Source organism: Alteromonas sp. ALT199, assembly GCF_018619335.1.
Classification (GTDB): domain Bacteria; phylum Pseudomonadota; class Gammaproteobacteria; order Enterobacterales; family Alteromonadaceae; genus Alteromonas.
On sequence record NZ_JAHHDX010000126.1, the window covers coordinates 1 to 85,395 of the forward strand.

Genomic DNA, 85,395 nt, shown 5'->3' on the forward strand with positions numbered 1-85,395 from the left:
CAATAATTACTGCAAAACGATAATTAATTTCTTTTACACTTAATAAAAACGACGAGGCAATTAATATGATATATCACACTAATGAAACTCCACATTTTTGCTTTAAACGCGGTTGTCTGCGTTGGATACTGATGACGACTATGCTCATTGGACTCTCTGGATGTCGCATTTGGGACATGGCCGCTTTTCAGTGGAAAAATGAGAACGCGAAAATCGCTTGGCAAAGCGAAGGCGAAAACGCTGACAAAGAGCTCGTAGATGAAGCCATTACTCGGACCGTGGTGCCTTTCACTATGCTCAATGACCACGTTTTGGTGAATGTGGCTGTTAATGAAACCACGCCCCTGACTTTTGTACTAGACTCGGGCGCAGCTGCCACAGTCATTACGGAAACGAGTAAAACCAACGCACTTAAGTTACCTATGAACAAACCAATTACGATAGGGGGAGCTGGAAATGGAAAGGCGCCAACAGCTTACATTGTGCATGACGCCCATATTCAGCTAGGTGGTTTTTCTATCTCCGATTTATCGGTAATTTACGCACCAACATCTGCGATGCCGTTTCGCAGTGTAGATGAAACGTATTTCGACGGTGTACTTGGTGCTGATTTTTTTAATTGTTGTCTTGTAGAGATAAACCACGACGCTAAGACATTAGTAATTTCCAAACCGGACGATAACAGCAGGTCGTATTATCGCACTGAGCAGTGGCAGGAAATCGCAATGCCTGTAGAGAGCAATACGCCCTACTTCACCACAACACTTCACGATGAAAAGAACCTGACAACGGTAAAACTCATGCTGGATACTGGTTCGACAGGAACCTTGAGCTTATTTGCCGAAAACGACCGTTTTGCGTTGCCAGATAAAACTTTTGAAGCAACCAGCACTGGAATTCAAGGGGATTCGGCTAACCTTGTGGGCTTACTTACTCACTTCTCTTTTGGTGACGTCACGTTTGATCACCTACCTACATACTTCAGATTTGAAGGTAGCAATCCGCAGGACGGAAGCGACGGGGTACTGGGCAATCAAGTTTTAAAACGTTTCAACACCGTGTTTGATTTTTCTAAAGAACGCATGTGGTATCAACCCAGCAAGCAATATACTTCCTTTGTAGAAGCAGACCGCTCAGGCCTTCGCTTGCTCCCCCACTCCAAAGGTGCCATTGTCTTAGATGTCGCTAAAGATACCGGCGCTTATGCTGCCAAAATTTCAGTCAGCAGTATCATCACGGAATTTGATGGGGAGCTAGTTACCTATGCAAGCTTCGATAAACTGAAAATGACGCTAAGTCATCCCAAAAGAGAAACAGTGCCACTCTGTTGGGAATTTAAAAACCAGCAGCTCTGCAATGAAATACAGCTGGATTCAAGAATTTGATTTGGCAGCAATTGAAGACAGCCAACTAATCAATTGGCAAGTAAAGGGCGGTGTTTACTGCCCTTTAGTTAAAAGCGCTGTCATTGCCTGATTAAACAGCCTTACCCACTTCATACTGAACTGTCCTTTGGCACTGCGATTGATTTCTATCACCGCTTCTTTTTTGGAAAGCACATTGTCTTCGTTATGCGCCCTTGGGTGCGTCATTGCATCGTAGGTATCTACAATGGAGAGCAGCTTAGCGCCTTCACAGATATCGTCTTCTTTTATACCCAATGGATATCCGGTTCCATCGGTACGTTCGTGATGTTGCATCACTATTTTGCGCGCCATATCCCACTGGTCTAAATGCTCTAACAGACGTGCGCTTTTGTACACGTGAGAGCGCATTAGATTAAACTCGATATCACTTAATTCATCGCCTTTATGCAATAACTTTATTGGCATGAACGCCATACCAAAATCATGTACATAACTGGCTACCGCAAGCTGGTCTACGTCAATCGGGTTTTCGGCGACATCGTTGATATACATGGCCAACTTGGCAATGCGGTCACCTCTTCCAACCCAGTAATTAGAGCGACGCTCTATGGTTTGCATAAGGTCGCGGAAAAACAAAATATCTTGTTTCTTCTCACTGCTAATATCTTTAGGGATGCCTGTCGCGGCTAATGTAGGCGGTTTTATTTGCACGTTTTCAGGGTCGTCGCCGTCAGCAACAACGTCTAACGCAGGATTGAGTAACAACACCGCTTCAGTAAGACGATTTTCATGCTCAGAAGAATTTTCAGGCGTAACTCTACCGATAGCAAGCACAAGCTGGTTATGAAGGTTGTCATCGTACTCAGCCTTACCGTCAGCCATTACAGTCTCTACAAAGGCTTTTACCCTGTCCATGGTAAGAAGCACCAAGTCACTCATAGTGCTGGTATATGCCACCTGGCCTTTACGCAAGTAATCGAGCAAGTCTTCGACATGCTGTAAAAGAGGGATCATAGGAGAAAAATTAACTAAGCCCAAATCGCCTTTTATAGTATGAATGGAACGAAACAGAGCCCGCTGTAACTCGTTATCTTCCGGACGAAGCTCTAATTCAATCAAAGTTTGTTCACTTGATTCATAGAGTTCGTTAATTTCCTCCATAAGGTCAGCAAGAATATCTTCTTCTAGGTCGTCTGGAGTAAATGTCTGCATGTAATGAATACCGAGTTAAGTTCGATTAGCTTTGTATTATTGTAATTCGGTATCGGCAAAATTTCCTCATACTAAAGGTGATAAAAGAAGGAACTTTCATAAGTGATGACCCGATTAAGTCTAAACACTGTAAAAACTCATCGGACAAGTGTACGCTGAAACTTCATCTATACTGCGCGCGTCAATTGTATCTAGGAGTTATTTTGATCGCTTTATTTCGCATACCGGCACTATTTATTGCTTTCTTACTTATCAATATTGTCTTGCTGATAATTTGTATATTGCGCCCTTTTCACAAGGATAACGTGCATGCTGCCGGCAGTTTATACTCGCTCATGGCAAAGATAGTTGGCCTAAAAATAATTATTCAAAGAGATCCCGCTGTAAAAACGAACGAACCTTATGTTTTCATCGCAAATCACCAAAACAGCTTTGACGTTATTACAATTTGTAAGGCTGCACTTCCCGGCGTGGTGACAATTGGCAAGAAGAGTTTGAAGTGGATCCCCATATTTGGCCAAATTTATTGGCTGTCTGGGAATATTATGATTGATAGAAAAAATTCAGGAAAAGCGCGAAACACCTTAGATATTGCCGCTAACCGCATAGCTAAAAAGAAAACTTCTGTATGGTTATTCCCTGAAGGTACCAGAAGTTACGGCAGAGGTATTCTGCCCTTTAAGCAAGGAGCTTTTCGTTTAGCAAAAACCACTAATGAACCGGTTGTTATGGTTACAGCAAGCAACCTGCATAAAAAAGTTAAATGGAACCGCTGGGACAACGGTATCGTTTTAATTGATATAGCAGAGCCTCAACCATTGACCGAAGAACATACAATCAAAGAGTGGATGGTGCATTTAAATGATGAAATGAAGCAAAAGTTTGATGCACTCAATACACGGGTCGATGAACTGGAAAAAAGCAGGTAAACTTGCGCCTAAATTGCTAACGAGTGTTTATTATGACCCAGTTCGATGAAAGAGAAGAGTGGTACGAGTTTAACCAAGAAACTATTGATGCCCTTCTAGAAGATGGTAGTCAAGCCGACGCCGACTATACCATTGAGCACCATTTCGCCAGCACCGACTTCGACGTGTTAGAAAAAGCGGCTGTCGATGCGTTTAAAGCTGGTTTTGAAGTGACTGACGCGGAAGAGCTTATTCTAGATGATGGCGAAACTATTTTCTGTTTCGACGCCGTGGTAGAGAGAAAGCTAGATATCGAAAAACTCAATACTGATTCAGACGCACTGTTAAAAATTGCCGACAAACACGACGTCACTTACGATGGGTGGGGTACGTACTTCGAACCACGTGAAGAAGGTGAGTACGAAGAAGAAGACCATTACTTCGACGACTAAACTTTACTCCCCTCTTTAAAAGCTGAGGAGCCATTAAGTTACTCTTCAGCTTTTGTTCATCTTTTTTCGTCAACAATGGCTATGTCATTATCGATTGGAAAAGGATGGACAGATGAAAAAATTAGTATTAGCACTCACAGCATATTCTGCTATCGCCTCATTACAGCTTGCGTTTTTGTCACCTGTACATGCAAATACCGATAGCAAGTCAGACGATAAACAGGTTACCTCAAACGAGTTTCGTTACGACCAGCCATTTGTAGCTGCTGAATCACTCTTGCCTAAAACATCAGGCGAACTGCCCAATGAAAGTGCTGTTGAACAGTCTACCGATGGCGTTGCCCCGCACCAAAATAGCCACAGTAAAGCCAATAAGCATCAACAACACCTTAATGTAAATAAGTCTTCAAACGACATAGTGGTTAGCAGCATTAATGAATTCTGGATTTATGAAAGCTGGGTAGCGCTTGAGCAAGATATCGACTACGACGGATATCACTCTACATTTTCAATTGAATTTGACGCCGACACTATTTTTACACGAGCGCCCGTATACGCGGTATTGTATCTAGGTAAAGACGGTGTTTACGACGCTATTCATGTGTCGTCTGAATTCTATATTTATTCAGAAGATTCAACCGATACATTCACCATTGAGAGTTCATTAGTATCAGGCTATCCGCCAGGTGAATACGACATATTGCTAGAACTTTACGATGCAGATACTGAGATGCTTGTAGCGTTTACCGATGCTTACGACGATAGCGCTCTGGCTTACCTTCCTCTTGAAAGTGAAAACTATGAGTACGTTGTAGATGATACGGTAGTGATAGTAGAAGAACACGGCGGAACCTGGTCACTACTTCCGCTATGTTTGTTAGGTGGTATTGTATTTGTGAGACGCATAAGTACACGCTCTCGCTCTTAGTTTCCTCTTTCACCGCTGATCAGGCCAAAAACTACTTTAAACTCAGCTTTTGGCTATTTTTTAAACTAAAGTCTAATATATAGTTTAACCCCTCTTTTCAACTAACATTAATTCGCCAATGTACCGAAAAAAGAGTACATACTGACGCTTTCAAGTGGTGTAGTGCAATGAGCTTCAACAATGTTAACTTGTTCAACCTTTTAGAAAATACGCAAATTGGTGTGGTCATTCACAACGCAAATGGGGCTGTGGAGTATGCTAATCCTGCTGCTGCGTCGATGCTTAATTTAAGCCTAGAAGAACTTAAAGAAAAAAGCCTTGATGGGGAGACATGGGAATTCGTCGACATGGAAAACAGAAAAATTCCTTACGATGAATTACCCATAGCCCGAGTACTCGCGACAGGCAAATCAGTTGATAATCAGATAATAGGAAAAATAAACGACACGTCAGGGCAAATTACTTGGTTTAGCGTTAATGCATACCCCGAGAAGTATGATACAAACAGCAGCCCGCCACCGTTCGTAGTGGTTTATTTTACGAATATCACCTCAAAGATTAACGACTTTTCTTACCGGGACATTGTGCAAAATTCACAAGACATGATCTTAGTGACAGAAGCACAGAATATTGACGCCCCACTCTCTCCGAAGATTATTTATGCTAATAATGCACTTTGTAAACATACAGAATACTCACTTGAAGAACTATTAGGCGAAACCCCAAGGATTTTACAAGGGGCACTTACAGACAAAGCGTCGACCCAGCGTATTCGACAAGCACTTGTCGCACAACGACCCTGCACTGAAACTCTGCTTAACTATACAAAAACAGGCACCCCTTTTTGGGTTCAAATGAATATATTCCCATTGACTAACGATTTTGGTGAAGTTACGCACTTTGCTGCGGTACAGCGCAATGTGAGTGAGATGAAATTTCAGTCTGAACAGCTGGATAAAAGAAATTCAGAGCTAAAAAGGATAAAACACAATTTAGAAAACTTAGTTCACGAACGTACAAGTGAGCTGCGAGATGCAAATTTAAAACTAGAAAAGCTGGCATATTTTGACGCCCTAACCAATATACCCAACAGACATGCTTTTATGGATGCCTTCTCTAAATCTTTAATGTTTGCCAAGCGCAACAACCATGAAGTACTTGTAGGTATTGCTGATGTTGATCACTTTAAGTCAATAAACGATAGCTTTGGGCATGGGTTTGGCGATGAAGTGCTTACTATCGTTGCTCAAACAATGCAGAGATTCTTTCGCGCTGAAGACGCAATAGGCAGAATTGGAGGCGAAGAATTTGCTTTTTGTATTGTGCTTCTAAGCCAAGTTTCGCCGCATCAAATACTAGATAGGCTGAGAAAGAAAGTGAGCAAATTGCACCAAACGCAACCGCTTTTAAAAGGCCATAAGATCACGATAAGCATTGGTTCAGTTCAAACGAAGGAGCTTCAGCACAGAAGCGCCAAACAGCTTTTAACCTATGCCGATAAAGCGCTTTATAAGGCAAAAAATAATGGACGAAATACGGTGGAGTGCATTCAGGAGAGCGTGAAACTTTCACCAATTTCAGCTCCAGAGCCTTTAGAAGATAAATCACGGGAAGCGCTTTGACCGATATTCTAAAAAAACGCCCACCACTTACGTTCAAAACACTCTCACTGCGAAACACAAGGGCATCTCAATGCCCTTTATAAACCATCATTCTTCGTTGATTGAATTTCTTCAACTTCTACTACCACTTTTTCAACGAGCTTGACTCTACCTTGTTTTACAAGCGCCTGTCGAAGTACATACTCGATTTGCGCATTAACGCTGCGTAAGTCATCGGCAGCCCACCTTTCCATGGCGGCAAGTACATTTTCATTTATCCGAAGCGGATATGCTTTTTTCTTTGCCAAAATAACAAACCTTATGTGCCGCAGTAAGCCTACGGCACCGTAATTACAATCTCGAAACCCTATTAATAAATTGTACCTGTATTAATAACCGGCTGCGTCGATTTATCACCACACAGCACCACTAAGAGATTACTGATCATGGTTGCCTTACGCTCTTCATCTAACTCTACCACCCCTTTTTCGTTTAAACGCTGAAGGGCCATTTCAACCGTTCCCACAGCACCGTCAACTATTTGCTTACGCGCGGCAACGATAGCTGAAGCTTGCTGCCGCTGTAGCATGGCGCTGGCAATTTCTTGGGCGTAGGCAAGGTGACTAATACGAGACTCTAGTATGGTGATCCCAGCTTTGGCCAAACGCGCCTGTATTTCTTGTTGTAACCGCTCAGAAATTTCAATCGGGTGACTGCGAAGTGCCACTTCAGCTTGCTCATCATCACGAGGATCATAAGGAAAACTACTTGCCATATTACGAATTGCAGATTCACTTTGAATGCGAACAAAGCTTTCATAATCGTCTACATCAAATACGGCTTCAGCAGTATCCGTCACTTTCCACACCACAATTGACGCAATTTCAATGGGGTTTCCCTGGTTGTCATTCACCTTTATTTTTGCACTTTCGAAATTTCTTATCCGTAATGAGATATTCTTTCGACGGAAGAAAGGAATGGTCCAGCGCAATCCCACATCAGAGATTGTTCCGACATAACTGCCGAAAAAAGTCATCACCTTGGCTTGGTTTGGCTGCACCATAAAGTACCCCATCCATAAAGCAGCAACCAAAAAACTTAAAATAATTCCGCCTTCGGGGTTTCCTCTGACGGCGTAGAAAAATGCCGCAGCCTGTGCCAATAGCAAAACGCAAATCATCAAATATCCATTTACTGAAAAACCCTTTCTCTCTTGCATATCACTCACCTTTGATATCACTTTGATATCTTTATAGTGGAAATAAGATAGCAAAGCTAACGGTGAAATGTTACTGAATATGTCAAAAGCACTTTACCATTAACTATCTTTCAACATATCTTGGTAACTTCTCGTACTAGATGCCAGAATATAACAAGGGAAACCCTTTATACGGACTTTAACAATGTCTATTAAGCCTTATAAACTTAATAACTCTTCTACATCACGTCGCACCCTATTAAAAGGAGGGCTAGCGTTTGGCTTAACGGCAGGCATTACCCCCTTTGCCATTGGTAAAACAAAGCCAACCTTACGGATTATGGGAACCCACGTTACTTTGCAAGAAGCAATTCGACAACGCGCTATGGAAGACTTAGGCATTAACATAGAGTTTGAACCAGGTGGTAGTGCAACTGTGCTACAAAAAGCCTCTATGAATCCCCACTCCTTCGACTTGTATGAGCAATGGTCAAATAGCATTAACGTTCTGTGGCGTGCAAAGGCTATCCAACCTATACAAAAAAAGCGTCTTCAATATTGGGAAGAAATAAACAACTTAAGCAAAACCGGTAAGCTCACTGAAAACGCGCGAATGGGTGCGGGCGATGCACCGCATAAAATTCTCAATGTACAAGACGATGGGTCTTTGGGTGAAAAGCATACCGATACCATCAGTTTTTTACCCTATGTGCATAATGTAGATTCTTTTGGTTACGACACGTCAAAATTACCTGATGAACTGCAGGGTCAAGAAGAGAGCTGGGGGTGGTTGCTAGATCGCCATTTTTCTGGAAAAGTGGGGATTGTGAACGATCCTACCATCGGGCTATTCGACTTAGCATTGGCTGCCCAAGCCAAGGGCTTTGTCACTTTCCAAGATATTGGTTCTATCACTGAATACGAGCTAGACGATCTATTTAATCTGCTGATAGAGCTTACCCAACTTAATCACTTTAGCGGTTTTTGGACATCGGTTCCCGAATCTGTCGAATTCATGAAAAGTGGCCGCGTTGCCATTGAAAGCATGTTTTCTCCTGCGGTTTCAGCGCTAAATGGCCAGCATATTCCCGTCACCTTCGCAGCTCCCAAAGAAGGATACCGAGGATGGCACGGCGTAATGTGCCTTTCTTCAGCTACCCAAGGAAGAATGAAAGATGTGGCTTACGAATATATGAATTGGTGGCTCTCAGGCTGGCCTGGCGCATTCATAGCGAGACAGGGCTATTACATTTCGAATCCCCAACGTTCTGCCGATTATTTATCGCAGGCTGAGTGGGACTATTGGTATAAAGGTAACGTTGCCTCTGAACCACTAAACGGTCCAGACGGCAAAGTAAGTGTACAAAAAGGCGCGCAGCGAACCGGCGGCAGTTATGAAGAGCGTTTTAGCAATGTTGCAGTTTGGAATACGGTTATGCCAAGCTATGAATATAGCTTGCAAAAGTGGTACGAATTTATCACTGCATAAAATGATTTAGTACCACATCTTAAATGGAATAAGGTTCTTTAGGCTTATATGTTATCGTCGATCCGGATACAGCTTATAACAGTATTGCTAGCATTGATTGCGCTAATACTTTCCCAAGGCTTTGTGGCGCGAAAAAACCAAGAGGTTTTAAGTAAAGGCGTGGCGTCTGCAGCTAAAGCCGTTATTGATGTGGGTATAGTTAAAGAGCTAGAGCGTGACGTGGTCGACCTTCAGCGCAATGTTTTGATCTTCAAAGAAAATGCGAGTAAATCTGCCATTACTCGCTTTAGCCGCCTTATGGTAACTATTAACAATAAACTCGATAAGCTTGCGCTGGTAAACGAGCTCTCAACTCAAAAAGAAGACAACAATCAAATTCTCAATAGAATGAGAGAGCATTTGAGCGCCTATCAAGAGAATTTCTCCCAGGTTGTTGAAGCACGCTCTGAAAGGGATAATCTTATCGACCAGGGCACCATGTCTGACATTACGTTGCTAGGAAGTGAGCTTGATAAGGCTTTAGCACAAGGGAAGATTTCTGCTGCTTTCGTAGACGATGCCAAGGTCATTCTTATCCGCACAGAGAATGCGATGCTGAAATACTTGATGAAGCCTGATATGAAATTCATTAAGTCCTTTAATGATTCCATTGACGCTTTGATACGCATGCCTTCGTCTGCTAATACTGAGCTGCAACAGCGCATAGAACGAATTATCGACAGAATAAAGAACGACTTTTTCAAGCTAACGCAAATTACGCAAGGTAACCTTTTTCTGGTTAATGTCGTTATGGCAGGATCTGCCAATGAATTCCTCTATTTAAGTGGGGAACTTGCGAAAAAAGTGAGCACTGACTCAAAGATCATTACGCAACGAACTTACCAAATAGCAGAAAGCACTCAGCGCAACGGAGAGCTTTTTTCTTTGTTTGCCATTCTACTTGCTCTGGCAGCGGCATTATTTTCAACATTTCGAATCCTTGGTCCTATTCGTTCAATCACAGAAGTATTCAATAAACTTGCTAAAGGCGTACAGATCTCCAATATTCCCGGCAGTAGTCGAAGAGATGAAATTGGCAAGCTCGCGAAAGCTGCCCTTGTTTTCAGCGACAAAAACCGTGAAACAGAGAAGCTGCTAAATGAAGCGAGAACGATGAATTCTCAACTAGAGAACTTAAATAAAGTCATCACCGAATCTAAAGAGAAAGCCGAGCAGGCTACCGCATCAAAAAGCATGTTTTTGGCCAATATGAGCCACGAAATTCGCACGCCTATGAATGGCATTATTGGATTAATTGAACTGGCGCAGCAGCAAGAGCTTTCCACTACGGTTAGAGGCTACTTAGACAAAGCAGCATATTCAGGGCAAATACTACTTAGCGTAATTAACGATATACTCGACTTCTCTAAAATTGAAGCAGGTAAACTTAAAATAGAAGAAGTGAGCTTTTCATTACACTCGCTATTCGACAATCTGATTGCTGTGATAGCGCTACGTGCAAAAGAAAAGAATTTATCTGTTCACTTTACGGTTAACCCCAAAATACCTCCCCAAGTCATAGGAGACCCGCTGCGGATTGCCCAAATCATCATGAACATTGGCAATAACGCTGTGAAATTTACCGAACAAGGCCGTATAAATATTGAGTTTGACGGTTGCTTAAATGAAAAAGGCAACCTGCTTAACCTCTGTATGAGAATAACCGATTCCGGCATTGGAATGAGTTCGGCGCAGCTTGATAAAATATTCAAACCCTTTACTCAAGCTGATGGTTCAACCAACAGAAAATACGGTGGTACGGGCTTAGGGCTTGCAATTGTAAGCCAGCTTACCGAACTTATGAATGGACGGCTTGACGCTACGTCTACAATGGGTAAAGGCAGCACTTTTGAGGTACAGCTTCCTCTAAAAGCATTTAAAAACCAACCAGGTGTATTACAAAATTCCCCCCAACTACCGAGTAACAGTCTCTACGTTACAGAGTCAGCATTACTCCCAGAGGCATACTGTGAGCAAATTCAGCTTTCGACATCAGCGCGTATGTCAATCGGTGAAGCTAGAAACGCTGCAGCTCTTCCCGATTTTATCGTTGTAGATGTTCATGATTTTAGCTTTTTCAGAGAAAATATCAGCTGGCTGAATAATTTGTTAGAGAACGATAAATCTGTGGGCTTGGTGATGGAAAGCGCAGGTAGTGCACTACAAGCTAAATATGGCTCGCTCTGGAAAGGCCCGTTAATCATGCACCCCTTTACGCCTGCCCAATTTGAGCGTTTCGTACACCAAGTTATTGCAAAGGACATCGGTTTTGAAGGGCAACATTTTAAAGACGAGCCTGAAGAAACCACACTCGAGGGGCACGTACTACTAGTTGAAGACAATAATATAAACCAACTTGTTACCGGCGAAATGCTTACTAACCTTGGGCTGACATTTGATATTGCCGAAGATGGCAAGCAAGCCGTTCAAAAAGTAGAAAATTCTCCTCAGTACGACCTTATATTGATGGACGTACAAATGCCGATAATGGACGGATACGAGGCCACTAGAATGCTACGAGACAAGAAATTTGCGGTTTTACCAATTATTGGTCTTTCTGCAAACGCAATGAAAGAAGACAAACAGAACGCAATTGATGCAGGTATGAATGACTATTTGACAAAGCCAATTAAGCAAAAGTCTCTAATAGGTATGTTAAAGCAATATCTAGGTAAACAATGATAGAAATTTGGTACAGATAGGCCGCTAAAGTGGTGTTTCGATAAACAAAAGCAAAAGGAAATTCTCAGCGACAGATACCTCTTCTTTGTGCTCCCAAAAGATTATCAATTTACGTAACAAAAATGGGTTACCTTCCGGTAACCCATTTATACTATACAAAGCATCTGAGCGCCCTTTTAGGGGCAACAGCTAAGTGCTAAAGCGCTTTTATCGTTTCAAACTGCTCTTTAAGTTTAGCTAGGGCTTTTTCACCTTCTTCCAACTTACCGCGTTCTTTTTCAATTACCGCTTCTGGTGCATTACTTACGAACTTCTCGTTACCTAACTTACCACGCGTACGAGAAACATCTTTCTCGATTTTCTCCATGGCTTTAGTAATTCGAGCTAGCTCTGCGTCTTTGTCGATAAGCCCTGCCATTGGGATAAGAATTTCCATCTCGCCCACAAGCGCTGTTGCACTAGCTGGCGCTTCTTCACCGTCTTTCAAAATAGTAACGGTTTCAAGCTTAGAAAGCTTATCTAAGAATGCTTTGGCGGCATCAAGACGACGCGCGTCTTCATCACTTACATTCTTAAGTAGCGCATTAAGCGGTTTGTTTGGCGAGATATCCATTTCACCACGGATATTACGAATACCCACGATAAACTTCTTCACCCACTCAATATCAGCAAGCACTTTATCGTCTTGTTTAGCCGCATCTACTTCAGGGAATGCCTGAACCATAATGCTTGCGCCCTCTTCCACCTTAAGCGCACTTAATGGCACGACACGCTGCCAAATAGTGTCGGTGATAAATGGCATAAGCGGGTGCAACAAGCGAAGCAGGCTTTCAAGCACGTTAATAAGCGTATGACGTGTACCGCGTTTCTCAGCTTCGGTGCTAGCGTCATTGCTAAGCACAGGCTTAGTCAGCTCTAGATACCAGTCACAGAACTGGTTCCAAGTGAATTCGTAAACAGTTTGCGCAGCAATATCGAAACGGTAGTCTTCAAGAGCTTTTTCAAACTCAACCAGGGTTTGTTGGAACTTCGCCCAAATCCAGCGATCGGCCATGCTAAGTTCCATTTCACCGCCGTCACGACCTGTGTCATGCTCTTCTGTGTTCATCAATACGAAACGTGATGCGTTCCAAATCTTGTTACAGAAGTTACGGTAGCCTTCAACACGGGCCATATCAAAGTTGATATCGCGGCTGGTTGATGCCATAGCTGCAAACGTAAAGCGCAGTGCATCTGTACCGTAAGCCTGAATACCATCAGGGAACTGTTTACGGGTGCGCTTAGCAATCTTTTCAGCCAATTGTGGCTGCATCATGCCAGCGGTACGTTTAGTCACTAGCGACTCAATATCAATACCGTCAATCAAATCGATGGGGTCAAGCACGTTGCCCTTCGATTTTGACATTTTATCGCCGTTCTCATCGCGGATAAGACCAGTAATATAGATGTCTTTAAACGGTATTTTGCCGGTGAACTTCTTGGTCATCATGATCATTCTGGCAACCCAGAAGAAGATGATGTCAAAGCCAGTTACAAGTACCGAAGATGGTACAAAGGTTTCAAGATCTGGCGTTTCTTCTGGCCAGCCCATAGTCGCAAACGGCCATAGTGCACTTGAGAACCAAGTATCGAGAACGTCGTTATCTTGTGAAAGGGTTACGTCACTACCAAGACCGTGCTTTTCACGTACTTCTTCTTCAGTGCGACCAACAAAAACCTTGCCGTTTTCGTCGTACCACGCTGGAATGCGGTGTCCCCACCACAGCTGACGAGAAATACACCAGTCTTGAATGTTGTGCATCCACTGGTAATAAGTTTTGTTCCAGTTTTCTGGCACGAAGCGAATCTCGCCACTTTCAACCGCTTCAATAGCAGGCTTAGCAAGAGACTCAACCGCTACATACCACTGATCAGTTAGGTATGGTTCGATAACCGCGTTGGTTCTATCGCCACGCGGTACTTTAAGCTTGTGCGGCTCAATTTTAACCAATGCGCCTTGGGCTTCTAGGTCAGCAACAATCTGCTTACGCGCGTCAAAGCGATCTAAACCACGGTACGCTTCTGGCGCGTCATCGTTAATTTTCGCGTCGTCGGTAAGAATGTTGATCATAGGCAAGTTATGACGCTTACCCATGTCGTAGTCGTTAAAGTCGTGAGCAGGCGTAATTTTAACGCAGCCAGTACCAAACTCTTGATCGACATAGTCATCGGCAATAACTGGTATTAAACGACCCGTAATCGGCAGCTTAATTTCTTTGCCTATAAAGCCTTGATAACGCTCGTCATCCGGATGAACGGCAACCGCTGTATCACCTAGCATAGTTTCAGGGCGCGTTGTTGCAACCACTAGCTCACCGCTACCGTCAGCTAGCGGGTAGCGCATGTGCCACATGTGGCCGTCTTCTTCTTCGTTCAGTACTTCTAAATCAGAAACAGCTGTATGAAGCACAGGGTCCCAGTTCACCAAACGCTTACCGCGGTAAATAAGGCCTTCTTCATGTAGTTTCACGAATACTTCAGTTACGGCTTTAGACAGGTCTTCGTCCATGGTGAACACTTCACGAGACCAGTCAGGAGAGGTACCTAAACGACGCATTTGGCCAGTAATAGTACCGCCGCTGTGCTCTTTCCATTCCCAGACTTTTTTGATGAAGTCTTCGCGACCTAAATCGTGTCGGGTTTTACCTTCAGCGTTAAGTTTACGCTCTACCACCATTTGGGTAGCGATACCTGCGTGGTCGGTACCCACTTGCCAAAGGGTGTTGTCGCCCTTCATGCGGTGATAGCGAGTTAGGGCATCCATAATAGTTTGCTGGAAACCGTGGCCCATGTGAAGGCTACCGGTAACGTTCGGCGGCGGAAGCAAAATACAATAAGGGTCGCCGCTGCCTGAAGCTTTAAATAAACCCGCCTCTTCCCATGACTTATAGCATTGCTGCTCGATGGACTGCGGTTCGAAGGTTTTATCCATTACACACTCTCAAATTGAAGCTAAACGCGAATGACTTAAGCAGATTTAAACTGCATATTGCATCCAGCTTGCTGATAGTTTTTGTATCTTACCCGCGCGGCCTGTTTGGCGTTCTCGTCCACGGGTACAAAATCGATGATTTGACGATGTTGATTAGGTGAAGGCACCATACCGGAACCCACATTCACCACCATTTGTCGTCTGGCTACCTGCTCTGGCTGCCAACAAATTTCCACCGGCGTGCCCGACTGCGGCCCTTCACCATAAAGGTTATGGGGCACAAAGCGGTCAGCCGGCAGTTGCCATAACAATTCATCAACTTCTTCAGCTTGCGCCTGTGTATCACACAGCACGCTAATTTTTTGCTTATTAGCAAACGCTGAAGCAATGACTTCACTGGCGCGGCCTGCCACACCATTGTCACCGCTGGTAAGTTGATAAAAAATCACTTGTGGCATAAATGATTAGTCCTCTAACTTGATATCAGCGCGGTTCATTAAGAACTGAGACAGCATAGGCACTGGACGGCCTGTTGCACCTTTGTTCTTACCACTACGCCATGCCGTACCGGCAATATCAAGGTGAGCCCAGTTGTACTTCTTAGTGAAGCGTGACAAGAAACAACCTGCGGTGATTGACCCTGCTGGGCGACCACCAAGGTTTGTCATGTCAGCAAATGGGCTTTCAAGTTGCTCTTGATAATCGTCCCATAGCGGTAAACGCCATGCGCGATCTGAACTTTGTTCTGACGCATTGAGAAGCTCATGGGCAAGTGGATTGTGCGTACTCATCACTGCCGTAGCGTGGTGACCTAGCGCGATGATAGCCGCACCCGTTAGCGTAGCAACATCTACAACAAGCTCTGGGTCGAAGCGCTCTACGTAGGTTAGCGCGTCACACAGAACCAAACGGCCTTCAGCGTCAGTATTAAGTACTTCAACGGTTTGTCCTGACATGGTAGTTAGGATGTCACCCGGACGATAAGCTTTACCGTCTGGCATGTTTTCACAGCCTGCCAATACGCCAATAACATTAATTGGCAGGTTAAGCGCCGCGATAGTGTGCATAGTACCTAGTACGCCTGCAGCACCACCCATGTCGTACTTCATTTCATCCATGCCTTCGCCTGGCTTAATTGAAATACCGCCTGAATCAAAAGTAAGACCTTTACCTACAAGCACAATAGGCGCTTGATCAGCAGAGCCACCGCGGTGATGCATAATACTCATCATGCTTTCGTTGTCTGAACCACGACCAACAGCCAAATACGCTTGCATACCAAGCTCTGCCATTTGTGTTTCATCTACTACTTCAGCGGTTACGCTGTCGTATTGGCTGGCAAGCTCTTGCGCTTGCTGCCACAGATATGCTGGGTTACAGATATTTGGCGGCATGTTAGCTACGTCTTTGGTTACTTTCGAACCACGAGCTACAGCTAAACCATGCTCAACCGCGCGCTCACCAACAGTAAGCTCACGGCGTGTAGGTACATTGAATACAATTTTACGCAGTGGACGGCGAGGCTCGCCCTTTTTGGTTTTAAGTTGCATAAAGGTATAAAGCGTATCTTCCGTTGCTTCTACCGCTTGACGCACTTTCCAATAAGTATCACGGCCTTTAACGTGAAGCTCGGTTAAGAAACACACCGCTTCCATCGAGCCGGTTTCATTCAATGTTTGAATAGTTTTGGCAATAATATTTTTGTACTGACGCTCATCAAGCTCGCGCTCTTTACCACAACCGACTAAAAGCACGCGCTCACTTAGTACGTTTGGCACGTTGTGTAGCAACAACATTTGGCCCGCTTTACCTTCAAGGTCGCCACGGCGCAACAAGTTGCTAATATAACCTTCACTGATTTCGTCTAGTTGTTCAGCCACTGCCGTTAGACGGCGCGGCTCGAAGACACCCACAACAATACATGCGCTGCGTTGTTTTTCAGGACTGCCACTTTTTACACTAAACTCCACGATATCACCTCGCTTTTCGTCGTTTATGGTTTGCACGATGACTAAAATCACGTAACGTTTCGCGCTGCTTTATGTTTTAATACGCAGCATAACTTTTTAGTTCGCTGCAATTCGCGCTTACAGACCTATTGAATATAGGTTAAATTTGCGTCCAAACACCATGCAAACGGTTTATGATTGCAGGCAAAACTTGTAAAAACGGTAAGTTTAAACAAAATTGTGCTTTCTTTCACTAAAATTCCTAATTTTCCGGAAGGGCTGAGATGCTGATATTCCGCTATTTACTTAAGGAAACGCTGAAATCTCAGTTAGCGATTTTCTTTATCCTTATGGCAATTTTTGTCACCCTTAGATTTGTGCGCGTGTTAGGCGATGCATCAGACGGTGATATCCCTGCTGGGCTAGTGCTTGGCTTCTTAGGTTTATATGCCCCAATTCTCTCATCTTTGGTGCTGCCGATCAGTGCTTATTTGGGCATTATGCTGGCACACGGCAGGCTGTATGTAGACAGTGAAATGACGGTAATGAGGGCCTGTGGTATCAGTGAATGGTATGTCACTCGGGTGATGCTGTTTTTATCTGTAATTATCATGATAGTCACAGGGGCAATTACCCTTTATTTCGCGCCACTGGCGGCTGAAAACGAATACCAATTGCGGGAAAAAGCCCGTAATGAAGCAGGGCTTTCTGCCCTTATGCCAGGTAGATTCCAGCAAACGGGTAACGAAAAAGCGGTTATATTCGTGCACGATGTAGATAGCAACGATAAGCTGCAACGTGTGTTTTTATCCCAGAATCAAACGGATGACAGCGAAGGCGACGTACGCGTTGTATATGCGCAATCCGGCGAAGTAGCTAATAACCCTGATGGCACCCGAAATCTTGTATTGAAAGAAGGGGTGCAGTATGAGGGAAAACAATCCGAAAAGGCATTCCGCAAAGTAGAATTTGATGAATATCAAATTCAGATTGCTGATAAACCCGCCGACGAAACTCGTCGCAAAGTAAGCGTACTGCCCACTAACGAGCTATGGGAAGACGACAGTATTGAAGCAAGAGCCGAACTTCAGTGGCGCATTGCCATACCGCTCTCAATCCCCTTTTTAGTGTTAATTGCTGTGCCGCTAAGTACCGTGGATCCGCGTCAGGGTCGCTTTGGAAAAATGTTCCCTGCAATCTTGCTATATCTAGGCTACTTTTTACTGCTGCTCGCAAGTAGACGCGTACTAGAAGACGGAAAAATGCCGCCACAATTAGGCTTATGGTGGGTGCATACCATCATGTTGATTATTGGTGTCATGTTAATAGTGCGGGACAGGAAGACCGGCACTGAGCTTCGCGCTTGGATATTGGGGAAAAAATAGATGTTTAAGATCCTCGATTTATACATTGCCCGCACGCTGCTAGGCACCATCACGGTTACGCTTAGTGTACTTATTGGCTTAAGCGCACTCATAAAGTTTGTAGAACAACTGCGTAAAATTGGCGAAGGTGACTATGACATGCTTGTCGCCTTTATCTATGTTTTACTTAGCTTGCCTCGCGACCTAGAGCAGTTCTTCCCTATGGCCACACTACTTGGGGGCCTTATTGGTATGGGCGTACTGGCCAGTAATAGCGAACTGGTAGTAATGCAGGCCGCGGGCATGAGCCGTTGGAACATTATAAACTCAGCCATGAAATCCACCCTTGTGATGATTTTATTGGTGATGGCGGTTGGTGAGTGGGTTACCCCATACAGCGAAACCAAGGCCAAACAAATAAGAACCGAAGCCATTTCAGGCGGTAGTTTATTTTCTTCAGATAAGCTGGTGTGGGCTAAAGATGGCGACCGATTTGTGAGTATTGGTCAAGTACTTAGCCAAGACTCGCTTAAAGACGTAAGCATTTTTAGCTTTAACCCTGACCTATCTCTTGAAAGTATTACCTACGCAAAAAATAGTGCTTTCGATGGCGATGGCTGGTGGCTAAGCGATGTCGAAGTGACTGAGTTTTCAGAAACTAAAGTGTCGGTACAAGAAAGCGAGCGCATGCGATGGAATTCAACACTAACCCCCGATAAGCTGGGCATAGTTGCTGTTAAGCCAGAGGCTTTATCCATCACTGGATTGCTAGATTACGTAAATTATTTAGAAAACAACGGCCAAGATCCCTCGCGCTACGAACTTGCGCTATGGCGAAAAATCTTTCAGCCTATTTCAGTGGGCGTAATGCTATTAATGGCACTGTCGTTCATCTTTGGTCCGCTACGTAGCGTAACGATGGGCGCAAGAGTGATTATGGGCGTACTCACAGGCTTTGGTTTCTTTATTCTTAACGAAGTGTTTGGGCCAGTCAGTTTGGTATATCAGCTGCCGCCGTTCTTAGGCGCTTTACTACCAAGCTTGCTGTTTGCGGCTATCGCAGGTGTAATGCTTAAACGTTGATAAAACTATAAATGCTCGAATAGTTTCACGGTCAAGCTGTATAAAAAAGAGGCGTTTTGAAGCCTCTTTTTTTGACTTTTTTGGCGCCCTTCAAGGCCTAGAATGCGTCATCACCAACTTTTGTGGTCGTTCGCTTCTTTAGTCAGTTTCAACACTTCTGTTTGTGCCAAGCGGTCCTGTAGCGATTGCTTATTTTTAAAATCAAACAAAACAAGCAAGGTTCCTAAACCTCCCAATGAAGCAACAAGACGAATCAACAAGCGCGGCCATGTCATAGGCTCGTCAACTGTGCTGTAAATACGCAAACGCCATGCACGCATACCAAGTGTTTGTCCGCCTCTACGCCAGAACCATAAGAAAAAGCCCGCTATCCACAAACCTACCCACGTTTGAATAAGCAATTTATAACCAAAAGAAGCCTGAATCAGGTCGGCAGGTTCAGCATAGCCCTGCAGGTCAAGGGCGCCGTTTTTCAGCATAACCACCAAGGTTACTATCATCACCATAGCGGCACACATACCGACAGCGGTAGCCACGAGCGTATCGTAAATCATTGCCAACAAGCGTCTAACGAATCCTGCTCGCTGTAGGGCCAAGCTATCAGATTCTGCGTTATCTGTGCTTAACTCATCCTTGCTATTTGGGCGGTTAGGTGATGAGGATGTCTTCTTAGCTTTTTTATCGTGACGCGCCACAGGTTTCTCTTTGCTTCAATAAATAACAGTGCGTATTTTGACACAAGCCGCTGGTAGCTTAAACAACATAAATGACACTTACTGTCTTTTAATGAAGCTGTAACCTCCCGATTTACCTTCGATAAAATTTAAGGTTTTTTGCATCTAACCGTAATAGTTAACCGTTATTACACTTACAAACGGATGATGGAAGTAAATTACGGTGACAAAAATAACTTTAGTAAAAACACTTATAGCAAGCTCACTTGCACTTACTATTGCACCCGCTTTGGCACTAGATGACCCAGAAAGTGATATTGAGCACATTCGGGTACGTGGTGATTCGACGGTAAAAGACGGAGAGTTTATCTCTGCTTCGCAGGGCTGGGTGTCTGGTGACACATTGGTTGAGCGCCCTATGCTTCGCGCCGGTGAAATACTGGAATTTATCCCAGGCATGATGGTGACCCAGCATAGCGGTTCGGGCAAAGCTAATCAGTACTTCCTGCGTGGATTTAACCTTGACCATGGTACTGACTTCACGGTGAGCGTAGATGGGATGCCGGTAAATATGCGAAGCCATGGTCACGGTCAAGGCTACAGCGACCTTAACTTCATCATTCCTGAATTTATCGACAACCTTAGCTATTTCAAAGGTACCTATTACGCCAACATAGGCGATTTTTCTAGTGCTGGCGGCGCTTTCTTCAACTTGCGAGACTCTCTTGAACAAAACCAATTGTTCTTAGGCTTAGGCGAATATGGGTTTAAACGCGCTGTTGCATTAAACCATTTTGAAGCTGGAGAAAGCCGCGTTATTTCGGCGCTCGAATATCAAACTTATGGCGGACCCTGGACTGACGTTAACGAAGACGTAAAAAAGAAAAACGCACACATCCGTTATATTACACCCTTGCTTGACGGCCAACTCTCTGTAACAGGGATGGCTTACGACAATAGCTGGAATGGCGCTGACCAAGTTCCAGAACGCGCTATCCAAGGCGGCTTAATAGACCGACTTGGCTCTATCGACACCCAAGTTGGCGGTGAATCTGCTCGGTATAGTTTATCTGCAAACTACACCAGTGATTCATGGAATGCTTCGCTTTATGCCATAGACACTGAGCTTAGTTTGTTTTCAAATTTCACCTATTTCCTTGATAACCCTGAGCGAGGCGATCAGTTTGAACAAGCTGATGACAGAAAAATCTATGGCGGCGAAATATTCACTACCCTGCCCTTAGCCATTACAAACGGGAGCAGTATTACCCTTGGCGGTCAGTGGCGTTTTGACGATATCGATAATGTAGGCTTATATCGCACCCAAAACTTAAGCCGCTTTGGCACAATCCGAGAAGATGAAATAGACAGCAATAGCTATGCCCTTTTTGCTCAGTCAAACATTGTATTAAGTAATACTCTTAGTCTGTCATTAGGTGGTCGATACGATTATTTTGATGTTGATGTAACAAGTAACCTTGATGCTAATTCAGGTAACAAAAGCGATGGCTTGTTTACACTCAAGGCTGGCTTAAAATATAGCGTTTCTGAAGTACTTACCGCGTTTGCCAATATTGGTCAGGGCTTTCATTCTAATGATGCGCGAGGAGCAACCATTAGCATAGACCCGGTAAGCGGTGACGCTACCGAACCAGCGCCTTTACTAGTAAAAAGTCTTGGCTATGAAGCGGGTGTTAACTACACCGACAACAAAACTTACAACCTATCTGCGGCGCTGTGGCGCTTAGAGCTTGATAGCGAACTGGTATACGTGGGCGACGCCGGTTTTACCGAGGCTAGCCGTCCCTCTGAGCGACACGGCATTGAAGTGAGTGCCTATTACTGGATTAGCCATCACATAACCACGGACATTGAAGCAGCATGGACGAAAGCACGATTTAGCGACAGCGTTGAAGGCGAAGGTCGCCATATAGACGGAACAGTGCCGGGAGTAGTCAGTGCAGGTATAACCTATTACCAACGAAGCAATCAATTGGGGTTTAGTACTACCTTACGTGGCCGCTATTTAAGCTCTCGTACAGTTGAAAGTTTCGATGATATCTCACCACCCTCGACATTTTTAATGAATGCGCAAGTTGCGTACCGTCAGCCATCATGGGACGTAACGTTAGAAGTACTCAACGTTTTAGATAGCGACGATCACGATATTGACTACTTCTATGCATCACGCTTACCGGGTGAGCCTGAAGACGGTGTTGAGGATTTACACTACCACCCTGTTGAACCAAGAAATATTCGTCTTACGTTTTCAATGAAATATTAGAACACCAAGGTTTTGTTTGCTGACTGCTAAGGAGCCTTCGGGCTCAATTGAGTAACCATTCAGGCAGTTGTACATAAAGCGTGCTACTTTAGAAAGTAGCATGCTTAGACTTAAAAGCCACACACAAATGGCCGCGCCATAATGATAATAATAGGAGCACCTATGGAACATGAAACCCTATTTCCGCTGCTGTGCAAAACAGCAGAGGGAAATAAAGAAGCGTTCGCAAAGCTTTATGAATTAACAAGTGGTCAGCTTTACGCTGTTGCCTTAAAGCTTTTGAAACGTCCTGAACTTGCTGACGAAGCCACCCAGGACGCCTATATCAAAATTTGGCACAACGCGGGGAACTATCAGCGGGGCAAAGGCACAGTACTCACGTGGATGGTCAGTATTGCTCGCTATCGTGCACTTGATTTAATTCGCTATCACAATGTAAGAAATGAAGTCGAATTAAATGATGACGCACCGTCAGGTATGGAAACCACACAATCAATAAAGTTAGAGGCAGAACAAGCAAAATTAGCCTCTTGTTTAGATGAACTTGATGGACCGCAGCGTCAGGCTATCCATTTAGCCTATGTGAACGGTATGTCACATCAAGAAGTTGTGACTCACTTGGCGTCACCACTTGGAACCATTAAAAGCTGGATAAGACGAGGCTTGCAAAGCTTGCAGAGGTGCCTATCACTATGAATTATTTAAAAAAAGAGCGATTAAACGCCCTCGCCGCTGAATATGTAGTTGGAACGCTACGCGGCAAAGCACGAACACGCTATCAAAAGTTAATGATGCAGTATCAGTCTGTTAGCGATGCAACCGCGCAATGGGAGCAATACCTTACTGGGTTTGCTGAAACCTTGCCTCCGGTCACGCCGCCTGACAGCGTGTGGGAGAACATACAAATAAAGCTTGGCCACAAGGCGGCCAGTGATACAGAGTTTGTCGATCAAACGACTAATGCTAAGCCAAGTAGCGACAATGTTGTTAATCTTGAGCAAGAAAAACAGAAGCGCTGGAAGACCTTATCATTCATATCCACAGCTGCTGCAATGGTGTTGGCCGTATTGCTTTTCGTCATGCAACCTGTGCCTACTTCAGAGGTTTCCCATATTGCCGTAGTCAACAATACTGATAACACGCCATTGTGGGTGATAGAAGTTTCTAACACGACTATGAACGTTAAAGTCACCGATGCATTTGTGGCGTTAGCAAACAAAGACTATGAGCTTTGGATGGTGCCGGCAAACGGTGAAGCACCAATTTCCCTAGGCTTAATGCCTGAAGTCAATGGCGACACGCGCGCAACACCCGATATATTGCTAGATCAAAGTATCGCGGCGTTAGCAGTGAGCTTGGAAGCACCTGGCGGCTCGGTAACGGGGGCTCCAACCGAAGTTCTCTACATAGCACCCATTGTGTCTGTGTAATTTCACGCACCCAGCAGCACCCCACAAGGCCACCAAACGTGGCCTTTTGCTTCTATCAAGTCCTCTTCCCCTGTCTCACGACAATCCACTTTTTACACTTAACAAAAACTTTATTTTAATTTTTTAAACATTTTTTGCATCTAAGGTGAAACCTCAGTCGTTTGGTCTTCTGAACTCATAAAAACAGAGAGACTCGACATGATCCAATTTAAACGCAGAACTTTGTCACTGGCTATCGCTGTGACATGTGCAGCCGTAACCGCAGGCGCAATAGCGTCAAGTCACCGAGAAGCACCTAACATCACTCGCCACCCAGCCTTAGATAGCACCGACTTTTATGCTTTCAATAGTTATGAACAGGGCCGTGAAGACTATGTGACCTTCATCGCAAACTATATTCCACTGCAAGATGCCTACGGTGGCCCTAATTATTTTGCAATGGATCCGAATGCACACTATGCCATTCATATCGACAGCGACGGTGATGCGGTAGAAGACATCAGCTTTGTTTTTCAATTTAATAATGAGCTTGCTGCCGATAACGAAGGCATTGCTTTGCCAATTGGTCCTGAAGGCGAGCAAAAAATGGTGAAAGTACCACTTAAAAATGTAGGTGGTATCAGCGCAGACGATTCAAGCGCTGCTAATTTCTCAGAAATGTATAGCCTTACTATGGTACGCGGCGACATGCAAACCGGCAATCGCACCATGCTTACACCGGCTATGGGCGACATGTTCAAAAAGCCCCTTGATTACATCGGCAATAAAACCTTCACCAGTGAAGCGGAATACGCGCGCTATGCTGAAAGTTTTATTTACTCGTTCAGTATCCCTGGGTGTGATGATATGGCAAAAGTGTTTGTTGGCCAGCGTAAAGACTCATTCGTTGTTAACTTGGGCAAAACATTTGACCTAGTAAATTATGTACCTGTTGAGGGCGATAGCGCACCGGGCGCAGGCGATGGCGAAGGCTTCCCTGGCGGCATTACGCAAAGCGCGATGAATGATGATTTAGTTGATAAAAACGTCACAGCGTTATCTATTGAAGTACCAAAGACGTGCGTTACGGGTGAAGGCAATGGTGTAATTGGTAGCTGGACGACAGCAAGCTTACCTCAGGCACGCATTCTTAACCCAGATGCCACTTTCGCGAAACCTGAAACCAACGGCGGTGCAATGACACAAGTGTCTCGATTAGGTAGCCCGCTAGTTAACGAGCTTGTTATTGGTATTGGGGATAAAGATAAATTTTCTAGCTCTCATCCAAGTGCAGACGGTCAATTTGCCGATTACGTTACTCACCCATCGTTACCAGAGCTGCTTAACATTCTCTTTAAAGATGCAGTGAATACTACACTGGGTACTGATATTGAGACCCTTGCGCCTACTAACTTCCCACGCATGGACTTAGTAACAGCGTTCCTTACTGGCTTCCCAGGCGTTAACCAGCAAGCCACTGTAACAGCATCAGAAATGCTGCGCCTAAACACAGGTATACCAGCAACACCAGCCGAATCACAGTCAACATTTGGAGTGGCAGGCGATGACTTAGCGGGCTTCCCTAACGGCCGCCGCCCAGGAGATGATGTAGTTGATATTGCGCTTCGCGTAGTGATGGGTCGCTTATGCTACCCCATTCCAGTTGCGGGCGAAGACACCGACTTGGGCCTTTGCGCACCAGAGGACGCGAGTGTAGGTAATGTACCATTCACTGACGGCGCACCTGTAGATGCAAGCATGATTGACACGTCATTCCCATACCTAAAAACACCACTTGCTGGCTCTGAATAAGGAGACCCATCATGTATTTTAAGATTAGGTTATTGAGTAAGAAAAGTGACAAGACCACGCCTAAAAAGCAATCGTATGTTAAACGCCAACAACACCGTATGTGGATTGCTTCAGGACTGGTATTAGCGCTTTCTGGTTGTTTCGACAGTGACGACGATAACAACTATCAAGCGCCAGAAGAAAATGTAGCGCCAGTTGCCGTTGACCAAATGCTGACAACGCAGGCAGATATTGCGTTTGATGGCACGTTAACAGCAACCGATGAAGATGGCGACGCGCTAACCTTTGGCCTTGGTGAAAACGGCAGTTTAGGGAGTGCCGAAGTAAATACAGATGGCACCTTTACTTATACGCCAAAAGCCCAAGTAACAGGGAGCGATAGCTTTACCTTTACTGTGTCTGACGGCGTAAATCCAGAGGTGACGGCGAGTGTCAGCATAACCATAGAAGCCCAGCAGGTATCGTTCTCTAGCTATACCCGCGACGCCTTCTATCAAGCGCCAACTGATGAACCTTTACCAATAAATGGACGAGAGTTCACCCAAGATGCTAACGACTCTACATTTGATGACTTATTGATAGACCAATAGAGCGTATCAAACGATAGAGACTTGTTAGTACAAAACTAGTGTCAACCGTAAAGCCAGGGAAGGCTTTTTTTAAGGAAGTAGCAATGAAGTTTGCAAAGCACTCAGCGCTGAAATTTGGTCTAGCAGGCGTATCGATAGCCCTCTCGACTTCTTTCACATATGCCCAATCGCAACAACTTGATTTCGATACCGTTATCGCAAGCTGGAAACCTCAACAGTTATCGATAGCAAATACAAATGAAGCAGAAAAATTGCTTTCATCGAGCCGCTATATTTCTTCAAAAGGCAACGAAAGAGAGCGTGTAACTCGTTTTACCAATTCAATGCGAGCAAACTTTACATCGTTAAATGCAGGGCAACAAGAGCGCTTAGTAATATTAGAAGCGCGCTTATTACAAGGCATTCATAGATTTGACCAGGCCCAAGAACACCTAAAGCAAATCACTCACTTTCACTCGCCGGCAGCTTACTTGCTTATGGCAGATATCGCCATGCAACAAGGGGACGCTAAAAGAGCAAAAGAAAACTGCGAAAAATTGGTAGGGAAAACAAGCTTTCTGATTGCGTTTACTTGTATAGTAAACGCTGAGTTTTCGAAAACCGCTCAGGCTAAGTTGCTACAAAAACTTAAGGCCTTTGAAGATTACACCAGTAATGCTCGGCCTGCTGAACGCCAGTGGTTTTACGAAGTCCTTGCGGATATGTCACTGCAACTTGGTAACGCCGAAGCAGCACTTGAATATTTATCACAAACTGAGTTTGAAGAACTTCCAATAAGTGCAATGTTAGTTTGGGCAGATGCTAATTTTCAACTAGAAAATTATGAGGCTGTTACCACCACCCTTACCCGTTATGTACTCAATATCAAAAAAGCAGATGACGGCTTGCTTTTGAAATGGGCAGTGGCCGAACGCGCACAAGATATAACGTCTTCAATGGTCCAATCTCAACTGTCAAAAAACATGAAAATTCGAGTGTGGCGAGAAGACAGCTCCCATGCAGCGCAAGTTGCCACCTACTTTTTAGACATAGAGCCTGATTATCCGCTAGCACTTAGATTTGCTGAGCTTAATTGGCAGTACGCTCAAGCGATAAGTGACAAAAGCCTTTTAGAACGAGCCCGTCGAGCTAATGATGTATCAAATAATGCTTAATGTTTTTAACCACCTCAGTGAACAAACTATGATTAGATTTGTTGTATTTCTTTTAGTAGCGACTTTTAGTTTTTCAACATTTTCTCACGAGCTAAGCAACGGTTATTTAACGCTTAAAAATGAATCTAACGAGACACTATCAGGCGAACTTTTGTTGAACCCCAAAGACATTGGGCAAGTTGCCGGGCTTGATACTAATAATGACGGTAATCTGACGTGGGGTGAAGTTAATAGATACCATAATCTAGCGAATGGTTACATTCAAAATCACCTGATAATTCGTGGTAGCGAGACACGTTGCACCGTTAGTGTTGCCCCTCCCACTATACGTGACATATCTGCAGAGTCATTACTGGTATATCCGCTGTCGGTGAATTGCGCTTTTTTAAATGAAGTATCGGTTCATTACACAGGTATAGTGAGCGACTTTCCTACACATAAACTACTTACTTCCATCACCCTTAATGAACAAACCAGTGTGCACGTTCTAGATGGTGAGCGCGGCTTTATCACTGTAGCCCTTCAAAACAACCATTGGGTTTCGCAATTTGGCGAGATGATTTACCAAGGTATTTGGCATATTTTTATTGGGCTAGACCATATCCTTTTTTTAGTCGCAACACTACTGACCGTTAACTTATTAAGAAAAAATAAACGCTGGGTAAAAGAACAGAGCAAAAAGCACATAATAAAAAGTACGGTAATTTTGGTCAGTACATTTACGCTAGCGCATTCAATTACTTTAACTGCTACGGCACTGGACTTTATTACCCTTAATAGCCGTATTGTTGAGCTAGGCATTGCTATTTCAGTGGTCATTACTGCGCTAAACAACGTGTACCCTATTATCATGCGTTTAAGGTTTATCACTTTTGGATTTGGCTTACTTCATGGCATGGGATTCGCGAGTGTGTTTGGCGATCTGAGTGCCCAAACGGGCAGTTTAGTGATGAACGTTCTCGCCTTTAATTTAGGTGTAGAAATAGGACAACTTGCCATAGTTGCACTGCTTCTACCTGTACTCATTGCGCTTAGAAACGCGAGAGTGTATTCAAAAGCCATTATGCCAATTGCGTCTTCAATCATTGCGATTATAGCAATTAACTGGACGCTGCAGCGTTGGTAAAAGTACGTGTGCCCTTGATTACTCGAGAAATAGATTCAGCCAAACCTGCTTTTGAACAATCTTTCGGCACTTAATCATAAAAAGCACAAAAAGTTGTTGTATAGGCGCGCCGCATCGCTATAATGCCAAGCATCAACACCACGTTGATAACCATACACAATGCCAGTGTGATGGAATTGGTAGACATGGCGGATTCAAAATCCGCTGCTAGCGATAGCGTGGCGGTTCAAGTCCGCCCACTGGTACCATCTTCTTCTAAAGAAGATACCCAAACCGACTTAAAGTCGGTTTTTTTGTGTCTGAAGTTCACGAATTTGCCACGCGAGCGTGTCGGCCGAGTGTCGGTCCAATCAAAGCCCCCCAATATTTAATAGCGATTCGTGTTCAATAACCGTTGTAAGTTAATCATTGATCAACTATTTCCGAAATAGGGCTAAATATTTCGTCAGGGATAAGCATTTTCCATGCTAATGCTTATTAACAGCAAGTTCAGACTCTCGTGTGAGTGCCCCACTAAACCTTTATATATTGATGACAAAGGTCATGAAAATATCTTACTGGGCGACACTTTTCTAAGGCACTTGCTGACGGTGGCTATCAGGTCGGTGAGCTAGTTAAACACTATTCCCCCGGTAGTACTATATTGAAACGCTAGACAAAGAAGATGCACTTGCCCGAACGTATCAGCTATTAAAAAGTGACAATGTCGTTATCTTTGAAGCAGCTCTTCAATATGACTCGATGTCTGTTCGCGTTGATATACTAAAAAAGATTGAGCTTTTTTAGATAAAAACTACGTCATATGACATTAAAGATGATGGCGACTTCAAAAACAAAATGACCAACTATAAATCAGCTCGGATGCCATATCTGTTGGATATCGCATTTCCATAGTACGTAACTAAAAAAGCACTTCCACAGAAGTTTGAAGATATTAGAGAACAAAATATCGAAAGGCCAAGTGGTGATAATTATTGAAGCATGGTTATATTGGACAGTTCAAAACTCGTACAGCGAGGGTACACTAAATAAAAACGTAGTGTGATTACGCCGAGATAAAGTAAAATTAATACTCTCATTTATTTTTGCGCAATCACACTACGTAGCTTAGGTTAAGGTAAGGTATCTCCCATTTCGAAAACAAGCTCCCCACCAGCCATAATTTGCTTATAAGAGACTGATCTCCCTACCTTTTCACCGTTAAGGGTTACCTGCTGAACATAATCGTTGCCAGCCTGCGTATCAGCTTTAATAGTGAAAGTATTACCACCTAAATTCAGGTCGACCTGTTCAAATTCAGGTGTTCCAAGCACGAACTCTCCATTTGCCGGATTAACAGGATAGAACCCTAGGGCACTAAATACATACCATGCTGACATTTGACCCACATCGTCGTTTCCGGCTAACCCGTCAGGCTGCGCCAAATACATAGTATCTCTAATTTCTTTTATCCTTTCTTCGCCCTTATGAGGTGTATCCGTCCATGCATAAAGGTAAGCAACATGGTGCACCGGCTCGTTTCCGTGGGCGTATTGACCAATAAGCCCTGATATATCAGGCGAAACATCGCCTTGCATATCTGAACTTGTTGAAAACAGCGTGTCTAGTTTGCTAGTAAACGCTTGCTTGCTGCCATATAGTTCGATTAGGCCATTTACATCGTGAGGAACAAAAAAGCTGTATTGCCAAGCATTGGCTTCTGTGTAGTCAGTCTTACGATGCTCTACATAAGTAGGGTTGAAAGGCGTCACCCAGTCTCCTTGAGCAGTTTTACCTCTCATAAAGCCAGTTGATTTGTCGAAAAGTGTCTTATATGCGTTGCTACGTTTAAAATAGCGCTGGGCTATTTCATTTTTTCCTAATTTAGCGGCAAGGGTAGCGATAGCCCAATCGTCATAAGCATACTCAAGGGTTTTAGATACCGCTTCTACTTCGAGTTCTGAGGGTACATAACCGTATTGTTCAAATAAGTCTATGCCAAATCTATCTTGAGTAGCCGACGCAATACTAGCTTCTAATAATAGCTCGCCATCTACATTAGTTAACCCTTTAAGATATGCATCCACAATAACAGGCACCGCGTGATATCCTATCATTACATCGGTTTCGTTGGACATGAGGTCCCATGAAGGTAATAAACCTGTTTCCTCATAAAAACTTAGCATAGATTTAACCATACCATCGACTCTTTCTGGGTTAGATATGGTTAGCAACGGATGAAGCGCTCTAAAGGTGTCCCATAATGAAAACAGCGAGTACCGTTCGAAAGACTCTTGATGCACGCTTCCATCAGCGCCATACGCTTTATTGTCTACATCGCCGATATGCTGGGGGGCGAGAAAAGAGTGATAAAGCGCAGTATAAAACTTCCTTTTATCCGTTTCATTATCGTCGTGAATGGCAAATTTCTCGAGTTGTTCACGCCATAATTTTGATGCCTTTCTGGCTAAGGTGTTAAAGTCAGCGCCATTTACCTCGTGTTCTAAATTCAACCTCGCGTTTTCAATACTCGTGTAAGATAGTGCCACGTTAACCTCTAACGCGGTGTTATCAATGTTGCCGAAATCCAGTACTACCTTTGTACTCTCAGCAGTTAGCTGATCGCCTTTTACAGGAGTGTTGCTTTGATATAACTGATGACTAAACGCTTGATTAAACGTAGCTGTAAAGTAAATAGGCTGCTTTTTCGCCCAGCCTGTAGACAGTCGATACCCGCTAATCGTATGTTCATCATCTACACGAATAAACGTCATTACAGGTTTATCAAAGTTTTGTGCATACTCTAGATCAATAAGCACTTTTGCGTTTTCTTCACCTGAAAAGGTATATTTGTGCGCACCTGTTCGAGTAGTAGCAGTGAGTTCTGCGGTAACTTTCTCATCATTTAAGCGCAGCGAATAGTAACCGGGCAACGCCTCTTCATCCGCATGACTATAAGACGTGTAAATTCTCCCTTTTTCGTCTTTCTCCCGCTTTGCATAATCCCCTCTAAATGGCATAAACAGAATATCCAGTAAGTCTCCTACACCTGTACCAGATAAATGGGTATGGCTAAACCCTAAAAGCGTATCATCTGAATAATGATAGCCCGATGTCCAATCCCATCCCTTAGAAGGATTATCTGGACTAAGCTGGACCATTCCGAAGGGCACAACAGCGCCGGGGAAGGTATGACCGTGCCCGCCTGTACCAATCATAGGGTCTACATATTCGAGCACGCCATCATGCTTCTGTGCATATTGGGTCGACGTATGGTTTGCTTGATTAGCGCATGCTACTACCGACATACTTAATAAAATACACAATGATATTCGTTTCATTTTAGTTTTCGTCCAACTTGTTAAGCCAATTAAATTTGAGGAATATTGAGGTCAGTACAGTAATTAACAGCGAGAAAAATACCCCGTCCCAATTTTGGATGATTAGATAAATAGGTGCGACGACTAAAGAAAGCTGCCACACGACGCCTACGGCCACATTGGTTAAATCTCTGCCAGGCGTTGCCTTAACTTCAATAGAAGGGTTCTGACTCAACAATTTATCTTTGATAGGTTTCCACACGCCCCATGGACGTACTTGGCGATAAAATTCACTTATATGCTCAATATCGTCAGCTTTGGTTAAAAGCGTTCCTAGTATGCATCCGGCAACACTTACCAATAGCAGGTAAGGAAATGCCATTAATGGGTGGAGATCAGGCATGGCTAGGGGGAATATTAACGCTGCCACCAACCCCGTCAACATACCCCAAAAATAACCGCCGGCATTAAAACGCCACCAATGCCATTTAAGTAAGTTAGCGGCAGCGTAACCGCCAAACAGAGCGCCGAAGATCCACTGCATAATGTCGTTTATACTGTCTAGGAATAAGCCCACTACCACCCCGATAATAACCAAGACTAAAGACACTACATAGCTGACTTTTACATAGGTACGTTCGCTTTGATTTGGCTTTATGTAACGTTTGTATACATCGTTTACGAAGTAAACTGGGGCAGCATTTAAAGATGCCGCTAGGGTGGACATAAATGCGGCCAGCAAACCGGCAATCAATAAGCCTTTTAATCCTATAGGAACGAATTCTGTGATCGCGTAAGGAAGCACCTGTTCGAAATCAAACCCTCCGCCTGCAAGCTGAATATCGGGGCCAAGATAAACCAGTGCTAATACGGTTAACCCAGTGACCATCATGTAGCGAGGAAAAAACATTACCAAGGAAACAAGGCCACTCATTTTAGCTGCCTCTTTAGGTGACTTTGTGGCTAATATTCGCTGCATATCATAGCTGGGAACGGGCCCCGCCATGCTTGTTAACGTCCCTTTGAAAAGCATCATCATAATCATTAGCCCAAACAACTCCATGTTGTCTTGCTGTATTTTTTGATTAACGCTATCAATAACACCGGACCAATTTAGGTCAAGTCGCCATGAGAAGAGCAAAGTATCCCAACCATCTGGGGTTGCCGCTTAATTTGCTCTGGGGTAACTAACGACATGGCGATTATTCCCACGGCTATCGCCGCGATGGTCATCAATACAAACTGCAAAACTTCAGTAAAGACAACGGAATACATTCCCCCTTTAATCACGTACAACACGGTGACGGAGAATATAATTAAGGCGTAATTATCCGCAGACAGGTCCCACGGAAAAAAGATTTCCGCAAACTTCCCTATACCTTTAAATGCATAAGCAATAAAGCCAACAGCACTAACCAAAGCGAATAATATAACGATAAACTGACACCATTTCGCTTCCCGGGTTTTGCCAAACCGTGTTTGCAGCCATTCGGCCCCCGTCATAACGTTTGAACGACGAAGCCAGACTGAAAGGTAAATCATCAAAAATATTTGATTAAAAATTGGCCACACCCAAGGTAACCAAGCGCTCTTGAGTCCATACACAAAACAAACGGATACAAGCCACATAGTGCCAGCTATATCAAACATACCTGACGCATTCGATACACCTAGCGCCCACCAAGGGATCCGGTTTCCAGCCAAGAAATACGACCCCATGTTTTTACTGGCAAGTCGCGATATATATAAGCCTAACCCTAACGTCCCCGCAAGATAGGCAAGTATAATTGCTATATCAATACTCGCTAACTGCACGGTGCCTCCAGGCAGTCGTTAAGACTGAGTAGGGAAAGCGATGAACGCACCTCATTCATATCGCTAGCGAAGCTTTCACCTAACGAAGCTGTAAGTGTTTTAGGTTGTTCTGGCAAAAGGTCGATAAAATTATCATCGAACTGAACATGACTTCCTTCCAATTCAACATAAAGTTGTCTAACTACTGACTTTGCCGTTAATGTAATTGCAAGGCGCTGTTCTTGAACTTGGACGTCAATATCAACATCCAGTCGCGCTAGCTTTTGAGCTACTGGCGGCGCAAGGAAGAAATGATTACTGACTAGAGTAGAACCGCCCTGGGGACGAAACACTGCTTCAATATAAGCACTATCCCTTTTTATTGAGGATAACGTCTGATTCAACGCCATATCTACAATTGGCCCGTTCTCATTAGCCGGCGCGGTAACCTCAACCACAGAAGAATATAGAAGTAGGCCATCGAGGGTTTTAACGTTAATAACGCAATCTCCCCGCTGAGTTGTAAGTGTGTCGTTTAACAGAAAAATAGAAAATTCATCCGGTTCAAGCTCTTCTATTGTAAGAGAGAGGGGGGCGAAGCTTCTTTTCGCCTGATAGTGAAGCGCCTTCCACTTACCGTAATAATCAATGCCCGACCACGAAGCAGCTGGCCAGGTGTCATTGAGTTGCCAATACAAGGTGCCCATACAATAAGGTTTCGCCCTACGGTGGGCATCGAAGGCTAATTTTAATCCTTCGGCTTGCTGAACTTGGCTAAGATACACCAAGTGTTCAAATGTGCGCGCGCTGGGGTACACGCCATCCATATAGGAAGCAATAAGACCATTGCCGCGGGGATGTTTTTGGTGAACAGTCATAACAGGAGAAGTAAGCGCTTGATCTTTTGCAAGTGTAAACTTGTCTATCGACGCTTTTAACGGAAAGCTTTGAAATCCATACTCTGTCATAAAACGCGGTACGCGCTTTTGATATTCACTAAAGGGTTCTTCTCCATGCCAAACCCCCCAGTAATGGTGATTGGCGATATGATCAGCGTCTTCTTCCCAAAAAGAAATGGGCGAGGAGCGAACATAATAGCGCTGGCTGTCTAAGGAGTTAACCACGTTTCTCAGCAATACATCAAAAAGCCTAGTGTAATCTTTTTTTAGTTTCGCAAAAACGTCGTCATTGTAGCCAAACTTATCCGCCCAATCCCAATGTTTGATGGCCATATCAACTTCATTGTTTCCACACCACAGCGCTATACAAGGATGGTTGCGTAGACGTTTTACTTGTTGCGTAGCCTCTTCTTTAACGTTGTTTAAAAACGCTTCATCGCCTGGATATAGCGTACAGGCGAACATGAAGTCTTGCCAAATGAGTACACCATTTTGGTCAGCCAATTCATAAAACCGCTTAGTTTGATAAACTCCGCCACCCCAAACGCGCAACATATTCATATTCGCCGACACCACCGAAGCGAATTCTTGCTCTAGCCTTGCGTCGTCCACGCGATGTATAAAGCTATCTGAAGGAATGTAGTTTGCGCCCTTCATGAACACAGGATGTCCATTGACTTTAAGGTAAAACGACTGCCCTTGGGCGTCGTTTTCATTCACTACTTCCACCGTGCGAAGACCAAACCTTGTTTCAAACGTGTCTGTCGCGTTTGAAAGCGTGACCTCTAAATTATAAAGATAAGCGTCGCCCATACCATTGGGCCACCAGCGTCTCGGGGCATCTATTTCAACGCGCTGGGTAATTACAACAAGGTCTTGTTGAACCTCAACTTCGCTATTGGTAACAAAAGCTTCTTGGTTAATCTTAACTTGTGGGGTGGTTAACTGCGCATCCTCACCTTCTAGCGTAGAAATGATATCTATAACCGCTTTCTCATCCGTTAGAGAAACTTGTGAAACCTGTACATCCGTAATTCTTACCGGCGTTACCCCTTGTAGGTAAATAGGTAAATAAATACCACTGGTGACAAAACGCGGCCCCCAGTCCCAGCCAAAATGGCAGGGAGCTTTACGGCAATAGACACTTAACTTATCCTCAGATTTGTCATTTTCTGCAGGGTAAGCGAATCCCGCTTCTTCGTAGTAAGGACGAACAGTTTTAATCGGTGAGTGAAAATACAGTTCAAGTGTGTTCTCTTCATCGAGCAAATGCGCTTTGCATAGAAAACGACGTTGAACAAACATGTTTTCACTCACGCCTAACAGGTGTCCATTAAGGTAGACATCGCAGAAGGTATCAAGACCTTCAGCTACCAATGCAATTTCATCGAACTGACGCAAAGTGTCATCTAGGCGAAAGGTTGTTTTATAAACCCAATCGTTTTGCTCTATCCACTGAAGCTTTGTTTCATTATCACGATAGAAAGGGTCTTCAATTAACCCGTTTTCATGCAAATCAGTAAAGTTGCAGCCAGGCACTTGGGCGTCGTACCACATACTCGTATTTGCTTGGCGGAATTTCCATCCACCACAGAGCGATTGATTAACTCGGTTAGGAAAAAAAGTGTTTGATGACATAGTAGCCTTACGAAAGGTGCAAATACTGCACCCTCAAAATTAGTTAAAAAGGAAAAATGACTTATCGTGATACTGCAATAGCACCAATAAGGCCGGTTGATTCAGCCGTCGAACTTACGTTAATGCTAATGCTGCTTAGTGATGCCGCACTATCAGGCGCTAGCTTAAATATATGCTCTTTCCACGACGGGCTTTTAGATAAAGGAAACGTTTTTGTCGTACCATTAGTATATTCAACGATGACAGAGACCATGTCTGCTTCACCTTTACTGACAACACTCAACGCTGGGGTACTCGATAACTGACCCAAAATTTTATACAGGGGTACGGTGGCGTTAGCGGGACCGTTTGCGTGTATACGTAACGCACTTCCTCCTTGATAAGCGTCTTCAAAGGTATAGTTAACCTCAATATCATCGCCATCTACTGCAAAGTGCCATGTTGGAGGTATTGATTGCTGGGAAATATCTGTCCATGCGTCGCCTATAAGGTGGCCATTTTTGAACATCTTCTTTCCGTGCCCAACATTAAAATAAGTACTGAAAGGAAGAGACAAAATAGTGGTTTTGGCCGGCAACCATGCAGCAACACCCTTAAATCCTTTTGTGTCAGTCGTCAGCACGTTAAGGTCGTCGCCGTTAAACAGTCGCTGCTCAGTATTATGAAAAGCAAGCACATTCTCAGGATTTGCGCTTAAATTAGCAAAGGCGGGGGTATGGCTGTTACCAGAAAAATTAAAGTTTACGTTAGGTGCAAATAATGCAATTGATGTTTTTGCAGTGGCTTTATCAAATAACCACTCTAACCATTCATTGCGACTAAAGGCACGCTGAGCATTGCGGTCAGGCCATAAGTCAACGCCCATAAAAACATCATATGGACTACGTCCTATCGCGTAAGCATAGTCGACACTATCGTCAACCATTGCTTCGTCCCACCAATAATTAATAAAAATAGCATCACTGGTACGTTTTTCTTGCTGTAGGAACATAGCATTTTGTGCATTAAGCATATTTTGCCACCTGACCTTTCCATTCATCAGCATAGAGTCGTACCAGTGTACTTCCATATTTTTAGGTGAATTGGCCGTCAGATACTGCATAAAGAGACGCATTTTATTTGCAAGTTCTTTACCGCGAACATTATCAAACGTATCTTCAACTAACGCATTGTCTTCGTCTTTGATGACGGTAAGGTCGGTTTCTTGATTAATTAACCAGCCATCAAAGTTATAGTATTTTGCTATCGAAATAAGGCGGTCTGCGTAAACAAAACGTCCCTTTTCGTCCTGCTCGACTAGTTGAGCTATAGTATCGGGATTTCCTCCCCATCTAGCGACCGCTAAGAATACAGAACCTAGCACTTTAACACCGTTCTCATGGGCTTTATCTACCCAGGCTCTTGAGGGTATCTGTACGGTTTTTTCGGCCGTACCAGCGAACCAGTTTAAAATGTCAATATTTGGCCAATGGTTAAAGATATAGTGTTCACTGCCGTCTAAGGGATATTGGGCATTTGCAAAATTGTTCATGCCATCGGGGGCATAAAGTACTCTCGCGGGAGTCTCGTTTATTTGGTGAGGTAGAGGAGCACTGACCCGCTTCGCTAACGGCGTAACCGCAATATTATCCGGGGCTGCTAACGAGGAAGTAGGTGACCAAGCCTTTACCTCATCAAGCGTTAGCTCGTAAGGCGCTCCTGATTGCTTTGCGAAAACGAACGTCGAAAAAATTAACCCTAACGCCAACGCGAAGCATCTCATGGGTTTTCTCCTATAAGTATTAAAAATGGTGAATGATTGTGTAGTGGGGAAATGGCATCGACGCGAACGTCGATGCCAGTACATACATTTTTTATAGCTGTGGACCTAATAATTCAAATTCAGCCACCTGCATCAAGCTATCATCGCCTTTATTTTTGGTAATGTTGATACGGTATAAATTGAATGCGCTTCCGTTACTGGTAGTAAATACCCTGCGTTGGAGGCGATCATCAAAGGTCTCCCCTGCCCAACTTCCAATTTCGAACCAGGTTGTACCGCCATCATTAGAGCCTAAAAGAGAGAAGTTTTCAGGGTCGCGCGATGGCGCATCATTAGCACTGGTAATGGTAAATTGGTTTACTACTGTTGGGGAGGATAATGCGACTTCCACCCAAGATGGTTGTTCTACAGAAGGGATACCGCCGTTGTCTAACCATTTAGTCGCTATCGCATTGTCAAAGGCCATTTCGCCCGCCTCTGCATCACTAATAGCAGCACGTGCAGTAACCACTTTATCTGCACTATCAGTATGGTCTATTGCAGCATAATCGGTACCGAATAAGCCTAACTCTGCAACTTGCATTAAGCTATCATCACCCTTATTTTTAGTGATATTAATCTTATAATGCGTAAATGCTTGCATATTCGAAAGGCTATAAATTTGGGTTTCCGCTCTTTCCTCGAAACTGATACCAGCCCATTCGCCAAGTGTTACCCACGTTTCTCCATCATGGGATGCCAGTAAAGTGACATTCTCCGGATCTCTGCTAGGGGCGTCATTAGCACTAGTAATAGTGAATGTATTAACAGCTTTTGGTGCAGGTAATGTGACGGTAGCGAAACTTGGATCTTCTACCGAAGGGATACCCGTATTATCTAACCACTTTGTGGAGGCATCACCATCGAATGCAAACTCGCCTGCTTCCGCTTCACTGATAGCGCCACGGTAATCAATTGTTACGCCATCTGCTGTAGCATGATTTACTGGAGCCTGTGTAGGCCCAATAAGAGAAAGCTCTGCTACCTGCATCAAGCTATCATCGCCGCTATTTTTAGAAATGTTAATTCTATAAAGAGCATATGATTTCGGGTTTTGGAAACTTAACCACTTTCGTTCAAATCGGCTATCGAAGGTTTCACCTACCCACGCCGCTACTTCGTTCCACGTTTCACCGCCATCGTTTGAACCCAACAGACTGAAATTTTCAGGGTCGCGCGATGGTGCATCGTTTGCACTGGTTATCGCAAGAACATTAATATTAACCGGGCTTGCAAAGCTTACATCTACCCAAGACGGCGCTTCTTCGGTGGGCACACCAGTATCATCGAGCCATTTTGTATTAACGTCTAAATCAAACGCCATTGCTGGGGCTTCGGCGTCGCCAATGAAACCACGCCCTTCTATTGACGTGGCATTAGATGAATGCACGATGGCAGACTCTAAGGGGCCGGATAGTCCAATTTCCGCTACCTGCATTAAATTACTGTCGCCTTTGTTTTTCGTGATATTCACACGGTAATGGCGGTAAGCGAGAGAATTATTTAATGTAAGGTGCTGGGTTTCAAAACGCTCATCAAAAGATACGCCCGCCCATTCACCAAGCGTTACCCATGTTTCACCGTCTAAAGAGGCTTCTAGAGACAGGTTCTCAGGGTCACGTTCGGGTGCGTCATTAGCACTCGTCAAGGATAAAGTATTAACCGGCACCGCGTCTTCAAAACTGATGGCAATCCACGAAGGATCCTCTACCGAAGGAATGCTGGCATTATCCAGCCACTTAGTTTGCGTATCTTTGTCTAAAGCTTTATCGCCCGACTCCCCATCACTAATCGCAGCCCGCCAGGTAATGTCGGCGGATGCCAAATTAGCGGCAGTAGTGTACTCAATTAGCGGGCCGCCGCCTTGAGACTCTATAGCCACTGGCAAGTCAACATTAATGATGCTTTCTGGTTCCATACCTAACGCGCTAACTACAGGGTGTGCGCTAAGGGCAGTAAGTAGTTGTTCTCGAATCGCTGTTAACGCGTCGGTATCTCCCGCGGCAGCTTGCATTACATTTGCCTTCATGGTCTCAAGGTGTTGAGCAAGTGTTGTATCTTCAGGCATATACGCAAAGGCAGCATTTATTAGCGACGCATTTAGTGACTTTGCATCCAACCCAGCTACACTTTCAACGCTCTCAACGCTAACCACGGGTGTTGCAAAAACATCAAAATTTGACGTTTCATAGCCAAGAATACGCATTAGCATAACGCTAAACTCAGCTTGTGCTGGCGCCAATGTAGCCAATGCTGAAATATTCCGCCCTTCTTCGATTGCCTGCTCAAGTAATGCAGAGGCTAGTGTAGTTAATACAGTAGCCTGGAAGGTCGCTTCAGGTTCACCATCTTCTTGTGTACCTAATGGCGCAGATACCCAGCTCAAGGTAGTAAGCTTAGTACCGGCAAGTGCCTCTGCATCAACATTTTCGCCTAAACCAGCGATACCACATGCGCTTGTATCGCATACCATAGTAGCGTTTTCGCCGGCGAGTGCTTCGACACGGTAAATACCGTTAAAGGCGTAACCGGGTGACGAGGTTAAGGTTAAAAATACGTCGCCATTACTGTCTGTCTGCGCATTCGTTGTGGTTGCGGCTCCGCCAACAATAGGCGCTACCGATATATCCGCGCCTATCATGGTGCCTTTAGTTACCGAGCCAGAAAGTTCTGCTTGCGTACTAACAGGTGTGGGTGCGCTTTCAGGTTTAGGATCATCTCCCCCTTTACACGCGCTTAATAGACCTAATACTACCGCCACAGATAGAGATACTTTTGTTAACGTGAATTTTTTCATAATATGTCCTATTCGATTTTTTATCGTTAAATTCTGAGACTAGAAGCTATATGTCGCGCCGATATAGAATCGACGGCCCGCGTAACTGGTGCCGTAAAGGCGAGAGTCCACATCGTTTCCGAGTCGAGACACTGACTCTTCTTCGGTGAGGTTCACTACTGACGCACTAATTATAATATCTTCGGTTAACGAATAAGACGCATTTATGTCGACTTGCGTATAGGGGTCTTGGTATACATTAAAGCCGCTGGCCAGGCCTAGCACAGTGTCGCCTCGCTTATTCCAAGAAGCGCGAACGCTATAGTCATCAGTCTCATAATAGGCAGATAAGTTGTATTGGTATTTTGCGCTACCCACGAGTGCTGATTGGCCTTCTACTTCGCCATTTACAGATACATCCGCTTTATTAGTGATGTTTCGCGTGTAGTTGGCGTATAAGCCAAAACCACTCTCAAACGCATGTTGAATGAACAACTCTAAACCCTTAGATTTAGCGTTGGAGCCGTTTCCAGAGGTTGAATAGGGGGTAATTGTGATTTCACCCGCCGGAACGATATCTTCAAACCCGGCATAGTCGGTGGTGCGGTCGATAACAAGAGGTACAATGAAATTATCAACTTTTTTGTAAAATAACGCAGAACCAATGGCCGACCCTTCGCCATAATAGTACTCTACAGAAATATCGAACTGTTTAGATAGATAAGGCTCTAACTCCTTATTACCACCACTACCTGAAAATCCGGGAAGCTCATTGAACTCGGCCCGATCAGAGGCCCACTCATCGGAAACGAAAGTCACTCTTTCTTGTGAACCTAGCGCGCTGTATCCAGGTCGAGACATCACTTTTGCAGCAGCTAAACGTACCACTAAGTTCTCGCCCGCATCCCATACTACATTTAAGCTAGGCAGTACTTCTGTATAAGTATTTTTTGATTCGATAAGCTCGTATTGCTCACGGAACCGATCGTCTCCCACTACAGGCTCGCCGGTTTCATCATCAACGTTATCTAAGAAGTAGGTGTAAAGGTCGGTTGATGCCGCAGTGGTCGTAGTTTCCACAACCCGTAAACCTAGGTTCCCTCGAAAATCTGCGTAGTCGAACTCACCTTGTATGTAAGCCGCTTTAATTTCTTCTTCAATATCGTAAACGAACTGATCTTCGATGCGTGTGTATGGCGTGTAGTTTGATACCACGAGATCTCTGTATTTTTCCCAATTGATCGTAGGCATCAAATTAATATCGAACCCACCAGCGATATTGCCTTCACCCGAGGTGTTTAGCACCTCTTCGGCACTCGGCATTCCCCCATTCCACTGGTAGCTATCAAACACATCAATCCCATCCTCAGTGGCTTCCGCTGCTGCAATATCGAAATCAGGGTCTAGGAAGAAATTGTTGCCGGTTTCTCTGTGTAGTTCACCTTTACGATATTTTGCGCCTGTTTTGATGGTATGGAACATACCCCAGTCAACGTATATATCTAAGTCAAGCTGGGCATATTTTTCTTCTAGTTCACTGTTTACAAAGCTGGAACCTGATGAACCTGGGTCAGCTGCACCACCCACGCCTGACAACAACGCATTAAGTGTGTTGGGATCCATATACATGGATAGGCGATCAGAACCAAGTGACCAGCCCGCATATTGCGCTGCGTTTTCTACAAAGTCGTCTCCTTGGCCCCAGTTTGAGCTTTTATACGCTGCCTCCCAGTTTTCTGTGGGTCCGCCTTCCGCTTCTGTTTGACCAAACTTGAAATTCGCGACGAATTCATCGCCTTCATATTCAAACCCTAAATCAAAGGTATCTGAGGTAGACTCTTCTCGCGTGTACGTGCCACGGATCCAAGGAAATTGCATATCGTTTTCAACGCCGCCAGCGCCCACTACATAGTCGATACCAACTATGTTCAGACCCGCTTCATCTAGGGTAACATCACTGATGAAATTAGGACTAAGCGACCATTCAGGAATATCAATAACCGATAGCGTTCTATCTTGCCCCAGTTCAAAACCAAAGTAGTTCGCGGTTATTTCTAGGCGATCAGTAGGTCTCCATTGCCCTGTAAGCTGGATACCTTCGCGCTGTCTATCCTCTTTAACGACGGACGTTCTAGCTACCTGTGGAAAATAGACATCACTATAGGTATTCCCTGTAGCATCGTTAAGTGCTGCCCACGGGTTATTGTTATTAATAGCATTTCCATTCGCATCAACTGCGTTACCGGCCTCTCCAGTCCACCGCCAAACATTCGCGTTGGTGCCACCAGAGAGAGTACGATTTGTTCTATCTTGCTTGGTAAAACCGACTAAAAAGCCAAGCGTTTCCTCTTCATTTTTCCATGAATAAAGGGCGGTGCCTTGCGGCTCATAATCTTCAGTTACATCCGCATAAGTCGCTTCAATATTCAGTACGCCTGAATTAGCGTCCATTTCAAAGGGCTTTCTCGTATGCAGCAATACGGTGCCGCCGACGCCGCCTTCATCTAAACGAGCTTCAGAGGACTTGAACACTTCTACTTTTTTGATCATAGCGGAAGGAAGTAGCGTGTAATCAAATGAGCGTGAAGGCTCACCCGGAGAAGATGCAATAAAGTTACCATTTAATTGAGTAAAAGTGAGGTCTGAGCTTAGTCCTCGAATACTCACGCTAGCGCCTTCGCCCCCATCTCGCTGTATGACAACACCAGGTACCCTTTGTAGTGAATCTGCAACGTTTTTATCAGGGAATTTACCAATATCTTCCGCCGTAATTGCATCGACTACTGCTTGAGAAAGCCTTTTGGTAGCAAGGTTTTCCGCCATACTCGATCGAATACCTTTTACTTCAATAACTTCTAACGCTGCTTCTTCGGCGTCAGTAGTCTGCTGGGCGTACACTGGGTTCATTGCAGTCGCGACTGCCATACATAACAGTGATTTACCAAATGTACGGGTCATAGACATATCATCTTCTTTCTTTTGGGTAGCCATGTGGTGCGTCTCCATCCTTCATGTAATCGTAAACAAAGCTACGATGAGGAAAGTAAATTAAATTTATATTTATACATTTTTCATTCACTTACGACTTACGCAAGCTTTACTTGACTGAATTCATTACACAGCAAGTTATGTAATCGTTTTCAGTTAGAGCTTGATATTATGACTGTGTTAAGAAGTTGTCAACAGATCTGAGGCGAATTTATTTACAAAATGTTAACGTAGATGGTGGGATAAAGGCATTTAATTAATTCTAGCGTTTGGCGGGACCAGAACTTTCTCTTTCCAGTAACTGAAACGGTAAGATTTCTCTTTTTCTTGTAAGTTCTTCATTTTTCATCATTTTTACTAATACATCTACGGCCCGTTTACCCATATCGAAGGCAGGTTGATCTACTGTAGTGAGGGGCGGGTTTACATACCCAGATACTCTCACGTTATCAAAACCGGTTATAGAGATATCCTTAGGAATGGATATACCACGCCTGGTTAGCTCAAAGAGCGCGCCCATAGCAATATCATCGTTGAAGCAGCAAATAGCGGTGGGGCGATGGGGTAATTTTAATAATTCCTTTACGCCCTCTACGCCTGTATCTAAATCGTAACTCTCACCGACTAACGATGACTCCTCAAAATTAATTCCCTCTTCGGACAACACACTTTTCATACCCGCTAGGCGGTCGTGAAAAATTTGTGAGCTTCGCTGACCTGCAATAAATCCAAATTTTTCATGACCATAGCTTACCAAATGATTCATTATCGCCCTACCCGCAGCGTAATTATCTAGCTCGATATACGGGTAGTCTTTCCCTGTAACCCGTTCACATACACTCACTAGGGGCACGTTTTTAGATAGATCTTCATCAGCCTCGGAGAACGGAAATGAGTGATCAAGTTGTATTAATCCATCCGCCCTATTAGATAACAGCATGCTAGCGTATTCGTTCTCGCGCTTATGTTCGCCTTGTGTATCACCTAATAGTACTGAGTATCCATGTTCTTGCGCACCTTTTTCAATACCTTCAATAATGCGCATGAAAAAGGGGTTTACCAAGTTAGGCACTAAAACAACGATGGAATTTGACTTACCACTTTTCACACTGCTTGCTAACCAATTAGGCCGATAACCTGCGGTTTTCACCGCCTCCATTACTTTTTCTCGGGTTTTAACATTGACTAAAGAGGGATTTTTGAGGGCACGTGAAACCGTGGCCGTCGAAACGCCTGCCAGTTCACTTACTTTTTTAATGTTGGTCATTTTAATCCTTTTTAAGAGCCATCAATGTCTAATGGAGACAGTAGAGGTGCTTATAATACCGTCTACTTGCATACATTAGCAACAACAAAGAGTAAACGATTACATTCTACCAATATACCGGGGATTTTAGCCCTTAATAGGGGAAGAAGAGCAATTTTATGCAATTGATTATAGATTTTCAGATTGTAATCGATTACAGTTCTCAGCAATCATTATTATAACCATTGATTTACATCTATTATACAAGGTGTGGAACGGATAAATCATGAATTTACGCAAAACTTTTATTATTCCTATACTTGCAGGCTCCCTCCTAGCAGCTTGTAGCAATAAGCAGCAACTCGATCACCACACGAGTAGCGAGGCCCCGACGTCAGTCAACTTGGTTCAAGAGGATTTAGTTCAATACATTAATCCATTGATGGGTAGCGATTCAAAATTTAGCCTATCAAATGGCAATACCTATCCGGCGATTGCTACGCCTTGGGCGATGAATTTTTGGACCCCAATGACAGCCCCTATAGGCGATGGTTGGACATACAAATACGACGACGAAAAAATTAGAGGAATAAAACAAACCCACCAACCAAGCCCATGGCTAAACGACTACGGTGCTTTTGCTTTAATGCCTGTAACGGGCGGTATTAAATTCAATCAGGACGAGCGCGCTTCATGGTTTTCTCATAAAGCAGAAACGTCTTCGCCTAACTATTATTCGGTCTACCTTGCTGATCACGATGTGACCGCTGAGGTTACCCCTACAGAAAGAGCAGCCCAATTTAGGTTCACATTTCCAAAAACCGAAGACGCCTATATTGTATTAGATGCTTTTGAAAAAGGATCGAAAGTAACGATTTTACCCGATGAACAGAAGATTATAGGTTACACAAAATACAATCACGGGGGCGTACCAAGTAACTTTAAAAATTACTTCGTGCTTAGCTTTGATAAACCTTTTACCACTTCCCACACATGGCACGATGGCTATGAGTTGGCGCTAAATACGACAGAAAATGAAGGTGACCACGTAGGAGCCATTATTGGGTTTAGCACCGCGGATAATGAGCAAGTGACAGTAAAAGTGGCTTCTTCGTTTATTAGCCTAGCGCAAGCGGAATTAAACCTAGAGCGCGAGATAGGCACAGATAGCTTTGAAATAACGCGACAAAAAGCTTTTGAAGCATGGCAGCGTGAATTATCCCGGATAGTGATTGAAGATGACAACCTTGATAACGTAAAAACCTTCTACTCTGCGCTTTATCGCGTACTCCTATTTCCACGAAAGTTTTACGAAATAAATGCACAGGATGAAGTTGTGCATTACAGCCCGTACAACGGCGAAGTATTACCAGGTTATATGTTCACCGATAACGGCTTTTGGGATACTTTCAGAGCTGTATTTCCTTTCTTCTCATTGATGTACCCTGATTTAAACGCCCAGATAATGGAAGGGTTAGCTAACACGTATAAAGAGTCGGGTTGGCTTCCTGAATGGGCAAGCCCTGGCCACCGTAATGTCATGATCGGATCGAACTCGGCGGTAAATATCGCAGACGCCTATATGAAAGGCATAACCGATATTGATATCGACACCCTCTATGAAGCAGCAGTTAAAAATGCAGAAGTGAATATTAATAGACCCATGACGTCTGTTGGCCGTGAAGGTTTAACCTATTATAACGATCTAGGGTATGTTCCCTATGATGTTGGGATACACGAAAACGCAGCTCGTACATTAGAGTACGCATTTGCAGACTTCAGCTTGTATCAGTTAGCTAAAAAACTAGGTAAGCAGGCAGATGCCGATAAGTATCTAGCAAGAAGCATGAACTATAAAAACCTCTTCGACCCATCAACAGGCTGGATGAGAGGAAAAAATAAAGATGGGAGTTTCCAAGCGCCCTTCAACCCTCTTAAATGGGGTGACGCATTCACTGAAGGAAATGCGCTTCACTATACATGGTCAGTTTTTCACGATATTGAAGGTTTGAAAAAACTGATGGGTGGAAACGAAGCCTTTATTGAAAAACTCGATACTGTTTTTGAAATGCCTCCGGTATTTGACGACAGTTATTACGGCTTTACTATTCATGAAATCCGTGAGATGCAAATTGTAGATATGGGTAATTATGCCCACGGCAATCAACCCATCCAACATATGATCTATTTATACAGCTATGCTGGCCAGCCTTGGAAAACCCAAGCTTATGTTAGAGATGTGATGGATAAGCTATACATGGCAACGCCTGATGGGTATAGCGGCGACGAAGACAATGGCCAAACGTCAGCTTGGTATGTTTTCAGCGCCTTAGGCTTCTACCCAGTTACGCCAGGTGTTGATCAGTTTGTATTAGGTAGCCCGCTTTTTGACAAAGTGACTATGACAATGCCCAACGGTACTCCCTTCACTATCACCACCAAAAGCAACTCAGAATCTGCCGTATATGTGGATGATGTGCAGCTAAACGGCAGTACATGGAATAAAACCTGGGTCGGTTTAGATGCTCTTCAGTCGGGCGGCACTATGACATTCGATATGAGCGAAACGCCAAACAAAACACGCGCTATCAATGCTGACGCATGGCCGTTTTCACTTTCTTTAACTCAGTAAACTGATAGAGGCGCGAGTAACGCGCCTCTCTCCTAGGATATTGCCATGCACATACCATCCAATGCTAACGCTACCTCACCAAGCAGCCAAACGAATCACTTTGCGTTTGCAGCTATGACAACCTTGTTTTTTCTATGGGGTTTTATAACCGCGTTAAACGATATACTTATTCCCCATTTAAAAGCGGCGTTTTCGCTATCTTATACACAAGCTATGCTGGTTCAGTTTTGTTTCTTTGGCGCTTATTTTGTCGTTTCTCCTTTTGCTGGAAAACTGATAGAGCGAATTGGCTATACTAACGGCATCATTACCGGCTTATGTACAATCGCTACCGGCTGCTTGATTTTCTATCCGGCGTCGGAGCTAGGTTTTTATTTCGTATTCTTGTTAGGTTTGTTTATCTTAGCAAGTGGCGTAGCAATCCTTCAGGTTTCAGCGAACCCCTATGTTGCTATATTGGGCAGTGAAAAAACGGCTGCTAGCCGTTTGAACCTCGCCCAAGGAATCAATTCCCTTGGCCATACGTTAGCCCCCTTATTTGGCGCATTTTTGATATTTGGTGCAGTGCATCAAGAGACGTCTGCTGAATCAGTTCAGTTACCGTACTTTATTCTTGCAATAGCTACTTTATGTATCGCGGTAGGATTTAAATTTCTAAAGCTCCCCCAAATTAAAAGCCACCAAGCTACTCAAGCCTCGTCTGAAGTGTCTTTATTGAGTCAAAAAAATCTTATTTTGGGCGCCATCGGCATATTTCTTTATGTGGGTGCAGAAGTCACTATTGGCAGTTTCTTAGTTAATTACTTTTCCCAGCCTGATATAGGCAATATGAGTGAGAAAGCGGCCAGTAGCATGGTGTCGTACTACTGGGGCGGTGCCATGATAGGGCGCTTCGTGGGCGCAGCACTGACACGTGTAGTTAAGCCCGTTTACGTACTGGTAACGAATGCCCTTGCCGCCGTGGTGTTACTTTTTACTACGATGAATACCACCGGCGATCTCGCCATGTGGTCTGTTATCGGGGTAGGTTTTTTCAACTCTATTATGTTTCCCACTATCTTTTCTCTGGCCATAAAAGGGTTAGGACCACTTACAGGAAGAGGCTCAGGGCTGCTATGTCAAGCCATTGTCGGTGGCGCAATCTTGCCATTAATTCAGGGGGCGGTAGCGGACTTCACGTCAGTGCAAGCGAGCTTTATTGTTCCTGTCGCTGCGTATATTTATATCGGTTTTTATGCCATGTATGTGAAAAAATCAGAAAGTGAAGGATAGAGCAATGAATTTTTATAGCCGAGATTTTTTATCGACTCACTGCGAGTCCATTCTTAATTTTTATACGCTTCGTGTTGTTGACGAAAATGGCGGGTATTTCCAAAACTATTATGACGATGGTGAAGTGTTTAACGCCGGATTTAAACAACTAGTAAGCAGCACGCGCATCATTGTCAACTATGCAAACAGCTACACGTTATTTGGTAATGAAAAGTATAAAGAAATAGCACTTCATGGTTTAACGTTTCTTGAAACCGTTCATTTCCAACCTGAGAGCGAACGCTATGCGTGGACACTTCAAGACAATCAGCCTCTTGATTTAACGCAACAAGCGTATGGCTATGCCTTCGTTTTACTCGCTTATGCAGCGCTTCGCAAAGCGGGGATTATCGAAAGTAACGATAAACTCAATTACGTGTACGATTTGCTGGAACAACGTTTCTGGCAAGCTGATTACGGCCTGTATGCTGATGAAATTAGTGAATCGGGAGAGCTTAGCCCCTATCGCGGACAAAACGCTAATATGCACCTTTGTGAGGCAATGTTAAGTGCATACCAAGCCACTAAGGAAACGAAATTTCTAGACCGCGCTGAAACGCTTGCTCATAACATCGCGTATAAACAAGCAGCCCTTTCTGACAATTTAATCTGGGAACATTATACGCCCTCATTTGATATCGACTGGGAATATAACAAAGACGATCCAAAGAATTTGTACAGACCTTGGGGCTTTCAGCCGGGCCATCAGACCGAATGGACTAAGCTGTTGCTTATATTACATCGTTATCGCCCGGATCCGCGCCTTGTACAAACCGCTAAATCACTATTTGATCGTGCGGTAGAAACAGCCTGGGATGATACATACGGAGGCTTGATTTACGGCTTTGATGATAATGGCAAATGGTGCGACGACGATAAGTACTTTTGGGTACAAGCAGAAAGCTTTGCTGCCGCCGCACTTCTTTATGAACAAACAAAGGAATCTCGCTTTTTAGACACGTACGCTAAATTATGGCAGTACAGTTGGGAGCACATGGTAGACCATCAATATGGTGCATGGTTCCGTGTATTAAAACGCACTAACGCTAAGTACAGCAATGAAAAAAGTGCCGCTGGGGCAAAGTGTGATTACCACACACTTGGCGCGTGCTTCGATGTTCTTTCTACTCTTAGTGAATAATGTAGGTTTCTTCAATGGCCCCCTTCAAATCTAATAGAATGTTTTTATCTTTTTGGGTATCGCTGTTTGCTACGAGCTTGCTCGCAGGGTGCGTCACTCCAACAGGGTTGCAAACCCATAGCAATGTAGAACCTCAAGTCTCACCCATTGACTGGGTAGATCCATTTATCGGCACGGATGGAAAAGGTAAAACCTACCCTGGCGCCACCGCGCCTTATGGAATGGTGCAACTTAGTCCTGATAATGGCCGTGCAGGATGGGATTGGATTTCTGGCTATTTTTACCCAGATACTGTTATCGCTGGATTTAGCCATAAACACTTATCAGGCACAGGCGCAGGGGATCTATATGATATCTCTTTTATGCCCCTAAGTGGTAAAGAGGTAAAACGCGAGCTTGAAGGGGGGCCAGAAGATGGCACTATTTCGTCTTCGTTTAAACATTCAAAAGAACAAGCAAAGCCTGGCTATTACGAAGTCTATTTAGACGATTACGATATTACTGTTAGCCTTACCGCATCAGATCGCATCGGTATTCAACGCTATCAATTTAAGGCGCCCGATACGTCTAACCGGGTAAGACTTGACTTAGGCTACTCTCGGAACTGGGACGATACAACCGACACATACATCGAAATCGTCGATAATTACACGGTACGTGGCTATCGAAAATCGACGGGCTGGGCCACAGATCAACGGGTTTACTTTTATACGCGTTTTTCCCAGCCGTTTGCGCAACACCAAATAAACGCGCAACGTCCTAATACTATAACCACCGCACAAGGCGAAGGCGTGACAGCTATATTTAGCTTTCCTAATACCTTAGCCCTTGAAGTATCAACCGCATTAAGTTCGGTTAGTATGGATAACGCCCGTTTCAACTGGTTAGCCGAAGAAAACGCTAACGACTATAACGCGACTCTTGTTAACACCCAACGCCGTTGGAATAAGCTTTTATCGACCATAGAGATTGACGCATCAGACGATAACAAAACGCAGTTCTATACCGCCTTGTACCATACGTATTTAGCGCCTCGTTTATTTTCAGACACGGATAAGCGCTATAAAGGCCCTGATGGCGAAATACATACGAGTAGTTCAACTCGGTATGACTTCTTTTCCTTGTGGGATACGTTTCGTGCTTTACACCCCTTTAAAACCATTACCGACCAAGCCTCAACAAAAGTCATGATGAACAGCATGATGGAACATTACGAGGTAACTGGGCGTCTTCCGGTATGGATTTTTGAAGGCAATGAGACAGATATGATGATGGGCTATCATTCTGTGCCCGTATTAATAGACGCTTATTTAAAAGGGCTCACTGACATAGATGGTGAGCGCTTACTCCAAGCCGCTATGAAGAGTGCTAAACAGCAAGAATTTGGTATAGGCTCATATCAGAATTTAGGGTATGTCCCGTATGAAGAAAAAAGCTGGAATGTATCGCTAACGCTGGAATATGCCTTTGACGATTACGCTATTGCATTGCTTGCAGATTCATTAGGGAAATCCCATATCGCTGAAGAGTTCTACGCTCGAGCGCAGAATTATGCTCATCATTTTGACCCTAACACTGGTTTCATGCGAGCTAAAAGCCTCTCAGGCGCCTTCCGTCCTGAGTTCGATCCTACTGCCTATCACCCTGAGGACTATTGCGAAGCCAATGCCTGGCAATACAGCTTTTTCGTTCCCCATGATGTTGAGGGAATGATTGCGCTTTATGGTGGAAAAGCACGTTTCGCCACTAAACTTGATGCTATGTTTGCCACATCACAAAGCAGTGATGACTTGCCAGAGTGGATTTCAGGTAATATTGGACAGTACGTGCACGGCAATGAACCTAGTCATCACGTTCCCTACCTATACCAATACGCCGGTGAACCACAAAAAACACAGCGCTTAGTCAGACAAATAATGGACACTCTGTACACCACCCAACCGGATGGTTTATCTGGCAATGAAGATGCCGGACAAATGTCTGCTTGGTATTTATTCAGTGCAATGGGATTCTACCCTGTTAATCCGGTAAGCGGCGAATATGTACTCGGTAGCCCAGAACTTAATTCGGCTGTTATTCACCTGGAAAACGGCAATAAATTTAAAATAAATACGGTTAATCAAGCCCCCGAAAACGTGTACGTGAAACGTGTATTGTTAAATGGTACTCCCCTTTCTCGCTTCACGCTTAAGCACAGTGAAATACTGGCCGGTGGCTCCTTAGTCTTTGAAATGAGTAACGCTCCATGAAACAGTTCGTATTTTTAGGGCTTCTTTGCCTAACGCTGTCACACGCTGTTCGCGCTGAAAATAACGCTCAATATGTTGACCCTTTTATTGGCACCTCAAATTTTGGGGCCACCCACCCTGGGGCTCAATATCCCAATGGTTTAGTCTCTGTATCCCCTTTTAACGTGGCCCATAGGTTCAACAATGAAAACCCATTTGAAAAAGACGAAGCGTGGAATTCAAGAGTTTATATACATGAAAACACCTACTTTACCGGCTTAAGCCATTTGAATTTAAGTGGTGTTGGTTGCCCAGAAGCGGGGGTTGTGATTGTAATGCCTACTACGGGCACAAAAAACTTTGACGCAAAAGAATACGGCAGCTCCCTTTCAAGCCAATTCGCAAAACCTGGCGTTTATAGCGCTAAGGCTGATCGTTATGGCGTAGAGATGACATCAACTGCTTCAGTGCGCAGTGCTATTACCGAGTTTGCCTTCCCAGCGGGGCAAGCCAACGTCATTATAAACCTAGGGCAAGGGCTCACCAATGAAACCGGCGGCTCTATTCAGCAAATATCTGAAACCGAATTTGTTGGAAGCCGAACACTCGGTACCTTCTGCTACTCTTCACAGGACGTTCGCCCTGTGTACTTTGCAGTATCATTTGACACGCTTCCTACCGATTCGGGCGTTTATAAAAAAATGCCCAAATACAAAAACGTAGAGGCAGATTGGATAGGTACAAATGACGATTACAAAAGCTACGCTCAATACCGCCACCCTATGTACGGAGACGACCTAGGTGGATGGGCAACCTTTACCAGTGATACTAAGCATACTGTGAAGGTGAAAGTCGCCTTGAGTTTTACGAGCATCGAAAATGCCCGAGAGAATCTGCATCATGAGATTCCTGACTTCAATAATAAAAAAGTTACTCAAGCGGCTGAGACTGCATGGAACAATAGGCTTAACCGTGTGCAAGTAGAGGGCGAAACAGACGATAAAATTCGGTTCTATACCGCTCTTTACCATACACTTATTCACCCTAGTATTATTAGTGACGTAAACGGAGACTATCCGCTTATGGGACAAAGTGGTACTGGAAACGATAAAGAGAACCCACGCTTTTCCGTGTTTTCTCTTTGGGATACGAGTCGCAACGTTCACCCGTTATTAAGTCTTCTATACCCCCACTTACAACAACAAATGATGCATAGTGCCATTCAAATGGCGAAAGAGTCAGGATGGCTACCCAAGTGGGAACTCTTTGGCATGGAAACCCAAGTAATGGTAGGTGATCCTGGCACCGTAATGATTGCTGACGCCTATTTACGCGGGATTACAGATGTCGACATAACGGCAGCATTTGACGCGATGCTAAAGTCTGCCTTGCAAGAAAATGCAAACCTATTGCGCCCTGAAATTAACGACTATTTAACGCTTGGTTATGTCCCCTTTGACGACGAAGGCCCTTATGATGGTAGCGTGGCTACCAGCTTAGAATACTTCCAAGCGGATTATGCTATTGCCAAGCTAGCCACAGCCTTGAACAAAGATGCCATAGCATCAACTTTCTACACCAGAGCTGCCCAGTTTGAACAACTATTTGACCCAGCTACAAAAATGCTGCGCCCTAAAAACCGAAAAGGAGAATGGTTGTCGCCTTTTGATCCAGAACTAGGTCGAAATTTCGAACCCGCCACCGGTTACATCGAAGGAAATGCATGGAATTACCGTTTCTATACCCCTCACGCTATACCTCGCTTAATTGAACTTCATGGGGGGAAAGATAATTTCGAAAAGGCTTTAGATGCTACGTTTGCCACAAATAACTTTGATATGGCTAATGAACCAGACATTACGTACCCATTCTTATATAACTACCTCAATAGCGGCGTTGAAAAAACTACATCAGTGGTACATAGCCTCATCAACGAACATTTTGGCATTCAGCCAGGTGGTTTACCGGGTAATGACGACACCGGCACCATGTCCGCTTGGCTCGCATTTTCTATGATGGGCATTTACCCATTAAGCCCCGCTGATGCGAATTACACAATTTTTGCCCCTGTATTTGACAAAATCACCCTAGAGTTGGGCGAAGAACACGATAGTAACACCACGCTCATCATCGAAAAGAAGCTCAGTGACCGTACGAGCATTTTATTCAACGAAAGTCACTTAGCTTCGCCATTTATTTCTCATAGCGAGCTAGTACAAGGCGGAAAACTCACTGTCGAGCACCCTTCAAAACACACTCATTAGCATAGGAATAGCGGAAATATGAAAAAAACATGGTTAGCAGCTTCAGTAATAACCTGTATTTTAAGTGGATGTTCAACTTCTACTAGTGAAGAGCGCTACAGGGGTTCTGTACAAGCGAATTCAGCGCCTCTTTCAGCCGTTAAAGGCATTGCCGCTGAGCCCGCTCTTGCAAAAGAAGTCGTGGAAGAAACCCGTAGAGCCTGGCATGCCTACCGAGACTATGCGTGGGGTTACGATGTATTACTGCCTCTGTCGAAAAAAGGGTTTAACTGGTATGAAAATTCGTTAGGCATATCACCGATAGACGCTTATAGCACGCTGAAAGTTATGGGGCTAAATGAAGAAGCAAAAGAAGTAGAAGATTACGCCTTAGCGCAAGATTGGAACAAAGATCAATATGTCCAGGTATTTGAAGTTAATATTCGTATTCTTGGCGGTTTGTTGGCCATCTATGAGCTTGGCGGAAATCCCAAAATTCTCGCCAAAGCCGTTGATTTTGCCGATCGTTTACTGCCTGCATTTAACTCCCCTACAGGCCTTCCATACCATTCTGTAAACTTGAAAACGGGTGAGGTAGCGGGTGATAAAGGTCAGGGTGAAGGCACTACAATTAATGTCGCCCAGGCCGCCACTTATTTATTCGAGTTTGGCATTTTAAGCTATTACAGCCAAGACCCTAAATACTATCAGGCTGCAAAAAAAGCGACGAAAGCTATCTATGAAAGACGCTCTGAGATAGGTCTGCCTGGCGAAGTTATTAATGTAGAAACGGGAGAATGGGAAGGTACGCAATGGCACCACTTACAAGCTGGTGTAGATGCCTACTATGAATATATGTACAAGAGCTGGATGATACTCCCCGACCCTGAAATTAAAGCGATATGGGACGATTCTAAAGCTAAAATAGATAGATATTTAACCGATGATTTCAACGGACATCGTTTTTATTCTATTGTCGACATGCGCACGGGAAAAATTCTCAAACGTTCCGTTTCTTTGTACGACGCATTTTTCCCTGCTATTCAGGCTATCTCAGGCGATATAGAAAACGCGGAAAAAACACAGCAATCCTGGCATTGGTTGTGGCAAAAATATGGCTTATTGCCTACGCGCTACCATTATGGAGAAGACAGAATTGAATATGCTAACTCTGAGCTTAACCCAGAAATTGTAGAGTCGGCTTACTACCTTCACCAACTAACTGGGAAGGAAGAATATCTAGACATGATCAAAACATACTGGGCCGATATGAAAGCCTGCTGCAGAAACGACACAGCGTTTAACTCGGTTGAAGATGTCCGTACCATGGAGCCCAAAGATTACCTTGCTACGTATTTTTATGCTGAAACATTGAAGTACTTTTATGTTGCCTTTGCGGGTAGTGAAGCATTTAACTTCGACGACTATATATTCAATACCGAAGCACATCCGTTTCTTAGAAAATCATTTGATGCTGACAAAGCTAAAACATATTTAGGATATTAATATTTATGAACGGAACACTAATGGCGAAAGAAACCCGGGAAGTTTCGGATACCCTCGTTCGCCAGCTGAACCGCAATGAAAAAGTTATTGCTCAGCTAGTCGCTAAGGTTGGAGAGTCTCGGCCTTCATTAATATATATGATAGGGCGTGGTTCGTCAGACCACGCTGGTGTATTTGCTAAATACCTTTTTGAAACCACGCTTGGAATCCCAGTTTGTCATGCTGCGCTATCTTTAAGCAGCATCTACAACAAAGCATTACACTTAGAAAATGCCCTTGTCTTTGTTATATCTCAGTCAGGTGGAAGCAATGATATTATTGCTCAGACCGAGATGGCGAAACAGGCAGGCGCAATAGTAGTTGGGCTTATAAATAATGAAGATGCTGAACTGCGGCATATAGTAGATTTCTTTATCCCGCTTAGCGCGGGACCAGAGTTAGCTGTTGCGGCGACGAAAAGCTATATTGCAGCGTTAAGCGCGCTTATACATATTGCAGCAAAACTATCAGACAATGTGCAGCTATTTGATGATCTTAGAACAGCGCCTAAGCGCCTTAAAGAAGAGTTAGAACAACCTTCTTTAATAACTATAGATGCTTTTGCTTCACTTGAAAGATGTGTTGTACTTGGGCGTGGTTTTGGATATGCAATAGCCAGAGAAATGGCGTTAAAGATTAAGGAAGTTTGCGCAATTCAAGCTGAAGCGTTCTCCTCAGCAGAGTTCTCCCATGGCCCTTTTGCGCTTTTAAATAATCCTTTGTCTATCCTTAATGTGCTTATCTATGATGAAAGCAAGCAATCCCATGAAGATAGACTCGCCATCATCAAATCGAGTGGTGGGGAATTGATGTCAACCTTGAAAACGGCGCCAGATTTGCATCCTGCGGTACAGTGTTTAGTTATAATGCAGCGCTTTTATCTCGATATAGAATCAATATCGTTAGCGCTAGGCATGAACCCCGACTCCCCCGAGGGTCTTAAGAAGGTGACAAAAACTATATGAAAAACGATACCTATTTTGTGTCTCGAATTTTCGATGGTGAACAGATACATAATGAGTGTTTAGTTACTGTACGTGATGGCAGGATTGAAACTCTCGAGCCTAACGCCTCCCGCCGCTCCCCCTACGAGAAGTTAAACGGATTACTTGTACCTGGCTTCGTAGATCTGCAGATAAACGGCGGCGGTGGCGTTCAGTTTAATCATGCGCCAAGCTTACCAACGCTTACCAAGATGAGTTCGGCTCACAGCCTTACTGGCACGACATCAATGCTACCTACAATCATGACAGATAGCTTTGCTGTTATGGAACAAGGAGCAAATGCGGTGGCTCAGGCTTTGTCTCAAGATATTTCGTGTATTGTGGGCATTCACTTTGAAGGTCCACACTTAAGTGTGGCTAAAAAGGGAATGCACAGTGGTGAACACATACGAGGTTTAAGTGATAAGGAAATCGCCTTATTTACCCGAAAAGATATCGGTAATGTTCTCGTAACTGTGGCGCCTGAACAGGTAAGTACACACGATATTGCCTTATTGGTAAAAGAAGGCGTAACGGTGTTCTTAGGACATTCAAACGCGTCTGTTGAAGTGGCACAGGCAGCAATAGACGCGGGAGCTGTTGGCTTTACTCACTTGTATAATGCTATGTCTGGTCTTAGTGCAAGAGAGCCGGGGCTGGTTGGCTGCGCGCTGGCGTCAACCACTACCTATGCAAGTATTATTGCTGATCTTATCCACGTTAATCCATACAACATTCGCCTTGCGTTAAACGCACTAAGTAGTAATAAACTCTTTCTCGTTACAGACGCTATGGCACCCTCGGCAAGTAAGGAAACCAGTTTTTATTACGCAGATGAAAAAATAGATCTTAAAGATCAAAGGTTAGTTACTAACAAGGGCAATCTGGCAGGTTCAGTATTAACTATGATAGACGCAGTAAGAAACCTGTCATTAACCATGCGTGTCCCCCTTGAGCTATGTCTTAAGATGGCCACGTCTACACCTGCCAAAGCTATTGGAAGGGAAAAAAGCCTAGGTTATTTAAAACCAGGAATGCCAGCTGACTTTTTACTATTGAATGAGGCGTTAGAAATAGACGGAGTTTGGAAGCACGGACAATTGATTAGTGAAGGTTCTTAACGCGGATAGTTTAAAGACTCACCCATAATAGTAAGTTCCCCTCATTGTTTAAAACTGGCCGAACTAATTTTCGACCAGCTTTTGCTTCATATAGTCAATAACACCGGTTTGTGGTGATGACTTAGGCGTCACTAGCAGAGATTGAACTTGCTGGGTTAAGAGCGGGGTATAAATACCGTTTAGCCCACCCACTAAGCTTAGGGGTAAACGATAATTATCCGATAAGCTCGACGCTATCGTGGACAAATAACTCGCACCTTTTGTCATTAGCGCTTTTGCTACAGGACAGTCTTTATTAAAGGCCTCTACGACCACCGGCGCTAAAACGCCATAATCTCCCCCTTTAAAACCCTTAACTTGTGCGGTAAGTTCGGCTGCTGTTTTTAGGTTGAAATGAGCACACACTGAGGAAAATAATACACTCTTTTCCTTTACGCCATCAAAGGCCAACAACGTATGTTTAATTGCTTCTAAGCCTAGCCATGCACCACTGGCATTATCCCCTACAGCAATGCCATATCCTCCCCTGTCGAAAAATTTACCATTTTGGTATGCAGTACCTGCGGAACCAGTACCGCAAATGACAAGTGCGCCAGGGCTGCCATTATGAGCTCCTAAGCACGCACTATGTAGGTCGCTCATAACATGAACCGCTTTAAAAGGATTAGGTAAGGAATGAAACTGTTTTACTGCACTTGGAATGTTAGCACCGGCTAAGCCCGCTCCTAAATACACCTGATCGAGACTTATTGGACGCCCCGCGCGATACACGGCTTCTTCACTAGCACTAATAATCGATCGTAAAGCTTGCTCAGCGTTCGTCATAATATTAGCTGAGCCCGATTCAGCTTGCCCGAGAATATTGCCGTGCGTATCTTCTAACTGTGCCCGGCAACGGGTACCGCCTCCATCCACGCCAATAATATATGCTTCTTTAGTCATGTCGATTTTTTGCTTCTTAATCAGCCTATTAACCTCATATATTAGCGCATCACAGTGTTAATTCCCGCACTTTTTTTACTCATCGTACCCTGCTTATCTAAACATTCTTATAATAGAGGTATTACTATTCATAACGTATGAGCCCCTCATTCAAATACTTATAAATACCGTTATTTATAGCGAGCATCTCAACGATACGGTAGTAAAGAATGTCTGTTAAAATAACTAATTCACTTCATGTTGTACTGAGAGATTGGACAACTACAGTGTCATCTTCTTATTTTTGAAGCAGATACTGAAACCGACCCTTGAGTCGGTTTTTTGTGTCTGAAATTCACCAACCTAATTTGAACATTAACTTTCTAATTGCGTACTGCTTAACAACTACAGTTACTGTTGACGGTATGTCTCAAACAGTGCCTGGCGTAGTTACTGTTAAGAAAGAGAACAAAGATAAAGTGCTAGTTGCTGACGATGCAAAATGTACCGACGTTAACCTGAACAAAGAAGTTGAATCTGCGTTTTTTATCAACATCATTAGTGGCGGTGTATTCGGTTCGTCTACCGATTACGGCTCAGACAAAATGTGGAAATACCAAGATTCAGTAAGCGTACCTTGTAAATAAGATATGTTTACACGAATTCTAAAAGGAAGCATTCTTGCTTCCTTTTTTTTGATTTTTGCAGCTAATTCCACGGCCAGTGAGGTTACTCAAACTAGCTACTCGAAAGTTGATAGCTCAACGTTACAGCAAATAGCTAACGACCCGTTGTGGCACCTATTGTTGCAACTTAAAAATGGGAAGCCAATAACTAACGACACCTCTATTTATATATCAAAGTCGTTCGTCAGCCCGTTAGCCGAAGCGCAAGCTACCGTAGAGCTTTTTCAGCGTAATATCCAAAACATTTGCAACTACCCTGCTCGTTTACGACTGCTCAAGCACTACATACCCGAATTTGAATCAATTTCCCCAGCCGAGCACTGCGCAGAATATCGCAAATTTCTAGAAAGTGTTCCGGCCGATAGTATCAAGCTAATTTATGCCTCGGAAAATGTTACATCTGCGAGCTCTATGATGGGGCATATTATGCTTCGTCTAGATGGCACTAACGATAAAGACATTCCCGTTAAGCACGGTATTACGTTTTTTACAGAACTAGACTCTTTAAACGTTCCTCACATCATGTACGAAACATTGATGACAGGAAAAGAAGGCGTATTTAAGGTTGCTCCTTACCAAGAATTTGAGCAATTTTATCTTTATGAAGAGCAAAGAAACATTTGGCGATACACGCTAGATTTCAACGAGCAACAGCGCCACTTTGTACAAGACTACATATGGGGAATGGGACAGCAGAGCCCCGCTTATTTTTTTCATATATTCAACTGTGCCACCGTTACTCAGTTATTGGTAAATATTGCTCGTCCTGCTCATCTAAATCAGGTTGCAAGCTGGTTGCCCCCTCTTGATGTTGTTAAATTTGCACAAGCAAACTCTCTCGTTGCATCAACCCAATTCGTACCTTCAAATAAGTGGGAAATAACGACGTTAGAAGAAAGTATCGGGAGTAAACGTGCGTCTACCATATCTTCGCATTTGGCTCGCGCTCAGTTAGATTCATTATCACTTTCGTTTGTTGAAACCAAATACGCACTGGCGCTTAATCAGTACTTTAGGTCAGCTCAAACAATCTCAGAACAGAAATATCAAAAGAACTCCGCTGAAATTGCAGCGTTTGATGCTAAATATAAGCACCTTTCTTTAGACGTGTCTGAACTCCCTGTTCCTTCCTCTCGCCAATAAGAAGGTTATGTTGCTGCCGGTTTCACTCATCAAGACAGCCGTTCTTTCATGGCATTTCGAGCCTTTCCTGTTGCAAGAAGGCTAGCCGACGACAACAGGAGCATGATTGGTGAAACCGAGCTTATCTTGGCCGACGTTGAGTTCAGAGTTGGTTTAGAGCAAAACAACTTAGGTGATATCTATGTGGACAAGGCCATGCTTTACCAAATGGTATCGCGAGTACCTATTACACAAAATATAAGCAACTGGTCACCTTCATTTAACATTGGGATAAATCGCGTGCTAACTGGCGAGCTAAAACGCAAACTCATTGTTCAATCAGAGTTTGGTTTAGGCTTAACACGTGAAGTTATGCAAGGTTTAGGGGTGTATAGCGACATTATAGTGGGGGCAGGCGCTAACAAGGACGAAGCATTTGTGTACGCCAAGCCCGTTATTGGGCTAAACGCATATACAAAACTGAATAGTAAGTTGGCGGTTAACTTAAGTAGGACCTACAACCAATATGGAAGTGATGATCCAATCGATGCAGTATCGTTGAGCTTGCACCAATACGGTTTTGAAGACATCACGCTAGATTTCGAAGTGAATATACAGAAAGTTGCCGACGCATATGAATCCAGTGCTTCTTTTATGTTGGGGTATCGGTTTTAACATTTTTTGGGGCTTTCAAAACGTAACATCTAAAGAGGGGTCTATAAATGAAAAGTGTCAGTGGGGTGTAAAACTAAATTAAGACAACTTTAATGACAGCATCGAATGCACGTATTGGTATCTTTTGGATTTACCATGAAAGGCTAATATCTAGGTCTATATTATTGTCGAAAGCAAAGTACAGTAGTCTGGGTATTGCCGACACATGTTTTAGCCATATAAGAGTTTGGGAAACCGAGAAAGCTTACCTTCCTGAATTTCCAACACTTATGAATTCTGAGTATCAGATGTTCCCTCGTGGACGAGTTCTCTTTGAGAAGAAATGTGCTACGTTTAAAGTTTTTGCTGATAGCGCTATTATTAAAAATAAGTACAGTAGAAAACTCATTATCGACGCTTTTTCACTACAGGACGAAAAATGTAAATGGACAAGAGATACTCATTATGCGGTCTTTTGAACAGCTTACTAATGGCTTTTACCTAACCTTTCAAACGCATAATCAATTTACCGGATTCATTAACTCTTTTCGTTAGGATGCAATAAGTATTCGCGAGCGAGGTGAAAGCACTTATGAAAATGGCGTTTTCTGTGAGTTACTTGATAACTAAATAAATAAAACCGATCAATGTGGAAGAGTCCAAAGCATGGAAGACAACCTACTCGTAAACTTAAGAAAGTATCGACCTAGAGATAAATCAGACCCATTAGAAAACTTTTTAACAGAAGCATTTGCGCACCTTTTAAAAAATAGCAGCGAAGTTATGGTAGCTCTCTTAGAAGAGATTAATTCAAAATTTGAGCTACCAAAAGCTTTCAATGCCAATAACTATGAAGTCTCAACCCAAGCAAACTTCGATGGAAAATTTCCTGACATGCTGGTTAAGTGGGACGATGTAGTAATAGTTTTCGAGCATAAAGTCTATTCTGAATTGAGTTATTCTCAGCTCGATAATTACAGAGCCTATGCTGAAGAACATTTCAATTATCATTACGTTGTTCTTATAACTGCACGAGAGTATCAACATAAACAAAACCCCGACTGCGCTATTTGTTGGCATGATATTCACGAAATTTTGGGTAAAATTAAGCCTTTAAAAAATGAAACAGCCCAATGGTACTTGGAATCCTTCAAAGGGCTTCTTCAAGCAGAGGGATTGGGTAAGATATCTCCTATCAATCAATTGGCTATTACGCATTACCTTGAAGCTAAACAGCTTGAAGAACAAATGCGTTCGCTTATCAAGCAAGCCTCTCTTGAACATATCACTTGGCCTTTAGTCCAATTATTGGAACCTACTGTAAAAGATCGACTTTCCACTGTTGAGCGTCGAATTGGAATAGAGTTCTGTAGTGTTGAAAGTGCTCAGAAGCTTGACTGGAGGCCAGGTATTTTTTGCGGCTTTTTGGCTGATGGTGCTGACCATAAATTTGAACATATAACGGGCAAACACATGCACGTCGGATTAATCTTCGACTTTCAAAAATCGTTACATAACTCGCTCCAATCAAGCTCTATCTTTAAAGGGCTTAGAAGCGAGCTCACAGAAAGAATTAACAAGTTAAATTCATCGAACGTTAGTTATTCGCCCCATGATAATAAATGGAAAGTTATTGATAGTCTAAGCGCTTCAAAAAATGTCGAAATTAACCTTTACCATCCTTTCGCAGTGTTGATGCGCATGGATGCATTTTTCTCTGAATTACATGAGTCTACAGAGCAGCTTAATAAATTTGTTCGTTCAATTAGTTTATTACAGGAGTTGCTTTTGTCTTGCCCAAATTTTCAACCGTTCATTATTGAATTAAACACAAAATAATTAGAGACCATAACAGGAGTTAAAATGGCCCTGACACAAATGCAAATCATTCAGTCACTAGGCGAAGCAATGTCGTGGTTTGAAAGGGAAATCACATGGGGTGTTCCACCTACAGAGTTGCGTCACCTCATAGGAAGAATTGGTGAATTGTACGCGGCTTTAATCACTAATGGACAAATGGCTAGTGAAGTAAATCAACAAGGTTATGATGTTGTTAGCGCAGCTGGTGAGAGGGTATCAGTAAAAACCACAGCTATGATGGGCGCCAGTGGTCACATAGCGTTTAACCCTAACACATTACAATTCGTAGACCGTGTGATTGTGCTAAAGGTTAATACTGAAGAAATGCAAATAGAAACATTGCTAAACGAAGAAACAGATGTAGCAAAAACGTTTATGCGTGAATCTAGCGGAAATAGTGGAAAGTTAATCATATCGCTCTCTAGACTACTTAATACCAATAAAATAAAGAAAGATGTATCTACTGTTAATACAGTATACAAAGCACCTTACACAATTAAAGAGCTTGAAAACGGTACTATCGAAGTCTACAAAGGAGCTGAACACATAACGCCTGCAAAGCCTATCCTTCGGGAAGTGGCAAAGCAGCTCAATCTGAGTATTTTAAATGGCAACGGTAACCCTTTTAATACGAGGCAACTCGGCAGTTTGATTATTAGAACGTTAAAAGCAAAATAGCTGTCAAAAGTAGTGGTTCTCAATGAAACTACACTTTCCTTCCTTAATTTATTGGAAAAGTGCAGCGTCGCCTTTTTCGCAACACACTAATAATTGAAGTAACCCCGCAAACCAATTAAAGTCGCTCAACACAAACTCTTCCCACTTCCTGAAAGGCTCTAATTCATGAACATTGAACGAATAGAAACCAAGCAGCGCATGAGTCGCATTGTGAAGCACAATGGCGTTATCTACTTATGCGGGCAAGTATGTGCAGATGCTACGCAAGATATTACCCACCAAACTCAAACCATGCTTGATAAAGTGGATAGCTTACTTGTTCAAGCGGGAAGCGATAGAAAGCATATGCTTTCAGCGACCATTTATCTTAAAACCATGGATGATTTTGCGAAGATGAATGAGGTATGGGATAACTGGGTTCCAGAGGGTTACGCTCCAGCGCGAGCTTGCGTTACAGCCGATATGGCACGCGAGGCGCTTCTTGTAGAAATTTCTGTTGTTGCTGCTGAGATTGCAGAATAAGCATAGAAAGCAAAAACGGATTTTAGGCTTTGTGATTATTGGTATTCCCCCACTACATAAAGCCTTTTTATCCTTAACTTCCCCAAAAAATTGGTCACCGTCATATCTTTGAAATAAATATCCTATAGCGTATAAGGTTCTCTGAAAGTGCCGTCAAAAGCACTAATTCAAAATGCACATTGCTCCGATATGAGTTTTCATGAAGAAATTGAAACGCTATCAATACGAACGATATGCCATCCTCTGTCAACTCGCCTACCCCGACGCCGACGCGCAATACAAAAAAATATTAGACCCCTTTCATGAACGCCAACTGGTCGACAAATACGGCAGAATGAGTGTAAGAATATTGTGGGTTGAGAACAAAAAAGAAGTCATCATCGTATTTCGCGGTTCGTTGGGCTTTAAAGACTGGTTCGCTAATTTGTTCTTTATACCCTTTAGATTACGTCAGTTGAACAGAAGCTTTTTTGTTCATTGGGGGTTTGCGAGATTACTTGCGCAGCCAATGTATTCAAGTACAAAAACCTCTGAGGACGCTTTACCGCTAAGGGAATTACTTGTAAAAGTACTAGAACCACTTCGCGCCCAAGGCAAACGCTTTTCGTTTATTGGCCATTCATCAGGCGGAGCTGTCGCTGTGCTCATGGCCGATTATTTCCAAAGGCGATTCCCTAAGTCAGTGAAAAGAGTAGTGACTTTTGGTCAACCAGCCGTTGGCACGCGCTCGTGGTACAAACACTACACGCTACACCACAGGACCTACCGTATTTGTTGCGACTTAGACGTAATCACCTTTATGCCGCCCTTTCCTTTTTACTTTTGGCACGTGGGTAAAATGCTTTGGCTGCACGACGACAAAATATATGAAAACACACCTACGCATAAGCGCTTTTTTATGTCGCTTCAAAGTTGGTTGTTACGCCCTATTACCTACCACTACATGCGAAAATATATCCGCAACAAGTCGTTGTTTGATGAGCATTAAAGCGATCATTTTTACCCATATGCGCGTATTTTAAAGAAGTTGATACACCCATTCCCATCCAAACGAGTTAGTTGGCAGGCGAGAGGAAAGATGGCTTCAAAAATCATAGAACGCGCAAGAGCAGCACTTAAAAACGCATTTGTCGGCGACCACTCGCTATGCCGGTGCACTGGTTTTACAACCCAGCCGATATCTACAAACAGTTTCCGTTAGGAATAGAGCAGTTTGAGGATGCGCCGTCCTTTCATCCCTCTTCAATAATGTCGCTGCATTCCACACAGCAAGGTGGTCGCGCAAACAAAGCATCAGCTCGCCCAAAAGAGATAGTGGGTGAGGTCATTCTTAAAGGGAAAAGGCAGTACTGGGGTAAAGACAATGTTCATTATCATCAGGGGATGAAAGCGGGTGAAAATACGCTTAATGCCCACTGCGCCCGTATTGTTCTAACCTGCGCCCTTAGAGGTTATGACGCAGATGAGTTTTTAAACCAATACATTAGCTTTATGCGCGCCGATGTTCCTAAACACCCTGACACGTATGCCGAGTCTTATCACAGAGGTTTTTTCGCAAACCTTGAACAGGGCATTTCGGCAGAAAAATGTGGAGCGGTTACCCATGATACGGCTTCAATAGGGGCTTTTGTATCAGTAACACCTTTAGCGGTAGTAGAAGCAGCTAAAAATACTGCACTTAACGACATCAAATATCTGTGTCGTAAGCACTTGTATTTGACTCATCCCGACGAACCGTTAGCTTCAGTATGCGATTACTATGTTGAGCTGATATACAAATTAGCGCACCGCCAAGATGAATCCCCCAAAAATATTTTAGAGGATATTGCGAGTAAGTCAGCAGGACTGAACTTGGCGTCCCTTACGGCAAAGAACAAAAGCGATATTGAAGTTGTTGGGCGTATGTATTCGCCGGCATGTTATATCTCAAACGCCTGGCCCGCCGTATTATATTTTGCATACCGCTATGCAGATAATCCGAAAAGAGCGCTTATAGCAAACACTAATGTGGGCGGTGACAACGTGCATCGCGGTTTTGTGTTAGGGGCCATACTAGGGCTGATGCACGGGGTTGAGATACCCCCATGGTTTAGCGAGTTAACCGATGCGACAAAGCTAAACTCGTTAATCGACTGTCTAGGCGTTACATGACTTAAGGGGAAAGCTTCGTATCTTGAGACTTCGTGCATTCAAGGCGAAGCGAACGCCAAACCTAGCATTACATGAACAACGAATTATTAATGCTCTGCTTTTGCCCCTATTGAGTTTGTTGATAAAGCCTTACAGCCTAACCGTTTGACCAGTTTTTGCTGCTTCAAATATCGCGTTCACGATTTTGATATCAGCAAGCCCTTCACTACCGGGTACCATTGGCTGTCGCCCAGCTATTATGGCTAAAGCGTCGTTATCCATTTGAAGCGTTTGCTGCATTTCGTCAATAGGTGGCAGCGTTTTCCCGTCAGACGTTGTGCCTGTTACGCCATTGTAGCTCTGCATAGGTTTTAGCTGATACCAACCGTCTTTACAGTCAGCTTTAAAATGGTTAAACCCTTTTACTACGCTAGTGCCGCAATCTGCCACCAGCCCGTCGCCAAAGTCCATGGTGAATAAGGTAGTTTCATCAACTTCAGTAAACTTGTTTGGGAAACGTTGAGGAGGATGGCTACCAGTTACAGACAAAGGCTCTCGCCCCGTTAGAAAGCGCGCGCTGTTTATGGCATAAACACCCATGTCATAGAGTGCACCGCCTCCCATATGCTTTTTCATGCGCCAGTTGTCTGCCGCCCTACCCTGTCCAGCATAACCGGCAAAGCTCGATACCGCTGTTATATTTCCGTAGGGTTTTGTTTTTAGATACTGATGAAAAGTGCGTGTATTAGGTTCGTGCTGCATGCGATAGCCGATAGACAAGGTTACATTATTTTTATTACAGGCATCGATGATAGCTTGGCACTCCTCGCTATCCATCGCCATTGGCTTTTCACACCACACATGTTTTCCAGTATTTGCAGCTTCCACGGCAAAGTCTTTATGCGTACCTGTGGGGGTAACAACATAGATAACGTCGATATCGTCGTTATTGGCAATCTCTGACATGGTACGGTATGTATATACGTTGGCGTCTTTAATACCGTACTTTCTTTGCCACTTAGGAATTTTTTCTTCGCTACCCGTGATGATACCTCGCAGCTCGCAGTGTTTAGTGTGCCGCAGCGCCGGTGCCAATAGATTTGTGCTGTAATTGCCTAGCCCAAGCAGTGCCACCCCTAACTTCTTTTTAGCAGGCTGAGCGAGTAAAAAAGGGCTGTGGGCAACGAGCAAACCTGAGCCCGCTATTTGCAGAAAATGACGACGAGTGATGCGGGACATTAGCGCTCTCCATAAGAAGAAAATCCATGTATGCTTTTAGTAGTGACTCAATTGCCTATACAGATCACACATATATTACTAAAACAACAAGAATACTCAGAATTACAGCACTAAATCTGTATATCGTTATGAGCGTGCAAAAATTATCTTAACAACTTATCTTTTCGGATTTATTCTCACGTTTCAAAATGCTACGCACTGAACTTTAATCATGAAATTTTCGTAATATTTATACTCTAAGTTCATCAATGTTTAAAAAACTCGCGCAAAGTTCGCTTCTCACCTAAGGCTAAGACATGGATAACGCTGGCTCTACTAACGAAAAACAAAAAAAGAACTTAACTGGCGCGTACCCTAAAATAGCCAAACAAACTAAACTACTAAATACATTGGTAATCTTCGCTTTCATCTACACCATGTATTTAGCGAAATCCTTACTAATCCCGTTGTTCTTTTCAGCCTTTATAGCCTTACTGTTAAGCCCACTTGTCGCCATTGCTAGAAAGGTATACGTACCGCGGACTATTTCGGCAGGAGCATTAATTGCACTGCTAATTACCCCCTTCACTCTACTCACTGTAGAACTTGCTGAACCTGCCGAGCGTTGGATGCATTCGCTACCTAAAATAGCCGCCGAGATCACCGAAGAAATAGAAGAAATTAGCAGTAGTATTGATGCCTATACTACACCTCCCGCCAACGCTCCTGTCGAAAAGGAGTCGTCTATTTTTGACTGGTTTGACGACGATGATTCCGCTAAACAGGTGGTTACATCGCCAGACACTTCAAATTCAGTAACGGATAAAATTAAGCAAAGTGGCATTGATATGGGGTTAACCCTATTTAGTAATGCTCCATTTCTACTAGCACAAATCATGGCCTGCGTAGTATTGATTTTTTTCTTGTTGGTTTTTGGGCCTAACCTATTTCATGTTTTTATAAGAGACTTCCCAGTTGTTACAGATAAAAGGCGAGCATTGGTATTAGTCGATCAAATTCAACGAGAGCTTTCAGCCTATATAGTCACAATCAGTATCATAAACACATGTTTAGGGCTGGCTACAGCTGGCGCCTTTTACTATTTGAAGATTGAAGACGCGCTTCTGTGGGGAGCACTCGTTGCCTTGATGAACTTTGTTCCCTACCTGGGTGGTATTGCAAGTAGCATGGTGTTGCTAGTGGTAGGGGTTGTTCAGTTTGGACTTACCAGCAGCGCATTTCTGCCAGCCGGTGTCTTTTTGGTTTTGAATATTATTGAGTCTCAGTTGATTACCCCAGCCGTATTGGGGCGCAGTATGCAGCTTAACCCGCTGATTATTATAATTTGGATAGCCATTACAGGCTGGTTATGGGGCGTAGTGGGCGTTTTACTAGCAGTGCCCATATTAATGTGCGTTAAGATTATTCTGGAAAATCTAGGTGTTTTTGACCACTGGATAAGGCTTCTTGAGTCGAAATAATTTTCCTACCGTTAGTAGAATAGAAAAACCGTACACGACTAGCCTTTAATTACGATCTTTATCAACAAAAAAGGCCTAATGGACATCTTATACTCCGTGAGGCCTTTCTATATTTCCATCAAGTGCTAAATAAAAACGTTATATAGCTGAGTAGATAGCTACTTCCCTGTCTTAAGAATTACTCTACGTTACCACTCTCGGTCAAAATAAAAATACCGAATGATGGAAGCCTTATTCTCCCGTTTTCTATATGAATAGACTGGGTACACAACCCGTCTGACCACGCAAATAAGCAATGGGGTTCAGCCGGCAATCCTGATAACTGATAATCATCTATGTCTTCGCCACCTAGATGAAGATACACCCACACCGATTCATTGGCGATGTCATTGAAACGGCGATAGCCCAACACTTTGTTCTTACTGTCTTGATGAACAATCTCTGTATTTGCGCCAGTTAGCCCGGTGGTTGCCTTGTCCTCGCCTTTGCGTAATTTGATCAACGCCGTCACCGCCTCTAGGTATTCATCAAAACTATCGCTTCGTGACCAATCTAGGTCTTTTACGTCGTCAAACCAACCAGACTCTTTAAATTCTTGCCCTTGAAACAACATAGGGATGCCAGCGCTTGTAAGTACCAGCGTCGCGGCTAAAATCCCCTTTTGACGTGCAAAGTAATCGCCATCTACATTTCCAGGCGCAATTTCTTCAACCAAGCGAGCCTTTCCATTAGCCACTTCATCGTGAGATTCGGTATAAACCACTCTAGCAAAGGGGCTACCGCTGTACTGCTTGCATAATGCATCAACGAGCACATCAAGATTGACGTTTTCATCATTAGATTGAGTAAGCACTTCACGCACTGGATGTACAAATGCAGCGTCCCATTGAGCCGTGTAACCACAGCCTCCACCATCTAAGGGGTTTGTAATGTAGTCGTGCTGGTGAAGGTCTTCAGCAATTGTCATTTTTTCAGCGCATGCTTGTTGAATACACCCATTTATTCCCTTAATTAATTCATAAGCTTCTGGGATATCATCTTCTCCCGAGTCTGCACCAGAGACGGTACGCATGAAAGGCACCATATCCATACGCAGCCCATCTGCCTTGAACTCTTGAAGCCACATCATGGCATTGTCGGTAATGTAGTCTCGTACTTCTTGACGGCCATAGTCAGGCCGCGTGTCACCCCATGGGGTAGCGGAACGCTCATCGTTGTAGAAATAAATTCCCCCCTTGTCGTTCTCGCTCCAGCCATCAAATTGCCAGATATCCAAGTCACTAGGGCCGAAATGGTTATACACTACATCCATTATTACGCCTATGCCCTGTTTGTGCGCTGCGTCGATAAAGCGTTTTAGGCCATCAGGCCCGCCATAAGCTTCTTCGACCGCAAAGGGGCATGCTGGGTTGTAGCCCCAACTTATATCGCCAGCAAATTCGTTTACTGGCATAAGCTCTATCATGTTTATGCCTAGCGATGCTAAGTAATCAAGCTTCTCTATGGCCGAATCGAATGTACCTTGCTCGCCGTTTTTGCGGTGAAATGTGCCGATATGAAGCTCGTAGATAATTCGTTGATGAATAGGGGCTGCTTTAAAGTTATCTACTTCCCAACTGAATGCATCGTCATAAATAACGCTGTTACCTACACTATTGGTCATCAACCGTGCCCTGGGGTCGTTTTTCAGAGCGCAATCACCTTTAGCATTAGTCACTTCATACTTGTATTCATGGCCACATTTAGCATCATCGGTTTCACACCACCACACACCGTTATCTTGTTGCTGCATACTGATACCCGGGCGATTCCAGTCATTAAAATCTCCGGTAAGTGAAACACTTTGCGCATTAGGCGCCCATACGGAAAAACGATATCCAGTTTGTGTTTTTACTACACCTGGACCTATTAAATTTTCACACATTTTGTTAGCGCTCCAACGCGAGGGGTGGAATAAAAAAGAAGATTGCATCGCGATATTAGCGATGACTCGAATAGAGGCAGTTAGATGTGCAACTCAAGGGCCAATAATATAAACGGCCAAGTACTTGTAAAGTGAGGGTTATTCTTATTGAGCTTTACATAGCCACCATTTTTTACCGTAGTTTTTACACATTGCTTGGTAAAATTGGTGATGAGTGATTTCGGTACTGATTGCATCCAGATAAGTAGAATATCGATACGAAAAGGAGAGTAATATCTCAGCTTACTTGTCCTTTCCCCCGCAAAGCCAAGCGCTACATTGCGGTTTAACTCAATAAGCCCTACACCGAAACAGAATCTCGCACTACAACCTTGCGCCATAAACCTGAGCACTGCTCAACAAATTGTTTATGAATTGGATGAGATTGGTATTCATTTTGGGCCTCGATACTTTCAAAAAACATGAGCTCAGACACATCAAAAGAATTATCAATAACATCGCGCTTTAAAGTATTGGCAGGTAGGCCAATGTGAAGGGAATGAATTTGCGGTATAGCTTTTAAGGACTCTAAGCCAGCTATCAACTTCGCTCTATCTTCATTAGAGCCAGGATTGTTAAGCCAAAAATAAACCATATGAAGTATGGGAGGAAGCATACTGCTTTTCATGCTTGAAGACTTAGCAGATGCAGAGTCTGAAAGTAAAGAACTTGGAGAGCTGGCACTAGCGGGTAGTGCAGCAAAAGAAGCCAGTGCGCCAGCACTCGTTACAAACTGCCTACGTTTTATATCTGTCATCTTTGATGCTCCATGGTTAAGCGTTAGTTCGAAGGTTTACCTACCATGGCACTATGACGAAAACGAAGCAACTATAGACAGCTACCATTTAAACCAGCTAGCTATTCTCAAGATCTCAGCAGTTACGACACCGTATTCAGTACATTAAGCATTTCCCGTGCGTCATTAGTTAGTTTTACTAACGCTTTTCTCAAATCCGTTGAAGAAACGCATAGCGCCTCAAAAGGGATAAACCAGGTTTGTTTTTCTGTACCACAATGCATACCCCTTCAGGAAATACGCTATGCATTATTGGCTCATCAACATTAGCGTCATTTTTGTGCTGTAAGATGAGCTGCATCGCGTCTTGGTGATTTTAATTCATAGGGGTGGAATAGAAAACATGAGGTAGTGAAAATACCGCTACACAAATTGTATAGCGGTATCGAACTTGTAGCTAGTTAGTCGAGTTACTCACGTAAAACACGTTGTCTGGTATTTCATTTCTAATACCTGTGTTGTTACGAATAACATCGGCAAGGGTCACGCCATTTATCATGTCTAGCTCTTCATCCGTAAGATAGTTTTGGTACCAAAACCTGTCGCCATCTCGAAGGGCTTCAAATTGCTCAGTGACCATTGCACGAAACAAAGGTCCTAACTGGGAACCTTCATCCGCTACTGGGTCTTCAGCTAAACCGCCGGTAAACAAGTCAATATCGCCAACGCTATCATAGGTAGTCTCTAAAACGTGTTGTAACTCAGTGTTCGAGGTAACTTCGCTAAATGACTGCCTACGCACTAGACCGAATTGATCCCGCATATCATTGTAAGAAGGTACGCCGTGATCTCGTCCTCGTTGAATGTTCAGCGCAACCAAATCTAAACCACCTTGACCCGGTAAGCCAAACAAAAAGTTGCGCAATTCGCTAGTCACTTTCACGTCGATAGCTTGGTGAAGCTGATTTGCAAGGCCTCTCAAAATAGGCTCAACACTCTGCTCATCAGTAAGTATGTAGGGCGCCGTAAAGAACACTTCGCGGACCGACAAATTCCCTTCATCAATCGTATTTCCCTGTGCATCAAGTCTCAGTATCTGGTCGTTAATAAGCGAATGACCATGACGAAATGCTGCAACAGAGAACGCATTATAAAGCCCTGGGTCTACAGTGTTATCATAGCCTTGATAGCGAGATAGCGCGTTATCGCCAATAAGTGCGGGCAAATACTCGTTGTAAGTTATAGCCTGAATTTCAGCTATCACTAGACGCCGAGCGGCTTGAAAGATCTCTTCGCCAGATGCTCCTGACAACTGATCTTCCAATATAGCTGCAAGTCGATTGTGCTCTCTTACCCACAAAGTGTGCATTACGGTAAGCCCAACTTGTTCGTTGGCACGCACTTCGCCACCTAAAAATAGCTCGCTGTCTTCCACACCAAACGCATTACCGTTGGTTTGGCCGCTAGTATTGAAAGGCAATAAGTTACCTTCACTCGTGGCTAAGTAAGGGCTATTTTCCCCGACTCTTATCGCCAACGCACGCTGTTCGTCAGAGCCATAGATCATGCTTCCATCGATCCATGCGGTAAGCTCATTTTCTTGCTCTCTAGGGTTTCGAGTGGATGTGCCCGTATCATGGTCGAAGATAGCTCTTGAGAACAAAATAGTCGCGGAACCAGTGCTTTGTGGGTCAAAAAACGTATCTCCAACGGGCACCGAGATGTCCGCAATCTCTTCCAGACCATCAGTTAAACCGAAGTCATGATCGATAAACTGACCCCACTGCCAAACAACATCAGAAGTTCCGAAATTATTGGGTATAACTTCGCCAGTATCTTGATGATGTATATTATTGGAAATTAAGCGAGCACTAGGTCGATTGACGCCCGACATAGTAGAAATGCCATCTTCATAGTCTGGCTCAACCCAACGTTTTAACTGGGTAAACGCGGCACCCCACAGTGGGTTAGCATTATTGTTTAAAGAGCCATCTATTGTTCTAACTTCTCTGTTATCAACAAAGTCGTTGTCGTCGTCCCTGTTATTGTTAACCCGCTCTCTTCGCTCGTTAGCATCTTCGTTTATCCCTTGAGACGATGCTCTACGGTCGTTCACTACAATCGTTACATCATCAAAGGCCGTAGTCCCTTCACTATCGGTTGCGATAAGGCGAAATACTAGGGTCTCGTCATCTGAGGTAGACGGCGCACGAAAGCTCGCGTTTAGTGAATTTGCGTCTTCTATTTCTACGGACTTTCCCGATACTTGCTCCCATTGAACGCTAACGCTACCTTGCGTATCACTGGCGCTACCCTGCAGTACTACCATAGATCGTTCATCTATTGTTTGCCTTTCCCCTGCTTCAACTACAGGGGGAGTATTCACATTATTTTCATCAGAACTACAGGCACTGATGGCAATGACAGCCGCTGTCAGTGATATTCTTACTTTTTCATATTCAACGCCTTCTTTTACTTCTACATGAAGTAACTAAATTGGCGAGCACGAATTAACACTTGTAAAAACTCGTACTCGCTGCCCCTAATGCCTCACTACAGCAGTGCTAGTACCACAGCACTTGGAGAAACTACTCATTGTTTCGACATGTAAAAGCAGGCGTTATTATCGATTTTAATAGATGGCAGCGAACGCAAAGAAAGATTAACCAAACAGGAAAAAATCTAAAAAACTGATAAATAATAGGTTTCGAGACTAAATAGGCTAAAACTGTCAGAAAAATGTTGGCAAGTTTTTTGAAAGCCTTACTAAAAAACATGACTTTATGTTTTGAATTTTGGTTTTTCACGCTATAAAACAACGAGATTTTGACACTATGCGCCTACCAACTAAACAGCTTATTGCTAAAATTGAAAATTTATCTAATGGTCTAACGCCAGAGCAGCTAGCAAGCTTTCTCGATATTATTGATGCCATGACGGCACTGGTTGAAGAAGCTGGAGATTTAAAAGTTGATAACGACACCAAAAATAATAGCCCCAGTACAGAGCTCTCCGTATTCCACTAGACCAAGCTTTACAGCGTTCACTACCTTCGAGTAAGAGCGCTATAGCAATACCAAGAACGACCAATATTCGTTTTTGCTCATTTGTAGTTCGTTTATGTTCGTTTTATGATGCGTCCCAATTAAATGTACATAGGAAGCTGCGTCAGAATAAGAACTAAACGGTCTGTTAGTCAAAATGAACAGCTAATGCACTATTGCATCAACATAAAACGGTTTCAGCTTTCATCCTCCCTGACATAACTCCTTCGCTTCTTTTTCTGCTCAATGCGTTGTACTGGTTAAAGATTAAAAGGAATAATTATGTTAACTCTCACAGAACCAACGCTTTTCCGCCAGTGTATTGCTGAATTCATAGGCACTGCAATTCTGATTTTCTTTGGTGTTGGTGCAGTCGCAGCATTGGTATTAACTGGCGCCTCGTTCGGTCAATGGGAAATAAGCATTGTCTGGGGGTTTGGCGTAGCTGTTGCCATTTACTGTACTGCTGGAGTTTCGGGTGCACATATCAATCCTGCGGTAACCATTGCACTTGCGCTTTTTCAAGGCTTTGAAAAGCACAAAGTAGCCCCCTTCATTCTTTCTCAATTTCTGGGGGCATTCGCTGCTGCCGCACTTATCTACGGGTTATATCATCAACTCTTCATAGACTATGAACTGACTCACAACCTTTCACGCCAAAGTGTAGAGGCTCTAGCAACAGCCAGCATTTTCTCTACTTTTCCTCACGAAGCCCTTTCATTCTGGGGGGCCTTTGGCGTTGAATTCGTTATAACTGCAGTGTTGATGTTCGCAATTCTGGCGCTGGGCGATGAAAACAACGGTGCATCACGTGGAGCCATGAACCCGCTACTGATTGGTATTGTCATCGCTGTCATTGGCTCCTCTTTAGGACCTTTGACCGGTTTTGCCATGAACCCTGCTCGAGATTTTGGTCCAAAGCTATTTTCCTATATTGCAGGATGGGAGCACGCGCTCTCTGGGGCGAAAGACATTCCTTACTTTATTGTACCTATTGTCGCGCCTATATGTGGTGCATGCTTTGGCGCTTGGCTGTACCCTATATTGATAGGTCGTTCTCTTTCTCAGGATAGTCGCGCTTGTACTATTCCTAACGATTGCGAAACCTCTGTTGTTACAGAAACTTCTCAAGCGAGTTTCGATAGAGGGTGAACTGACTGTTGATATGCAAGCGGCGATGGCCTATTTTAGCCCGCGGTTGAACTTACAAAGAAGCATAGCGTGTGTTTTATTTAATAGCAGTGACTGTCCTATGGGCATTTTCCTTTTCGCTTATTGGCGAGTTTTTGGCTGGCTCAGTAGACAGTTATTTTGCTGTTTTGACCCGCATTGTGCTCGCCACACTGGTTTTCCTTCCTTTCCTTAGGCCGGCATTATTGAACCTTAAACAAAAGGCGTTCTTGGCGAGTTTAGGTGCCGTGCAGTTAGGGTTAATGTACATTTTTTTCTACCACGCGTTTTTGTATTTAACCGTGCCTGAAGTACTGCTTTTCACCATTTTTACGCCGCTTTATGTCGCCATTTTAAACGACGCCCTGTTTAAGCGGTTTACTCCGTTTTATTTATTGTGCGCACTTATTGCCACCGCAGGTGCAGCCATAATTCGCTTTGATGGCGTTACAGATAACTACTGGTTTGGTTTTGCCGTTGTTCAAGGTGCTAACCTTTCCTTTGCGCTAGGACAGGTGGGTTATAAAAAACTCACCTCTACCTTCAAAACACAAGTGCCCTATCACAACATATTCGCGTGGTTTTATTTAGGCGCACTAGCCGTTGCATTGCCTGCTTTCTTTTTATTCGGCAACCCAAACCAACTTCCCCAGAATACCGAGCAATGGGGTGTACTATTATGGTTAGGTATTGTCGCATCAGGGCTTGGGTATTACTTTTGGAATAAAGGGGCGCTAGCCGTTTCTGGTGGTACGTTGGCTATTATGAATAACGCACTTATTCCGGCGGGGCTTGTGGTTAATTTACTGCTTTGGCAAAAAGACACCGACTTTTCTCGCCTGCTTCTTGGCGGTGCCATCATTGCTATTGCCCTTTGGATGTCTCATCAATACACCAAAAAACAGAAGCAGATCTAAGCCTAAACAAAGCCGACTCTACGCAGGGCTATACTCACTTACCATAGTGTAGTCTTTGCGCGGGCCATTGACCTGCCATGTAGAGCGCCACACTGGCCACGCAGTGAAGTCATAGCGCACTACGTAATTGTCATCACCGCATAAGTGTTCGGCATTAGGGTTGCTCGCACTAAATGTATGAAAATAGCGCTCATCATCAAATAACACTTCAAATAAACCGGTTTGAGGTTGCTGCCAAAAATACCGACGTTCTGCTGGCATAACGCTTCCGTTAGGCGCAATCACCTCACCTTTTTCATAATATGCTAAGGCGAGGTTTCCCTTATAAGCTTTACCCTTGTCTTTGCCTTCTTTGCCAATATTGTTCTCGCCGATGTAGCCTGTTCCTGCGTTATCTTTACCTACTTCCTCTTTGTCTTCGAGCCAGCTAAATTCAGCTTGGCCAGAAAAGGTAAATACGTCGCCGTTTCGCTGGATGATTTTACGCGATAGCGTCCATCTTCCAGCAAAGTCGTCTAGGGTATAAGGAAGATTCTTTATCATTGCGCCTCCCTTACCAAAAATAGGTGGCGGTGGCAGAGTATTGGTCGCCTCGACCCGGCGTACCAGGAATTTCTTCAAAGCGCTCATCCCACAAATTATCTACGGCCAAAACTAGGTTTAACCCTTCAATCTGAGCCGGTGAATAGGTAAGTGTGACGTGCGAGAAGAGTGCTGAGTCACTACCGTTTCGAAGCGCATTGGTTTCTTGTTTTCGCCATTCATTGTCCATGCGAACTTCAACGGTATCTGTTGCAAACCACACCAAGCCAAGAGTCGCGCGATGCGGCGGATAGTTAAGGGCGTAAAAGCTCGCGTCTACCTCATCAATTCGATAGTCTTCAGACTTATCTAAATAGGTGTAGCTGGCCACCACATCTGCGCTCTCAAAGCGTTTAATGGCAATCACCTCAACACCTAGGGTTTCGATATCGACCGGGTTTGCACTGCGAGCTGAAGTAGCGTCGAAGCTATAGGTCCAATCTGTCAGCTCGTTATCCCAGCGATAGAATACGGCGGTATCAACCTTGAAAGATGATTTATCAAATGACGCTCCGAACTCTAAGTTTTTGCTTACTTCCCGCTGTAACTGGTTATTACTTCTAAATAGACCGCTTGAGGTGCTGCCGCCTACAGCAGTATAGCCAGCCACCTGCGTCGCTTCTGCATACGAAAGGTAGAGTGTACGCGAGGCATTGTTGCCCGTTTGGGCAAGCCAGCTAATATCGCCCACAAAAGACAGTCGGTCGTCGTCGCGATTCGTATCGTCAAACGCCCCACCAAAACGAACGGTAAGCGATTCATTACTGTTCAACTGAGTTCGATACTCGGGCACTACGCTTATTTTGTAGTAGTCGCGAGAGGTGAAATTGTTATCTAGCGTGGTTGATGTGATGTCGTCTGCAGTAAGCTGTGCTGCGTAGTTAATACCAAATTCTTGCGATACATTATGAGTACCAGAAAGCGCCAATGACTTAACTTGGGTTTCGTGAAACGCCTGAAACGCTTCAGGGTTTTCACGGGAGAACACGTAATGGTCGTCATTCTCTCTGTAGTAAGCAGAAACCTCAATGGTATTTTTCATGCCCTCTTCGCCGTAGCGCTGTTTGTGATTTAGCATGACCAAACGGGTTTGAATGTCTTCCGTTTCGTTTACATTGAAAGGCGTGTACAAGTTAGGCCAGCCAAAAAACTTTTGCTGAAAGCCATAAAATACGTCTGCTTGTGAGTCATCACTTGCCAGCTGAATACGTCCCGACGCGCGTTCGAAATTATGATCGCCATTAGCAATGGTGCCATCACTTTCAGAGCGAGAATACTCGCCTTCAACTCCAACAGACCAGCCAGAAATATCACTAAGCTCGTGCTTTAGTGCACCGTGCACCCGCTGCAGATTGAAGTTATTATTGCCCACACCCAGTGACACACTGCCTGCTGTTTGGATAGGTCGCCAGCCGTAAGACACCGTACCTACAGAGCTATTTACGCCGTAAAGCGCGTTATCGACCCCCGTGAAAATACTCGGTTTCGTCAACATTTCTGGCGCAATGGGAATTTCAGCAAAATAGTGCCCCGTTTGCGGGTCGATAAGCGTTGCGCTTCCTACGCGAAAACCCGTGTTTTCGAATATACCGCCACGAATAGTAACGTCAGCCTGCGCTTCTGCCATGTTCCTTGATTGCAAATCGACACGTGGGTCGTACTCTAAATTTGAGATAGGTGAATTAAACGTCCCTACCGGCTTGTTATTCGCCGTCGCCGCCCCTTCAATGGTAATTTTTTCTACGCCTTCTTCGTGGCTGTTCACGCCAGAGTTAACGTTTGATGAATCAACACTTTCAGCGGCGATGGCGGTAAAAGGTAAAGTACAAAAGAGCAAAGATAGGATTGTGTGACGCATTCAGTGTCCTAGTTAAAAATTTAGGTTCAGCCTGCAGGCAAGAGTAATAAAAACGCGAAGTGTATAGCATTAGTAGACCGAGGAAAACGCTGCGCAGGTGAGTTTAGACCAGTAAGTTTATTTTTACTTACAGCTCTGCACATTTCTATTTATCAATATAAACAGACTGTATGTATCAGTAGCAGCCCGCAATAATTATCAATCTCACCTTATTGTCTGCTTACCTTTCTTGCCAAAAGAAACGAGATAACATAACATTCGCAACCTCTACAAAACCTGCCAAAGACACGTAATACCTTGCTTATGCTTGATCTTAAAACACCGTTTATATTTTCTTTAGTTGCATTATCAGTAAGCGCCGCTGCGCAAAGTGATGAAAGCTCCCTTCAAGGTGCTCATGATGAACTTGAACACATTGAGGTAAAAAGACACTTTCAACCATATCGTGGTAACGTGCCGCTAATCGACACCCCACAAGCAATCGACCGAATTACTGCCGATACATTAGCGAATGAAGGGATCACACGCTTCATCGATGCATTAGATTTTGCGCCCACCATTGTTAGACAAAACAACTCTGGCGGCATGTTCGATAGCTTTGCGATCCGAGGTTTTTCTGGCGATGAAAATAACCCATCGGGTTATTTAATAAACGGCTTCAACGTGCGTGGCTATAGCGGTAATAGAAGCACGGTTAACGTTCAAACCATAGAAGTAATGAAGGGTCCGGGATCAGCCTTATATGGTCAGGGTGAACCTGGCGGTACCATCAATGTTATTACCAAAAAACCCCAGTTTGAAGAGCAAGGCTACATCCAAGGCACCCTAGGTAATTTCGATAAAAAGCAAGTAGAGTTCGATTACACGAACGGCATAAATTCAGACATGGCGTATCGCGTTAATGGTTCGTACGAAGACTCTGATACTTATCGCGATAACGTGTTTTTCAAGAATTTGAATCTTAACCCTTCATTTATCTGGAACATTTCTGACCACACAAGCTTAAGCTATCAAATGGAAATACTGGATCAGGAAAAGCCGCTTGATCGCGGTGTGTTCATTTTGAATAACGATTTCGACGCTGTAGATGCCGAAGACTTTTACGGTGATGTTAGAGACGGAGCTCATGAAGTTAAAGCCTTTGGACATCAGTTAGTGTTAAATCACGAGTTGAATCACAATTGGCATTTACTTAGTGGCTTCGCATATAGAGACTCTTCGTTTGAAGGGCAGTCTTCAGATACTGAACTGTCAGAAGGCCGTCAGCTTTTGTATACCGACCCATCTATACTTTCAAGGCAACGTAGAACCCGTGACTATCAAGCGCAAGACTTATCACTACGCTTTGAATTAAGTGGCGTGGTAGACGTGGCAGGCTTCGTAAATAACGTCTTATTTGGTTTGGACTATTACAACTACCACATCGATACAGACTATCGTCGTTGGCGCACTGCGTGGGGTGCTGGTGATACCACTTATAGCATCGACCCTGAAAATCCAGATTACACCATTTTCAGACCTGACGTTACACCCACTACACTCACGGCTGAAAAGCAAAAAGGGTTAGGTTTTTACGCACAAGATGTAATAGAACTTACCGAAGCAACCAAGCTTTTAGTTGGCTTTCGCGTGGACAAGTTCGAGCAAGACATTCTTAATAAGTTAAGCAATGAAGGGCAAGAACAAGACCAAACAGAAGTAACACCACGAGTGGGTTTTGTGTATGAAATTAATGATTCTGTAAGCCTTTACACTAGCTATGCGGAAGGTTTCAGGCCCAATCCTGGTCTTGATTCTGACCGCAACGCGTTTGATCCTGAAGAAACCACTTCTTTTGAGGTAGGTGCTAAGTGGGAAAACATTGCTGATATGTTTTCAGGTAGCATCGCTATTTTTGATGCTGAAAAGACCAACATGCTAACCGCTGAACCGAACACTGGCTTTTCTGCCACGCTTGGTGAAGTTGAAAGCCAAGGGGTTGAATTTCAGTTAACGACCGACCTTACTTCAGACACTCGCCTTGATATGGCATATGCGTATACCGACGCTAAGACCGCGAAAGCAGTGAATGACTTAGATTTTGGCGTGCCTATTCCTAAAGGATCGCGCTTAATCAATATTGCAAAACATTCGGGATATATCTCACTTAACCATTTCACCAGCGTATTTGAAAAAGAAGCGTTCTTTGGTGTGACTATGCGTTACGTGGGCGACCGATTGGGGCAAACCACAGATCCAACATTCATTTTGCCGTCTTATACCCTTGTGAACTTGGCAGGGTCGGTGAATATCAGCGATGAGCTTTCTATGAGATTTGACGTGAACAATCTGTTCGACAGAGATTACTTTGAGAACTCATACCATCAGCTTTGGACCATGCCGGGCTCACCAACTAACTATACGGTAAGCGTTAAGTACCAGTTCTAGTAATAAAATCAAACAAGCCGGAAGTTTCATTAGTCCGGCTTGTTTGTTATCCATTTTCTATTCGCCGTTTTGTACTGGCATTTTCCCTGAGTCACGGTTTTCCCACCCGTGCCCGTTGAACGGATCTACACCTAGCTGCTGCATAATGTAGGGGAAGTCAACGTTAACCCAGTTATCTACAATTTTACCGTCTACCACTTTCCAAAAATCCATATAGCGAATTTCAACTTTCTTACCAGTAGGCTCTATTCCCATAAAGGTTCCAGTATGAACTGCTTCCTGGCGACCAAACGCAGCGCACCACTCGCCTTGTGTTACCCGTGCTTCATCTATACAAACTTTATCAGAAAACGCAGCCTGAAACGGTCGCTGCCAGTTGTCTTGAAACTCTTTTAACCCTTGTTTGAAACCGCAGCCCGCATTGCCCATCCAGCGAAAGTTCTCGCTGAAGAAACGGCCCATATTATCGATATCGTGGTCGTTTAATCCATCGACCATAGCGTCAATGGTATCAATGGTTTCCTGCGTTTTTGACAAGTCGTTGTCTTTTGTAAGAATACCTTGTTCTGGACGTGAACCTTTCATCTCATATCTCCCAAAAAAGTGTTGAGTACTGCTGTTAAAAGCTCTGTTAAAAGAATGCGTAATTAGGGTTTTGAAACAGAGCGTAAAGTAGATATTTAGCGCTAAGAACCAAAACTGGGCTTATCACCTTAGTGATTGCCCAGTTTGTTCAGCGTTTAAAATAGCGCGCTGCGCTACAGTTGTTAGTCAAACTTGTACTGTAAGCTTACGCCGTACGTACGTGGGTTGTTCCAGTTTGCCTGAATGGAGTTAATAGGCAGCCCATTAAGCACTTGAGACTGAACCACTGCACGAGTTAATACTTCTTCGTCTGTTAGGTTGTTGGCAAAGAAATCGACGTTTAAGTTTTCGTTTACTTCCCAAGAAATGCGAGCCGTTACCATGGCGTGAGCATCTACTTTTGTTTCAGGAATGTTGATATCAAACGCGTAGTGATCGTCAACGAAGTTCACATGAAGATAAGGCGTCAAGTAACCGCCATTTGGCAATGAGTACTCATACCTTGCGCTTAGGCCCAGCGTGTAATCAGGCGACATAGCTGGAGAGTAACCCGCAAAGCTAAACTGGCTATTTGGATCGTTTATATCCTGACGGCCATCAACATTGCCTAACCCAAGTAGCGGCTGAAGTTGAGAATTACCTACCGCAAAGTCGTCAGCGAACTCGGCGTTAAGAAGCGCCAAGGTTGCATTTAACGTTAACTCGCTTAGTGGCCGCCATTCCAAATCAGCTTCTAACCCGTAGGTGTCAACCTGACCACCGTTTTCATAGTATTCAAAGGTTGTACTAACGCCAGTAGAAACGCACTGTGCCACGGTTAAGTCAGTTGTTGTGTCGTTACACGATACTGCAAACAGCTGTGCTTTCACGTCGTCGTATTGGTTTGCAAAAGCAGAAACGTTAAACCGAACGGTGTTATCGAATAAAAAGCTCTTTAAACCAATTTCGTAAGAAATAACTTCTTCATTGTCGTATAGCGGATCGGCACCACGCGCTACCACCCTCGCGTCGTTAGCACCACCAGTACGATAACCTGTTGCTGCACTGGCGTAGACCATCATGTCTTTTGCGACATCTAGCTCATAAGCTAATTTCCACAATACCGCTGAGTCGTCCCAATCGGGAATTGAATCGCCCGTAAATGTCTTTTCGTCTTTGTTGTAGCGAAGACCAACCAGTAAGCGATTACTGTCGTTAAGTTGATAACGAGCCTGACCAAATACTGCTACTGAGTCGACTTCATGTGGGTCGTGGTTTGGATTTCCCCACGAAGGAACCGTAATAGAATCTGGCTCACCGTTACCGGTTGTATCCTCACGCCACAGCCATTCCCAATCCGCTTCTTGCGAGAACAAATAAACACCTGCTATCCAAGAAAACGGGCTATCACTTTCAACAGATGACAACTGTAGTTCGGTAGAAAACGCTTTTTGATCGTCCTGACGCCCAAAGCCACCAACAAAGTCTAAGCCACCATCGCTGTAGTCGTTATCGTAGAATTGCTCGCCTGACAGTTCAGAATAATTAGTGGTCCACTTTGCATTTGCCCAGTCCATCGCCCAGTCGAGCGTCAAGGTTGCCGACCACGCTTCTTGGTTATCGAAAGACACCGCATTTCGGTATACATCGTATGGGCCTTCATCATCTCGCTCAGCATCAGCTGGCTGATAAATGTGGCCAGGTGTTACCGTAGCAATAGGGTTATAAACACCCGAACCCGGCGAGGTTTCAGAAATTTGATAACCCGCAGTTTGTTGGTAACCCCAAATCGCTTCTGAGTTTGCGTCTTTCTTGCTGTAATCAAGGCGAAGTAATGCAGTGACATCGTCTGAGAATTCGTATTTAGTTGTGTTACGTAAGTAGAATTGGTTCTTTTCGCGTAAATCGTCTGACGAGCCCGGCAAGAAATGGTTTTCAATCATGCCGTCATGACGGTCGTGGCTCATTACAAATCGCGTAGCGGCCTTATCACTTAACGGCAAATTTAATATAGCTTCATAGGCCGAACGGTCATAGCTACCGTGAGTGAGTTTCACAGAACCACTGGTATAACCAAGTTCAGGTTGCTTTGAAATAACGTTGATACTACCTGCGAATGTATTTCTTCCATAGAGTGTTCCTTGCGGCCCGCGCAATACTTCAATGCGCTCAATATCTACGTAAGCACCCAAGCCGCCTGTAGTCGTTGGCACATAAATACCATCTTGGAAAATACCGACAACTTGTTCAGCAATACCTGTACCGGCTACACCCACTTCATTTGTACGAGCACCACGCATAGCGGGGCGAACTTCACCACCTGAGCTGCCTATTCTTAACCCGGGAACAACGTTTTCAAGACCACTGATACTTTCAATGCCGTTTCGCAAAATATCATCTGCACCTAACGCGCTCACAGAAGACGATACTTCCTGCAAATCTTGAGATTGTCGATTTGCTGTTACTTCAATACGTTCAACACCCGCGGCTTTAGCTTCGCTGTCAGGGGTTTCTTGTTGGGCGCTAGCACAAAAGCTAACGCTGATTAGAAGTGCACTTTGAATAGCGCGGGAGAGGTATGTTGTATGGTACTTTCGTTGGTCTTGCTTCATCGTGATAGTTCCCGGATTAATAAAACCTTATTTGCAGTAACCTGTAAGTGCCCTGCGTTTATCAAGCCTTTGATGACCCTGCCTGTGACAACATCATACTAGGTTGTGTAATTCTTGGTCTAAACAAACATACAACCCAATTTACTTCGAAGTCAATAAATGATTGTTAATTCATGAATTTTAATTTTTTGTTTAAATACACTTAAAACAAATAAACGCATGTAATAAAAGGATTTATTACCCGATCACGGGTCTTAACAATGACAATAAAAATAAGATTCCGAAGTATAAATAAAGACTTCAAGTCAAAAAT

61 protein-coding genes, 1 tRNA gene and 1 pseudogene are annotated in these 85,395 nt (G+C 43.9%); 39 read left to right on the forward strand and 24 right to left on the reverse strand.

Annotated features, from left to right (window positions below; genetic code table 11):
• The first annotated feature begins 65 nt into the window (after positions 1-65).
• Positions 66-1,385, forward strand: a complete 1,320-nt coding sequence (locus KL866_RS13775) for an aspartyl protease family protein (RefSeq protein ID WP_029661490.1) — start codon at positions 66-68, stop codon at positions 1,383-1,385.
• Positions 1,386-1,439: 54 nt separating this feature from the next.
• On the opposite strand, the gene KL866_RS13780 is transcribed toward KL866_RS13775, so the two are convergent.
• Positions 1,440-2,579, reverse strand: a complete 1,140-nt coding sequence (locus tag KL866_RS13780; protein WP_025256317.1) for an HD-GYP domain-containing protein — start codon at positions 2,577-2,579, stop codon at positions 1,440-1,442.
• Between the two features lie 203 nt (positions 2,580-2,782).
• Between KL866_RS13780 and KL866_RS13785 the strand changes: the two genes are divergently transcribed.
• The 4 genes from KL866_RS13785 (at position 2,783) to KL866_RS13800 (ending at position 6,489) form a co-directional block, all read left to right on the forward strand.
• Entirely contained in the window at positions 2,783-3,508 is a 726-nt protein-coding gene (locus tag KL866_RS13785; RefSeq protein ID WP_214995521.1) for a 1-acylglycerol-3-phosphate O-acyltransferase, read from the forward strand.
• Positions 3,509-3,540: 32 nt separating this feature from the next.
• Complete coding sequence (gene rraB, locus KL866_RS13790; protein ID WP_025256319.1) at positions 3,541-3,939, forward strand: ribonuclease E inhibitor RraB; 399 nt, start codon at positions 3,541-3,543, stop codon at positions 3,937-3,939.
• 112 nt (positions 3,940-4,051) lie between these two features.
• A complete protein-coding gene (locus tag KL866_RS13795; protein ID WP_025256320.1) occupies positions 4,052-4,867 on the forward strand; it encodes a choice-of-anchor H family protein in 816 nt (271 codons plus the stop codon).
• Between the two features lie 167 nt (positions 4,868-5,034).
• Positions 5,035-6,489, forward strand: coding sequence for a sensor domain-containing diguanylate cyclase (locus tag KL866_RS13800; RefSeq protein WP_025256321.1), 1,455 nt, complete (start codon positions 5,035-5,037; stop codon positions 6,487-6,489).
• A 77-nt stretch (positions 6,490-6,566) separates the two neighbouring features.
• Here the strand turns inward: KL866_RS13800 and KL866_RS13805 are convergent, their stop codons facing one another.
• Positions 6,567-6,776: a hypothetical protein gene (locus KL866_RS13805; RefSeq protein ID WP_025256322.1), complete on the reverse strand. Its 210-nt coding sequence runs from the start codon at positions 6,774-6,776 to the stop codon at positions 6,567-6,569.
• Between the two features lie 62 nt (positions 6,777-6,838).
• Positions 6,839-7,687 (reverse strand): SPFH domain-containing protein, encoded by an 849-nt coding sequence (locus tag KL866_RS13810; RefSeq protein ID WP_025256323.1) that lies wholly within the window; start codon positions 7,685-7,687, stop codon positions 6,839-6,841.
• A 184-nt stretch (positions 7,688-7,871) separates the two neighbouring features.
• Between KL866_RS13810 and KL866_RS13815 the strand changes: the two genes are divergently transcribed.
• Both KL866_RS13815 and KL866_RS13820 read left to right on the forward strand, forming a co-directional pair.
• The gene (locus tag KL866_RS13815; protein WP_025256324.1) at positions 7,872-9,155 is read left to right on the forward strand and encodes a PotD/PotF family extracellular solute-binding protein; all 1,284 of its coding nucleotides are present in this window, start codon (positions 7,872-7,874) and stop codon (positions 9,153-9,155) included.
• Between the two features lie 48 nt (positions 9,156-9,203).
• Positions 9,204-11,876: a hybrid sensor histidine kinase/response regulator gene (locus KL866_RS13820; RefSeq protein WP_025256325.1), complete on the forward strand. Its 2,673-nt coding sequence runs from the start codon at positions 9,204-9,206 to the stop codon at positions 11,874-11,876.
• A 196-nt stretch (positions 11,877-12,072) separates the two neighbouring features.
• Here the strand turns inward: KL866_RS13820 and KL866_RS13825 are convergent, their stop codons facing one another.
• The 3 genes from KL866_RS13825 to pepA are packed head-to-tail and all read right to left on the reverse strand — an operon-like array spanning position 12,073 to position 16,817.
• Entirely contained in the window at positions 12,073-14,847 is a 2,775-nt protein-coding gene (locus KL866_RS13825) for a valine--tRNA ligase (protein ID WP_025256326.1), read from the reverse strand.
• Positions 14,848-14,882: 35 nt separating this feature from the next.
• Complete coding sequence (locus tag KL866_RS13830) at positions 14,883-15,305, reverse strand: DNA polymerase III subunit chi (protein ID WP_025256327.1); 423 nt, start codon at positions 15,303-15,305, stop codon at positions 14,883-14,885.
• A 6-nt stretch (positions 15,306-15,311) separates the two neighbouring features.
• Positions 15,312-16,817, reverse strand: a complete 1,506-nt coding sequence (gene pepA, locus KL866_RS13835; protein WP_025256328.1) for a leucyl aminopeptidase — start codon at positions 16,815-16,817, stop codon at positions 15,312-15,314.
• A 263-nt stretch (positions 16,818-17,080) separates the two neighbouring features.
• On the opposite strand from pepA, the gene lptF reads away from it, so the two are divergent.
• Together lptF and lptG are read left to right on the forward strand one after the other, a co-directional pair.
• A complete protein-coding gene (gene lptF, locus KL866_RS13840; protein WP_214995523.1) occupies positions 17,081-18,181 on the forward strand; it encodes an LPS export ABC transporter permease LptF in 1,101 nt (366 codons plus the stop codon).
• A complete protein-coding gene (gene lptG, locus KL866_RS13845) occupies positions 18,182-19,243 on the forward strand; it encodes an LPS export ABC transporter permease LptG (protein ID WP_118492474.1) in 1,062 nt (353 codons plus the stop codon).
• Positions 19,244-19,353: 110 nt separating this feature from the next.
• Here the strand turns inward: lptG and KL866_RS13850 are convergent, their stop codons facing one another.
• The gene (locus KL866_RS13850) at positions 19,354-19,938 is read right to left on the reverse strand and encodes an RDD family protein (protein ID WP_214995525.1); all 585 of its coding nucleotides are present in this window, start codon (positions 19,936-19,938) and stop codon (positions 19,354-19,356) included.
• 202 nt (positions 19,939-20,140) lie between these two features.
• On the opposite strand from KL866_RS13850, the gene KL866_RS13855 reads away from it, so the two are divergent.
• The 8 genes from KL866_RS13855 (at position 20,141) to KL866_RS13890 (ending at position 28,540) form a co-directional block, all read left to right on the forward strand.
• Positions 20,141-22,201 carry a TonB-dependent receptor domain-containing protein gene (locus KL866_RS13855; RefSeq protein ID WP_214995526.1) on the forward strand — a complete coding sequence of 687 codons (2,061 nt, stop codon included), beginning with the start codon at positions 20,141-20,143 and terminating at the stop codon, positions 22,199-22,201.
• Between the two features lie 162 nt (positions 22,202-22,363).
• Entirely contained in the window at positions 22,364-22,897 is a 534-nt protein-coding gene (locus KL866_RS13860) for a sigma-70 family RNA polymerase sigma factor (protein WP_214995528.1), read from the forward strand.
• Positions 22,894-23,631 (forward strand): anti-sigma factor domain-containing protein, encoded by a 738-nt coding sequence (locus tag KL866_RS13865; protein ID WP_214995530.1) that lies wholly within the window; start codon positions 22,894-22,896, stop codon positions 23,629-23,631. The genes KL866_RS13860 and KL866_RS13865 overlap by 4 nt, the downstream gene beginning before the upstream one ends.
• Before the next feature lie 198 nt (positions 23,632-23,829).
• On the forward strand, positions 23,830-25,422 hold the full coding sequence (locus KL866_RS13870; RefSeq protein ID WP_214995532.1) for a DUF4331 domain-containing protein: 1,593 nt from the start codon (positions 23,830-23,832) through the stop codon (positions 25,420-25,422).
• A gap of 11 nt (positions 25,423-25,433) precedes the next feature.
• Positions 25,434-26,012: an Ig-like domain-containing protein gene (locus KL866_RS13875; protein ID WP_214995534.1), complete on the forward strand. Its 579-nt coding sequence runs from the start codon at positions 25,434-25,436 to the stop codon at positions 26,010-26,012.
• 83 nt (positions 26,013-26,095) lie between these two features.
• Positions 26,096-27,166, forward strand: a complete 1,071-nt coding sequence (locus KL866_RS13880) for a hypothetical protein (RefSeq protein ID WP_025256337.1) — start codon at positions 26,096-26,098, stop codon at positions 27,164-27,166.
• Between the two features lie 28 nt (positions 27,167-27,194).
• Positions 27,195-28,292, forward strand: coding sequence for a HupE/UreJ family protein (locus KL866_RS13885; RefSeq protein ID WP_251140056.1), 1,098 nt, complete (start codon positions 27,195-27,197; stop codon positions 28,290-28,292).
• Positions 28,293-28,453: 161 nt separating this feature from the next.
• A tRNA-Leu gene (locus KL866_RS13890) sits at positions 28,454-28,540 on the forward strand.
• A gap of 864 nt (positions 28,541-29,404) precedes the next feature.
• On the opposite strand, the gene KL866_RS13895 is transcribed toward KL866_RS13890, so the two are convergent.
• From KL866_RS13895 to KL866_RS13925, 8 genes are all read right to left on the reverse strand, one after another.
• The gene (locus KL866_RS13895; protein ID WP_214995536.1) at positions 29,405-31,612 is read right to left on the reverse strand and encodes a GH92 family glycosyl hydrolase; all 2,208 of its coding nucleotides are present in this window, start codon (positions 31,610-31,612) and stop codon (positions 29,405-29,407) included.
• 1 nt (position 31,613) lies between these two features.
• Positions 31,614-32,732, reverse strand: a complete 1,119-nt coding sequence (locus KL866_RS20650; protein WP_409173987.1) for a sodium:solute symporter family transporter — start codon at positions 32,730-32,732, stop codon at positions 31,614-31,616.
• On the reverse strand, positions 32,705-33,406 hold the full coding sequence (locus tag KL866_RS20655) for a sodium:solute symporter family transporter (protein ID WP_409173988.1): 702 nt from the start codon (positions 33,404-33,406) through the stop codon (positions 32,705-32,707). Before KL866_RS20655 ends, KL866_RS20650 begins: the two co-directional genes overlap by 28 nt.
• On the reverse strand, positions 33,397-35,922 hold the full coding sequence (locus tag KL866_RS13905; RefSeq protein ID WP_214995538.1) for a glycosyl hydrolase 2 galactose-binding domain-containing protein: 2,526 nt from the start codon (positions 35,920-35,922) through the stop codon (positions 33,397-33,399). Before KL866_RS13905 ends, KL866_RS20655 begins: the two co-directional genes overlap by 10 nt.
• A 61-nt stretch (positions 35,923-35,983) precedes the next feature.
• Entirely contained in the window at positions 35,984-37,684 is a 1,701-nt protein-coding gene (locus tag KL866_RS13910; RefSeq protein WP_214995540.1) for an endo-beta-N-acetylglucosaminidase, read from the reverse strand.
• Between the two features lie 91 nt (positions 37,685-37,775).
• A complete protein-coding gene (locus tag KL866_RS13915; RefSeq protein ID WP_214995542.1) occupies positions 37,776-40,520 on the reverse strand; it encodes a discoidin domain-containing protein in 2,745 nt (914 codons plus the stop codon).
• A gap of 39 nt (positions 40,521-40,559) precedes the next feature.
• Positions 40,560-43,490, reverse strand: coding sequence for a TonB-dependent receptor (locus tag KL866_RS13920; RefSeq protein WP_214995544.1), 2,931 nt, complete (start codon positions 43,488-43,490; stop codon positions 40,560-40,562).
• Between the two features lie 259 nt (positions 43,491-43,749).
• The gene (locus KL866_RS13925; protein ID WP_214995546.1) at positions 43,750-44,754 is read right to left on the reverse strand and encodes a LacI family DNA-binding transcriptional regulator; all 1,005 of its coding nucleotides are present in this window, start codon (positions 44,752-44,754) and stop codon (positions 43,750-43,752) included.
• Between the two features lie 265 nt (positions 44,755-45,019).
• Here KL866_RS13925 and KL866_RS13930 point away from each other — a divergent pair, with 265 nt between their 5' ends.
• From KL866_RS13930 to nagA, 8 genes are read left to right on the forward strand one after another with little or no spacing between them, the layout of a single operon-like run.
• Positions 45,020-47,365: a GH92 family glycosyl hydrolase gene (locus KL866_RS13930; protein ID WP_214995549.1), complete on the forward strand. Its 2,346-nt coding sequence runs from the start codon at positions 45,020-45,022 to the stop codon at positions 47,363-47,365.
• A gap of 45 nt (positions 47,366-47,410) precedes the next feature.
• Complete coding sequence (locus KL866_RS13935) at positions 47,411-48,637, forward strand: sugar MFS transporter (RefSeq protein ID WP_251140057.1); 1,227 nt, start codon at positions 47,411-47,413, stop codon at positions 48,635-48,637.
• Positions 48,638-48,641: 4 nt separating this feature from the next.
• The gene (locus tag KL866_RS13940; RefSeq protein WP_214995551.1) at positions 48,642-49,817 is read left to right on the forward strand and encodes an AGE family epimerase/isomerase; all 1,176 of its coding nucleotides are present in this window, start codon (positions 48,642-48,644) and stop codon (positions 49,815-49,817) included.
• A 14-nt stretch (positions 49,818-49,831) separates the two neighbouring features.
• Positions 49,832-52,066 (forward strand): GH92 family glycosyl hydrolase, encoded by a 2,235-nt coding sequence (locus tag KL866_RS13945; RefSeq protein WP_251140058.1) that lies wholly within the window; start codon positions 49,832-49,834, stop codon positions 52,064-52,066.
• Positions 52,063-54,309 (forward strand): GH92 family glycosyl hydrolase, encoded by a 2,247-nt coding sequence (locus tag KL866_RS13950; RefSeq protein WP_214995553.1) that lies wholly within the window; start codon positions 52,063-52,065, stop codon positions 54,307-54,309. The genes KL866_RS13945 and KL866_RS13950 overlap by 4 nt, the downstream gene beginning before the upstream one ends.
• Before the next feature lie 18 nt (positions 54,310-54,327).
• Positions 54,328-55,794, forward strand: coding sequence for a glycoside hydrolase family 47 protein (locus KL866_RS13955; RefSeq protein WP_214995555.1), 1,467 nt, complete (start codon positions 54,328-54,330; stop codon positions 55,792-55,794).
• Positions 55,795-55,799: 5 nt separating this feature from the next.
• Positions 55,800-56,798 (forward strand): glucosamine-6-phosphate deaminase NagB-II, encoded by a 999-nt coding sequence (gene nagB-II, locus KL866_RS13960; RefSeq protein ID WP_214995557.1) that lies wholly within the window; start codon positions 55,800-55,802, stop codon positions 56,796-56,798.
• Complete coding sequence (nagA, locus tag KL866_RS13965) at positions 56,795-57,937, forward strand: N-acetylglucosamine-6-phosphate deacetylase (protein ID WP_214995559.1); 1,143 nt, start codon at positions 56,795-56,797, stop codon at positions 57,935-57,937. The genes nagB-II and nagA overlap by 4 nt, the downstream gene beginning before the upstream one ends.
• A gap of 63 nt (positions 57,938-58,000) precedes the next feature.
• Here nagA and KL866_RS13970 read toward each other — a convergent pair whose 3' ends face one another.
• Positions 58,001-58,879 carry a BadF/BadG/BcrA/BcrD ATPase family protein gene (locus KL866_RS13970; RefSeq protein ID WP_214995561.1) on the reverse strand — a complete coding sequence of 293 codons (879 nt, stop codon included), beginning with the start codon at positions 58,877-58,879 and terminating at the stop codon, positions 58,001-58,003.
• A gap of 323 nt (positions 58,880-59,202) precedes the next feature.
• Here KL866_RS13970 and KL866_RS13975 point away from each other — a divergent pair, with 323 nt between their 5' ends.
• The 8 genes and pseudogenes from KL866_RS13975 to KL866_RS14005 all read left to right on the forward strand — a co-directional run bounded on the left by KL866_RS13975 (position 59,203) and on the right by KL866_RS14005 (position 66,531).
• On the forward strand, positions 59,203-59,505 hold the full coding sequence (locus KL866_RS13975) for an adenosine deaminase (protein WP_311236153.1): 303 nt from the start codon (positions 59,203-59,205) through the stop codon (positions 59,503-59,505).
• A 3-nt stretch (positions 59,506-59,508) separates the two neighbouring features.
• The gene (locus tag KL866_RS20325; protein WP_251140059.1) at positions 59,509-60,687 is read left to right on the forward strand and encodes a DUF4105 domain-containing protein; all 1,179 of its coding nucleotides are present in this window, start codon (positions 59,509-59,511) and stop codon (positions 60,685-60,687) included.
• Between the two features lie 48 nt (positions 60,688-60,735).
• The gene (locus KL866_RS20330; RefSeq protein ID WP_251140060.1) at positions 60,736-61,341 is read left to right on the forward strand and encodes a hypothetical protein; all 606 of its coding nucleotides are present in this window, start codon (positions 60,736-60,738) and stop codon (positions 61,339-61,341) included.
• A gap of 645 nt (positions 61,342-61,986) precedes the next feature.
• Positions 61,987-63,159: a PD-(D/E)XK nuclease family protein gene (locus KL866_RS13985; RefSeq protein ID WP_214995563.1), complete on the forward strand. Its 1,173-nt coding sequence runs from the start codon at positions 61,987-61,989 to the stop codon at positions 63,157-63,159.
• A 24-nt stretch (positions 63,160-63,183) separates the two neighbouring features.
• On the forward strand, positions 63,184-63,858 hold the full coding sequence (locus KL866_RS13990; RefSeq protein ID WP_118492444.1) for a DUF6998 domain-containing protein: 675 nt from the start codon (positions 63,184-63,186) through the stop codon (positions 63,856-63,858).
• A 165-nt stretch (positions 63,859-64,023) separates the two neighbouring features.
• Positions 64,024-64,380: a RidA family protein gene (locus KL866_RS13995; RefSeq protein ID WP_118492442.1), complete on the forward strand. Its 357-nt coding sequence runs from the start codon at positions 64,024-64,026 to the stop codon at positions 64,378-64,380.
• Between the two features lie 199 nt (positions 64,381-64,579).
• Positions 64,580-65,368: a lipase family protein gene (locus KL866_RS14000; RefSeq protein WP_025256343.1), complete on the forward strand. Its 789-nt coding sequence runs from the start codon at positions 64,580-64,582 to the stop codon at positions 65,366-65,368.
• A gap of 90 nt (positions 65,369-65,458) precedes the next feature.
• A pseudogene (locus KL866_RS14005) lies at positions 65,459-66,531 on the forward strand (ADP-ribosylglycohydrolase family protein).
• 129 nt (positions 66,532-66,660) lie between these two features.
• Here the strand turns inward: KL866_RS14005 and KL866_RS14010 are convergent.
• Positions 66,661-67,749 carry a Gfo/Idh/MocA family protein gene (locus KL866_RS14010; protein ID WP_214995565.1) on the reverse strand — a complete coding sequence of 363 codons (1,089 nt, stop codon included), beginning with the start codon at positions 67,747-67,749 and terminating at the stop codon, positions 66,661-66,663.
• A gap of 296 nt (positions 67,750-68,045) precedes the next feature.
• Between KL866_RS14010 and KL866_RS14015 the strand changes: the two genes are divergently transcribed.
• Positions 68,046-69,209, forward strand: coding sequence for an AI-2E family transporter (locus KL866_RS14015; RefSeq protein ID WP_025256346.1), 1,164 nt, complete (start codon positions 68,046-68,048; stop codon positions 69,207-69,209).
• 178 nt (positions 69,210-69,387) lie between these two features.
• Here KL866_RS14015 and KL866_RS14020 read toward each other — a convergent pair whose 3' ends face one another.
• Together KL866_RS14020 and KL866_RS14025 are read right to left on the reverse strand one after the other, a co-directional pair.
• Positions 69,388-71,133: an alpha-amylase family glycosyl hydrolase gene (locus KL866_RS14020; RefSeq protein ID WP_214995567.1), complete on the reverse strand. Its 1,746-nt coding sequence runs from the start codon at positions 71,131-71,133 to the stop codon at positions 69,388-69,390.
• 340 nt (positions 71,134-71,473) lie between these two features.
• Positions 71,474-71,884, reverse strand: coding sequence for a Dabb family protein (locus tag KL866_RS14025; RefSeq protein ID WP_251140066.1), 411 nt, complete (start codon positions 71,882-71,884; stop codon positions 71,474-71,476).
• Between KL866_RS14025 and KL866_RS20335 the strand changes: the two genes are divergently transcribed.
• Positions 71,799-72,077, forward strand: a complete 279-nt coding sequence (locus KL866_RS20335; RefSeq protein WP_251140068.1) for a hypothetical protein — start codon at positions 71,799-71,801, stop codon at positions 72,075-72,077. The two genes, KL866_RS14025 and KL866_RS20335, sit on opposite strands and share 86 nt — an antisense overlap.
• Before the next feature lie 288 nt (positions 72,078-72,365).
• Here the strand turns inward: KL866_RS20335 and KL866_RS14030 are convergent, their stop codons facing one another.
• Complete coding sequence (locus KL866_RS14030) at positions 72,366-74,294, reverse strand: peroxidase family protein (protein WP_214995569.1); 1,929 nt, start codon at positions 74,292-74,294, stop codon at positions 72,366-72,368.
• A 448-nt stretch (positions 74,295-74,742) separates the two neighbouring features.
• On the opposite strand from KL866_RS14030, the gene KL866_RS14035 reads away from it, so the two are divergent.
• From KL866_RS14035 to KL866_RS14045, 3 genes are all read left to right on the forward strand, one after another.
• Positions 74,743-74,934, forward strand: coding sequence for a hypothetical protein (locus KL866_RS14035; RefSeq protein WP_118492410.1), 192 nt, complete (start codon positions 74,743-74,745; stop codon positions 74,932-74,934).
• A gap of 300 nt (positions 74,935-75,234) precedes the next feature.
• Complete coding sequence (locus tag KL866_RS14040; protein WP_214995571.1) at positions 75,235-76,104, forward strand: MIP/aquaporin family protein; 870 nt, start codon at positions 75,235-75,237, stop codon at positions 76,102-76,104.
• A gap of 71 nt (positions 76,105-76,175) precedes the next feature.
• Positions 76,176-77,039: a DMT family transporter gene (locus KL866_RS14045; RefSeq protein WP_214995573.1), complete on the forward strand. Its 864-nt coding sequence runs from the start codon at positions 76,176-76,178 to the stop codon at positions 77,037-77,039.
• 18 nt (positions 77,040-77,057) lie between these two features.
• Here the strand turns inward: KL866_RS14045 and KL866_RS14050 are convergent, their stop codons facing one another.
• Both KL866_RS14050 and KL866_RS14055 read right to left on the reverse strand, forming a co-directional pair.
• The gene (locus tag KL866_RS14050; RefSeq protein ID WP_214995575.1) at positions 77,058-77,582 is read right to left on the reverse strand and encodes a DUF6314 family protein; all 525 of its coding nucleotides are present in this window, start codon (positions 77,580-77,582) and stop codon (positions 77,058-77,060) included.
• 10 nt (positions 77,583-77,592) lie between these two features.
• Entirely contained in the window at positions 77,593-79,479 is a 1,887-nt protein-coding gene (locus tag KL866_RS14055) for a TonB-dependent receptor domain-containing protein (protein ID WP_214995577.1), read from the reverse strand.
• 303 nt (positions 79,480-79,782) lie between these two features.
• Here KL866_RS14055 and KL866_RS14060 point away from each other — a divergent pair, with 303 nt between their 5' ends.
• A complete protein-coding gene (locus KL866_RS14060; protein WP_025256355.1) occupies positions 79,783-81,906 on the forward strand; it encodes a TonB-dependent siderophore receptor in 2,124 nt (707 codons plus the stop codon).
• Between the two features lie 57 nt (positions 81,907-81,963).
• Here KL866_RS14060 and KL866_RS14065 read toward each other — a convergent pair whose 3' ends face one another.
• Both KL866_RS14065 and KL866_RS14070 read right to left on the reverse strand, forming a co-directional pair.
• Positions 81,964-82,491 (reverse strand): ester cyclase, encoded by a 528-nt coding sequence (locus tag KL866_RS14065; protein ID WP_025256356.1) that lies wholly within the window; start codon positions 82,489-82,491, stop codon positions 81,964-81,966.
• 182 nt (positions 82,492-82,673) lie between these two features.
• Positions 82,674-85,082 carry a TonB-dependent receptor gene (locus tag KL866_RS14070; protein ID WP_025256357.1) on the reverse strand — a complete coding sequence of 803 codons (2,409 nt, stop codon included), beginning with the start codon at positions 85,080-85,082 and terminating at the stop codon, positions 82,674-82,676.
• Positions 85,083-85,395 lie beyond the last annotated feature (313 nt).

Excerpts from the sequence above, each read along its gene's own strand:
- KL866_RS14070 (WP_025256357.1), bottom strand. The coding sequence starts at position 85,082 with ATGAAGCAAGACCAACGAAAGTACCATACAACATACCTCTCCCGCGCT.
- KL866_RS13820 (WP_025256325.1), top strand. The coding sequence starts at position 9,204 with ATGTTATCGTCGATCCGGATACAGCTTATAACAGTATTGCTAGCATTG.
- KL866_RS13945 (WP_251140058.1), top strand. The coding sequence starts at position 49,832 with ATGGCCCCCTTCAAATCTAATAGAATGTTTTTATCTTTTTGGGTATCG.
- KL866_RS14060 (WP_025256355.1), top strand. The coding sequence starts at position 79,783 with ATGCTTGATCTTAAAACACCGTTTATATTTTCTTTAGTTGCATTATCA.
- KL866_RS14015 (WP_025256346.1), top strand. The coding sequence starts at position 68,046 with ATGGATAACGCTGGCTCTACTAACGAAAAACAAAAAAAGAACTTAACT.
- nagA (WP_214995559.1), top strand. The coding sequence starts at position 56,795 with ATGAAAAACGATACCTATTTTGTGTCTCGAATTTTCGATGGTGAACAG.
- KL866_RS13865 (WP_214995530.1), top strand. The coding sequence starts at position 22,894 with ATGAATTATTTAAAAAAAGAGCGATTAAACGCCCTCGCCGCTGAATAT.
- KL866_RS13910 (WP_214995540.1), bottom strand. The coding sequence starts at position 37,684 with ATGAGATGCTTCGCGTTGGCGTTAGGGTTAATTTTTTCGACGTTCGTT.
- KL866_RS13795 (WP_025256320.1), top strand. The coding sequence starts at position 4,052 with ATGAAAAAATTAGTATTAGCACTCACAGCATATTCTGCTATCGCCTCA.
- lptG (WP_118492474.1), top strand. The coding sequence starts at position 18,182 with ATGTTTAAGATCCTCGATTTATACATTGCCCGCACGCTGCTAGGCACC.
- KL866_RS20330 (WP_251140060.1), top strand. The coding sequence starts at position 60,736 with ATGGCATTTCGAGCCTTTCCTGTTGCAAGAAGGCTAGCCGACGACAAC.
- KL866_RS14020 (WP_214995567.1), bottom strand. The coding sequence starts at position 71,133 with ATGTGTGAAAATTTAATAGGTCCAGGTGTAGTAAAAACACAAACTGGA.
- KL866_RS14000 (WP_025256343.1), top strand. The coding sequence starts at position 64,580 with ATGAAGAAATTGAAACGCTATCAATACGAACGATATGCCATCCTCTGT.
- KL866_RS13810 (WP_025256323.1), bottom strand. The coding sequence starts at position 7,687 with ATGCAAGAGAGAAAGGGTTTTTCAGTAAATGGATATTTGATGATTTGC.
- KL866_RS13780 (WP_025256317.1), bottom strand. The coding sequence starts at position 2,579 with ATGCAGACATTTACTCCAGACGACCTAGAAGAAGATATTCTTGCTGAC.
- KL866_RS13875 (WP_214995534.1), top strand. The coding sequence starts at position 25,434 with ATGTATTTTAAGATTAGGTTATTGAGTAAGAAAAGTGACAAGACCACG.
- KL866_RS13935 (WP_251140057.1), top strand. The coding sequence starts at position 47,411 with ATGCACATACCATCCAATGCTAACGCTACCTCACCAAGCAGCCAAACG.
- KL866_RS13870 (WP_214995532.1), top strand. The coding sequence starts at position 23,830 with ATGATCCAATTTAAACGCAGAACTTTGTCACTGGCTATCGCTGTGACA.
- KL866_RS14010 (WP_214995565.1), bottom strand. The coding sequence starts at position 67,749 with ATGTCCCGCATCACTCGTCGTCATTTTCTGCAAATAGCGGGCTCAGGT.
- KL866_RS13905 (WP_214995538.1), bottom strand. The coding sequence starts at position 35,922 with ATGTCATCAAACACTTTTTTTCCTAACCGAGTTAATCAATCGCTCTGT.
- KL866_RS13940 (WP_214995551.1), top strand. The coding sequence starts at position 48,642 with ATGAATTTTTATAGCCGAGATTTTTTATCGACTCACTGCGAGTCCATT.
- KL866_RS13815 (WP_025256324.1), top strand. The coding sequence starts at position 7,872 with ATGTCTATTAAGCCTTATAAACTTAATAACTCTTCTACATCACGTCGC.
- KL866_RS13995 (WP_118492442.1), top strand. The coding sequence starts at position 64,024 with ATGAACATTGAACGAATAGAAACCAAGCAGCGCATGAGTCGCATTGTG.
- KL866_RS13775 (WP_029661490.1), top strand. The coding sequence starts at position 66 with ATGATATATCACACTAATGAAACTCCACATTTTTGCTTTAAACGCGGT.
- KL866_RS14050 (WP_214995575.1), bottom strand. The coding sequence starts at position 77,582 with ATGATAAAGAATCTTCCTTATACCCTAGACGACTTTGCTGGAAGATGG.
- KL866_RS14055 (WP_214995577.1), bottom strand. The coding sequence starts at position 79,479 with ATGCGTCACACAATCCTATCTTTGCTCTTTTGTACTTTACCTTTTACC.
- KL866_RS14040 (WP_214995571.1), top strand. The coding sequence starts at position 75,235 with ATGTTAACTCTCACAGAACCAACGCTTTTCCGCCAGTGTATTGCTGAA.
- KL866_RS14035 (WP_118492410.1), top strand. The coding sequence starts at position 74,743 with ATGCGCCTACCAACTAAACAGCTTATTGCTAAAATTGAAAATTTATCT.
- KL866_RS20335 (WP_251140068.1), top strand. The coding sequence starts at position 71,799 with ATGCTTGAAGACTTAGCAGATGCAGAGTCTGAAAGTAAAGAACTTGGA.
- KL866_RS13955 (WP_214995555.1), top strand. The coding sequence starts at position 54,328 with ATGAAAAAAACATGGTTAGCAGCTTCAGTAATAACCTGTATTTTAAGT.
- KL866_RS13990 (WP_118492444.1), top strand. The coding sequence starts at position 63,184 with ATGGCCCTGACACAAATGCAAATCATTCAGTCACTAGGCGAAGCAATG.
- KL866_RS13885 (WP_251140056.1), top strand. The coding sequence starts at position 27,195 with ATGATTAGATTTGTTGTATTTCTTTTAGTAGCGACTTTTAGTTTTTCA.
- KL866_RS13860 (WP_214995528.1), top strand. The coding sequence starts at position 22,364 with ATGGAACATGAAACCCTATTTCCGCTGCTGTGCAAAACAGCAGAGGGA.
- lptF (WP_214995523.1), top strand. The coding sequence starts at position 17,081 with ATGCTGATATTCCGCTATTTACTTAAGGAAACGCTGAAATCTCAGTTA.
- rraB (WP_025256319.1), top strand. The coding sequence starts at position 3,541 with ATGACCCAGTTCGATGAAAGAGAAGAGTGGTACGAGTTTAACCAAGAA.
- KL866_RS13830 (WP_025256327.1), bottom strand. The coding sequence starts at position 15,305 with ATGCCACAAGTGATTTTTTATCAACTTACCAGCGGTGACAATGGTGTG.
- KL866_RS13825 (WP_025256326.1), bottom strand. The coding sequence starts at position 14,847 with ATGGATAAAACCTTCGAACCGCAGTCCATCGAGCAGCAATGCTATAAG.
- KL866_RS13970 (WP_214995561.1), bottom strand. The coding sequence starts at position 58,879 with ATGACTAAAGAAGCATATATTATTGGCGTGGATGGAGGCGGTACCCGT.
- KL866_RS20325 (WP_251140059.1), top strand. The coding sequence starts at position 59,509 with ATGTTTACACGAATTCTAAAAGGAAGCATTCTTGCTTCCTTTTTTTTG.
- KL866_RS14065 (WP_025256356.1), bottom strand. The coding sequence starts at position 82,491 with ATGAAAGGTTCACGTCCAGAACAAGGTATTCTTACAAAAGACAACGAC.
- KL866_RS13920 (WP_214995544.1), bottom strand. The coding sequence starts at position 43,490 with ATGGCTACCCAAAAGAAAGAAGATGATATGTCTATGACCCGTACATTT.
- KL866_RS13800 (WP_025256321.1), top strand. The coding sequence starts at position 5,035 with ATGAGCTTCAACAATGTTAACTTGTTCAACCTTTTAGAAAATACGCAA.
- KL866_RS13880 (WP_025256337.1), top strand. The coding sequence starts at position 26,096 with ATGAAGTTTGCAAAGCACTCAGCGCTGAAATTTGGTCTAGCAGGCGTA.
- KL866_RS13925 (WP_214995546.1), bottom strand. The coding sequence starts at position 44,754 with ATGACCAACATTAAAAAAGTAAGTGAACTGGCAGGCGTTTCGACGGCC.
- KL866_RS13915 (WP_214995542.1), bottom strand. The coding sequence starts at position 40,520 with ATGAAAAAATTCACGTTAACAAAAGTATCTCTATCTGTGGCGGTAGTA.
- nagB-II (WP_214995557.1), top strand. The coding sequence starts at position 55,800 with ATGAACGGAACACTAATGGCGAAAGAAACCCGGGAAGTTTCGGATACC.
- KL866_RS13895 (WP_214995536.1), bottom strand. The coding sequence starts at position 31,612 with ATGAAACGAATATCATTGTGTATTTTATTAAGTATGTCGGTAGTAGCA.
- KL866_RS13930 (WP_214995549.1), top strand. The coding sequence starts at position 45,020 with ATGAATTTACGCAAAACTTTTATTATTCCTATACTTGCAGGCTCCCTC.
- KL866_RS13985 (WP_214995563.1), top strand. The coding sequence starts at position 61,987 with ATGGAAGACAACCTACTCGTAAACTTAAGAAAGTATCGACCTAGAGAT.
- KL866_RS13950 (WP_214995553.1), top strand. The coding sequence starts at position 52,063 with ATGAAACAGTTCGTATTTTTAGGGCTTCTTTGCCTAACGCTGTCACAC.